The organism is Glaciihabitans tibetensis, assembly GCF_003003265.1.
GTDB classification, from domain to species: domain Bacteria; phylum Actinomycetota; class Actinomycetes; order Actinomycetales; family Microbacteriaceae; genus Glaciihabitans; species Glaciihabitans tibetensis.
Genome location: NZ_PVTL01000011.1, coordinates 1 through 90,442 on the forward strand (window position 1 = coordinate 1; position 90,442 = coordinate 90,442).

77 protein-coding genes and 2 tRNA genes are annotated in these 90,442 nt (G+C 65.9%); 21 read left to right on the forward strand and 58 right to left on the reverse strand.

Going from position 1 to position 90,442, the window contains the following annotated elements; genetic code table 11:
* Nucleotides 1-340: 340 nt before the first annotated feature.
* The 3 genes from phoH2 to B0I08_RS16260 all read right to left on the reverse strand — a co-directional run bounded on the left by phoH2 (nt 341) and on the right by B0I08_RS16260 (nt 3,829).
* Nucleotides 341-1,702, reverse strand: a complete 1,362-nt coding sequence (gene phoH2 / locus B0I08_RS16250; protein WP_425433015.1) for an RNA 5'-3' helicase PhoH2 — start codon at nt 1,700-1,702, stop codon at nt 341-343.
* Between the two features lie 190 nt (nt 1,703-1,892).
* Complete coding sequence (locus B0I08_RS16255; RefSeq protein WP_106214774.1) at nt 1,893-3,047, reverse strand: aminotransferase class V-fold PLP-dependent enzyme; 1,155 nt, start codon at nt 3,045-3,047, stop codon at nt 1,893-1,895.
* Nucleotides 3,044-3,829 (reverse strand): isoprenyl transferase, encoded by a 786-nt coding sequence (locus B0I08_RS16260; protein WP_245884860.1) that lies wholly within the window; start codon nt 3,827-3,829, stop codon nt 3,044-3,046. Before B0I08_RS16260 ends, B0I08_RS16255 begins: the two co-directional genes overlap by 4 nt.
* Nucleotides 3,830-3,893: 64 nt before the next feature.
* Here B0I08_RS16260 and trhA point away from each other — a divergent pair, with 64 nt between their 5' ends.
* Nucleotides 3,894-4,643, forward strand: coding sequence for a PAQR family membrane homeostasis protein TrhA (trhA, locus tag B0I08_RS16265; RefSeq protein ID WP_106214779.1), 750 nt, complete (start codon nt 3,894-3,896; stop codon nt 4,641-4,643).
* A gap of 31 nt (nt 4,644-4,674) precedes the next feature.
* Here trhA and B0I08_RS16270 read toward each other — a convergent pair whose 3' ends face one another.
* A complete protein-coding gene (locus tag B0I08_RS16270) occupies nt 4,675-4,938 on the reverse strand; it encodes a hypothetical protein (protein ID WP_245884861.1) in 264 nt (87 codons plus the stop codon).
* Entirely contained in the window at nt 4,935-5,807 is an 873-nt protein-coding gene (gene mca / locus B0I08_RS16275; RefSeq protein WP_245884862.1) for a mycothiol conjugate amidase Mca, read from the reverse strand. Before mca ends, B0I08_RS16270 begins: the two co-directional genes overlap by 4 nt.
* A 62-nt stretch (nt 5,808-5,869) precedes the next feature.
* Between mca and B0I08_RS16280 the strand changes: the two genes are divergently transcribed.
* Entirely contained in the window at nt 5,870-6,388 is a 519-nt protein-coding gene (locus tag B0I08_RS16280; protein ID WP_181243454.1) for a DUF4307 domain-containing protein, read from the forward strand.
* Nucleotides 6,389-6,475: 87 nt separating this feature from the next.
* Nucleotides 6,476-6,961: a transcription elongation factor GreA gene (gene greA / locus B0I08_RS16285; protein WP_106214785.1), complete on the forward strand. Its 486-nt coding sequence runs from the start codon at nt 6,476-6,478 to the stop codon at nt 6,959-6,961.
* 41 nt (nt 6,962-7,002) lie between these two features.
* Here greA and ilvA read toward each other — a convergent pair whose 3' ends face one another.
* From ilvA to B0I08_RS16320, 7 genes are all read right to left on the reverse strand, one after another.
* Nucleotides 7,003-8,271 carry a threonine ammonia-lyase gene (ilvA, locus tag B0I08_RS16290; protein ID WP_106214787.1) on the reverse strand — a complete coding sequence of 423 codons (1,269 nt, stop codon included), beginning with the start codon at nt 8,269-8,271 and terminating at the stop codon, nt 7,003-7,005.
* Nucleotides 8,268-9,425 (reverse strand): AI-2E family transporter, encoded by a 1,158-nt coding sequence (locus B0I08_RS16295; protein WP_106214789.1) that lies wholly within the window; start codon nt 9,423-9,425, stop codon nt 8,268-8,270. Before B0I08_RS16295 ends, ilvA begins: the two co-directional genes overlap by 4 nt.
* A 71-nt stretch (nt 9,426-9,496) precedes the next feature.
* Nucleotides 9,497-10,561: an ABC transporter ATP-binding protein gene (locus B0I08_RS16300; RefSeq protein ID WP_106214791.1), complete on the reverse strand. Its 1,065-nt coding sequence runs from the start codon at nt 10,559-10,561 to the stop codon at nt 9,497-9,499.
* Nucleotides 10,558-11,424 (reverse strand): ABC transporter permease, encoded by an 867-nt coding sequence (locus B0I08_RS16305; protein WP_106214793.1) that lies wholly within the window; start codon nt 11,422-11,424, stop codon nt 10,558-10,560. Before B0I08_RS16305 ends, B0I08_RS16300 begins: the two co-directional genes overlap by 4 nt.
* A complete protein-coding gene (locus tag B0I08_RS16310; protein WP_425433014.1) occupies nt 11,421-12,359 on the reverse strand; it encodes an ABC transporter permease in 939 nt (312 codons plus the stop codon). The genes B0I08_RS16305 and B0I08_RS16310 overlap by 4 nt, the downstream gene beginning before the upstream one ends.
* Before the next feature lie 25 nt (nt 12,360-12,384).
* A complete protein-coding gene (locus B0I08_RS16315) occupies nt 12,385-13,473 on the reverse strand; it encodes an ABC transporter substrate-binding protein (RefSeq protein ID WP_181243455.1) in 1,089 nt (362 codons plus the stop codon).
* Between the two features lie 188 nt (nt 13,474-13,661).
* Complete coding sequence (locus B0I08_RS16320; RefSeq protein WP_106214797.1) at nt 13,662-15,302, reverse strand: sensor histidine kinase; 1,641 nt, start codon at nt 15,300-15,302, stop codon at nt 13,662-13,664.
* A gap of 159 nt (nt 15,303-15,461) precedes the next feature.
* Here B0I08_RS16320 and B0I08_RS16325 point away from each other — a divergent pair, with 159 nt between their 5' ends.
* On the forward strand, nt 15,462-16,721 hold the full coding sequence (locus tag B0I08_RS16325) for a winged helix-turn-helix domain-containing protein (RefSeq protein ID WP_245884863.1): 1,260 nt from the start codon (nt 15,462-15,464) through the stop codon (nt 16,719-16,721).
* Here B0I08_RS16325 and B0I08_RS16330 read toward each other — a convergent pair.
* The 6 genes from B0I08_RS16330 to B0I08_RS16355 all read right to left on the reverse strand — a co-directional run bounded on the left by B0I08_RS16330 (nt 16,718) and on the right by B0I08_RS16355 (nt 21,854).
* Nucleotides 16,718-17,602 (reverse strand): M48 family metallopeptidase, encoded by an 885-nt coding sequence (locus B0I08_RS16330; protein ID WP_106214800.1) that lies wholly within the window; start codon nt 17,600-17,602, stop codon nt 16,718-16,720. The genes B0I08_RS16325 and B0I08_RS16330 overlap by 4 nt on opposite strands.
* 13 nt (nt 17,603-17,615) lie before the next feature.
* Nucleotides 17,616-18,182: a LemA family protein gene (locus B0I08_RS16335; protein ID WP_106214802.1), complete on the reverse strand. Its 567-nt coding sequence runs from the start codon at nt 18,180-18,182 to the stop codon at nt 17,616-17,618.
* A gap of 81 nt (nt 18,183-18,263) precedes the next feature.
* Nucleotides 18,264-19,121 carry an ABC transporter permease gene (locus B0I08_RS16340; RefSeq protein ID WP_106214804.1) on the reverse strand — a complete coding sequence of 286 codons (858 nt, stop codon included), beginning with the start codon at nt 19,119-19,121 and terminating at the stop codon, nt 18,264-18,266.
* On the reverse strand, nt 19,121-19,924 hold the full coding sequence (locus B0I08_RS16345) for an ABC transporter permease (RefSeq protein WP_106214806.1): 804 nt from the start codon (nt 19,922-19,924) through the stop codon (nt 19,121-19,123). Before B0I08_RS16345 ends, B0I08_RS16340 begins: the two co-directional genes overlap by 1 nt.
* The gene (locus B0I08_RS16350; protein ID WP_425433016.1) at nt 19,924-20,721 is read right to left on the reverse strand and encodes an ABC transporter ATP-binding protein; all 798 of its coding nucleotides are present in this window, start codon (nt 20,719-20,721) and stop codon (nt 19,924-19,926) included. The genes B0I08_RS16345 and B0I08_RS16350 overlap by 1 nt, the downstream gene beginning before the upstream one ends.
* A gap of 50 nt (nt 20,722-20,771) precedes the next feature.
* Complete coding sequence (locus tag B0I08_RS16355) at nt 20,772-21,854, reverse strand: ABC transporter substrate-binding protein (RefSeq protein ID WP_106214810.1); 1,083 nt, start codon at nt 21,852-21,854, stop codon at nt 20,772-20,774.
* Nucleotides 21,855-22,048: 194 nt separating this feature from the next.
* Between B0I08_RS16355 and add the strand changes: the two genes are divergently transcribed.
* On the forward strand, nt 22,049-23,071 hold the full coding sequence (gene add / locus B0I08_RS16360; RefSeq protein ID WP_106214811.1) for an adenosine deaminase: 1,023 nt from the start codon (nt 22,049-22,051) through the stop codon (nt 23,069-23,071).
* On the opposite strand, the gene B0I08_RS16365 is transcribed toward add, so the two are convergent.
* Nucleotides 23,068-23,568, reverse strand: a complete 501-nt coding sequence (locus B0I08_RS16365) for a DUF1990 domain-containing protein (RefSeq protein WP_106214813.1) — start codon at nt 23,566-23,568, stop codon at nt 23,068-23,070. The genes add and B0I08_RS16365 overlap by 4 nt on opposite strands.
* Nucleotides 23,569-23,890: 322 nt before the next feature.
* Between B0I08_RS16365 and B0I08_RS16370 the strand changes: the two genes are divergently transcribed.
* On the forward strand, nt 23,891-25,939 hold the full coding sequence (locus B0I08_RS16370; RefSeq protein ID WP_146134457.1) for a hypothetical protein: 2,049 nt from the start codon (nt 23,891-23,893) through the stop codon (nt 25,937-25,939).
* Between the two features lie 10 nt (nt 25,940-25,949).
* Here B0I08_RS16370 and B0I08_RS16375 read toward each other — a convergent pair whose 3' ends face one another.
* The 4 genes from B0I08_RS16375 to nirD are packed head-to-tail and all read right to left on the reverse strand — an operon-like array spanning nt 25,950 to nt 32,332.
* On the reverse strand, nt 25,950-27,536 hold the full coding sequence (locus B0I08_RS16375) for an FAD-dependent oxidoreductase (protein WP_106214817.1): 1,587 nt from the start codon (nt 27,534-27,536) through the stop codon (nt 25,950-25,952).
* Nucleotides 27,529-29,703, reverse strand: coding sequence for a molybdopterin oxidoreductase family protein (locus tag B0I08_RS16380; RefSeq protein WP_106214819.1), 2,175 nt, complete (start codon nt 29,701-29,703; stop codon nt 27,529-27,531). The genes B0I08_RS16375 and B0I08_RS16380 overlap by 8 nt, the downstream gene beginning before the upstream one ends.
* A gap of 29 nt (nt 29,704-29,732) precedes the next feature.
* Nucleotides 29,733-31,178: an MFS transporter gene (locus tag B0I08_RS16385; RefSeq protein WP_106214821.1), complete on the reverse strand. Its 1,446-nt coding sequence runs from the start codon at nt 31,176-31,178 to the stop codon at nt 29,733-29,735.
* Between the two features lie 59 nt (nt 31,179-31,237).
* On the reverse strand, nt 31,238-32,332 hold the full coding sequence (gene nirD / locus B0I08_RS16390; protein ID WP_106214823.1) for a nitrite reductase small subunit NirD: 1,095 nt from the start codon (nt 32,330-32,332) through the stop codon (nt 31,238-31,240).
* Between the two features lie 178 nt (nt 32,333-32,510).
* Here nirD and nirB point away from each other — a divergent pair, with 178 nt between their 5' ends.
* The 4 genes from nirB to B0I08_RS16410 all read left to right on the forward strand — a co-directional run bounded on the left by nirB (nt 32,511) and on the right by B0I08_RS16410 (nt 37,823).
* Nucleotides 32,511-35,108, forward strand: a complete 2,598-nt coding sequence (gene nirB / locus B0I08_RS16395) for a nitrite reductase large subunit NirB (RefSeq protein ID WP_106214825.1) — start codon at nt 32,511-32,513, stop codon at nt 35,106-35,108.
* 3 nt (nt 35,109-35,111) lie between these two features.
* Nucleotides 35,112-36,173 carry a uroporphyrinogen-III C-methyltransferase gene (gene cobA, locus B0I08_RS16400; RefSeq protein WP_106214827.1) on the forward strand — a complete coding sequence of 354 codons (1,062 nt, stop codon included), beginning with the start codon at nt 35,112-35,114 and terminating at the stop codon, nt 36,171-36,173.
* Between the two features lie 20 nt (nt 36,174-36,193).
* Nucleotides 36,194-37,336 carry a uroporphyrinogen-III synthase gene (locus B0I08_RS16405; protein ID WP_106214916.1) on the forward strand — a complete coding sequence of 381 codons (1,143 nt, stop codon included), beginning with the start codon at nt 36,194-36,196 and terminating at the stop codon, nt 37,334-37,336.
* A gap of 217 nt (nt 37,337-37,553) precedes the next feature.
* The gene (locus tag B0I08_RS16410) at nt 37,554-37,823 is read left to right on the forward strand and encodes a hypothetical protein (protein WP_106214829.1); all 270 of its coding nucleotides are present in this window, start codon (nt 37,554-37,556) and stop codon (nt 37,821-37,823) included.
* Nucleotides 37,824-38,154: 331 nt separating this feature from the next.
* Here B0I08_RS16410 and B0I08_RS16415 read toward each other — a convergent pair whose 3' ends face one another.
* From B0I08_RS16415 to B0I08_RS16500, 18 genes are all read right to left on the reverse strand, one after another.
* Nucleotides 38,155-39,750 (reverse strand): ABC-F family ATP-binding cassette domain-containing protein, encoded by a 1,596-nt coding sequence (locus tag B0I08_RS16415; protein ID WP_106214831.1) that lies wholly within the window; start codon nt 39,748-39,750, stop codon nt 38,155-38,157.
* A complete protein-coding gene (locus tag B0I08_RS16420) occupies nt 39,747-40,508 on the reverse strand; it encodes an HAD-IIB family hydrolase (RefSeq protein ID WP_106214833.1) in 762 nt (253 codons plus the stop codon). Before B0I08_RS16420 ends, B0I08_RS16415 begins: the two co-directional genes overlap by 4 nt.
* Before the next feature lie 98 nt (nt 40,509-40,606).
* Entirely contained in the window at nt 40,607-41,185 is a 579-nt protein-coding gene (locus tag B0I08_RS16425; protein ID WP_245884864.1) for a DUF2231 domain-containing protein, read from the reverse strand.
* 121 nt (nt 41,186-41,306) lie between these two features.
* The gene (locus tag B0I08_RS16430; RefSeq protein ID WP_106214835.1) at nt 41,307-43,436 is read right to left on the reverse strand and encodes a glucose PTS transporter subunit IIA; all 2,130 of its coding nucleotides are present in this window, start codon (nt 43,434-43,436) and stop codon (nt 41,307-41,309) included.
* A 267-nt stretch (nt 43,437-43,703) separates the two neighbouring features.
* A complete protein-coding gene (locus B0I08_RS16435) occupies nt 43,704-43,892 on the reverse strand; it encodes a hypothetical protein (RefSeq protein WP_106214837.1) in 189 nt (62 codons plus the stop codon).
* A gap of 139 nt (nt 43,893-44,031) precedes the next feature.
* Complete coding sequence (locus B0I08_RS16440; protein WP_106214839.1) at nt 44,032-44,592, reverse strand: hypothetical protein; 561 nt, start codon at nt 44,590-44,592, stop codon at nt 44,032-44,034.
* A complete protein-coding gene (locus B0I08_RS16445) occupies nt 44,592-45,332 on the reverse strand; it encodes a hypothetical protein (RefSeq protein ID WP_146134458.1) in 741 nt (246 codons plus the stop codon). The genes B0I08_RS16440 and B0I08_RS16445 overlap by 1 nt, the downstream gene beginning before the upstream one ends.
* Entirely contained in the window at nt 45,329-45,682 is a 354-nt protein-coding gene (locus B0I08_RS16450; RefSeq protein WP_106214842.1) for a PadR family transcriptional regulator, read from the reverse strand. The genes B0I08_RS16445 and B0I08_RS16450 overlap by 4 nt, the downstream gene beginning before the upstream one ends.
* A gap of 44 nt (nt 45,683-45,726) precedes the next feature.
* Nucleotides 45,727-48,267: a transglycosylase domain-containing protein gene (locus B0I08_RS16455; RefSeq protein WP_106214844.1), complete on the reverse strand. Its 2,541-nt coding sequence runs from the start codon at nt 48,265-48,267 to the stop codon at nt 45,727-45,729.
* 205 nt (nt 48,268-48,472) lie between these two features.
* Nucleotides 48,473-48,546: transfer RNA gene (locus tag B0I08_RS16460), tRNA-Leu, on the reverse strand.
* Nucleotides 48,547-48,637: 91 nt separating this feature from the next.
* On the reverse strand, nt 48,638-50,044 hold the full coding sequence (locus tag B0I08_RS16465) for an NAD(P)/FAD-dependent oxidoreductase (protein WP_106214846.1): 1,407 nt from the start codon (nt 50,042-50,044) through the stop codon (nt 48,638-48,640).
* 37 nt (nt 50,045-50,081) lie between these two features.
* Nucleotides 50,082-51,335 (reverse strand): S8 family peptidase, encoded by a 1,254-nt coding sequence (locus tag B0I08_RS16470; RefSeq protein WP_181243462.1) that lies wholly within the window; start codon nt 51,333-51,335, stop codon nt 50,082-50,084.
* Nucleotides 51,332-51,937, reverse strand: coding sequence for a DUF501 domain-containing protein (locus B0I08_RS16475; RefSeq protein WP_106214850.1), 606 nt, complete (start codon nt 51,935-51,937; stop codon nt 51,332-51,334). Before B0I08_RS16475 ends, B0I08_RS16470 begins: the two co-directional genes overlap by 4 nt.
* On the reverse strand, nt 51,934-52,440 hold the full coding sequence (locus B0I08_RS16480) for an FtsB family cell division protein (protein ID WP_106214852.1): 507 nt from the start codon (nt 52,438-52,440) through the stop codon (nt 51,934-51,936). Before B0I08_RS16480 ends, B0I08_RS16475 begins: the two co-directional genes overlap by 4 nt.
* 35 nt (nt 52,441-52,475) lie before the next feature.
* Nucleotides 52,476-53,756, reverse strand: a complete 1,281-nt coding sequence (gene eno, locus B0I08_RS16485) for a phosphopyruvate hydratase (protein WP_106214854.1) — start codon at nt 53,754-53,756, stop codon at nt 52,476-52,478.
* A 189-nt stretch (nt 53,757-53,945) separates the two neighbouring features.
* Nucleotides 53,946-54,413, reverse strand: a complete 468-nt coding sequence (locus tag B0I08_RS16490; RefSeq protein ID WP_181243456.1) for a MarR family winged helix-turn-helix transcriptional regulator — start codon at nt 54,411-54,413, stop codon at nt 53,946-53,948.
* 10 nt (nt 54,414-54,423) lie between these two features.
* A complete protein-coding gene (locus B0I08_RS16495; protein WP_106214859.1) occupies nt 54,424-56,082 on the reverse strand; it encodes an MDR family MFS transporter in 1,659 nt (552 codons plus the stop codon).
* Nucleotides 56,083-56,296: 214 nt separating this feature from the next.
* Entirely contained in the window at nt 56,297-57,628 is a 1,332-nt protein-coding gene (locus B0I08_RS16500; protein ID WP_106214860.1) for a histidine--tRNA ligase, read from the reverse strand.
* A gap of 82 nt (nt 57,629-57,710) precedes the next feature.
* On the opposite strand from B0I08_RS16500, the gene B0I08_RS16505 reads away from it, so the two are divergent.
* Together B0I08_RS16505 and B0I08_RS16510 are read left to right on the forward strand one after the other, a co-directional pair.
* The gene (locus tag B0I08_RS16505) at nt 57,711-58,649 is read left to right on the forward strand and encodes an ABC transporter ATP-binding protein (RefSeq protein WP_106214862.1); all 939 of its coding nucleotides are present in this window, start codon (nt 57,711-57,713) and stop codon (nt 58,647-58,649) included.
* Complete coding sequence (locus B0I08_RS16510) at nt 58,646-59,713, forward strand: ABC transporter permease (RefSeq protein WP_181243457.1); 1,068 nt, start codon at nt 58,646-58,648, stop codon at nt 59,711-59,713. Before B0I08_RS16505 ends, B0I08_RS16510 begins: the two co-directional genes overlap by 4 nt.
* 80 nt (nt 59,714-59,793) lie before the next feature.
* Here B0I08_RS16510 and B0I08_RS16515 read toward each other — a convergent pair whose 3' ends face one another.
* The 6 genes from B0I08_RS16515 to B0I08_RS16540 all read right to left on the reverse strand — a co-directional run bounded on the left by B0I08_RS16515 (nt 59,794) and on the right by B0I08_RS16540 (nt 67,976).
* The gene (locus B0I08_RS16515) at nt 59,794-60,510 is read right to left on the reverse strand and encodes a nucleoside triphosphate pyrophosphohydrolase (protein WP_106214864.1); all 717 of its coding nucleotides are present in this window, start codon (nt 60,508-60,510) and stop codon (nt 59,794-59,796) included.
* A gap of 76 nt (nt 60,511-60,586) precedes the next feature.
* Entirely contained in the window at nt 60,587-62,677 is a 2,091-nt protein-coding gene (locus B0I08_RS16520; RefSeq protein ID WP_106214866.1) for an alpha-galactosidase, read from the reverse strand.
* 9 nt (nt 62,678-62,686) lie between these two features.
* Nucleotides 62,687-64,021: an ABC transporter substrate-binding protein gene (locus B0I08_RS16525; protein ID WP_106214868.1), complete on the reverse strand. Its 1,335-nt coding sequence runs from the start codon at nt 64,019-64,021 to the stop codon at nt 62,687-62,689.
* 69 nt (nt 64,022-64,090) lie between these two features.
* On the reverse strand, nt 64,091-65,014 hold the full coding sequence (locus B0I08_RS16530; protein ID WP_106214870.1) for a carbohydrate ABC transporter permease: 924 nt from the start codon (nt 65,012-65,014) through the stop codon (nt 64,091-64,093).
* Nucleotides 65,011-65,937 (reverse strand): carbohydrate ABC transporter permease, encoded by a 927-nt coding sequence (locus tag B0I08_RS16535; RefSeq protein ID WP_106214872.1) that lies wholly within the window; start codon nt 65,935-65,937, stop codon nt 65,011-65,013. Before B0I08_RS16535 ends, B0I08_RS16530 begins: the two co-directional genes overlap by 4 nt.
* Nucleotides 65,934-67,976 (reverse strand): beta-galactosidase, encoded by a 2,043-nt coding sequence (locus tag B0I08_RS16540; protein ID WP_106214874.1) that lies wholly within the window; start codon nt 67,974-67,976, stop codon nt 65,934-65,936. The genes B0I08_RS16535 and B0I08_RS16540 overlap by 4 nt, the downstream gene beginning before the upstream one ends.
* A 131-nt stretch (nt 67,977-68,107) precedes the next feature.
* Here B0I08_RS16540 and B0I08_RS16545 point away from each other — a divergent pair, with 131 nt between their 5' ends.
* On the forward strand, nt 68,108-69,130 hold the full coding sequence (locus B0I08_RS16545) for a LacI family DNA-binding transcriptional regulator (protein ID WP_106214876.1): 1,023 nt from the start codon (nt 68,108-68,110) through the stop codon (nt 69,128-69,130).
* 19 nt (nt 69,131-69,149) lie between these two features.
* Nucleotides 69,150-69,911: a CPBP family intramembrane glutamic endopeptidase gene (locus B0I08_RS16550; protein WP_106214878.1), complete on the forward strand. Its 762-nt coding sequence runs from the start codon at nt 69,150-69,152 to the stop codon at nt 69,909-69,911.
* Here B0I08_RS16550 and B0I08_RS16555 read toward each other — a convergent pair.
* Nucleotides 69,908-71,179: a DUF4192 family protein gene (locus tag B0I08_RS16555; protein WP_181243459.1), complete on the reverse strand. Its 1,272-nt coding sequence runs from the start codon at nt 71,177-71,179 to the stop codon at nt 69,908-69,910. The two genes, B0I08_RS16550 and B0I08_RS16555, sit on opposite strands and share 4 nt — an antisense overlap.
* A 229-nt stretch (nt 71,180-71,408) precedes the next feature.
* Between B0I08_RS16555 and B0I08_RS16560 the strand changes: the two genes are divergently transcribed.
* Nucleotides 71,409-73,592 carry a RecQ family ATP-dependent DNA helicase gene (locus B0I08_RS16560; protein ID WP_245884865.1) on the forward strand — a complete coding sequence of 728 codons (2,184 nt, stop codon included), beginning with the start codon at nt 71,409-71,411 and terminating at the stop codon, nt 73,590-73,592.
* 61 nt (nt 73,593-73,653) lie between these two features.
* Here B0I08_RS16560 and B0I08_RS16565 read toward each other — a convergent pair whose 3' ends face one another.
* The 7 genes from B0I08_RS16565 to B0I08_RS16600 form a co-directional block, all read right to left on the reverse strand.
* Nucleotides 73,654-73,959 carry a 2TM domain-containing protein gene (locus B0I08_RS16565; RefSeq protein ID WP_146134459.1) on the reverse strand — a complete coding sequence of 102 codons (306 nt, stop codon included), beginning with the start codon at nt 73,957-73,959 and terminating at the stop codon, nt 73,654-73,656.
* A 160-nt stretch (nt 73,960-74,119) separates the two neighbouring features.
* Nucleotides 74,120-75,064, reverse strand: a complete 945-nt coding sequence (locus B0I08_RS16570) for a J domain-containing protein (protein ID WP_106214884.1) — start codon at nt 75,062-75,064, stop codon at nt 74,120-74,122.
* A 24-nt stretch (nt 75,065-75,088) separates the two neighbouring features.
* A complete protein-coding gene (mfd, locus tag B0I08_RS16575; protein WP_106214886.1) occupies nt 75,089-78,703 on the reverse strand; it encodes a transcription-repair coupling factor in 3,615 nt (1,204 codons plus the stop codon).
* 318 nt (nt 78,704-79,021) lie between these two features.
* Entirely contained in the window at nt 79,022-79,825 is an 804-nt protein-coding gene (locus tag B0I08_RS16585; protein WP_106214889.1) for an NAD-dependent epimerase/dehydratase family protein, read from the reverse strand.
* A gap of 27 nt (nt 79,826-79,852) precedes the next feature.
* Nucleotides 79,853-80,443 carry an aminoacyl-tRNA hydrolase gene (gene pth, locus B0I08_RS16590; RefSeq protein WP_106214891.1) on the reverse strand — a complete coding sequence of 197 codons (591 nt, stop codon included), beginning with the start codon at nt 80,441-80,443 and terminating at the stop codon, nt 79,853-79,855.
* A 42-nt stretch (nt 80,444-80,485) separates the two neighbouring features.
* Entirely contained in the window at nt 80,486-81,100 is a 615-nt protein-coding gene (locus B0I08_RS16595; protein ID WP_106214893.1) for a 50S ribosomal protein L25/general stress protein Ctc, read from the reverse strand.
* A gap of 261 nt (nt 81,101-81,361) precedes the next feature.
* A complete protein-coding gene (locus B0I08_RS16600) occupies nt 81,362-82,411 on the reverse strand; it encodes a D-2-hydroxyacid dehydrogenase (protein ID WP_106214895.1) in 1,050 nt (349 codons plus the stop codon).
* Between the two features lie 146 nt (nt 82,412-82,557).
* Here B0I08_RS16600 and gndA point away from each other — a divergent pair, with 146 nt between their 5' ends.
* The 4 genes from gndA to B0I08_RS16620 all read left to right on the forward strand — a co-directional run bounded on the left by gndA (nt 82,558) and on the right by B0I08_RS16620 (nt 86,306).
* Nucleotides 82,558-84,012, forward strand: a complete 1,455-nt coding sequence (gene gndA, locus B0I08_RS16605; RefSeq protein WP_106214897.1) for an NADP-dependent phosphogluconate dehydrogenase — start codon at nt 82,558-82,560, stop codon at nt 84,010-84,012.
* Between the two features lie 182 nt (nt 84,013-84,194).
* On the forward strand, nt 84,195-85,370 hold the full coding sequence (locus B0I08_RS16610) for a zinc-dependent alcohol dehydrogenase (protein WP_106214899.1): 1,176 nt from the start codon (nt 84,195-84,197) through the stop codon (nt 85,368-85,370).
* A 47-nt stretch (nt 85,371-85,417) separates the two neighbouring features.
* A complete protein-coding gene (locus B0I08_RS16615; protein WP_106214900.1) occupies nt 85,418-85,864 on the forward strand; it encodes an SRPBCC family protein in 447 nt (148 codons plus the stop codon).
* A 58-nt stretch (nt 85,865-85,922) separates the two neighbouring features.
* Entirely contained in the window at nt 85,923-86,306 is a 384-nt protein-coding gene (locus B0I08_RS16620) for a hypothetical protein (protein WP_106214902.1), read from the forward strand.
* A 64-nt stretch (nt 86,307-86,370) separates the two neighbouring features.
* Here B0I08_RS16620 and B0I08_RS16625 read toward each other — a convergent pair whose 3' ends face one another.
* From B0I08_RS16625 to B0I08_RS16635, 3 genes are all read right to left on the reverse strand, one after another.
* Nucleotides 86,371-87,345 carry a ribose-phosphate diphosphokinase gene (locus B0I08_RS16625; RefSeq protein WP_106214904.1) on the reverse strand — a complete coding sequence of 325 codons (975 nt, stop codon included), beginning with the start codon at nt 87,343-87,345 and terminating at the stop codon, nt 86,371-86,373.
* A 71-nt stretch (nt 87,346-87,416) separates the two neighbouring features.
* Complete coding sequence (glmU, locus tag B0I08_RS16630) at nt 87,417-88,850, reverse strand: bifunctional UDP-N-acetylglucosamine diphosphorylase/glucosamine-1-phosphate N-acetyltransferase GlmU (protein WP_106214906.1); 1,434 nt, start codon at nt 88,848-88,850, stop codon at nt 87,417-87,419.
* A 66-nt stretch (nt 88,851-88,916) separates the two neighbouring features.
* Nucleotides 88,917-88,988, reverse strand: a tRNA-Gln gene (locus tag B0I08_RS16635).
* A gap of 83 nt (nt 88,989-89,071) precedes the next feature.
* On the opposite strand from B0I08_RS16635, the gene B0I08_RS16640 reads away from it, so the two are divergent.
* Both B0I08_RS16640 and B0I08_RS16645 read left to right on the forward strand, forming a co-directional pair.
* Nucleotides 89,072-89,662 carry an RBBP9/YdeN family alpha/beta hydrolase gene (locus tag B0I08_RS16640; protein WP_106214908.1) on the forward strand — a complete coding sequence of 197 codons (591 nt, stop codon included), beginning with the start codon at nt 89,072-89,074 and terminating at the stop codon, nt 89,660-89,662.
* A 45-nt stretch (nt 89,663-89,707) separates the two neighbouring features.
* Nucleotides 89,708-90,199 carry a MarR family winged helix-turn-helix transcriptional regulator gene (locus B0I08_RS16645; protein WP_106214910.1) on the forward strand — a complete coding sequence of 164 codons (492 nt, stop codon included), beginning with the start codon at nt 89,708-89,710 and terminating at the stop codon, nt 90,197-90,199.
* Nucleotides 90,200-90,442 lie beyond the last annotated feature (243 nt).

The window sequence follows — 90,442 nt, forward strand, 5'->3', positions numbered from 1 at the left end:
CCGGGGATTGCACTGCGCGCCCGACCGGTGCTGGTTGCTGAACTGACGCCCGCGGCATCCCACCATCGGCGAAATCGTTGCACAACTTATGTCGCTTCGCCTCGAGTGCCGGCGACAAATCTCGGACAATGAGCGCGGGCGAAGCTGCCCACAGCTCACGGTCTCGAATCGGACGGTGCTTGGTCAGACATCGTGCGCCGCTTTCATGTGAAAAAGCGGGCCACCCCAGGCGACAGCCCCGGATGGCCCGCTCAGAACGGGTCGAGTTGGCAAACCGACTCAGCGAACCCGGGTCGGCGTCCCTAAATCAGCGAAACCTGACTCAGTGACCCGGTGTCCGCTACGCGAGTTCGTTCGACTCCAGCATCTCCGTTACGAGTGCCGCGATCGCGCTGCGCTCGGAGCGGGTGAGCGTGATGTGGCCGAACAGCGGGTGGCCCTTCAGCGTCTCGATGACCGAGGCGACCCCGTCGTGGCGGCCGACGCGGAGGTTGTCGCGCTGCGCCACGTCGTGGGTCAGCACGACCCGCGAATTCTGGCCGATGCGGCTCAGCACGGTGAGGAGCACGTTGCGCTCGAGGGACTGCGCTTCGTCCACGATCACAAACGCGTCGTGCAGCGAGCGTCCGCGGATGTGCGTGAGGGGTAGTACCTCCAGCAATCCGCGGTCGAGCACCTCGTCGAGCACGTTCTGCGACACGACCGATCCCAGTGTGTCGAACACGGCCTGCGCCCAGGGGTTCATTTTCTCCGAGGCATCCCCCGGCAAAAATCCGAGTTCCTGGCCGCCCACCGCGTACAGCGGTCGGAACACCATGATCTTGCGGTGCTGCTGCTTCTCGAGCACGGCTTCAAGCCCCGCGCACAGCGCGAGAGCGGACTTACCGGTTCCGGCGCGCCCACCGAGCGACACGATGCCGATTTCGGGGTCGAGCAGCATGTCGATCGCGAGGCGTTGTTCGGCGCTGCGACCGTGCAGGCCGAAGATGTCGCGGTCACCCCGCACGAGGCGCATCTGGCCGCGGGCGGTGACCCGGCCGAGCGCCGAGCCGCGATCCGAATGCAGCACGAGACCGGTGTTGACCGGGATGTCCTCAACCAGGCGCGACGACAGCTTCTCCCGGTCGTAGAGCGAGTTCATCTGTTCGGAACTCAGGTCGATATCGACCTGACCGGTGTACCCGGAGTCCACCGCGAGTTCCGCCCGGTACTCCTCGGCGGCCAGCCCGATGGAGGCCGCCTTGACGCGCAGCGGGAGATCCTTGGAGACCACCGTGACCGCGAGACCGTCATTGGCGAGGTTCAGCGCCACCGCCAGGATGCGGGAGTCGTTGTCGCCCAGTTGCAGGCCCGACGGCAGCACCGACATGTTGGAGTGGTTGAGTTCGACCCGCAGGGAGCCGCCGTCGTCACCGACGGCGATGGGGAAGTCCAGCCGTTCGTGCAGGATGCGTAACTCATCAAGATTGCGGAGCGCTTGACGCGCAAAATATCCGATCTCGGGGTCGTGCCGCTTGGCCTCCAGTTCGGCGACGACGATGACGGGTAGGACGACTGCGTGCTCAGCGAAGCGGAAGATCGCCTTCGGGTCGGAGAGAAGGACCGAGGTGTCGAGCACGTATGTGCGTTCCGCCTGCCTCCCCTTCGCATCCGCCGACGTTTCCTGGCTGTACTGCTGCTGAGGGGTAGCGAGTTCGGGCACGTGCACTCCATCCCCGGGTGTGAATTCCACCCGGATCCAGTCTGCTAGACGGCCGCGAAACATTCGGGAACGAACTTACGTGGCCGTCCCGATCAGGTGCCTTACCTGATACCTCGACGATAGGCCTTCCGAGGACGACCCGGGCACCCGCAACACCCCGTTAAACGTTACGAGCAGGTAAACGATTGGATCAGATCTGGATCGCGGTGGCGAAGCTCACGAAGCTGCCGCGCAGCATGTCGAGACTGTCCTCGCTGGTCGATACGTGCGGGCTCAGGCGAACCTGCCCGTCGCGCGAGGTTGCACTGACCCCGTGGTTGAACAGGGACGCGGTGAGTACGGTCAGCTGGTCAGGGTCAGGCTCAAGCACCACGATGCCCGCCCGCTCGCTTTCGTCGCGGGGTGAGACGACCGGTATCGCGTATTCGTCGGCGAGGTCGATCACCCTGCTGACCTTCTCCGCGACGAGAGCATTGATCTGCGGCACACCGACCGCGGCGATCTCCTCGAGTGCTGCGGCGAACCGTGCCTGGGCAATTGGGTCGGGGTTGCTGACCTGGAACGCGGCGGCACCGGCCGCGGGTGCCCGAACCTCGTCGACCGGCATTGTCCAGGACTGCTCCCCCTCGGCGTTTGCGGCGCCGGAGAAGCCAGAGAACACCGGGGTGAGCCGTTCGGCGGCGCGGTCGCTCAGCCCTAGGAATCCGGTGCCCCAGCCGGCGCGGACCCACTTTTGCCCGCCGGCGACAACCACATCCGCTAGTTCGAACGGAGCATCCACCACACCGAAGCCCTGGATTGCATCGACAATGAGCAAGCGGTCCCCGATGACCTGCCGGATGCCCTCGAGGTCGGCGACGTACCCCGTGCGGAAATCGACGAGGCTCACTGCGACGGCCTCGACCGAGGAGGTGAGCTGGTCGCGTAAGTTGCCGGGGGTGAGCCTGCCGTGGTCGGTCTCGAGCCACAACGGCTCCACCACCCCGAGGGCCTCCGCCGAGCGCGCGGCGGCGAAGGTCAGGCTGGGAAACTCGGCAAGCGACATCGCGACGCCGCCGGTAACACCGAAGAGCGCGTGCATCAAACCCTGGGACGTGTTTGGCTGGAAGGCGACCTGGTCGGCGCGCAGGCCCACCACCAACGCCACCGCCTCGCGCACCCGGGCATCCTGCTCCCAAAGGCTGTCGAGAGTGCCGAATCGAGCGGTCGCCTGCAGCCGGGTCTGGGCGTGCTGCTCGGCTTCCACGGTGCGGCCGATCGGGCCCACGCGGGCGAAATCGAAGTAGCCGGGTTCTTCAGAGAATGTGGCGACGTACGCGTCGATCGTTCCAAAGCCTGCGGTCATGATCCAAACCTTCTGTGACGGCGGGCGTAGTCGCGGATCGCGCGGAGGAAGTCGACCTCGCGCAGGTCGGGGTAGAGGGCCTCCACGAAGTAGAACTCGCTGTGGGCGCTCTGCCACAGCATGAAGTCGCTGATTCGCTGCTCGCCGGAGGTGCGGATGATGAGATCCGGGTCGGGCTGTCCGCCCGTGTACAGGTGGTCGGCGATCATCTCGGGGGTAAGCAATTCGGCCAGCTCCTCGAGGGTGCCACCTTCCTTGCCGTGGCTGCGGAGGATGCTGCGCATGGCGTCCGCAATCTCCCGTCGACCGCCGTAGCCCACCGCGAGGTTGATGTGCAGGCCCTTGTTGGTCAGGGTGCGCGCCTCGGCGGCAACCAGCGCCTGCGTCAGCGGGTCGGGAAGGCAATCGGTGCGGCCGACGTGCTGCACACGCCATCGTCCCTCGTGCGACAGACCCTCCGTCAGGTTCGCGAGGATCTCGTACAGCTCCGACAGTTCCTCGCTGGGTCGACCAGTGATGTTGTCGGCAGAAAGCACGTACAGGGTGACAACCTTGATATCCAGCTCGTCGCACCAGGTGACAAACTCGCGGATTTTTGCTGCGCCGGCGCGATGACCGAACGCCGCCGACTCCTGCGAGTGCTGCTTGGCCCATCGCCGGTTGCCATCGACGATCATTCCGACGTGGCGCGGCAAATCCTTGCCCACCAACCAACGCTTCAGGCGCCGCTGGTAAACCCGGTACAGAAGGCCTCGACCTAGCGGTACTTCACTCTGTCTCACACAGCTACGGTAGTCCACACTCGGCCGCGTCCACGCTGAATGGCCGCTGTCGTAAGCTTCTGTCATGACCGATGGCGGGGCGAAGCAGCAGTTTCCAGAGGACTCACTCGAGGGGCCGGGACCGGATCTCCCCAATGTTCCCCTGCTCGATGAGTCGATCGACTACGCCGTGCTCGACGCGAAGCCCACCTGGCGCGGCTGGATTCACGCCGCGACCTTCCCGCTGGCCATCGTGCTCGGAATCATCCTCCTCCTGGCCGCCGACGGAACAGCCGCGACAGTCAGCTGCGCGGTCTTCGTGGCATCGTCACTGCTGCTGTTCGGCATCTCCGCGCTCTACCACCGCTTCACCTGGAGCGAGCGGGCGCGCCTGACTCTGAAACGCCTCGACCACGCGAATATCTTCCTGCTGATCGCCGGCTCGTACACCCCCATCACCGTGCTTGCGCTTCCGCCGGAGAAGTCCACCCTGCTTCTGTGGCTCGTCTGGACGGGCGCCGCGCTCGGCATCGGCTTCCGGGTCTTCTGGATCCACGCACCCCGCTGGCTCTACGTGCCGCTCTACCTGCTACTCAGCTACGCGTCGCTGGTCTTCATCGCGGACTTTTTCGCGGCCAACGCCACCATGATGACGCTGATTCTCGTGGGCGGGCTGTTCTACACGGTCGGCGCCGTCATCTACGCGTTGAAGAAGCCGAACCCGTTCCCCGGCAAGTTCGGGTTCCACGAGATCTTCCACACGCTGACGCTGTTCGCGTTTCTCTGCCACTGGGCAGGCATTTTCCTGGTCGCGACGAACCCTCCGACCTTCTAAATATCAGGCGAGCGGATGCCCCGGGGCCGCGTTACCCGGGCGTCGAGTTCTGCGCGTCGCGCTCTTCTTCGAGCCGCTCCCGTACCTCGACCCGGTACTTGGTGCGCCGAATCCGTCGGTTCATGTCGACGATGAGCAGCACGGTCACTGCCGCGACCAGGAACATCGCGATGAACCCGATCACGCCGGGGGTGATGAGGTTCGGGTCCCCCGTGTACGCCGGCATCGGTGTCGGGGTTGGTGCGTTCTCCATGGCTATGGAGGCGCGCAGGACAAAGTCGTTCAGGGCGCTCACGCGGCCCCCTCCTCGGGAATTCCCGCAAACAGGTCGGATTCGGGAAGCTCGGTCGGCACGGTCGCCTCGATCAGCTGGAAGTCTTCGGTCGGCCATGCCTCACGCTGGAGGTCGTTCGGCCAGAAGAAGAACGGGCTGTCGGGCGCTACCTGACTGGCGTGGGACCGCAGGGCGTCGTTACCCACCTCGAAGAAGTCCCCGCAGGGGATCCGCGTGGTGGCGAGGCTGGGCGAGTCATCCATCCAGCTCCGCATGCCCGCCATTGCCTCGATGAGCGGGCTTTCCGGCATGCGCTCCTGCAGCAGGGTGTAGACGCTCCTCAGCCGGTCCCCGCTGAAAATGCGGTCGTAGTACAGCTTGCTGACCTGCCAGGCGTCACCGGCATCGGGGTACTGCGCCGGGTCCGCCGCCGCGCGCATCGCAAACAGCGACACCTCGTGGGTGCGGATGTGGTCGGGGTGCGGGTATCCCCCGTTCTCGTCGTACGTGACCAGAACCTGAGGCTTATACCGGCGGATGATGCGGACGAGAGGTTCCGCGGAGATCTCGAGCGCGATCGCGGCGAAAGAACCGACCGGAAGTGGCTCGCCCTCGTCGGGCATGCCCGAGTCCTGGTAGCCAAGCCAGCGGTGCTCGACACCCATCACGGCCTGGGCGCGCTGCATCTCCCGACGCCGCACACCGGCCAGATCGCGTTCGGCTGCGGGTCGCCCGGCGAGGCCCTCGTTGAGGATGCTGCCCCTCTCGCCACCGGTGCAACTGACCACCATGACCTCGGTACCGATGCTCCTGTAATACGCATAGGTCGCTGCGCCCTTACTCGACTCGTCGTCGGGATGGGCGTGGACCGCAAGCAGACGCTGTGTCACCAAACTCCTAGGGATAGCCAATAGCCTGTACATAGACTATCCGCAGCAACTTGGAGTTCGACGTGCGCACCACCACCGATGAAGCATCTGAAACCTGGGATGCCCCGCACGACGCGGCTGCGGTGGGTGGCGCCTCGAGAGCATTGGCCGACACCGTGTCCGGCTCAGGCCCCGGCTCCGGACCCGACTCCAGCGAGATCAACGCACGTTATGGGCGCACCCCGGCGAATCGCCGCCGCGTTCGTCTCTGGGCCTGGCTCACCGCAGCCATCTTTGTGGTGGTGCTCGGAGCCTGGCTCCTCTGGGCGGGGCTGCTCGAGAACACCGACGCTCTCGAGGCGCAGAATGTCGCCCACACGGTGGTCGACGACCGGGAGGTGGAAGTGACGTGGCAGCTCAACGCCGAGCCCGGGACATCCACCAGCTGCGCGCTTCAGGCTCTTAATGAGAGCTTCTCCATCGTGGGGTGGAAGATCGTTGAAATACCCCCGTCTGAACTGCGGACGCGGAGCCTAACCGAGTCGGTGCTCACTTCGGAGCAGAGCGTCACTGGCTTGATCTACCGCTGCTGGCTGTCTTAAGCTGGGTCATTCGCCAACGGGACCGGTCACATCTGGCCGGTCTCCTTCTATGAACATTTCTAAGAACCTACGGCGCTGAGGAGAACTATGACTGACACCAGCGTTACCTGGTTGACCCAGGACGCGTTCGACCGTCTCACCGGCGAACTCGAGTACTTGAGCGTGGCTGGCCGCACGGACATCGCGAAGAAAATTGAAATCGCCCGTGAAGAAGGCGACCTGAAGGAGAACGGCGGCTACCACGCCGCGAAAGAGGAGCAGGGCAAGATCGAGGCCCGCATTCGCGTCCTCACCCAGCTGCTGCGCCACGCAACCGTGGGTGACGCGCCCGAGAGCCACGGCGTCGTCGAGCCGGGCACCGTCGTTACGGCCAACATCCAGGGCGACCGCTCGGTGTTCCTGATCGGCAACCGCGAGATGGCCGACGGCACCGACATCGACGTCTACAGCGAGGGCAGCCCCCTCGGTACCGCGATCATCGGCCTCAAGGTCGGCGAGTCAAAGAGCTACGTCGCCCCGAACGGCAAGACCATCGAGGTTGAGATCGTCGACGTCGAGACCTACCACCAGTAGTCAGCTGCTGGCGAAGTCGAACAGCTGAGAAGTCGAACCGCTTAGAAGTCGACGCGGGGCGCGAAGCCTGCCTCTCGCAGGTTGTGTAGCACGAGGTCCGCGTGCTCCGGGCCCCGCGTTTCGATGTGGAGTTCGAGTTCGACCATGCTGATCTGCATGCCTGAACCGTGGCGCGAGTGCAGCACCTCCACGACGTTCGCATTGGACTCCGCGACGACCTCTGCGGTGCGCGCCAGCTGCCCGGGACGGTCGGGAAGCGGAATGCGCAGCTTGAGGTAGCGCTCCGATGCCGCGAGGCCGTGGCTGATGATGCGTTCCATCACCAACGGGTCGATGTTGCCGCCGCTGAGGATGGCCACGGTGTTGCCCGTAGGGGTGATCTTCCCGGCGAGGATAGCCGCAACGGCCACCGCTCCGGCGGGCTCGACGACCAGCTTGGCCCGTTCCAGCAGCACCAGCAGAGCGCGGGCGATGTCGTCCTCCTCGACCGTGACGATCTCGTCGACGGTGTCGCGCACGATTTCGAAGTTCAGCACCCCGGGCCTGGCCACCGCGATGCCGTCGGCGATCGTGGGGATGATGGTGATGGTCGTCGGCTCGCCCATGGTGAGCGACAACGGGTAGGGCGCCGCGTTGGCTGCCTGCACCCCGATCACCCGGATGGTGCGCCCGAGGAGCGCCGCCTTCTGCTTTGCCGCGCTCGCGACCCCGGAGATGAGCCCGCCGCCGCCGATCGGGACGATGATGGTGTCGGTCTCGGGCAGCTGGTCGAGTATCTCCAGACCGAGCGTGCCCTGGCCCGCGACGACATCTGCGTGATCAAACGGAGGGATGAAGATCGCGCCCGTCTCCGTCGCAAACTCCGCGGCGGCCAGGAGCGGCTCCGCCACCGTGTGCCCACGCAGCACCACATCGGCGCCATAGCCGCGGGTGGCCTGGAGCTTCGGCAGCGCAACACCGATCGGCATGAAGATGGTGGATTTGATGCCCAGTTCGCGTGCGGCGAAGGCGACACCCTGCGCGTGGTTTCCCGCGGAAGCGGCCACCACGCCGCGCGCACGATCCTCCTCGGAGAGACCCGCGAGCCGGTTGTAGGCACCGCGGATCTTGTAGGAGCCCGTGCGCTGCAGGTTCTCGCACTTCAGGTAAACGGGCGACCCGAGCACCTCCGCGAGGAAGCGCGAACTCTCGAGGGGCGTGATGTCGGCAACGGCGCCGACCGTCGCACGGGCGGCTTCGAAATCTTCCAACGTCGGTCCGGCCACGGCGGGCGCTGGCGCGGCACTGCTGGCTGTGATTGTGTCATTCATGCGCGAGTAGCTACATCCTCTATCTGCGGGCGCACAGTACCGCGCCACCTACCACTGGCCACGTATGTGACCATCACGTTCAGCACCGCTACAACCGGGACGGCAAACAGCGCCCCGGGAATACCGGCGATAAATGATCCCGCGGCCACGGCAAACACCACCGCGAGCGGGTGAATCTTCACTGCGGATCCCATGACCAGCGGCTGGAGCACGTGACCTTCCAGCTGCTGCACCGCCAAGACGATCGCGAGCATGATCAGCGCGGGAACGGGGCCGAGGTAGATCAGCGCCACAAAGATGGCGATCGCTCCCGTCACCACCGCGCCCACCACGGGGATAAACGATCCGAGGAACACGGCGACAGCGATCGGAATGATCAGGGGGAAGCCGCCGAAGAACAATCCGAGGATCCACGCTCCGAGGCCGATGCCGGTCGCGTCGATCGCGGCGACGAAAATCTGCACCTTCACGAAGGTCGTCAGGGTCAGCCAGCCGGCTCGGCCCGACCCATCGACGGCGGCCCGAGCCTTGCGCGGGAAGATGCGAACGATCCAGTTCCAGATGCCCGCACCATCGATCAGGATGAAGAGCGTCGCGAAGAGCGTCAGCAACGAACCCGTGAGCACGTGGCCGGCGGTGGAACCGAGCGACACGGCCCCGGACACCAGCGCCTGGCTGTCGGTTTGCACCGCGGCAACGGCCTGCTCAAGGTAGTCATTGAACTCGCTGTTGTCGATGTTCCAGGTGTCACTGAGGAACGTTTTGAAGTCCTGGTAGGCGGTCACCGACCGGTCCTGCAGGTCGGGGTACCCGCTGCGGATCTGGGTGACGATCAGCACGATGAGTCCGCTCAACACCCCGAGCGTGACGATCATCGTGACCGCCACGGCGAGCCCCTTCGGCCAGCGGTGCCGCACGAGCAACTGCACGATCGGAACGAGCAGCGCGGCGACGAGCACGGCGATCATAAACGGGACCACGATGAGCTGCAGCTGGATGATGAGGAGGCCAAAAACGACCGCTACGCCCGCCACCGCAAGGATTCGCCACGACCAGGCGCCGGCGATTTCGATGCCCAGAGGGATGGATGACTCCACCTCGCGTTTACGCACGTCGCGCACGGCTGGGGGATCAAGCTTCTTACCGAACATCATCGCATCAGTCTAGAACTGTCCCCGCGGCTGATCCCGCAGACTGGCGCACTTCTGTGCCCCACGACCCACCATCAGGCGCGCGGGCCCACCGCAACCGGCCGGGCGGCAAACGAGACCGCCACCCTCTCCCCCGGCGCGGGATGCACACCGACCTCGTGCTGCACCATCAGTAGAGAATTGTCGGCCAAACGGACCTGGGTGCGGCGGAGACTCCCGAGGAAGGTGCTGCCCACCACCACGGCGGCGATGCCGGTTGGCGCGAACGCGACATCCTCCGGACGAATAAATGCGACGACCGGCCCGTCCGCGCGACGCTCCCCCAGGCTCTCGATGCGTTGCCCGTGGATGACGACCGCGCCCCCTACCAGTTCGGCTTCGATGCGGTTGCTCAGCCCGACAAAGTTCGCGACGAACGGTGTCAGCGGCGCCGTATACAGTTCCTCAGGAGATCCGATCTGTTCGATCCGCCCCTCCCGCATCACCGCTACCCGGTCGGCGACGGCAAGGGCCTCCTCCTGGTCGTGTGTCACAAAGAGCGTGGTAATCCCGAGATCCGTCTGGATGCGACGAATCTCGTCGCGCAGTTGCACCCGCACCTTCGCGTCGAGCGCGCTCAGGGGTTCATCGAGCAGGAGCACGCGCGGGCGCGTCACCAGGGCACGTGCCAGAGCGACCCGCTGCTGCTGCCCGCCCGAGAGCTGGTGTGCGTACTGGGCGCTCTTCTCGCTCAACCCCACCATCTCCAGCGCCTCACGCGCGCGTCGCTTGCGGTCGGCCGCGCCAACCTTGCGCATTCGAAGGCCGAACTCGACATTCTCCAGCGACGTCATGTGCGGAAAAAGAGAGTACGACTGAAACACCATGCCGATGTCACGGCGATTCACCGGGACATCCGCCACATTTTCTCCGTCGATGAGGATCCGCCCTTGATCGACCTGTTCGAGTCCGGACAGAGCACGCAAGGCGGTCGTTTTACCGCAGCCCGATGGGCCGAGCAGTGCAATGAACTCGCCGGGAGCGATAGTCAGGTCAATTCCGCTGAGCGCGCGATGTCCGGCATAGTCCTTGACGACTCCAACGAGTTCGACGGTGGCGCCGGTCGGGGGCGCGATGGTGGGGGTGGAGAGGAGGGTCATGCGGATGGGCTCCGATCGCGGCCAGTCGAACCGAAACGGCCGATGAGGAGGAGAAGAACGAAAGCAAACGCCAACGCCAGGAGGGAAAAGATGACGGCAACATACGGGTCACTCTGCGATACCTGAAGGAGGGCAGTCTGCAGGTTGACCCGATTCAGCAGCGACGCGATCGTAAACTCGCCGAGGACCACGGCCACCGAGATAAACGACGCCGCGAGCACACCCCGGCGGAGGTTGGGCAGCAGGACCCGCCAGGTGACGCTAAACCAGTTCGCGCCAAGAGAGCGGGCTGCTTCGCTCAGAGTGATCACGTCCACCGACTCAAGGTTCGACTGGATCGCGCGGTAGGCGAAAGGCAGCACCGTGATTCCGTAGGCAAACGCCAGGGTCCAAATGGAACCACCGAACGTGCGCACCACAATTGAGTAGACCGGCGCGAGCCCGACGACCAGCACAACCGCCGGGACGGTAATCGGGATGATGCAGATAAATTCGAGGACGCGTCTCAGTCGCGGAAACTGCAAATGCACCAGCAGCATGGTTGGCAGGAGCAACACCAGCACAATCGCTACGGTCACCGCCGCGAGAGTCAGCGAGTTCCCGATCGCGGTGAAGAGATTGCGGTAGGTACGGGCGGCGTCCGGGGCGAACAGCCCAGTCCAATGATCGAGCGTATAGGTGCCGGTCAGACCGTCCCGGAAAGTGAAGATGATCATCCCGACGATGGGAATAGCGAAGACGACGCCGACCACTCCCAGGATCACTGCACGGGCGGTTCTGCTGGGCTCCGCCCCGACTCGGGTCGCGTTGCTCACCCTGCTCGTCTTATCCCGGCCAGGGAGGGTGCCGGCACTGACCATCATCGTTGCCACCTCGCCGTGCGCGACTGCAGTACCGAATAGCCCCACATAACCACAACCATCACGACGATCATGCCGAGCGCGAGTGAACCCGCCATATTCTCACGTCCGAGAACGGTTTCACTGACGAGCGCCGCGCGAATCTGCAGCGGCACAATCTGCGACCCTTGGCTGATCAGCGCGGCTGCGGTGGCGTAGGAAGAGAAGGCGTTCGCAAAGAGCAACAGGAGACTGCCGAAAAACGATGGGGCGAGGACGGGCGCGGCAATACGGGTCCAGTAGGTCACCCGCGACCCTCCAAGAGTGGCGTTAGCCTCCGCCCACTGGATCTTGAGCCCCTCCAGCGCCGGCATAAACGTGATGATCATCAGTGGCACCTGAAAGTAGATATACGGCAGGAGCAGCCCGGGAACCTGGTAGATCCACACCCCGTTCGCGAAGATATCGATGCCAAATACGTCCGCGAGAACAGCGGTGACGAAGCCCTGCGTGCCGATCGTCGCAATGAATGCGAATGCGAGCATCACGCCGCCGAACTGCGCGAGGACACTGCTGGCAGAGTCAACGACCGTGCGCAGCGCGCCTTCTGCTCTCGTGCCAAGAAGGGCGAAGCAGACCAGGGCTCCGACAACCGCGCCAATTACAGCTGACACCGCCGAGAGCCAGAACGAGCTAAAGAAGGTACCGAGAATGAGCGGGTCGAAGATACCAAGAACATTCGCGAACGTGAATTCGCCCGTGTCCGTGAAGAACCCGGTCACCACGGCCAGAGTGGTCGGCACAGCGAGGAATAACAGCACATAGATCGCGAAGGGGGTGAGCCCGATGTACTTGGCAAACCCGCGACGGGCGCGATTGTGTGATGGAGACACGGGTTGGTGTCGAGGGTTTTCCTCGACACCAACCGCCGTCAGCTCTGGTGCGTTTGCGACAGTCACGTGGATGAGGGTGTGAGAAGCGCTGCTAGCCGATGGCAGCAGCCCACTTTTCGGCGAGAAGGGCGGCGGCGGCTTCGGACTGCTCGGTAGTTGGGGTGACGAGTTCGCCATCCAACGCACCGATGGTCTCAAGCGCCTCTTCGTCCACTGTTCCCGCCTCCGTCATCGCATCAATCGTGACGGGGTAGGCGCCACCGGTGATGAAGAGGTTTTGCGCCTCGGGGCTGTAGAGAAACTCCTGCCACAGGCGGGCGGCCGCGGGGTGCGGTGCATCCGCGCTGATGGCCTGGTTGTAGAAGCTGGTGTACACCGCTCCCGGCAGTGTGGTCACTTCCCAGCCGTCAACAACCGAAACCTGCGCCAGGTTGTTGTAGCTCCAGTCGAACACGACCTTCGTCTCGCCCGACGCGATGGTGCCCGCCGTGACGTTGACTGGGATGAAGTTGCCTGCCGCGTTCAACTCGCTGAAGAACTCAATGCCCGGGGTGAAGTCATCGAGGGTGCCGCCGTTCTGCACGGAGGCAAGGCCTACCGCCGCGAATGCCGCACCGGCCTGCGTCGGGTCGCCGTTGAGAGCGACCGCGCCCTTGTACTCACTGCCCAGGAGGTCATCAAGACTGGTGGGCTCTGGAACCGAGTTGGAGTCGTATCCGATCGACATACTGCCGGTGTAGTCGTTCGCCCAAAGACCGGTGGGTTCCTTATTTTCGTCGGGGATGTCCGCCCAATTCTCGACCTGGTACGGGGCGAAGTAGTCGGTGCTCGCGAGCGCTACGGCGGTTCCGAGGTCGAAGACGTCCGGTGCGGTGTCCTGTCCCTTGAGGTTGTCTGCCGCGGCGATCTCCTCGGCGCTGGAGATGTCAGGATCGGCGGAGTTGACGACAATGTCGTACTTTTCCTCAAACAACGCCTTGATCTCACCGTAGTTTGCCCAGTTGTCCGGAAGAGCGATGACGTTGAGCTCTCCCTCCGCCTGTGCTGCTTCAATCAGCGCGTCGAGCCCACCGAAGTCTTCTGCGCTGGTCGCAGCAGCGGCGTCCACGTCGGACGCCGGAGCGTCGGTCGCGCTGGCGCATGAGCTGAGGGTGATGGCTGCGGCGGCGAATAGGGCCATACCAGCAACGTTGCGCTTACGGAACAATGGAACCTCCAGTGGGCAGAACCGGCCGTCCGTGCTGTGAACGGACGTGGGGTAACCGGTCGCTCCAGGACTGAACTTACGGGTGACGCGTAACGCGCCAGCAACTTTCCGGTAAACGGCGAACAAACGCCAGCCGCGCTCGGGAGCGACGCCTGGTCTGGTCACACCGCGACAGCGAGCGTTCGCAGCGGGAGGAGAACGGTGAAAACCGAACCAGTGCCAAGTTGACTCTCGACCGAAACGGTACCGCCGTGCGCCTCCACCAACGCCTGAACGATCGCCAAACCGAGCCCCGTGCCAGGGATGGCCTGCGAACGGGCCAACGGTGCACGAAAGAATCGGTCGAACACCCGACCCTGGTGCTCGGGGCTGATGCCAACGCCAGAGTCTTCGACGGTGATTACGGCCGAGCGCCCGTTTTCGCCTACCGCGACCACAACATGGGTTCCCGCGGCGGAGTATTTCACCGCATTGGACAGCAGGTTGTCGAGCACCCTGCGGATGGCGTCCCGGTCGACCTCTGCGACAACCTTGGCGCCGGGGCTGAGCCGGATGCCCACGCCCGAACTCTGCGCACCCAGAAGAACGGCGGCAATCGCGGCCTCCGTGATCGCGGTGAGGTCCTCGGGAACACGGTGCACGTCTTGGGTCGTACCCGCGCCCGTGAGAAGGTCGGAGATCAGCCCCATCAGACGTGCTGCGTTGTTTCTGACAACAGCGATTTCCGCAGCCGCGGGACCTTCTTCCATCAGGTCGAGGTAGCCGATGATGTTGGTCAGGGGTGTCTTCAGTTCGTGCGACACCGACGCGAGGAATACGTCCCTGATCTCGATCGACTCGACGAGCGGGGTGACGTCGTATCCGACCACGACGGTGCCGAGACTGCCCCCGTCTGGGCGGGTGACGCGGCGGGAAGTGACCGTCACTGCGCGTTGTGCGCCTGTGGCACCGATCCAATAGGTCCGCCCGGCCATCGGGTCGTCCCGGAGCGCGCTCGCGGCGAGGCTACCGTCCAGCGGGATCCGCGTGACGCGATCCTCCCCGAAGATAAGCGGCGGGTCTGAAAAGTGACCCTTCTCATCCGCTCCGGCTCTGCCGTAGAGAAGACGCGCGGTGCTGTTGCACAAAACGATGTCGCCGGCGGGACCGAACAGCACGATCGCTGCCTCGACCGTTTCGGTGACTGATCGGAGGGTCAGCTCGCGATCCGACGCCTCGGCGAGCGAATCACCTAGGCGCACTGCGAGATCGTCGGCCCGGCTTCGATCTTCACGCATACGACGCATGACCGAACCCGCCGCCAGGGCGACCGAGCCGAGCGCAGTCGGCACGAGGACGACGTTCAGCCACTCGATCGGGTCCTGTGGGGGCGTGCCCCGCAATACATAGGGAAGCCCCGTCAGAAGACCGGAAGCCACGAGCACGGCAGGAAGCGACCACACGCGCAGTTCGGTGGCCAGCCAGAGAACGGGAAAAATCACCAGAGCCCCCAGCGCGGGAATTGTGCCGTGCGTGAGGTGCAACCCCTCTCGCGCGAGGGCGATGACCAGGATGTCCGAGAAGGGCACCAGAGCGATCCAGGAAAACCGAGGGCGTCTTTCGCCAGTGAAGAGGGCGGCCGCACTGGTGAGCACAGCAAGAACCACGCTGGCGATGAAGGCGGGTTCCGCCAGCACCGCGGGTTCAAACAAGCGGAGGATGGCGATGAGCGCGCCCAGGACCACGAGCAGGGGAACCTGAGCCAGAAGCACGAACAGACGTCGATCGCGACCGTCGGCGCGCACGCGTGCGATTGATCCCACCGGACTCCCCAAGTACGTCGGGTTGCCCCCGATATGGGGGCGCCTAAAACGCAGCTTATCGTGAAGCCCACTCACCTATCAGTCCGAAAGCCTCGTGGCCACTACCCCCTTTCGGGCACGCCGCGGAGCATGTCGGTCGGTCTGGGTAGAGTCGTGCCCGTGGCAGTCAAAGGTTCACCAGTGCGGGTTCCGAGCGCGCAGATATCCCCGGCTCAGGCTCGCCGGATCGCGTTGGCCGCCCAGGGTTTTGGCCGTGCTCGGCCGACAGCCGTCGGCGTGCGGCAACTGGGTGCAACGGTTGCCCGCCTCGGCCTGCTTCAACTCGACTCGGTCAACGTGTTCGAGCGCAGCCACTACATGCCCGCGTTTTCCCGGCTGGGCCCCTATAACAAGGCCGATCTCGACCGTCTCACTCTGGACCGGTCTGCTCGCTACACGGAGTACTGGGCCCACGAGGCATCCCTCATTCCCCGGCACACCTGGCCGCTGTGGCGGTGGAAGATGGATGACCGTCGTCGCAAGCAGGAGGACGATCCACAGTCGTGGATCCACGCCAACCACGACATGCTGCAGTGGCTCCGTGACGAACTCGCAGACAAGGGGCCGCTGCCGGCGGGCAAGATCGAAAGCGACGCCGGACGACGCCGAGGCGGCTGGTGGGAATGGTCCGACGTGAAGCGCGGACTCGAGATGCTCTTTAGCTGGGGCGAGGTCGTCTCGGCGGGGCGCACCTCCTTTCAGAGGGTGTACGGGCTCGCCGCGCAGGTGCTGACCCCCGAATTACTCAATGCCGAGGTCAGCAGGCGAGACGCGCAGCGCCAGTTGTTGCTGTGGTCAGCGAAAGCGCATGGCATTGGCACCGTGGGCGACCTCGCTGACTACTACCGTCTGAAGAGCCAGCAGGCGAAACCGCTGCTGGAGGAGCTCGCCGATGCGGGCGAAATTTTGCCTCTGCTGGTGCCGGGGTGGGAGGTCAACGGGCGACCGCGGCTCGCCTACCTTCACAGCGAAGCGAAAGTGCCCAGGCGGATAAACACCGGCGCGCTGCTGTCGCCGTTCGACCCGGTTGTGTGGGAGCGAAACCGTGCGCTCCGGCTGTTCGATTTCCACTACCGCATCGAGATCTACACGCCCGAGCCGCAGCGCGTCTACGGGTACTACACGCTTCCGGTTCTGATCAACGACCGGATCGTGGCCCGGATTGACCTCAAGAGTGACCGGCAGAACCGCGTGCTGCGGGTGCAGTCCGCGTGGAATGAAGCGGCGCTGGCGCTCGGCGTGGTCGACCGCATCGCCATCCTTCTCCGGGAAGCGGCCGCCTGGCAGCAGCTCGACGACATCGTGGTCGTGGACCGGGGTGACCTCGCGGCCGCCCTGGCAGCGGAGCTGCGAACGCCCCTGCTGCCGCGCCCGTACTAGAAGGTGCGACCGATCTCGCTGAGACGCCTGACCCGCTCGGCGATGGGCGGGTGGGTACTGAACAGACGGTCGATCATGCCGGGCTTGGTGGGGTCGGAGATCCACATGTGAGCCATGCTGGTGTTTTGTCTGCGGACCGGCCGGCCATAGGCGCCCAGTTTCTCAAGCGCCCGGGCCAGCGCGTCGGGGTGCCGGGTGGTCATCGCCCCGGTCGCGTCGGCAAGGTATTCCCGCTGGCGCGACACCGCAGCCTGCACGACGCCGGCAACCAGCGGCGCGAGAATCAGCGAGACCAAACCGAGCGCGAGCACGATCGGATTCGTACCGTTGCTATTGCGGTTGCCACCGCCGAAAAATGACAGGCGAAGCAGGATGTCGGCAAGGAATCCAACCGCGACCACGAGACCAAAGACCATAGTCGTCACCCGAATGTCGTAATTCTGCACGTGACCGATCTCGTGCGCCATCACCCCTTCGAGCTCGGCGTCATCCATCAGATCCAGGAGGCCTGTCGTCGCCGCGACCACCGCGTGCTGGGGGTCGCGCCCGGTCGCGAACGCGTTGGGAGCGGGGTCGACGATGATGTAGACCTTCGGCATCGGGAGGCCGTTAGTGATAGCCAGGTTTTCGACGATGCGGTAAAGGCGAGGATTGTCGGCCTTTTGGATCTGGCGGGCGCCGCTGATGGCGAGTGCCTGCCCGCTCGCGGCGAAGTACTGGATGAGGGTGTAGACGCCCGCTCCGAGAATGGTGCCGATCGTGATGCCCCAGCCACCGCCGGTGAACAGCTGTGCGACGTACCCGAGCGCGGCGATGATAATGAGGAAGATACCGATTATAAGAACGGTGTTCCGTTTGTTTGCCGCTATGGCTCTGTACATGGAACTGTCGTGATCAGAACTGCACGCGCGGCGGCTCCGAGATCGCCGCGGCGTCGGCCACCTCGAAGAACTCGCGCTCGGTGAAGCCGAGGTTACGCACGAACAACGTGTTGGGGAAGGTTTGAACCTTGGTGTTGAGCTCGCGCACACCACCGTTGAAGAACCGGCGCGATGCCTGGATCTTGTCTTCGGTGTCGACGAGCTCACCCTGGAGTTGCAGGAAGTTCTGGCTGGCCTGCAGCTGGGGGTAAGCCTCGGCGACGGCGAAGACGCTCTTCAGCGCCTGCTGCATGTGGTTTTCAGCGACGGACGCGTCGGCGGGACCCTGCGCGGACAGTGTCTCGGCACGGGCTTTTGTTACCGCTTCGAAAACGCCTTTTTCGTGGACCGCGTATCCCTTTACGGCCTCAATGATGTTCGGGATCAAATCCGCCCGGCGCTTGAGTTGCACGGTGATGTCGCTCCACGCCTCGTCGACGCGCACCTTGAGGGTAACGAGAGAGTTGTACGTCGCCCACAGGTAGATCCCCGCAATCACAACAAGCAGGAGGATGACGCCGGCGATGATTAGCAGTTCCATACCGGAATTATAAACGAGACCCGCTCGCCTCCCACTCCCCTGCAAGGCAGCTCTCGGTGAATTCGCGGGCTGCTCACGGGTTCATTCGCCTGCGCTGGCGGCCATGCCCATCCTGCGCAGCACGAGACTTTCCACGAGCTGTGCGAGGCCGTACAACAGCAGTGTCACCGCAGTGATCACCACCACCGACGCCCAGACTTCGAAGTTTTTGGACTGCGCGACGGCCGCCACGATGGCGCCACCGATTCCTTTGCCCGTTGCAAGCCACTCGGCCAGAAGGGCTCCCGTGATGGCGCCGGGAACCGAGATCTTCACGGCCGCGAAGAGGGCGCCGAGCGAGCTCGGCATCGCAACCTTCCGCAAGGCCGTGAACGGCGTTCCGCCGTACACAGAGATGACGTCGGTGATAATGGGCGACGCCGACCGCAGGCCAAAGACAATGTTGACCAGCGCCGGGAACAACACAACGATGCCCCCCATGACGGCAGCGACGGCGGCCCCCCGGCCGACGATCAGGATGATGATCGGAGCAAGGGCCACCAGCGGCACGGAGCGCAACAGCATTGCGATCGGCATCAGGGCGTGCTCGATTCCCCGCGACAGGGTGAACGCGATCGCGAGCAGCAGCGCGACGACGAGCCCCGCGGTGAAGCCGATGAACGAGTCGCCGAGGGTGACCAGCAGGTTGCCCCAGATCAGCTCCCGGTTTTCCGCGGCTGCCGGCACGGTGAACAGCCAGTTGAAGACGTCGAGGGGCCCCTTCGCGATAAAAGTGGACACACCGAGGATGCTGATTATCGCCTGCCAGACCAGCACGACGATCAGGAGCGTGATGAGACCCGTTCGTGCGGCCCGCAACACGGAGCCGGCCGCGCCGTGGCTGGTTCGGCCGCCCGTCACGGTGGGCGACGCGGTCGATGGTGAGGTGGATGTCGCCATCAGGAGTTCCTTCCGCTCGACCAGGGCGTCACAAGCCTCGAGATGAGACCGAACAGCGCGTAGCCAAGTCCGGCGATGACGCCTGCCACGATGGCGAGGCCCCACACCCGTTCGACCTGCGCAGATGAGCCCGCCGTCAGCATCGCGATACCGAGGCCCCGCTCTACCCCTCCGAGGTACTCGGCAATGATGGCGCCAAGGAGCGCGGCCGGCGCCGCGATCTTGAGCGCCGTGAGCACCGCCGGGATGGCCGCGATGATGCGCACCTTGCGCAGCTGCATCAGCTTTCCTCCCCCGTAGACGCTGACCAGGTCGAGGCTGGCCCTATCGGCCGCCTTGAGCCCCAGCAGCGAACCGACCACGGTGGTGAAAAAAACCGCGAGCGCGGCAAGAAAGACCGCCGTTCCCGCGGGTTCGCCGGAGTCGGGATTGCCGATCAGCAGGCGCGCGATGGGACCAATGGCCACGATCGGAAGGCAGTAGGTGATGACGGCAATCTGCAGCGCGACCTTCTCGATACGGGGAAAGACCAGCACGAAGGCAGCGAGGGCCAGGGCGAGGCCATTCCCCCAGAGGAAACCCAGTCCGGCCTCGGTAACGGTCACCTGAATGTGACGGAAGTAGTACGTAGCGCCGTCTTCGCCGAGCTGCTGAAGCACGGCCCACGGGGTGGGAATGGCGCTGACATTTGCCGGGCCAACACCGGCAAAAACGGTGACCGCCAACAGCCACCACAGTGCGATCACCACGGCGACACCAAAAAGACCGGTCGCCCAGCTGGGCAACGCGCGCACGCGGTCCATCAGTCGTGGTCCTCGTTACCGAACAGCAACTCGGACGCGCGGTCGTGCAGCGCGTGGAATTCGGGAGTGCGCATCATCTCGGGAAGGCGCGGACGCGGTAGGTCGACATCGATGACCTCTTTAATCCGGCCCGGGCGCGCGCTCATCACCGCGACCTGGTCCGAGAGGAAAATCGCTTCCGAGATGCCGTGGGTCACCATCAGCGTGGTCGCGGGCTTCTCGGTCCAGATGCGCAGCAGTTCGACGTTCAGACGCTGCCTGGTCATGTCATCGAGGGCGCCGAACGGCTCGTCGAGAAGCAGCACGGACGGCTTGAGTACCAGCGACCGCGCGATGGACACCCGCTGACGCATGCCGCCCGACAGCTGGGCGGGCTTGGCTTTTTCGAACGCCGACAACCCAACCAGCGAGATCAGCTCACTGACGTAGGCGTGATCGACCGGAATGCCCGCCACTTCGAACGGGAGCTGGATGTTGGCGCGCACGCTCCGCCAGGCGAGCAGCGCCGAATCCTGAAAGGCGATGCCCAGCTGGTGGTCCTTCTTCAACTCGGTGGGACTCTTGCCATCCACGCGAGTAGTGCCGGTTGTCGGCTGCTCCAGCCCGGCGAGAATGCGCAGAATGGTCGACTTGCCGCAGCCGGATGGCCCCAGGAGCGACAGGAAGCTTCCCTTGTCGGTGTGCAGGGTCGCGTTGTCGAGAGCAACAACTTCTTTGCGTCCGACCGCGAAGACCTTGCTGAGTTCACTGATGTGGAGGCCGGTGCCCGAGGTGTTCGTTCGGGCACCGGCATCAATTGTTGACAAGAGTCTTCGTGTTCCTCTATCTCGGTGCTGCGTGTAGCTCGTTACTTCGCGTAAGCGATGAGTTCCGGGTTCTCTTCGTAGATCTCCGCAAGCAGCGACATGTCGAAGAGCTGGTCGGCCGTGAGGTCGATTCCGGCGGCGGCGAGCGTCGCAATGCTCTCTTCCTGCATGGATTCCGAGATGGTGAAGAGACCATTCTCCTCTGTTTCGGCGCTGACGACGAGATCGGTCGCCTGGATGGAGGCCTGCAGGTTCTCTTTTTCGATGGTCAGGCTCAGGTCGGCTCCGTAGGTGTCGACCGTGTACGCCGCTGCAGCCTCGGGGTCGTTGATCGCGTCGGTCCACCCTTTGATCTCGGCGATGAGCAGCGCTTTCAACTTCTCGCGGTCTCCCTCGATTGCCTCGTCGCTCGCGGTGAACGTCTCAGCGACGAACGGCAGACCGTTGTCGGCGAGCGGCAGGTTGACCGGCTCGAGTCCGCTCAGCTCGGCGTCGAGGGACTCGTTCGTCAGGTAGGCAAACCAGCCATCGACCTCTCCGTTGAAGAGCGGGGTGGGGTCGTACTCGACGGGGAGCATGGTCACTTCGCTCTCGTCGATATCGTTCACCTTGAGGAATGCCTCCCAAAGGTTCAGGTTGCTCGCCTGCACGCCGATCGTCTTGCCCTTGATGTCATCCACGGTCGCGATGTTGCCGACGCTCTTCAGCGAGAGAATCGTGAACGGGTTCTTCTGGTAGGTCGCGCCAATGATCTTGATCGGCGCGCCCTCGCTGGCGATGACTGTTCCGGTAGAGATCGCGTTGCCGATGCCCAGGTCTGCCTCACCGGAGATCACGACCGGTTCAACCGCCGACGGTCCGGGAACGAGCTCGACGGAGTCGAACCCGGCCTCTTCGAAGTAGCCATTCTTGTCGGCCATGAACTCGCCCATGAACTCGGTGTTCTTGATCCAGGAGAGCTGGATGCTGGCTTCACCGAACGATCCGGAGTCTTCAGAACCGGCGTCGCTGTCTCCGCTGGCGCACGCGGTCATTGCCAATGTGACGATGGTGGCCGCCGCAATGCCCTGGCCCAGACGGGTGATGGATCGGCGGCGGAGTGAAGAACTTCGGGTGGTCGTCATAGAACAAGCCTCTCTGCGGTGCGGGTATGCGGTCACGTGGTGACGGCGGCTGTGTGGTCGCAACTTTATTCCTCAAATGTGACGGCCCGAGTCCCGCGGCATTTCGGACAGGTTACGTCGGCCGCCCGTTGGCCCCGAAACACCACGGAAACCCACAATTGGTACCGTTTTGTGACCGTTTTGAAAGGACCTCCATGTCTGAGCCCACCGTCAGCGCCGAATTTCTTTCCGGCCTCCCGAAATGCGAATTGCACCTCCATCTCGAGGGCACACTGGAGCCCGAGCTGAAGCTCACGCTCGCGATGCGCAACGGCATCGACATCGGGCAGACCACGGTGGAGGACGTGCGCGCGACCTACGTCTTTGATTCCCTCGCCGCCTTCCTCGCCGTGTACTACCCGGCGATGAATGTGCTGGTTACGGAACAGGACTTCTATGACCTGGCACACGAATACTTCACCCGCGCGGCGATCGACGGCGTGCGCCGCGTTGAGGCTTTCTTTGACCCCCAGGCCCACACGTCCCGCGGAATTCCGATCGAGACCGTGATCCAGGGTTACCATCGCGCCGCAGTGGATGCCGCGAATTTCGGAGTCTCGGCGGAGCTTATCCTCTGCTTCCTTCGCGACTTTTCCGCAGAAAGCGCCCTGCAGACTCTCCGCGATGCTCTGCCCTACAAGGACCAATTCATCGGCGTTGGTCTGGACTCCGACGAGCGGGATAATCCGCCGGCAAAGTTCGCAGAGGTGTTCGCTCTCGCTCGCGCAGAGGGACTCAAACTCACAATGCACTGCGATATCGACCAGGTGGGCAGCATCGAAAACATCCGCCAGGTGCTCGACGAGATCAAGGTCGACCGCATCGACCACGGCACCAACGTGGTGGAAAGCCCCGAACTCGTCGAGCTTCTGCGGCTGCGCCAGATCGGACTCACCTGCTGCCCGATCTCGAACAGCTTCGTCACGGCAGATATGAAAGCCACCGAGATCGTCGACCTGCTGCACGCGGGCGTAAAGGTCACGATCAACTCCGACGACCCCGCCTACTTCGGCGCCTACGTCGCCGAAAACTATCGCGCGCTGGCGGACCGGGCGAACCTGAGTCGCGACGACATGATTCTGCTGGCGAAAAACTCGTTCGAGGCTTCATGGTTGTCCGACGACGACAAGCAGATGTACCTCGACGAGGTCGACGCGTACGTGGCCGCGCAGTCCTAGCGCAGGTGCGCGTCCAGACTCCGGAGGTTACGGCGCAGCAGCAGCAGAAGGGCGACGTGTGCCGCCGGGCCAGCCGCGCGCATCCACCACGCGGAGGCACGCGACACGACTCGTACACGGAGCGTAACGTCACCATCCGCCCCCAACTCGACGAGGAAGCTCTCCCACCCGGACTGCGGGTGGCCGCGAATCGCCTCGTGGGCGAACCCGGCGAGGCGAGGTTCATCGACCACGGAGAACACCCGGCAGGTCACCATCGGGCGCAACGGTCCAAAGGGAATTCGGAACTGGGAGACAACCCCGACGATCACGCGCTCCGGCATCTGCACCGGCAGAAACCGGGAGCCGGTCTGTATCCGCCAGAGCCAGATCAAGTCACGCGCGCGCGTGAAATCAGCGTCGCCCGACCCGATTACGCGCGATCGTTCGGTCAACCGGTACCCTGCCGGCGCTTGACCGAAGAGCGTGGGCGACTCGCGCCTGGTGAAACCGGTCATGGGACTCCCTCCAGGCGTCCGGGCTAACTGTTCCAGACCGCCTCCCCCAACACAAGGATTTCTTACTATTTGCAGGCTTCGCGGCGTCGCTAGTTGACAGGGGCGGACAAGCCGTTCTAAATGGATACCGGTGCAGTTACCTTCCCGAATCTCCGCCCGACGATCGTCCCGCCGTGGCGGAGCGACTCATTGGGGTGCCGACTTGGTCGGGCGACGCCGGCTGGGCAGCGCCGAGCTGGTCGGGCGACACCGGCTGGCCTCGGTCCTGGCCGTGCTCGTGGTGAGCGTTTGCGCCCTCACCGGACTCACTGGGGCGCCGGCCATGGCCGAAACCTCTACCCCCAGCCCCACCCCGAGTCGCGAAGCTGAGACGGGGGCGCCCACGATCACCATCACGTCGCCTCAGGAGAACAGTTTCGTTTCCGGGACCCGGGTGAACCTCGCGGGCACAAAAAGCGCCGACAGCTCGGTCAGTGTTCCGTCGCTCACGGGCGGCGAACCGTTATGCGTGGTGAACGCCTCACCCAGCACCTCCTGGCAGTGCACGGGCGTGGTCCTGCCGAGCGGAACCATTGGGCTCGTGGCTCGCGAGTACGCCAACGGGCGCTTCATCAGTGAAACGCCACCGCTGACCTTGCGGGTGCTCGGAGCCCCCGCGTTCACCACCGCGGGGCCTTACGTAAATGCGGGCTCACTCGATGGGGTCGGTTGGGACGGCGCCAGCATCCGCATCCTTTTTTCGTCTCCCGTTTCGGCGGTGCAGAGCTGTGGGCAGACGGTCGGTGACGGGTACTGGTACTGCGGAATCGACCCCGGGCGTTTCCCGTCGGGCACCTACCAGGTGCAGGTGCAGCAGTCGTGGCCCGGGTCGATCACGGAGTGGTCGCCTGCCTCGGCGTCGAGCACCCTCGTGATAGACCGCGACATTCCCTCAGCGCCCGTGGTAACCAGCCCGACCGAGGGCGCGCAGATCACGTCCCAGCCGGTGCAGTTCAGTGGAACCGGCGAGGCCGACGCCTATCTCGACGTATACGTGGACGATGTATCCGTGTGCAACACCCGGGTCTCGGGCACGACCTGGTCGTGCACCGGTCAGGGAATCGGCGCGGGTCCACACGCGGTGCGTGCGGTGCAGCAAGATGCGGCGGGCAACGTCAGCTCCCCCAGCGCATCCGTGGCGATGACCATCGCCTCGGCACCGAGCGCCACGGCAGCGCCTCCGGTTGTCGTCGCCCCGACGCGGCCCCCGGCGGCCCCGGCACCCACCCCGGCACCCACCGCTGTGCCTGCTCCCTCGGTCGCGCCCGTGGTTCCCGCTCCGCAGCCGGAGACCCCCACCCCGTCTCCCACCCCCGTGGTGCCGGACCCACCCGATACCGAGGCCGACGCAACGCCTCCGTCGACCTGGGGCACCCCCACGAAGTACGGGGATGCGATCACCACCCCTGGGCAGACGCTGACGAACAACGTCTGGCCCCTCGCAGCGGTTCTGGCTCTCGGCTGGTTACTGCTGATCGCCGTTCCCCTGCGGATGGTGGCCACCACGCTGCGGGGGCGACTCGCCCTCCACGGTCCGCACCTCACCGGCCGCAACCGGCTGAGCAGCGAACGCCGCCAGGTGGAGGAGGCGCTCCCGACGGTGTCAACGCACCCAGCATTCGTTGCCGGTGGCATGCTGCTGGGTGCTGCCCTGCTCGCGGTGCTCGCCAGCGGCATCCAGGGCGAGGTGCGCTACATTCGCCTAACTGTGGCGGTGGCCGTCGGGCTGGCAGTGCTCAACACGGGTGCGGCTCTCACGGTGCGGTGGGCTGGACGCGGGCGTGGCTTCGGTGGAGACATCCGCCTCGTCCCTCTGTTCCTCGCCGTCGGCGCAGTGACCGCGATCGCGTCGCGCGTCGCTGGGGTGCAGCCGCCGCTGGTGATGGGCATCGTTGTCGGCGCCACCTTCGCGATGGGAATCGCCGCGCGGGAACGCGGAATCGTGCAGCTCGCGCAGGTCGCCGCGATAGCGCTGCTGGCCACGGTCGCCTGGGTGCTGTGGGGCGCCATCGGAGGCGCTACCGGCACCGCGGACGGGTTTTGGACGTCGGGCATCAGCGAAATCCTCGCCGCGACCTGCCTCGCCGGGTTCGGGTCGGCGTTGCTGCTGCTGCTTCCCGTGCTCAGCCTGCCGGGACGTGCCATCTTCGAATGGTCACCGCCGATCTGGGCGGGGGCGACGCTGACAGTGGCGGCTCTCGCGGCAGCGATGTTCATCGGCGAACGGTTCCCGCTCGCGGCCGTGACGGTCGGTGCCGCCGTGGTCGCGGTGCTGTGCGTGTCGATCTGGGCCTGGTCGCGGTACGTGCAGCAGCCGGTGCACGGACGGTAGAAAAGAGCAGCTACCGCGTGGCGACGGGAGCCGCAGACTGCGCGAGCAGTTCGGCGATGCGGCCCTTGCAGCCGCCGCATCCGGTACCCGCCCGCGTGCACGCGCCGACTTCCTCGACGGTGGTCGCGCCCTCCTCGGCGGCGGTGAGGATGTGTTGCACGCTGACGCCGTTGCACCAGCACACCGTCGCGTCCGGGGCGTGGGAATCCGCGGTCGCCGCCGCGCCCGCGTCACTCGCGTCGAGGCGCAGCAGGGTGGAGCGATCCTCGGGCAGCTCGCCGCCGCGTTCGAACAGCAGCGTCAGTTCCGCTCCGGCGCGGGGCAATCCGACGGCGACGAACCCCTCCAGGACGCCGTCCCTGGTCACCATTTTTGCGTAGGTGCCGCGGGCGGGGTCTGCCCACAGCGTTGTCTCGAGAGCGGATGATTCGTCCCAGGGGTCAGCGGAGACATTACCCCCGGCGACCACATCGATACCCTCCGCTTTGAGCATGACCACGAGCGGGCGGTCACCGGGGCTGAGCGTGGCAACCTCGGCGGGACTGACTTCCGCCGCGAGGCGGCTGGCCAGCCAGTCGGCCTGGCGCCACCCCGGACCGATCAGGCCCGCGGGCCCACCCGGCACCCGCCCGTCGGGAAGTGCCGTGGAGCGAGACGCAACGTGGGCGCAGTCGCCGATCGCGAAGATGTCGGGATCGTCCCAGCTGCGTAGCTGCTCGTCCACCAAAATCCCGCTGGTGGCACGCAGGCCCGACTGCTCGGCGAGTTCGGTGCGCGCACCGACGCCACAGGAGAGCAACAGCAGGTCGCCCTCGATGAGTTTGCCATCGGCGCAGACGAGGGCGTCGAAGTGCTCCTCGCCGTCCTCCCGGTGACGAAACTGGAGGCTCTCCGCGCGCGAATGCGGCGCCATGGTCACCCCGGCGTCGTGCGCGGCGCGGCGCAGTGCCCGGCCGCCGCCGGAGTCCAGTTGGCGCCCCATCGGAATGTCCCCGTGGAATACCGCCACCACGCTGGCACCACGTTCGGATGCCGCGAGCGCGATCTCCATGCCGAGCACCCCGGCGCCAAGCACCACGATCCGTCGCCCGGCCGTGACCGCCTCGAGCACCGTGTCGGCGTCGGCGAGATCGCGCAGGGCGACCACACCGTGCGGCAGCGCTTCGGGTCCGCGGTCGAGGGCCGCCGCCGCACCGGGACGGGAGCGGCGATCGCGGCGCGCGGCCTCCAAACCGACGAGCGACGGCAGGTTGGCGCGGGCGCCCGTGGCGAAGACCAACCGGTCGTACGGGAGGGTGTCGCAGGAGTCGAGCCGCACGCTCTGGCGGTCCCGGTCGATGGCGACCGCGGATTCGCCGAGCCGGATGCGCACGCCAGCCTCGACCGCCGCGGCGGTATCGGTCAGGTCGAGTCTCGCCCGGTCGGCTCGCCCCACGGCGTAGTCGGCGAGGAGCACCCGGTTGTAGGCGGTGTGGGTTTCGGCGCCCACCACGGTCAGCTCGATCGAGCCGGCGCGAACCGGTGCGACGAGACCTTCGACAAAACGCGCGCCCACCGGCCCGTAGCCGATGAGCACGATGCGGGTCGGCCTAGACATATTCGCTCTCCTCGATCACAGCGCCAGTCCCGGCTGCAGCAGCGGCAGCACCGGCGACGACCGCGGGCACAGCGCGCAGGGCCGCGACGGTGACGACGGTGCGCTTGAACTCGGGCATGGCCGATACGGGGTCGACCGCGGCCTCGGTCAGCAGGTTCGCGCACTGCGACCCGGCATAGTGGAACGGCAGGAACACGGTGTCGTGTCGGATGTTGATCGTGACCTCGGCCATTGCCTCGACCGTGCCGCGCGCGTTGGAGATCGACGCGATGTCGCCGTCGACGATGCCGAGTCGCGCCGCCGTGGCCGGGTGGATCTGCACGGTGGCCTCGGGGCGCGCGTTTATCAGTTCGGGCACCCGCCGGGTCTGAGCACCGGACTGGTAGTGCTCGAGCAGGCGTCCGGTGATGAGAGTGAGAACGCCACCGACCTGGGCGGGCGCGTCTGCGTTTATGCGGGGGTAGACCGCGATCAGCCGCGCCCGCCGGTCGGGGAAGGCGAACCCGTCGAGGAACAGCCGGGGCGTACCGCGGGTTCCCGCGGCGAAGGGCCAATATGCGGCGGCTCCGGTGTCGAGCAGTGCGTGGCTGAGGCCGGAGTAGTCGGCGATGCCCCCGGCTGAGGCGCGGGCAAGCTCGTCGAAGACCTCGCTCGGGACGGTCGAATAGGTCGAGGGTGCGTCGAGACGACGCGCAAGTTCGGCCATGATCCACAGCTCGCTGCGCACCCCGGCGGGAGCGTCGAGCGCACGCTGGCGGCGCAGCACCCGTCCCTCGAGCGAGGTCATCGTGCCCTCCTCCTCGGCCCACTGGGTCACCGGCAACACCACATCGGCGAGCAGCGCGGTCTCCGAGAGGAAGAAGTCGCAGACGACGAGCAGGTCGAGTGCTTCGAGCCCGGCGCGCACGGCGGAGACATCCGGGGCCGACACCACCACGTTGGAGCCGTGCACGAGCAGGCAGCGCACCCCGCCGGCACGCCCCAGCTCGGCTAGCAGTTCGACCGCGGGCACCCCGGGCCCGGGGATCACGGCGGCATCCACTCCCCAGACTCCGGCGACGTGGGCGCGCGCCGACGGATCGGTGATCTTGCGGTACCCGGGCAGCTGGTCGCATTTCTGGCCGTGCTCGCGACCGCCCTGGCCGTTGCCCTGACCGGTGAGGGTGCCGTACCCGGAGCGTCCGGTGCCCACCAGACCGAGCACGAGCGCCAGGTTGATCGCGGCGGTCGCCGTGTCTGTGCCGTCGACATGTTGCTCCACCCCACGCCCGGTGAGGATGTAGCTGCCGCGACCGTCGGCCAGCCGCCGGGCGACCGCGCGCAGCTGCGCCACCGGAACACCCGTCGCCGCCTGAACCCGCTCGGGCCACCACACGTTGGCGCTGCGGCGAACGGCGTCGAAGCCGGTGGTGCGGCTTTCGAGGTAGCCGATGTCGGCGAGGCCCTCGGTGATGACGATGTGGGTGAGGCCGAGCAGCAGGATCAGGTCGGTTCCCGGGGCGGGTTGAAGGTGGATGCCGGCGCCGTCTTCAGTCAGCCGCGCCGTCGACGAACGGCGCGGGTCACACACGATCAGCCCGCCAGCAGCCCGGGCCCCGGCGAGGTGCGCGATAAACGGCGGCATGGTGGCGGCGACGTTTGATCCGAGTAGCAGGATCGTGGTCGCGGCGTCGAGGTCTTCGACGGGAAACGGCAGGCCGCGGTCGGCACCGAACGCCCGGTTTCCTGCGGCGGCGGCGGACGACATGCAGAAGCGGCCGTTGTAGTCGATGCGGGAGGTCCCGAGCGCCAGGCGGGCGAACTTGCCCAGCTGGTAGGCCTTCTCGTTGGTCAGCCCTCCCCCGCCAAAGACTCCGACCGAGTCCGCTCCGAACCTGGCACGACTGTCACGGAGGCGGTCCGCGATGAGGTCGAGCGCAGCATCCCACGACGCCTCATCAAACCCACCGTCCGGGCGGCGCACCAGCGGCTGCAGCACGCGACCGGCTGAACCGAGCAGCTCGGCACTCGTCCACCCCTTTTTGCACAGCCCGCCCCGGTTCGTCGGGAAGGCGCGACCCGCGACGGTCACCGGGGTGGGGCCGGAGGGGGAAACGGTCAGGCTCATGGCGCACTGCAGAGCGCAGTACGGGCAGTGGGTGTCTGCCGCGGCGGGTGCTGCCGACATGGTGTCTCCTCCTCTCTGGCGCGGTGTGGCTAGATGCGGGTGCCGGCCTTCTTGCCGCCACGCAGGTAGACGACCCCGGTGACGAGAACCATCGCAGCGTACGCGATCACGAACCAGCCGAGCCCGGCGGTGTAGGTGCCGAACGCGGTCTTCGAGTAGCCGAGCACCTGCGGGATGATGAATCCGCCGTACGCCCCGATGGCGGAGATGAGGCCGAGGGCCGCGGCGGTTTTGCGCTGCGTTCCGACATCGCCGGAGTTGTTGTGGGCGTCCTTGGTGCCGGCCCGCATCGAGAAGATCGTCGGGATCATGCGGTAGGTCGACCCGTTGCCCACGCCGCTCGCGGTGAACAGCACGAGGAAGAAGAGCAGGAAGAGCCAGAAGTTGCCGAGCGGCAGGGTCACGATCACGGACAGGGCCCCGAGGCCCATCACCACGAACGCGGCCATGGTGATGATGGCTCCGCCGAAGCGGTCGGCGAGCCGGCCACCGAAGGGGCGGGCAAGCGATCCGACGAGCGATCCGAGGAACGCGAGCGACAGGGTGGCCGAGCCGACCCCGAAGGCGGAGAAGTCCGGAAACTGGTCGGCGATGAGCTTCGGAAACACCCCGGCGAAGCCGATGAACGACCCGAAAGTGCCGATGTAGAGGAACGCCATGATCCACAGGTGCGGCTCTTTGACTGCAGCGATGGACGCCGCGAAGTCGGCCTTGGCGCTCGACAGGTTGTCCATCCGACGTGAGGCCCCGACCGCGGCGACCAGGATCAGCGGCACCCAGATCCAGCCGGCGAGCGGCAGGTTGAGGGTGGCTGCTGCACCGATGGTGATGGCGATCGGCACGATGAGCTGCGCCATCGAGGCGCCGAGGTTTCCGCCGGCGGCATTCAGGCCGAGCGCGTAGCCCTTCTGGCTCTGCGGGTAGAAGAAGGTGATGTTCGCCATCGAGCTCGCGAAGTTGCCGCCACCGAACCCGGCGAGCGCCGCGATGAACAGCATGACGCCGAACGGGGTCTCCGGGTTCGACACGGCGACGGCCAGCGAGATCGCGGGGATCAGCAGCAGCAGCGCCGAAATGATGGTCCAGTTGCGGCCGCCGAACTTCGGCACCATAAAGGTGTACGGAAACCGCAGGGTCGCCCCCACCAGGCTGGGAATCGAGATCAGCCAGAAGATCTGGCCGGTTTCGAAGGTGAACCCGGCCGCCGGGAGCTGCACCACAACGATCGACCACAGCTGCCAGATGACGAACCCGAGGAACTCCGCGAAGATCGACCAGCGCAGGTTGCGGGCGGCGATCTTCGCGCCGCCGTTCTCCCACTGGTTTTTGTCCTCGGGGTTCCAGCCGTCGATCCACTTCCCCGGGCGGAAGGTCAGTCCGGGCGCGCTCACCCCGGTCGGGGAGACGCTTCCCGGGGCCGGGGGCGGGGTGCTGCGGGATGTCTCGGGAAGGGTGTGGGGCATGGTCTCAGTCATGGTGTCTCCTGGAATCGGCAGAGCTGTGGCAGAGGTGCGTGCGAGTGGTGCGTGCGCGGCTAGGAAGCCGAGGCGTAGAGCTCGGTGACGATGTCGACGAGTTCGGGCGGAGGAGCTGCGGCGGCGACCAGGAGAGCGTCGCCTGTCAGGGGTTCGGGCAGCTGGGGGTCGACGAGGAGAGGGCGGCTCGTGACATCCGCCCCCGCTTGAGACGCGAGGGTCGCAAAGTATCCCGGCGCCAGGAGGTACGTCGCCACGACCACGCGGGAGGTCGGGTGGGCGAGCCGCTCGTCGGCGACAGCAGTGGCGACCCGCGGCTCGGCAGCGGAGATGAACGACACCGTGACCTCGCGGGCAAGCTGCTCGGCGAGCATCGCGCCCACGGTGTGACAGTCGGCGACCGCGGAGGCGTTGCTGGATCCCGCGGCGGCGAGTACGACCCGGTCATCGTCGCGAAGACCCGCCTCGGCGAGGCGGCGGGCGAGCACCTGAGCCAGGCGGATGTCGGGTCCGAGCGCGCCGGTGACGTGAACCTCGCGCGGGGCGGCGTCGCGGGCGGCATCGGCGAGGTCGACGTGCACGTGGTACCCGGCGGAGAGCAGCAGGGGCACGATCGTGGCCGGGGTCCGCTCGTCGAGCGTCGCCATGGTGCCCGGAACGTCGGGCTCCTGCACATCCACAAAAGAGTCGAGCACGGTGAGGTCGGGGTGGGCCTGGCGCACGGCTTCAACGAGAGCCGCCACGGCGCGACGGCCCGCGGGATCGCTCGTTCCGTGGGACGCGGCGACCAGTGCCGCCCGATGGGAGACCTGCACCTCGCCATTGTGCTCGCGCACCCGCCAGGTCGGCAGGCGCAGCGCGGGCTTGGTGTAGCAGGTGCCGGTGGCGAGGTCGAAGACATCCTTGTGCAGCGGAGAGGCGATAGTCGGGCGGTCCCCCTTGGAACCGACGATGCCGCGCGACATAACGAACGCGCCGGTGGCGGGATCCGCGTTGGCCACCGCAAACAGGCGGCCATCGGGCATCAGGAACAGGGCGACCTGCTCGGTGCCGATCAGCGCGGCTTCTCCCCACAGCGGTTCGAGCTGCTCGCGGCGGCAGACGGTCGTCCAGCTGGCGGATGCCACGTGGAGGCCGTGATCGGTAAGGGTCATGCCGACACTGTAGGAAACGCATGTTTCCTGCGGCGACGCCCACCGCGTCGCTCGCGTAACGAAGTCCTCACGGCCGCGGATTCGCACCGTGAGGCGCCGGTCACACGCCGTTACACGGGCGCAATGGGGCCGTCACGACACGCCCGTAGGGTCGATTCAACTCACCAGGAGGCCTGCCATGACACCACCATCACCGACCGCCCGGCGCCGCGTAGTGGTCATCGGTGGCGGTCCTGCCGCACACCGGGTCACCGAGTCCCTCGTCTCACGCCTGACCGCGGGCGAACCCGAGCTGGAGATCGTCGTTGTTGGGGACGAGCCCCACCTCCCCTATGACCGGGTGTCACTGTCGAAGCGCCTGGAGAGCGACCTTGACCTCACCCTCGGAGCGAACGCGTTCTGGGAGCACCCGTCACTCAGCTACCGCTCCGGTGAGCTGGCCACCGCGATCGACCGCGACGCGCGCACGGTTCAGCTCGCCGGGGGCGACGCGCTCCCCTACGACGAACTGGTGCTCGCCACCGGTTCCTCCGCGACGGTTCCCCCGATCGAGAATGCTTCCGCCGGTCACGTGTACCGCACCCTCGCCGACGTTGCCGCGCTCGTCGCGGAGGTCGAGGAGATCGGCGCACGGCGTCGTCGCCCCGCCAACGTCGTGGTGGTCGGCGGCGGGCTGCTGGGACTCGAGGCGGCCGGCGGACTGCACAAACTCGGGGCGCGCGCCGCGGTGGTGCACTCCGGAGGCTGGCTGATGTCGTCCCAGCTCGATCAGGGCGCGGGACAAGCGCTCGGGCGCATCATCCACGGCCAGGGAATCACCCTCCACCTTGGAGTGCGGCCCACCGGCATCCTCCTCGCCCCCAGCGGCGCCGTGACCGGTGTCAGCCTGACCGACGACACCCAGATCCACGCGGACCTCGTCGTATTCTCCATCGGAATCACCGCACGGGATGAACTCGCCCGTGACGCCGGGCTCGACCTCGCCCCCCGCGGCGGCATCGTCATCAACGACATCTGCGCCACCTCAGACCCGCGCGTCTGGGCCATCGGCGAGGTCGCCTCCGTCAACGGGTCGTGTGTGGGGCTCGTCGCCCCCGCGAACGCCATGGCCGAGGTGGTGGCCGATCGCATCTGGGGTGGAACGGCGGTGTTCCCCGGGGTGGACGATGCCACCAAGCTGAAACTCTCCGGCGTCGAGGTCGCGTCCTTCGGCGATGCGATGGCGCGAACCGAACACTCGCTCGAGGTGGTGTACGCCGACCCCGCGCGTGGCCTCTACCAAAAACTGGTCGTCAGCGACGACGCGAAGACCCTCCTCGGCGGCATGTTCGTCGGCGACGCGAGCCCCTACAGCTCGCTGCGACCACTCCTCGGCCGCGAGCTGCCCGCGGAGCCCGGCGCCTACCTGGCTGCCGCGGGTGCGGAGCCCCCGGTCGGCGGCGACCTGCCCGATGACGTGCAGCTCTGCTCGTGCAACAACGTGTCCGTCGGCGACGTGCGCGCAGCCATCCACGGCAGCGACGGGGTGGCCGGCTGCACCGACCTCGGCGAGCTCAAGGCCTGCTCCCGCGCCGGAACCCAGTGCGGTTCCTGCGTGCCCCTGGTCAAGAAGATCCTCGACACGGAGCTCGCCAAGTCGGGCATCGAGGTGTCGAAGGCCCTCTGCGAGCACGTGTCCCTCAGCCGCAGCGAGCTGTTCGAATCGGTGCGCATCCTCGGCCTCACCTCCGCGGGCGAGGTGATGGAACGCTTCGGGCACGGCCTCGGCTGTGACGTCTGCAAGCCCGTCATCGCGAACGTGATCGCCACCCAGACCACCAAGTACATCCTGGACGACGGCACCGGCCCGATGCAGGACACCAACGACCGAGCGCTCGCCAATATGCAGAAGGATGGCACCTACTCGGTCGTGCCACGCATCCCCGGCGGTGAGATCACCCCGGCGAAGCTGAAGGTCATCGCCGAGGTTGCCGAGCAGTTCGACCTCTATACGAAGATCACCGGCGGCCAGCGCATCGACCTGTTCGGTGCCCGACTGGAACAGCTGCCCGAGATCTGGGAGATCCTCGTCGCCGCCGGCTTCGAGTCCGGCCAGGCCTACGGCAAGGGCCTGCGCACGGTGAAGTCGTGCGTCGGGTCGACCTGGTGCCGCTACGGCGTTCAGGACGCGGTCTCCATGGCCGTGGGCCTGGAGCTGCGCTACCGCGGACTGCGGTCACCGCACAAGTTCAAACTCGGTGTGTCCGGCTGCGCCCGCGAGTGTGCGGAGGCCCGCGGCAAGGACGTCGGAGTCGTCGCCACCGAGACGGGCTGGAACCTCTACGTCGGGGGCAACGGTGGTTTCCAGCCGGTGCACGCGCAACTGCTCGCGGGAGACCTCGATGACGCCACCCTCATCAGCTACATCGACCGCTACCTGATGTACTACGTGCGCACCGCCGAGCGGCTGCAGCGCACCGCCCGGTGGCAGGAGGAGCTGCCCGGCGGGCTCGAGCACGTGCGCGAAGTCGTCTGCGAGGATTCGCTCGGAATCGCGGCAGACCTTGAGGCCGCCATGGCCCTGCACGTCGGAAACTACGAGGACGAATGGGCCGCCACCCTGGCCGACCCCGAGCGGCTTCGCCGGTTCCGTTCCTTTGTGAACGCGCCGACCACCCCTGACCCCGGCATCGCCAAAGTCAGCGAGCGCGGCCAGATGCGTCCGGCCTTTCCCGCGGAACGCACCGACGGCACCGTACTCTTGTCAGGACCTTCCATTCCCGTCAGGGGGCGTTGACCCATGGACGTTTCACTCGACCTCTCCGGCCGACACGCGCTCGTGGTGGGCACAGCGCGCGCGGCCAGGCGCATCGTCGCGCGCTATCGTGCCGGCGGCGCGGTGGTCGTCCTCGTCTCCGCCGGGGACGCGTGCGCGCGTCTCGGTCGGGTCGCGGCGGGAACGGATGCCACGCCTCCCGCCCTGGTCGTTTGGGTCGACGGTCGCCAGGCACTGCGCGAGGTTCTCGCCGAGCACGCCTCTCGCCTCCGGATCTGGTTCGTCACCGAACAGGGTGCGCCGGAGCTCCCCCGGGGTCAGGTCACGCTCGTCGGAGGAGGACCGGGCGACACCGACCTGATGACGGTCGCCGGCCGCCGCGCCCTGGCCGAGGCGGATGTGGTGCTGTTCGACCGTCTCGCTCCCCAGGAACTGATGGCCCAGTGGGCGCCGGGCGCCGAGTTCATTGACGTGGGAAAGACCCCCGGCCATCACGCCGTACCCCAGGGCGAAATCGAGTCCCTTATGGTTGACCACGCGCTCCGCGGCAACCGGGTCGTGCGTCTCAAAGGCGGCGACCCGTTCGTCTTCGGGCGCGGCGGCGAAGAGGTGCTCGCCTGCCGCCGCGCGGGCGTGCCCGTGACCGTTGTCCCCGGAGTGACCAGCGCCATCTCCGTGCCCGCCGCCGCCGGGATTCCGGTGACTCACCGCGACGTCAGCCGCGCCTTCACCGTAATCTCCGGACACACACCCTTCACCGAGGAGGAGCTCGCCCACCTCGTGGGCCTCGGCGGCACGATTGTGGTGTTGATGGGCGTGAACACGCTGCCCCACCTCGCCGCGGGCCTGCAACGCCACGGGATGGCAACGGACATGCCGCTCGCAATCATCGAGCGGGGGTACAGCATCGCGCAGCGCACCACGGTCACCTCTGTCGGCGGAGTCACTCCCCTGCTCGCGACGGTGGCCCCGCGTTCTCCCGCGGTAATCGTCATCGGTGAAGTGGTGCGGGTCGCAGCGTGGGATGATGGCCGCAACGCCGAATCACACGACCTTGTAAGGACGATCGCCGACCTCGCCCCGTGACCGCAACCGGAGAACCGCTGATGACAGAAACCCCGCCTGACGGTGCCGCACCCGGGTTCCGGGTCGACCAGCTCGACGGATTTCGTATTGGCGTGACATCCGACCGTCGTTCAGAAGACCTGATCGCCGCATTCGAGCGGCGCGGCGCTGACGTCGTGCACGCGCCCACGATTCGCATGACCGCTGTCAGCGACGACAGCATTCTCGAAGCCGAGACGCGAGCCGTCATCGCAGGCAATCCCGACGTGCTGCTGGCCACCACGTCGTACGGCATCCGTCGGTGGTTCGAGGCGGCCGACGCTGCCGGAATCGGCGACGAACTGACCGAAACCCTCGCCAACGCCCGAATCCTGGTGCGCGGCCCCAAGGCGCGCGGGGCCATCCGGGCGGCCACACTCGACGACCAGGGCATGAGCGAGCGCGAAACCACCACCTCGCTGGTCGACCTGGTGCTGCGCGGAGATGTCGCCGGGCTGACCGTCGCGGTGCAGCTGCACGGGTTCACCGACCCCGACCAGCTCCACCGGCTGGAGGCGGCGGGCGCGACCGTGCTCAGCGTTGCCCCCTACCGGTGGACGGCCCACGAGGACTCGGCGCGCGTACTTCGCCTGGTCGAGGCCATCTGTTCCGGCATGATCGACGCCGTCACCTTCACGAGTGCCCCGGCGGTCGAGGCCCTTTTTAACACTGCGGATGCCGCGGGCCGACTCGATGAGCTACAGGAAGCCCTGCGTGAATCAGTGGTGGCTGCCGCCGTCGGCCCCGTCACCGCCGCCCCCCTCGTCGCTGCGGGCATCCTGCCGATCGTGCCCGACCGGTTTCGGATGGGGGCGCTTATCCGCCTGCTCTGCGAACACCTCGAGGACAGCTGCATCGCGCGGCTGACGACCGAGTTCGGCGAGGTCGAACTCCGTGGCAGGGTGGTCGTGGTGAACGGCGTGCGGGCCACTCTCAGCCCGGTCTCACTCGCGCTGTTCCGCGCTCTCGTCGCCGCGGAGGGCGCGACCGTGAACCGCGGCGCACTGTCCGCTGCGGCTCCCGAGGTGCTCGACGACCACGCCGTCGATGTCGCGATGAGCCGGCTGCGCCAGGCACTGCCCGACGGACGCATCGTGGCGACCGTGATCAAGCGCGGCTACCGGATCGCCGCCACCAGCGACTGAGCCGCCACGACATCCGCCCCGCCTCGACATCCGCCTCATGATGCTCCCCGCACCAATCTCCTACGACGTTCGCGGTCAAATCTGGTGCGATGTATTTACGTCGTCGGGGGCTGCTCCTAGGATGACTTTCAGATCCGATCCACGGCGAATCTGATCTGCAGGGCCGGCTGCTTCGACGGGTACTTCGACGAGAGCAAGCAGGGGTGGCTGAGCAGCAGTGACAGCGGACTGGCACCCCATCATGACGGCCCGCGAGGTCGAGCCCGGGCACTGGTACCTCATCGACACGCTCGGCGATCCATACGGCGAGATCCGCTTCGTGCGGCGCGGGGGCGAGGTCGGTTACCGCGCGGACCGCTGCGACGGCACCGGGGTGGCGGAGCGACAGGTGGGATATTTCCGATCGCTCCGCGCAGCGGCCTGGAACATCCACGTCGACTTCATCCGCTCCCACGGCGCGCCCACGCGCAAGAGCTACTCGAGCTGAGGCCGCGCCTCGGCCTGTTCAGACCGGTTGCAGCCAGTTCGGTTCATGTCGTCCTCCTCCGACGCTCTGACGCGCTGCCGACCGGCCAGTTGGCGACGCCACCGCCCATCCAGAGGCCAGTCCCGTAGCGTTTTCATGCCGGAAACGGTCGATTGCTGTCCTCTGGGTGCGCCAGACGGACGCGACGGATCGACTACTGTCCTCTCGGCGCGCTGACACTGAGGCAGATCGACGCGACGGATAGACAACTGCCCGCTCTGTTCGCCAGATCGACGCGATGAGCCGACCCGACCCGACCCGACCGTCGCCTGAATCCCCCCGCGACGTACCCCTACGCCGCGCGCATCTCGATCTCGCCGGGCTCCGCACCTTCGCTGCCGAACACCAGACGGCGGTTGGCGATCTTGTCGCTGAAGAAACGATCGTGGCTGACCACAACGACGGCGCCGGGAAAGTGCACGAGCGCACGTTCCATCACCTGGGTGCTGGACATGTCGAGGTGGTTGGTGGGCTCGTCGAGCAGCAGCACCGAAGCGCCAGAAAGCAGGCACTGCGCCATGGCCACCCGCGCCCGCTGCCCGCCGGACAGGTTGCCGATCTTCTGCTTGAGGTCGGCCTCGGAGAACTGGAACATCGCAAGAAAACGGTTCACGGATTTGCGCGTGGCAGTCAACGCGAGGCTGTCGGGCATCGCGTTGACGGCGTGGCTGACGGTGTCGGTGGGGTCGAGCTGCTCGAGAACGTCGTTGTACGACACGATCTGCGCGCCGTGCGCCCAGGCAACCTCACCGAAATCGGCCCTTTCTTCGCCGGTGAGCACCTTGAGCAGCGTCGTTTTCCCACTTCCGTTTGAGCCCTGCACCACGATCCGGTTGCCGCGGCGAATCTCAAAGCTGAGGTCCGTGAACAGAGCCTTGTCGCCGTAGGCCTTAGTGAGGGACTCCACCCGGCAGAGCACATCCTTGACGTGTAGGCCGCGGTAGATCTCGGTGATGATCTCGTCGACCGGGCGCGGTGCGCGGTTCTTTTTGATCTTCGCCAGCTGGTTGCCCAGGTCGCGACTGGATGCCTTCGCGGCTTCGCGGCGGTCGGCGATGCCCTCGGCCTCGAATGCGAGCAACTCCGACTCGTGCACAAACTGGGCCTCGAGCGTTTTCAGCCGAAACTGTTTCTGCACCACGTACTCACCGAAGTTGCCGGGGTACTCGTGCAGGTGAAAGTTCTCCACCTCGATGATGCGAGTGACCACGGAATCGAGGAACTTGCGATCGTGCGAGACGATCATGGCGGCGCCCTGGAACGACCGGAACCACGCCTCAAGCCACTCCACACCGGCCACGTCGAGAAAGTTGGTGGGCTCGTCGAGCAGCAGCACGTCGGGGCTTTCGAGCACGATCTTCGCGAGCGCTGCGCGGTTGCGCCACCCACCAGACAGCTCGTCGATGGCGCAGACCCGGTGAGCTTCGTTGAAGCCGAGGGTGCTGAGCGCGGTGTCGATCCGGCGGCCGTAGTCCCAGCCATCGAGGCGGTCCATGTCTTCGAACAACTCGGCCTGGCGGGAGATCAGGGTGTCAAGCGCGCCGCTCGCCGACGAATCCGCCGCGATCGCTGCGTCGATCGAGGCGAGCTCGGCCTCGACAGCTTTGATCTCGACGAAGAGACCGTCGAGCACCTCCAGGATCGTCTGGGACCCGTTCAGCTCGGAGAACTGCGAAAAGTATCCGATCTTGAGTCCCGGCTCGACCGTGACCGTGCCGCTGTCGGCCGATACCTGGTCGAGAACCAGTTTGAGGATCGTCGTTTTACCCGACCCGTTTTTGCCGATCAGTCCAACCCGGTCTTTCGCCTCGAGGCGAAAGAATGCTTCGCGCAGGATCTGCGCGTTCTCGAACCGAACTTCTACGTCGTGCAACCTGATGAGGCTCATGCCTGCTGCTTGAGCCAGTTCTCGAGGTACTCCGCGGTGTCTTCCCAGCCCTCGACCGCGTACGTGGGTACACCGAGCGCCTTGACCGGGTAGTCGTTACCCTCGGGGTCGAGCCGGTCACCGATGAAGAGCGTCTCCTCGAACGACACCCCGGTGAGCTCGGCGAGCTTGGTCATCCCGTAGGCCTTGTCGATGCCCTGGCGGGTGATGTCGACCGAGGTGGAGCCGCCGGAGCGCACCTCGAGGTCGGGCAGCAGCGCCTGCACGGCGGTGCGCAGCGCGTTTTTCTTCGCGCCGGTCGGGTCCCACTGGGTCTTCGACGCCACCGGAGCGGCCTGGCCGAGCGCGGAGAAGGTGATCTGCGAGCCGCGATCTTCGAGGATCGGGCCCCAGGTCTCGCTCTCCCAGTAGCCGAGTTCCCTGGCCGTGGTCTCGACGGCCGACAGCGCCCGTGCCTTCTCGTCGTCGGTCAGGTTCTGTGCGTAGACCTGGTTCCACTCGTCGCTCTCGAAGCGGTAGTACTGGGTGCCGCAGGTGGGCATGAGGTGCAGGCGTGCGAGGGTGTCGGCGGACAGCTCGGGGAGCATGTCGATGACCTGCATCTTGAACTGGCCAAACTGGCCACCGGAGATGACACAGACCTGCACACGCTCGAGAAGCTCGGCGATCAGCTTCGCCATCCGCGGGTCCAGGGGCGACTTGGATGGGGCCAGGGTGTCGTCGAGGTCGAACGCAATCAAGCGCGGGAGTGCGGGCACAGGCGTAGTCCTTAGTTCGGAGGGAAGTCGACGACTCTCGTCGATCAGGATACCGGTCGCAGTACCCACCCTTGGCCTGTTGCCGGATGCTGCGGTGCCTAGTGAGCGGAAGTGCGCGTGCCCCCGACCGCAGCAGGCGCCTCGCCCGATGTCACGTTCGCGGCCTGGCGGTACGCAAGGTGACCGCCGAGGTAGCCACTCACCGACACCACAGAAAGTCCGACCATGCCGAGAACCTTGCCGCTGAGCTGCTTTCCGCGGCGGCGCTGCACCAACGACGCGGTGTAGAGAGCGACCGAAGCGAGGTTCGCAGCCCAGTGCACGATTCCGACGCGCTGCTGCTTCTGGCTCAGAAGCGACCAATCGGCGATGCCGGCGAATGCGGCCGGCGCCACCGCGAGCAGCCCCACACCCACCAGAGTGCGCGACGCTTTCTCCTGACCCGGCACAAAATCAAGCACGGCGGAGGAAATCCACGCGCCGGTGGGAACCAGGATGGCGATGGGGTGCGCCGGGTGTCCGAGCGGACGCCCGTTCAAGACATCGCGGAGCAGTCCGGGGTGGAGCACCCGCCCGACGGCGGCGCGAGTGCTCGCAATTGTGGAGTCGAACGCCTCGGTGTCCTCGAGGGTCTCGACCGCCTTCACCAGAACGTTTCGATCGTGGGACTGCATCATCGGGTCGCCGCCTTGTCTGATTAGGAAGGAGCAGCGGGTACGGCTTCTCCGCGATGGAGAATACGCAGCGCTACTGTGCGCACGGTGGGAAGTTGCCCACCGTGCGCACGGCGGAACTGCCCTACTTGGCGGTGAGCGTAATCAGCGGCTCCCCGACACCGACGGCACCGAATGCGGCCTGGTCGACGGAGCCGTACTGGGCCGGGTTCGTCACAAGCACCGGGGTCACCAGCGAGTAGCCGGCAGCTTCGATAATCGCGCGGTCGAAGACCACCAGGGGGGTGCCGGCCTCAACCCGGTCGCCCACGGATGCCTTCACGTCGAAGCCCGTGCCGCCGAGGTTCACCGTGTCGATACCGACGTGTATGAGCAGTTCGATTCCGTTGTCGAGCATCAGGCCGAACGCGTGGCCGGTTGACTGGGCGACAACGACGGTGCCCGCTGCGGGCGCGTAAACGGTGTCTCCGGTGGGGTCCACTCCGACGCCGAGGCCAACGATGCCCTGGCTGAACACCGGGTCGGGCACGTCGACCAGCGGGATCACGATGCCGGCGAGCGGCGAGCTGAGCGTCTCCACCACGGTGGCCGCGCTGGGCGCCGCCAGGGTGGCGGTGCTTGCCGTCCGGGTGGCCGTCGCGGTGGCTGTCGCGGTCGCGGTGGGCGCCGCGCTGGCGGGTGTCGTCTCCGGTGAGGTTGCGCTTGCCGGCGCTGCGGGCGCAGCATCCACCGCACCCTCATTCGACAGGGCGTCGGCCGTTGCGGCCTGCGCAGCATCGTGCGTGGCAACCTCGGCGGCAACCGCAGCCTTTTGTTCGGGCGTCTGGTAGCCGCGGAGGACAACAAGAACCATGGCGGTGGCGAACGACGCGGCGATCGCGATCGCATACAGCGGGATGTTGTCGAACGCCGGGATGGTCAGCAGCGAGGAGAACACAAATGCGCTGGTGGTGACGCCGCCGCCGATTCCGATGATGAGACCGCCGACGAGGCAACCCACGAGCATGGGCGGGTAAATGCGCTTGAAGCGCAGGTGGATGCCGTAGAGCGAGGGCTCCGAGATGCCGCCGAGGAGTCCCGCGGCGAGCGCACCGGTCGCGGTCTGCTTCATCTGCAGGTCACGCTGGCGGATGGAGAGGAACAGCACACCCGCGGTTGCGCCGAAGCAGGCGAAGTTCCAGGCGCCCATGGGGCCCTGGATGAAGTCGTATCCGAGGGAGTTGATGTTGAGCAGCATGACCGCGTTCAACGGCCAGTGCAGACCGAGCGGAACCATAAAGGGGTACGCCAGCGGGATAACGACCGCGAAGATGAACGGTGAGAAGTCGTTGATCGACTTGAGGAAGTCACCGAGTCCGGCACCGGCGTAGACACCGATGGGTCCGATCAGGAATGCGGTCAGCGGGATCATCACGAGCATCAGGAAGAACGGCACGAAGATCAGCTGCAGGCTCGAGGGGATGATTTTCTTGAGGCCTTTATTCAGCGCTCCGAGCACCCCGGCCATCAGCAGCGGCGGGAAGACCTGCGAGCTGTAGTCGGTGACGGTGAGGGGCAGCCCGAAGACCTGCACGATGGTGGCGTGGCCGTCGAAGACAGACTCGGCGCCCGCGGTGAGTCCGAGCGAGGTGAATGCGGGCAGCATAACGACAGCCATGACGGCGAACCCGACCCACGGGTCGGCGCCGAGCTTCTTGGTGGCGTTGTAGGCGACCATCAGGGGCAGGAAGACGAACACGCCTTTCCACATGAGGTTGACGAACTGCCAGGTCGGCGACAGCTCGACGCCCGGGGCATTCCAGGCGGGAATGACGCCCAGCGTGGCCATCAGGGCCATGAAGGTGATGAAGAGGGACGCTCCGAGGAGCGCACCGAGAATCGGGCGGAAGGAGTCGGACAGCACCTCGAAGAACGTGTCGAGCCAGGCGAACTTGCCGCGCGGACCCTTTGCCATACCTGCGGCCTTCATGTCGGCGACGGAGTCTCCCGTGCCGGTGCCGAGATTCTGCATCGACGGCAGCGCCATGATGTCGTTGTAGACGGTCTCAACCGCGCCGCCGATGACGACCTGGAAGCGGTCTCCGGTCTGCGGAACGGCGCCCATGACTGCGGGGATCGCCTCTACCGCGGCTTGGTCGACGCCGGCGGCGTCCTTGAGCTGGAATCTCAGGCGGGTGGCGCAGTGGGTGAGGGCCACAACGTTCTTGGCCCCTCCGATACTGTGAACGATGTCTTCAGCGGGCGTGGACGCCACCTGGTTCTCCTTAGTGTTGATGCAGTGTTGGTGCAGTGTTGACGCGACAGTTCGTGATTCGCGGGGCACGGCGCAATGGCTGCTGGCTGTGCCAGCTGAGAAGGTTGCGGCGCTTCTCACGTACCAGTCGAAAATTACGCTCTTGGGGTGACCTGGATCAGAGGCTTAAGACAGGGAAGCCGAAGACAGCGAAGCCGAAAACGAAGACCCCCCGCACCAAGAGGTGCGAGGGGTCTGCGGAGGAGAAGTGTGGCTGTGCCTCGAAGCTCAGCCCTTGTAGGTGCCGTCCGCGATCGCGGCGCCGATGCGGGTGTACTCGTCTTCTTCGAGGTGGCCACCCACGGCCTTGACCGCCTCGTGCAGCACGGAGATCACCTGGTCTGTCGCGAGTCCCTGGTGGCTGTTCCATACGCCGTCAATGGCCTGGTTCACTGTCGGGTCTGTTTCGTTCGTCATGTAGTTCCTCCTGCTGTCTAGGTGTGGGCAAGTGCAGCGAGCGGCGGCGCCCGGCCACCGGAGTCGACTCTAGTCTGGCCAGCTACTGCCGCCACGATCCTGTGCGCCCTCTGACCGTCGGAGCAGTCAGGAGGGCCGATCAATTCGCGTTGTCCATCCCGGTGACATGAACCGCGTAGCCGTGGCAGCCGGCGTCTTCCCAGCGGTAGCTCGCACCACCACCGGTGTTGCCCCACAGAGCAAGGCTCGCGGCTGCGCGCTCGGCTTCCGGAAGCGTTGACTCCCAGCTTGTGGGTCGCGTCCCCGGCTGAATAAGCCAGAAGGGTGTGAACGTGTAGGTGTACCCGACCTCCGCCAAGCATTCGCTGATGATGGATGCCTGTTCGAGCCACACTGTCGCATTCGCAACCTCATCCGCAGACCAGTGCGCCGGAATCGATGCTTTCAGGCCCTCGAACGAAAGCGCTTCCGGCGCTGTGTCGACTATCTGGTCATCGGTAGCTGCGGCATCACGGGGCAGGACTTCCACCTGCGGCGCGGCGGGCGCCGGGGTGGGCAGAACGATGGAAGTGGAATCGACGAGGTTGGCGTCGTCGAGGGCGGCGAACACGGGGGCTGCACCGGTGCCGTAGAGGACGGCAGAGGACGCGACAAAGATGACGCCGAGGGAGGCGACGCCGACAGCAATCTTCTTCTTCATCACAGAGAATCCATTTTCGTAATGCCCGGAGCTGACTCCGAGGTGGGCCGGGAGGGCCAGTTCCAGATGGAAGCAGCAACAAGAAACAGGGAAAGACCGCCGGTGAGAAGGTGTGTCGCCGGCGCCCATTCGGGCTGGTTGAACAACACTCCGACGGTCGCGCTGATCGGATACAGCAGGGATAGCCCGGTGGGGATCAGAATCGCGGTGGGCACGATGAGCCACAATGTGCCCAGAGCGCGCGTCTTCTTCCGCGCCATCAACACCAGCCCGAGGGCTGCCAGGGCCGTCGCGACGCCCAGAGTCACGGTGGTGTTCGACCACGGGCTGAACCCGCCTCGGGCGGCGGTGGTCATCACCCGCGTCAACACATAAAGGCCCCACAACACGATGAGTGACGCGGCGGAAACCGACGCAACCACCACCGCCGAATTCGCTTGGCGTGCGCGGATCGCCGTCCGGCTGGCGAGCGAAATATTGCGGCGTTGCGCGTGGCGCCAGCTCAAATCCGCCGGGACCCCGCGGACTGCGCGGGCGAGGATTGATCGGCGCACCTGCTGCGTGGCGACCCCCGCGTCCTGCGCCCAAACCGTCTGCTCGTACAGGTCAGAGGCCAGCTCGTCTTGGCGCTCCGTCGCGACGTTGGACGGAAGCTCACGCGTATAGAACTCACACCACCGCATGACTGCGGCTGAGATGTCGAGCGTTGGGGAAGAAGTTGGGGAAGTAGGGGTGCTCATGCGAGCGAAACCCCTTTAGTTGCTTCTGGTGCGGCAATCAGTGCTCGTGCTCGATCCAATGCGCGAACTCCTTCCCCTGTCACCTGGTACAGACGACGACGGGGACGGCTTTCGGCCTCGGCAATGTCAGAGTCTTCCCACGACGACGCGAGCAAGCCCGCCTCCGCCATCCGAGTCAGCGCCTTGTACAGCGTGCCGTGTCCGGCCATAAGCGCCTTGTCGTTGTCCGAGGAGATCCGTTTAGCGAGGGCAAACCCGTAGAAGTCACCGTTCTCGCGCTGAAGGGCGATCCCGCTTTCCAGGATTTGCACCTCGAGGGGGAACAGGGTTCCCGGTTTTCTTCGCACCATCCGACCATTCTAGGCACCTAGGTTCCCGTTGGCTACTCGCCCGTTCAGCACGCCGTATTCCCGATTGTCAGCACGATCGGGTCAACGAGTTTGGCCGGCGAACCTGCAGCGGGAGATTGATCGACGACATTTCCGGCGCTGCTCGCTCTTTCAGCGGGAAGCACCGCACAGGCGTCGGCGTTCAGATTCGTGAAGCCGCGTGACTTCAAGTCCGCCAGCGCAGCGCCTGCTGCGACGTCGCCGCTCCCGATCACATCTGGCATCACGCCCAGCGAGCCGTCCGAGGGGAGCAGGGTGACAGCGGTGCCGCGGGACGCGATCGCTCCTGTCGCGGGTCGGGTACTCACGACGGATCCGACCGCGTTTGTGGATGCGATGGCACTGCCGACGGTGACCGTGAAACCATTCGCTTCCAGAACGGCGGTCGCTGCCTCGATGGTCTGGCCGGAGACGTTCGGCACCGCAACGCCGGATCCGACCAGCAGATCGTCCGACGGGTCAGGGAAACCTGATCCTCGCAGCGCGGGGTGATTGTCGACGGCGATCGCGATCGTTCGGAAGATGTCGTGGCGGATGAGTCCGCCTTTGATGCGTTTCGGTGAGGTGTACGACCGCATTGGGTAATGGCCGGAAATGTTCCCCACCCACACAGCCGTAGCCACCTTTGTGCTGGCGCCGACTACCCAGGTCTGGTTAGAACTGTCCGTTGTTCCGGTCTTGCCGATGTACTCAACGCCGTCGTCCGGGTTGGCGCGATCGGCGGTGCCGTCGCCGAGCATCACCTTCGACATGGCGAATGCTGCGGTGTTTGCGACGTCGGATTCCAGCGCTTTGGCGCAGTCAGCCGATTGGCCGCCGAGTTCAGCGCCATCGGGTCCGACCACGCGGTCGATCGCGATCGACTTGCAATAGGTTCCACCGGAGGCGATTGCGGCATACGCGGTCGCCATCGTGAGCGGCGCGATCGTGTTGGTGCCGAGCACCGATGACGGGTTCGTCTCCAACTCAGCACCATCGGCACGATGCACGCCGATCGATGCGGCGGTGTCCCGGATCTGGCAGAGGTCGAGCTTCATCGCCATCGAGATGAACGCGCCGTTGACGGATTTTTGTGTCGCTTTCGCGACGGTCATTTGCCCACTGGTGCCTTCGTCGTTTCTAAACGGATAAGGCCCCACCCATGGGCCCCCACATGTGTCCACGAATGAGCGCTGGGGCACGGTGCGGGATGAACCGTCCACAACCTCGTTGATCCCGTGATCGTTCTGCAGCCAGTTCAGCAGAGTGAAGACCTTGTAGGTTGAGCCGGGTTGGAATCCGCTAGATCCGCCGTACGCGCGGTCGGTGCTGAAGTTCACAGCAGTTCTGGTGATGTCGCCGTCGGCGGTGCCGTACTTCTTGTTTTGCGACATAGTGAGGATCCGCCCGGTCCCCACTTCGACGGATACCGCTGCGGAGCCGAGGTTCAGTGTTGTGGCGTTGTCGGGGGCATTCGCCCAGACAGCGTCCTGCGCGGCGGTCTGCAGTCCCAGGTCCAGCGTGGTGTGAATGTCGTATCCACCGTGTCTCCAGTTGGCTTCGCGCTCAGCAGCGTCGGCCCCCAGGGCTGGCAAATCCTTGATGAGTTGGGTGATGTAGTCACAGAAGTAGCGGGCGTGATCGTGCGCCACTTCGCAGCCATTGGACGGTTCGGTGAGAGTTATGGTCGTCGCGTCTTCGACCGTGGCGATGGCTTCGGCGTGTTGCGCGGCGGTAAGTTTGCCGTCGCTCAGCATCCAGTCGAGGATCACGTCGCGACGAATCGTGTTCGCGGGATAGTTCGACGGGTTGTCGAGCGCGAGTGCGGAGGGTGACTGCACGATGGCGATCAAGCTTGCCGCTTGCGCGGCAGTGAGGTTTAGCGCCGACGTGTTGTAGTACCGGGAGGCGGCAGCTTGGATGCCGTAGGTGTTGCCGCCGAAGTTAGCGATGTTCAGGTAGGCCAGCAGGATTTCCTGTTTGGTGTACTGCTTCTCCAGCGAGAGAGCGAGCTTGATCTCCTTGAGCTTGCGATCGAAGGAAGGCTCGATCGCCGCTTCGTAGGCAGCGTCCTGTTCAGCTTCGGTGGGCAGGTCGAGGGCCGACTGAACGAATGTGTTCTTGACATACTGCTGCGTGATCGTGGATGCACCTTCACCGACGTCACCGCTCGCGAGATTCTTCACGGCTGCGCGAGCGATTCCGGTCAGGTCGATCCCGCCGTGCTCGTAGAAGCGTCGATCTTCGCCGCTCACCGCCGCGTCTTTCGCGAAATCAGATACTTGTTCCCAGGAGACTTCTTCGCGGTTCTGCGAAAAGACTGTCGCGATCTGAACAGGCTGACCGTCCCCAACGGCAAAGATCCGATTCCGTTGCGCTTGCCTGTCTATTGCAAGGTCATCCGGCAGCGAATCGAAAACACTGACTGTCCCGCTCACTGCAGCTCCAGCGACCGCGATCGATGGCGTGATCATGGCGGCTACCAATGCACCGGCAAGGACGCTGGCTCCGATAGCGCCCAGAACGGCACCCAGCGCCTGAGCCAAACTTGTTTTATGGGAACTCATGTTCCCAAGATATACGGATTCGAAGTTTGGCGAGGATTGCGCACCTTCTTACTCGCACTCATGGAGCCCATCGCACACGGAGCGCACGCATCTCGAACCCGCGATGCGGTCGCGTGAACACCATCGCCTTCGGGTATCGCCCAGCGGACCACGCCTGCGCTGGCTGTGCGTCTGTGCAATCCGGTTTGTTCGGAGTGAAACGAGGTGCCCCGGCAGGGACTCGAACCCTGACTCGGACGATTTTAAGTCGTCTGCCTCTACCGATTGGGCTACCGGGGCGAGCGGTGTTCGGTGCGACGCCGGGGCGCCGCACCGAATCCGCCGGTGGGTGGTGCGATGGAGCAGGTGGTGCTGTCGTACTGGAGCGAGCCTACTGGGCCGGGTTGGCGTACACCGGGGCGTCGGGCGCCTTGTCCGGTGTAGGCAGGGTGGACGACGCCTCGGGCGCGGGAGCCGCGGCCGCACGCGGACGCGACGCGAACGCCTCGAAGTATGCGCGGGGGGTCTCGCGGGCGGAGATGCCCACGTTGTCGCGACCGAGCACCAGGTTGAATGCCCAGTTGCCGAAGACGCGGATCTTGCGCTCCCACATCGGGATGGCGAGACCGTGGTAACCGCGGTGCATAGCCCAGGCCGGCAGACCAGTGATTGCGATCTTGCCGGACTGGAACGCGCCGTAGCCGAGCCCGAGGCCTGCAACGGCGCCGAGGTTGTCGTGGCGGTATTCCGCGGGCGATTCGCCGCGCATGACCGCGACGATGTTCTTCGCCATGACCTTGCCCTGGCGGACGGCGTGCTGGGCGTTCGGCACGCAGAAGCCGCCGACACCCTTTCCGGTGAGGTCGGGCACGGCGCTGACGTCGCCGGCACCCCAGGCGTCCGCGACGATTCCGTCATCGTTGATGACACGCAAGTCGGGCTGCACGCGCAGACGGCCGCGCTCCTCCGTGGGGAGGTCGGTGTCGCGCAGCACGGGGTTGGCCATAACGCCCGCGGTCCAGATGATGAGGTCGCTCTCGAAGCTCTCACCGGTGGACAGCTCGATGACTCCGCCGACGGCAGACTTGAGCTGCGTGTCGAGGTGGACCTCGGCGCCCCGCTGGGCGAGGTTCTTGAGAACCCAGTGGCTGGTGGGCAACGAGACCTCGGGCATGATGCGGCCCATTGCCTCGATGAGGTGGAAGTGGGTGTCGTCCATCGAGATCGACGGGTACGACTTCAGCAGCGAGCTGGCGAGGCTGCGAAGTTCACCGAACGTCTCGATACCGGCGAATCCACCGCCGACCACAACAACGGTCAGCAGACGGTCGCGCTCGGGACCGGCCGGGAGGTTGGACGCCTTCTCGAAGTTGGCGAGAACGCGGTCGCGGATGTCGATGGCCTCTTCGATGCTCTTGAGACCAATCGCCTCATCGGCAACTCCCGGGATCGGGAACGTGCGCGAGACGGAGCCCGCGGTGACGACGATCTGGTCGTAGGTCTCCTCCCACGGCTCACCAACGGCGGGCGTGATGGTCGCTGTCTTCGTCGCGTGGGAGATGTTGGTGACCTTGGCGGTCACGACGCGAGTCTTCTTCAGGTGCTTGCGGAGGGCGACTACCGCGTGGCGCGGCTCGATCGATCCGGCGGCCACCTCGGGAAGGAAGGGCTGGTAGGTCATGTACGGCAGCGGGTCGACTACGGTAACCTCAGCCTCGCCGTGGCGGAGCCACTTCTCCAGCTTGAGTGCTGTGTAGAAACCGGCATAGCCGCCGCCGACGATAAGAATTTTGGGCACGTTTGACGTCTCCTAGTGGTGGTTTGCAGTGACCAACTTACTCTCTTCTTCGAACGGCCCTGAACTGCCGCGATGCCAAGAGCACAAAGACACCAAAAAGGGTGCCAAAAATACCGACTATTGCCAGCGGGAGACCCACCATGCGCAGTTCAGTGACCGTGGGATACAGCGTTCCCAGCGGATTCTGCGGTCCGGCGAGCTCGAGGGAGGGAGCCTCGGGCGAGGTGGTTTCCACCGGCGGAACGGTCGGTTCTGCTGTCGCGACGGCTCGACGGTTCAACCGAATCCACTCCGCGAGGTCCCCCATGGGGTTTGCGGTGACTCCGGCAACGTCCGCGGTGACGGCGGCGGCGGCATCCACCAATCCAAATCCGTAAATCGGGTCAGAGCCCTGCGCACCCGCGGGTCTCGCCGTCGAGACCACCCGATTGATCACGTTCGAGGCATCGAGCTCGGGGTGCGCCGCCATAACCAGTGCGACGATGCCCGCGACGATCGGGGTGGCGCCGCTCGTGCCACTCCAGCGCATCACCGAGCCGCCCGGGATCGCCCCGAGTAGCTGCTCGCTCGGCGCGGATACTCCGATGGTGATTCCCTGCGCGGACGCATCGAGGCTCGCCTCGCCGTCCTGGTCGACGCCGGCGACGGTCAGAACGCCCGGCATGGTCGCCGGGGCGCCCACCGACGTGGTGCCGCTCCCCCGGTTTCCCGCGGCGGCAACGACGACCACGTCGTGCTCCGACGCGTAGAGGAACGCGGCATCCCAACTGGCAGGCCAACTCAGCGTGTTTCTGGTCAGCGACATATTGATGATGTCTGCGCCGTTGTCGACGGCCCAGGTGACGGCCTCGGCGACCTGGTCGTCGGAATCGGTCGCGTTCTCCCCGAACCCGATCGAGATGGAGAGCAGGTTTGCTTCCGGTGCGACACCGATCACGCCGGCGCCGGGAGCGTTGCCGCGCCCTGCCGCCAGGGAGGCAACCATGGTGCCGTGGTTGCTTTCGCTGCTACTGCCCACCGGCGACTGGCCGTCGCTCGCGCCGAGACCGGAGAAGTCGGCTCCGCCCGTCACGGCGCCCGCGAGGTCGGGGTGGCTGCTGTCAATACCCGTGTCGATGACCGCGATCGTGACGCCGGCACCGCGGGTGGTGTTCCACGCCTCGGTGATGCCGTAGTCGTTCAGCCAGTACTCGCCGTCGCGAATGTAGTCCGCACTGGCGGGCGCGGCCGATGTGAAAACGGATGCCACGACCGCAAGCACGGCGATCGCCGCACCAGCGCGTCGCTTCACTTCGCTGCTCCGCCGACCGGAGAGTCGAGGGCCGCGGTGTCGTTCGAGGTGCGGGTGTCGTTCGCGGGGCGGGTGTCGTTCGCGGCGCGGGTGTCGTTCGCGGTGTAGTCGAGGCACTGGCATACGGCGGGGCTCCACGCGGCGAGCTCGAGCGCGCGGTCCCCGATGGGGTTCACGCCGGGGCCTGCGGCGAGGGCGTGGCCAACGAGGGCGTGCAGGCACTTGACGCGAGTGGGCATCCCCCCGGCGGAGATGCCGTCGATCTCGGGAACTTCGGCGATGCTGGTGCGGTCGGCGAGGTAGGCCTGGTGCGCGGAGAGGTAGTCGTTTGCGACATCCCCCTCGAGAAGCGCAGCAAGTTCCGTCATCACACCGTTGGCTTCGAGGGTCGAAACCGCGGCGGTGGCCGCGGGGTGGCACAGGTAGTACAGCGTGGGGAACGGTGTGCCGTCGGCCAGGCGGGGGCTGGTGGAGACCACGGTGGGGGCGCCGCAGGCGCAGCGGGCCGCGATGCCGATCACGTTGCGGGCGGGGCGGCCGAGCTGGGCGGACACCGTCGCGATGTCAAGCGCGCTCGGGGCGTCAAAGGGTGGGGTGGTCATTGGGGATCCTCGATAACGGGCGGAACGATATCGTCGGCGACATCTGTGGACAGACCCGCCGTGAGAACCGAACCCATTATTGAGTTGATCCAGTCGACCTGGGTGGTCTGGATGCTGTCGCTGATGGGGGCACCGTCGGCTGTCGTCGCCGTCGTCGCGCCATCGATCACGAGGTAGCTGTATTCGCCCGGGTAGACGTAGAGCAGGCGGTCGCGCGCTTCCGCCTCGATGTAGGCCGGGTCGCTCCAGCGAGCGACCTCGTCCTCCAGGTTGTCGACGGAGTCGCGCTGCTCCCCCACTTCCACTTCGAGAGCGGCCATCTCCTGTTGTTGTTCGACCAGGAGCTTCAGTGAGGGAGCGAGCACAACTACCGCGAGGATTACCAAGCCCAGCATGGTGAGGGTGAACCCGGAAAGCCGGATGTTGCGCAGCCAGCGTTCCGGGGCACTCTCCATTTCGGGCAGAGAAACCGGTACTCGAGTGGTCTTCTGCCGTGGTGCCATGCGTTTATAGTAAGCCAGTCTTGCTGGGGTGCTGATTAGCCCTTGAAGCGCGGGAAGGCGCTGCGGCCGGCGTAAACGGCTGCTTCGGCCAGTTCTTCCTCGATACGAAGGAGCTGGTTGTACTTCGCGACACGCTCGCTGCGGGCGGGCGCTCCGGTCTTGATCTGGCCGGTGTTCAGCGCGACAGCGAGGTCGGCGATGGTGGTGTCTTCGGTCTCACCCGAGCGGTGCGACATCACAGCGGTGTAGCCGGCACGCTGCGCGAGCGACACGGCGTCGAGCGTCTCGGTCAGGGTACCGATCTGGTTGACCTTGACGAGGATCGAGTTGGCGGTGCCGAGCTCGAGGCCCTTGGCCAGACGCTTCGGGTTGGTGACGAACAGGTCGTCTCCGACGAGCTGAACCTTGTCGCCGATGGCCTCGGTCAGGGTGGCCCATCCCTCCCAGTCGTCCTCGTCCAGCGGGTCCTCGATCGTGACGAGGGGGTAGGAGGCGACGAGGTCGACGTAGTAGGCGCTCATCTCGGCAGCGGTGATCTGCTTACCTTCGAAGGTGTACAGGCCGTTCTCGAAGAACTCGGAGGATGCGACGTCGAGGCCGAGCGCGATGTCGGTTCCCGGGGTGTAGCCGGCCTTGGTGATGGCCTCCATAAGCAGGTCAAGCGCGGCGCGGTTGCTGTCAAGGTTCGGAGCGAATCCACCCTCGTCGCCGAGGCCGGTGCTCAGTCCCTTGTCGTGCAGCAGGCCCTTGAGGGCGTGGTAGGTCTCGACGCCCCAGCGCAGGCCCTCACTGAAGGACTCGGCACCGATCGGGAGGATCATGAATTCCTGGATGTCGACGTTGCTGTCGGCGTGCGATCCACCGTTGATGACGTTGAGCATCGGTACGGGCAGAACGTGAGCGTTCGGGCCGCCAAGGTAGCGGAACAGCGGCAGGCCAGCGGAGTCGGCGGCGGCCTTGGCGACGGCGAGCGAGACGCCGAGGATGGCGTTGGCGCCGAGGTTCTTCTTGTTCTCGGTGCCGTCTGCGGCGATCAGGGCAGCGTCGATGAGGCGCTGGTCGGTGGCTTCCATGCCTTCGATGGCGGGGCCGAGGTCGTCGATGACTGCGTCAACGGCCTTGAGGACACCCTTGCCGAGGTAGCGCGACTTGTCTCCATCGCGCAGCTCGTATGCCTCGAAGGCGCCGGTAGATGCGCCGGAGGGAACATCGGCGCGGGAGACGGTGCCGTCGTCGAGCAACACCTCGACCTCGACCGTGGGGTTGCCCCGGGAGTCCAGGATTTCGCGAGCGATTACTGTCTCAATCAAAGCCACGGTGAGTCTCCTTAGTAGTACTTACGTAAATGGGAACATCCTCGCGTGGATGTGGGGATGTTCGACTTGAATCTTACTCGCCGCGGGTGAACACTTCCCCGTGGCGAGGCGTCCGGGCGGTGCCGCTTTGCTCCCGCGACCGTTCCGCCCGAGGACATTGCGGCTCACTAGAGGCGCAAGACCCGGCGGTCAGGACAACGAGGTGTTGAACTTCTGCAGCAGGGCGCCGAAGGCGACGATCTCCTCGGTTTCCCAGCTGTCCAGGATGCGCTCATACTCCGCCCGTACGTCTTCGCGGAAGAGCTTGAGCGCGACCAGGGCAGCGTCCGTGGCCACCACCAGCGTGGCCCGGCCGTCGGCGGGGTCGGGGGTCGCGTCGATCAGGCCGGCGTCTCGCAGGATGGTGAGCTGCCGGCTCACCGCACTCTTGTCGATGCCGAGGGCGCTGGCGATATCGCCGGAGCGGATCGGGCTGTTCGCCACCACACAGCGCAGCACCGCGAATCCCGCGGGCTGCAGGTCGGCGTCGAAGCGCTCCACGAGCACCCGAAGTTTGGCCCGCGAGAGCTGGTGCAGCAGGCTCACCGCCTGCTCAACCTCGACGAGGTGGCTGTAGCGGGCATCGGAGTGGCTGCGTGGGGGGAGGCTGTCGGACACGACATCCACCCTAGCTCCGGGTATGACCGGCTGCAGAGCGCTCCGCCTCGGACACAGTGGAGCGGGAATCGTCGCCGGGAAGGGTGATCGCGCCGGTCTGGGGAAGGGAGTTCATGTCTCCCCCGGTCACGTCCACCAGGTCGTTGCTCTCCTGCGTTTCTGCGAGCTGCTCGATTCCGGTCTTGGTTCCGAGCTCCGCCTTGGGCAGGAAGATGATGCACAGCAGGCTGATGAAGGCGAGCGGGGTGGCAATCAGGAATATCTCCCCGATGCCCTGCCCATACGCCGACTCGACGAGGATCCGCACCGGGGTAGACAGCGACTCGACGTTCGGGATGGTGCCGCTGGCGAGGGTGGCCAGCTCGTCGGCGGGAGCGGAAACGCTGGAGATGCCGTCGCCGACGATCGTGGAGACCCGCGACGCGAGCACGGCACCGAGCACGGACACGCCGAGCGTTCCGCCGAGGCTGCGGAAGAACGCGACGGCCGAGCTGGCCGCGCCAATCTGCCGCACATCCACCGAGTTCTGCACCACGAGCACAAGGTTCTGCATCACCATGCCGAGGCCGAGACCCATGAGGCCGATGTAAATCGAGACGAGCACGATGTCCGTGTCGAACCGCAGGGTCGACATGAGTGCCAGCGCCACCGTCAGGATGCTGGCGCCCAGCACCATCCAGCGCTTCCACTTTCCGGTGCGGCTGATGAGGACGCCGATGGTGGTGGATGCCACGAGCGAACCGACAACCTGGGGAAGGCTGAGCAGTCCCGACTGGGTCGGGGTCGCACCACGGCTGAGCTGCCAGTACTGGCTGAGGAAGACGGATGCCGCGAAGAGTGCCACACCCACGGTGAGGCTCGCAAAGACGACGAGCGAGAAGCTGCGGTTACGGAAGAGCTCCATCGGGAGGATGGGCTCCTTCACCCGCAGCTCGACGATGACGGCCGCGATGAGCAGCACACCGGAGCCGACGGCCATCACCCAGGAGGTGGCGGATCCCCACTCGAACTGGTTGCCCGCGAGCGAGACCCAGATGAGGAGGAGCGAGACTCCCGCGGTGATGAGAATGGCGCCGAAGTAGTCGATGGAGACGGCGCGGCGCGGCCGCGGCGGGAGCTTGAGGGTGCGCTGGATCAGAATGAGCGCGACGATGGCGAACGGAACGGAGACGTAGAAGTTCCAGCGCCAGCCGATCGAGTCGGTGAGCACTCCCCCGAGGAGCGGTCCTCCCGCAGTGCCCACCGCGATGACGGCGCCGAGCAGTCCGACGTAGCGACCACGCTCGCGCGGGGAGATGATGTCGGAGATCAGCACCTGCACGAGTGAGATGAGCCCGCCCGCGCCGAGTCCCTGCAGCACGCGGAAGACGATGAGCGTGCCGGTGTCCTGGGACAGGCCGGCCAGTGCGGAGCCGAGCACAAAAACGACCAGCGAGATCTGCACCAGCATCTTGCGGTTGAACAGGTCAGCGAGCTTGCCCCAGATCGGTGTGGACACGGTGGTGGCGAGCAGGGTGGAGGTGACGACCCAGGTGTAGGCGGTCTGGTCACCCTTCAGGTCGGAGATGATGCGTGGCAGCGACGTCGACACAACGGTCGACGCAAGCACTGCGACAAACAATCCCATGAGGAGGCCGGACAAGGCCTCGAGCACCTGGCGGTGCGTCATAGGCGCCGCGGACGGCGCGGTGTCAATGGAAGACACGGTGTGCCTGGAAGACAATGTAGTTACCCCTTAAATGCCGAAACCCCCACGCTCAGCGGTGAGGGTCTCGATCGGTTGATCTATGTCAACTATAAGCCTTAGTTGTCAGGTGTCAACCAAAATTTTGCAGAAAGTGCACATTACGCTCCCAGCGGACGCGGACGCTCCCAGCGGACGCCTACGCTCCCAGCGGACGCCGCTCCAGGCTGGCAGCGTCGACCGTGCTCGCCGACACAAACGCGAAGTGCGTGAAACCTTCCGCGGCGAGCGCATCGAACAGCAGCTTGACGTTCTTGACCCGGCGCACCAACCGCACCCGCGTGCCCTCGTTGATCAGCTGGCTCTTCAGCACGGCGAGCGTGGCGGGCGAGACATCCGCGTCGTGCACAAGAGCGATGGAGGCGGTGCTCGCGTCTTCTGGCAACTCGACGAGGTCGACCAGGCGTTCGAAGCCGAGGGAGAATCCGGTCGCCGGCACGTCGGTACCGAGGAATCGCCCGATCATGCCGTCATACCGACCGCCTCCCCCGAGCGAGTAGCCAAGCGAGGGGTGGGCGACTTCGAAGATGGGGCCGGTGTAGTACCCCATTCCGCGCACGAGGAACGGGTCGAACTCGATCAGCGGCGCCGGCGACGAGGCGCCATCTCCCGAGGCGCCAGCTCCCAAGGAGCCACCCGCCCGGGCTGCGTCGACGGCGGCACCGAGACCGGCGAGTTCGGCGATGACCGAGGCGTCGACTCCGTCGGGCAGGGCCCTGCTGATCGCTTCGATTCCGAACGGAAGGTCATTGCCGAGGCTCGGACGAGCGAAGTACCCCTCGAGCGCATCGACCGCCGAGGAACTCGCGCCGCGCTCGCGCAGCTCGCTCACCACCCCCGACTCCCCCACCTTGTCGAGCTTGTCGATCGTGATGAGCACCTGGTCGTGTTCCTCGGCCGGGAAGCCGAAGGCGTTCAGCATTCCGATCAGTAGCCGGCGGTCGTTGATGCGGATGGTGCATCCCCCGAGTCCGAGGGCGTCCAGGGCAGCGGACGTCGCGATGAGCAGCTCAACCTCGGCCAGCACACCGGCCTCGCCAATAATGTCGATGTCGCACTGCACAAACTGGCGATAGCGACCCTTCTGGGGCCGTTCGGCGCGCCACACGGGCGCGATCTGGATCGACCGGAACACCGCGGGGAGCTCGGAACGGTGGCTGGCGTAGAACCGCGCGAGGGGAACCGTGAGGTCGAAGCGCAGCCCGAGGTCGGCCAGGTCGAGGGCATCCCGGGCGGCCGCAAAGTTCTCGGCGGTGAGTCCGCGCTTGAGCACACCGAAGGCGAGCTTCTCGTTGTCGCCACCGAGGCCGGCGTGCAGGCGGGCGCTGTCCTCCATGACCGGCGTTTCGATCTCGTCGAAGCCGTGGGCACGGTAGGTCGAGCGGATGACGCCGAGCACACGTTCGCGTCGTGCTTTGTCAGCGGGGAGGAAGTCGCGCATGCCGCGCGGAGGGTTGACGGGAGAAGCCATGTGTCGATTCTCTCGCACCCGGCCAGTCGAATCATCCTCGGGATTGACGCGCGTGGGAGCCCCGTGTCGGTAGGTTGGCCCCATGAACAGTTCGCAGAGCCTCGCCGACGGAATCGTGGTGGAGCACGTTTCCCGGTCATTCGGGCAGGTACATGCCGTCCGGGATGCCTCCCTCGTCGCAGTTCCCGGAAAGGTGACCGCGCTCATCGGCCCCAACGGCTCCGGCAAAACCACGCTCATGCTGATGCTGGCGTCGCTGCTGCGGCCGGACGGCGGCACGATCCGCATCGGCGGGCACGACCCGTTGGCCGATCCCGCCGCCGTGCGGGCGGCGCTCGGCTGGATGCCCGACGTGCTCGGCTCCTGGAACGCTCTCACCGTGCGGGCGACCCTCGAGATGACCGGCCGGCTATACCGGATGGACCGGGCCGCCGCCGCGGCCCGCGCGGCCGACCTGCTCAGCACCGTCGGACTGGCGGAGCTGGCCGACCAGCCCACCCGCGTTCTCTCCCGCGGGCAAAAACAGCGACTGAGTCTCGGCCGGGCTCTCGTGCACAACCCGGCCGTGCTTCTGCTCGACGAGCCGGCATCCGGGCTCGACCCGGTCGCGAGGGTGGAACTGCGCCAGCTCGTCCGGCGGGTCGCGGCGGAGGGAAAAACGGTGCTGGTCTCCAGCCACGTGCTGGCGGAGCTCGACGAGATGGCCGACACCGCGGTGTATCTCGACCGCGGCGTGAGCGCCTCGGCGGAGAGCATCGCCCAGACCAAGACGACCCTGCGCACGTGGCGGATCCGGTCCTCCGCACCGGCCGCGCTCCTCGCCGCTCTCGGCGCCGCCAGAATCGGCCCCGAGACGATCGTGGCCGACCGCGGTGAGCTGCTCGTGCCGCTCACCGGCGAAGGCGCCGCAGCAGCCCTGCTGGCCGAGCTCGTGACAGCGGGCGTTCCCATCAGCACCTTTGCTCCCGCCGTCGGCGACCTCGAACACACCTTCCTCGACCTCAGCAAGGGAAACTCGTGAACGCCTTCCTCTCGGGAACCCAAGTCATCCTGTCCCTGGAGCTGCGCCAGCGGGTGCGCGGCACTGCCTGGTACGTGCTGCTCGGCATTTTCGTTGTCCTCGTCGCCATTGTCACGATCCTGCTCAGTATCGCGCTGACCGGGTTCGGCGTCATGGGTTCCGGTGACGCCGGCGGCAACATCTACTCCGCCATCATCTACTTCGTGCTGCTGCTCGGCACGCTGGTGGCTCCGGCGTTGAGCGGCAATGCCATCAACGGTGACCGGGACGCGGGCACCCTCGCCACGACGCAGGTCACCCTTGTGACCACGGGCCAGATCGTGGTGGGCAAGTTTTTGGCCGCCTGGATCACCGCCCTCGCCTTTCTCGCAGCGTCGGTGCCGTTTCTGATCTACGCGTGGCTGGTCGGGGGCCTGAGCGTCACCTCGATCGTCGTGTCTATCGTTGTGCTCGCGATCGAGCTCGGCATCGTCGCGGCCATCGGGGTCGGGCTCTCGGGAATCATCACGCGCCCGCTGATTTCCATCGTGGCGACCTATCTCGCCGTCGCGACCCTGAGCGTCGGCACGCTGATCGCGTTCAGTCTGGGAGGGTTCGCCGTCCAGAGCACCGTTGTCTCCACGAGCTCCTATGGCATGACCTACTCAGATTCGGGCGAGCCGCTCGGCTGCTCTCCGGCAACAACCTCCACCTACGAAACCCCGCGCTTCGACTACCTCTGGGGCATCCTCGTCGCAAACCCCTACGTCGTGCTCGCGGACGCCGTACCGACCAGCTATGACCAAGCCGGCAACCCGCAGGATCTCTTCGGATACATAAAGTACGGGGTGCGCACGGCACAGGTGACGCCGGACCTGACGGTCGAATACGACGAGTGCACGGAGGGCGTTGGCGGCTACATGGATCAGGGGCCCACCGCGCAGGAGACCATCGACTCCACGGTTCCCGGCTGGTTTGTGGGTCTCGCGATCCAGACGCTGCTCGGGGCTGGCGCCCTGGTCGGTGCCTGGGCGCGCACGCGCACCCCGGCGGGCAAGCTCCCCACGGGCAGCAGAATCGCCTAGCGCGCGTCGGTCCGCGACGGGTCAGTCGATGGCAGGTCAGTCCGTGGCGGGTCAGTCCGTCGCGGATCAGTCCGGGCGGATCAGTCGGCGGCGGGCAGCCCGATGATGCCGGCATCGGCGGAATCGCCCACGGTGGCGGCGCGGAGCTCGTGCTCCATCTCGCGCATCTCCTCCTGCAGGTCCCGCAGGGTCGAGCGCAGCGCGCGTTCGGCGTCGAGGCCTCCCGCGCGAGCGGAGGAAACGATCGCCAGCAGCAGCGAGCCGAGCTCCTCCTCGTCCTCGACGGCGATGGCCGGGGGCGCGTCGGTCTCGATCAGCCCGAGCTTTTCGGCGCGGCCGAGCACCTTCGAGGCGAGGGCCAGGGACGGCATCCCCTGCGGGATCCCGTCCAGCACGCTCGTGCGCCCCGGCTTCTCGACCTTCTTCAGGTCGTCCCAGACCGCGATGACGTCCTCAGCGGTTTCCGCGGTGGCGTCCCCAAAGACGTGCGGATGCCGCCCCACCATCTTGGCCGTCATGGCCGCGGCCACATCCTCGATAGTGAATTCCTCGCCCGGGGTGTGTTCGGCCAGGTCGGAGTGAAATAACACCTGGTAGAGCACGTCACCGAGCTCTTCGATGAGATCCTCACGGCTGCCCGATTCGATCGCCTCGACCAGCTCGTGGCTCTCTTCGATCAGGTACTGCACGAGCGATTCGTGGGTCTGCTCCCGATCCCAGGCGCAGCCGCCCGGGGCGCGCAGCCGTGCGAGTACCGCGATCAACTCGTCGAGTTTGGGGTGGGGCGTGTGCGTCATACGGCCAGCCTACGGCCGCGCAGCGAGCCCTCGGCCGGACCCGGCGCGCGGCCAGACCGCCGGCGCGCGGCTGCGACTATTCGGCGATGACGGAGTACAGCGCGGCCTGCTCCGGGGCGAGCATCGGCCGAGCCAACCCCACCGTCTCCAGCACCCTTCCCGGCAGGCTCACTCCGCCTGACTCCAGCCAGGCGGGGGGCCGGGTCTGGATGAGCTGCGCGTTGGCACCGGCGGTCACCGCGGTAACCCGGTAAACGGTGTCGGGGGCGAGTCCGACAAAGCGCAGGGCGGGCGGGATCGCGGAGCCCGGTGCCGCCATCGACACCTGCGCGAACACGGCGCGCTGCTGGTCGGCAGACACCACCCCGTGCAGCTGCACGGCCGGGTCGGAGCTGTCGGCACGCACCACGGTGCCGCCGTGCAGAAGCTCGCGCAGCTGCTTGTACAGCCCGATCCACTCCGCGATCTGCGCATGTTCCGCGCCGCTCGCGACGGTCAGGTCCCACTCGATCCCAGCGTTGCCGAACAGCGCCGTCGCGAAACGGAAGGCGAGGTCCGAGCTGCGCATCGTCGTGTGCGAACGGGCGGCGCCGAGATGGCTGCCGAGGTACTCCGGTGGGATAAGAAGTCCGGTGTAGCGCTGGATTTCCTGGCGTTCGAGGGGGTCGTTGGTGTCGCTCGTCCAGACACGGTCGACCCGCTCCAGAATTCCCAGGTCGATGCGCGCTCCACCGGAGGCGCACGACTCGATTTCCAGTGTCGGATGCGCCGTCCGCACCGCGTCGATCAGGCGGTAGAGCGCGGTGGTCTGCCGGTGCGCCGAACCGGAGAGGAGATCGCGGTTGTGATCCCACTTGAGGTAGGCCACCGGGTACTCCTCCAACAGCGCGTTCAGGCGGCCGAGGAGGTAGTCGAACACCTCCGGGTTGCCGAGGTCGAGCGCCTGCTGGTTGCGCCAGGTGTGTGCGGACGGGCCGCCGAGGATCCATTCGGGATGCCGCCGGGCGAGGTCAGAGTCGGGGTTCACCATCTCCGGCTCAACCCACAACCCGAAGTCCATCCCGGCTGCGTGCACGCGGTCGATGAGCGGATGCAGCCCTTCCGGCCAGGTCACCGCATCGACGAACCAGTCGCCGAGCGCGCGGCGGTCATCGCTGCGGCCGGTGAACCAGCCGTCGTCGAGGACGAACCGTTCCACACCCACGTGCGCCGCGGCATCCACCAAGGGCGCGATCTGCTCCATACCCTGGTCGAAGTAGACCGCCTCCCAGGAGTTGAGCACGACGGGTCGCGGCGAGGTGATGGTCGACCAGGACCGAATCCACGGGTGCAGTCGCGCGGAAAGGCCGTCAAGACCGTCGACGGAGTGGACGGCAATGCTCCAGGGCGTCGAATAGCTGCCACCCGGAACGACGCTGACCTCGCCGGGCGCGAGCAGTTCGCCGAGGCCGAGCACAACCCGGCCGAGCGGGCTGCTTTCCGCCCAGGTGCGTTTGTCGCCGCTCCAGGCCAGGTGCGTCGCCCACACCTCGCCCGCGCGGAATCCGTATCCCGCGGCGCCAATGACCGTGAGGAACGCATCGTCGTGGCCGGGGCGGCCGTGCCGGGACTCGCGGCTCCAGGTGCCGTGGGCGAGGGCGGTGCGCTGCGGACGCCTCTCGTGAGTCCACAGCCCGGTGAAGTCGAGAATTTCGCGCGCGCGATCGGGCACCGGCAGTACGACGTCGAGCGAACCAAGTTCGAACGCGGTGGCGCCCCGGTTGGTGAGGGTATGCCTCAGCCGCAGCACCCCGTGGGGTGTCAGCTCAAGCTCGACGGTGACGGTGACCGCGGCCGCGGCATCCACCAGCACAAATTCGCGGCAGAGGCCGCTGCCGGTCACCCGATCGAGGCTGAGATCAAACTCTATGGTGGGCGACCCCGCGCGGTGGCCGCTGATGGCTGGTCGACCGCTCCAGCCCTCGCGGAGGGTCGGGAGCAGGCTGAGGCGCAGCGGCACATCGAGCGAGCTGGGGCCGATCGCGGGCACGGTGGCGTCGGCGACCGATGCGAGGCTGATCTCTGACAATTCGCCGAGATCTGCGCCCCAGTGAACAAGGACGGGCACCCGCGTGCCGCGGGCATCAATTACGAGGCTGACGCCCGCGGCACGAAGGTGAATGATCATCGTGAAACGTTACTCCGCGACGGGAATCGACTGTGCCTTCAGCGCATCGATGGTCGAGGTCTGTGCCGACTCCAGCGCTTCGGAGAGCGTTCCGGTGCCGCTGACGGCGGCCTTGAACCCATCCGAAACGTCGTTGTACGTCTGGGTCATTGTCGGACCCCAGACAAAGTCGCTGGAGACCTGGCCGGACGCCTCCGAGAAGACGTCATAGATGGCCTGGCCGCCGTAGAAGTCGACACCCGCGGCGAGCGAGGGCAGTTCGAGACCTGCCACGGCCGCCGGGTAGATCTGGGCGGACTCGTTGAGCATCGTCAGGGACTCGTCGGAGGTGTTCAGCCACATTGCGAACTGTGCGGCCTCGTACGGGTGCTCCGAACCGGTGAAGACTGCGGTGGAGGAGCCTCCCCAGTTTCCGCTCGACTCGCCGCCGGCTTCCCACTGCGGGGATGCCGCGACGGACCAGTTACCTGCAGTGCTGGGCGCACCGCTGATGATTGAGTTGGCGCCCCACGCTGCGGAGTTCCAGCTCCAGACCTCGCCGGTGTTGTAGGCGTTGTCCCACTCGGTGGTCCAACCCGGGTAGGTCGAGACGAGGTCGCGGTCGATCAGGTCCTGCCAGTAGTCGGCGACCGTCGTCGACTCATCGCCGGTCAGGTCGACGGTCCAGTTGGTTCCGTCGTTCTCGAACCAGCTGCCCTCGGCCTGCCAGACGAGACCGGCGAACTGGTTCACGTCGTTCTGCGAGAAGTTGGTGATGTAGCCACCGGCCGCGCGCACCTGCTCGGCCGCCGTGGCGAACTCTTCCCAGGTGGTGGGCACGGCAATGTTGTTCGCTTCGAACAGGTCGGAGCGGTAGAACAGCGCCATCGGGCCGGAGTCCTGCGGGATCGCGTAGACCGAATCCTCTTCGCCGAAGGAGACCTGGCTCCAGGTCCAGTCGACGAAGTCTTCCTGAGCGTCCGCCACACCGGCACAGTCGGCGATGTTGACAAGGCCGTCCTGCACGCGGAAGTTAGGCAGCGCGTCGTACTCGATCTGGCCGAGGTCGGGAGCGTTACCCGCCTCGAGCTGGGTGAAGAAGTTCTGGTAGGTGCCGCTGTTGCCGTTCGGGCCGGTCTGAACCGTGACCTGAATGTCGGGGTTTTCCGCGTTCCAGACGTCGACAACTTCTTCGATGCCCGGGATCCAGGACGTGAACGTCAGCTCGACGGCTTCGGTGGCGGGCTCACAACTCGCGGCCGCGGAGCCGGAGTCTTCGGAATCACCGGCGGACGAGCATCCGCTGAGAACAATTGCTGTGGTTGCGAGCAGAGCGATGGCGCCCAGCCGTTTGGGTGTGTGCATGAGATTCCTTTGCTTCATTGGGAGGAACTGCTTGGTGGGGTGGTGGGTTTAGGGGGGGGGACAGCCGGTCTACTTCACAGACCCGGCTCCGAGGCCGTTGCGCCAGAAGCGCTGCAGCAGCAGGAAGATGATGATGAGGGGGATGATGGACAGCAGAGCACCGATCAGCACATAGCCGCGCAGCTCGGGAATCTGGTTCACCTGGGAGTTCCAGCCGTACAGGCCGAGGGTGACCGGAAACAGCACCTCGTCGCGCAGCATCACCAGCGGCAGGAAGAAGTTGTTCCAGATGGCGACGAACTGGAACAGGAAGACCGTGACCAGGGACGGGAACATCAGCTTCACCGCGACGGTGAAGAAGCTGCGGATCTCGCCTGCGCCATCCAGCCGCGCCGCTTCGATGAGCTCGTCTGGCACGCTCGCCGCGGCGAAGATGCGGGTGAGGTAGACCCCGAATGGGCTGACCAGGCTCGGCAGGAAAACCGCCCAGAACGTGTTGGTCAGGCTGACCTGGCTGAAAATCAGGAACAGAGGCAGAGCGAGCGCGGTGGCGGGAACGAGTACGCCGCCGAGCACAACGTTGAAGATCACTTCGCGTCCGGGGAACCGGTACTTGGCGAGCGCGTACCCGCACATTGCGGCGATCAGGGTCGCGAGCAGCGCTCCCCCGCCGGCGTAGGCGAGGCTGTTGAGCATCCAGCGCAGGAAAACGCCGTCGCGGTAGGCGACAAGTGCCCCGATGTTCTCGAAGAGGTTGAAGTCGGCGAACCAGAGGGGGTTGGTGCTCGTGAACTGGTCACTGCTCTTGGTGCCGGCGATGAACAGCCACCAGATCGGAATCAGGAAGTAAAGCGTGAAGATCAGCATCACGATCATCGCACCGGCTTTGGAGAGGGGGCTCTCCTTGGGCGCGAAGTCGCCCTTCGGCGCGGAGGAACGCAGCGCAGACCGGCGCGTCGCGACCGGGGTGGGGGCTGGGGTTGGGGCGCTCATTTTGCGTCCTTCCGCTGGGTGAATTTCAGGAATGTGAAGGACAGCACAAATGTGGCCAGCGCGAGCACCACGGAGAATGCCGCCGCGAGGTTGATGTTGGGGATGGCCGAGGTCGAGTAGACCATCAGGTTGGGCGTGAAGGTGCTGGTCACTGCGGAGCTGAAGCTGCGGAACACCTGCGGCTCGGCCAGCAACTGCAGGGTGCCGATGATCGAGAAGATGCCGGTCAGCACAATCGCCGGGATGATCAACGGGATCTTCACCGACCAGGCGATGCGCAGCTGCCCCGCGCCGTCGAGCCGTGCCGCCTCGTAGATCTCGGTCGGGATTGCCAGCAGCGCCGAGTAGATGATGAGCATGTTGTAGCCGACGTAGACCCAGGTCACCACGTTCGCGATGGCCCAGAGCACGAGCTCGGCCGACAGGAAGTCGATGTTCTCCGTCACCAGGCTGAACGGCGACAGGTTCGGCGAGTACAGGAATCCCCACATAATCGCCGCGATGACCCCGGGTACCGCGTACGGCACAAAGAAGGCGAGGCGGAAGAACCGCTTCCCCTTCAGCAGGGGCGAGTCGAGAAGCAGCGCGAAGAGGAGCGCGAGCCCCAACATCACCGGAACCTGCACGACGCCGAACATCAGCACGCGGCCCACGGACTGCCAGAACGGGCCGTTCTGGAAGACCAGGATGTATTGGGTGAGTCCACCAAACACCTCGGTGGCCTGCCCGAACGTGCCTTCGCGTTCGACGACCAGCAGGGACTGGTACACCGCGTAGCCGATGGGGATCAGGTAGAAGAGGGCGAAGAGCACGCCAAACGGCAACACGAAGATGGCGATGGCCTTCTTGTGCGCGATCGGGCGCCGTGTGCGTCGGGGCACCGGGGATGTCTCGGTGGGGCCCGAGACGGCAGTTGTCGTCACTGGTCGGTATCCTCTCGAAGAACGCGCACGGCTCCCGCCGGTACACGGATGATCTGGTCGACGCGGGTGTCCGTCACCAGCTCGTGCCCACGGGCGGCGAGCTCGACGTCGACCGCTCCGTGGTTGATGACAAACAGGTAGCTCCGGTCCGGCGCGGCGCGACGAATGACTTCAACGCTGCCATCGCTTTCCGGACCGAGTGCAGTGACGCCGCTATCACCGCTGACGTCGCGCAGCAGGTTACGCAGGGAGTCCGGAGCAAGCGCGGTCGCGGCATACCACGCGGTGCCTGCGCCGTGCCGGTTCTTGGTCAGCGCGGGAACCCCTGGCAGCGGTCCGTCGAGGTAACTGGCCAGAGTTTCCGCACCGGTGGTCCGCAGGCGCTCGCTCCACAGCGTGCCGGACGCTCCGTTGTCGAGACGCACGATCTGACCGTCGCGGAGCGGTGCGAACTCCTCGACGACGATTCCCAGCGCCTCGCGGAAGGCACCCGGGTAGCCGCCGAGGCGGACCCGGTCGTCTTCGTCGACGATGCCGCTGAAGAAGGTGACCAGCAGGTTTCCACCATGCTCGACGTAATCGGTGATGTTGCGGGCGTCGGCGTCCGTGACCAAGTACAGGGCGGGCACAACAACCAGCTGATATCCGGTGAGGTCGGCGTCGGGCGCCACGATGTCGACCGTCACCCCCAACTCGTGCAGGGCGGCATACAGCGCGTGAACCTGCTCCAAGTAGGTCACCGAGTGGGACGGGCGCGATTCGCCGTCGCCAGCCCACCACGCCTCCCAGCTGAACACGATTGCCGTGTCTGCCACGACGGTGGTGCCGACAATCTCGTCGAGCCGGTCGAGCGTTCGTCCGAGCTCCACCACTTCGCGCCACAGCACGGTGTCGGTGCCCGCGTGGGGAAGGAGCGCGGAATGGAACTTCTCCGACCCCTGCGGGGAGGCGCGCCACTGGAAGAAGCAGATCGCCTCGGCTCCCCTGGCCACGTGGGTCAACGAATTGCGTGTCATCTGGCCCGGCGCTTTCGCGAGGTTCAGTGGCTGCCAGTTCACCGCGCTGGTCGACTGCTCCATAAGCAGCCAGCGCCCTCCGCCCGCGAGCCCGCGGGTGAGGTCTGCGGCAAAGGCCAGCTCGGTGGTGGGGTCGCCCAGGCGGTGATCGAGGTAGTGATCGTTCGCGACGATGTCGACCTCCGGTGCCCAGCTCCAGTAGTCCAGGTTGCGGATGTGAGCGGTCACCATGAAGTTGGTCGTGACGGGCGCGGTGCTATGACGCCGAAGCACCGCAACCTCTGCCCGGTAGTAGTCGAGCAGTTCGTCGGAACTGAAGCGATGAAAGTCGAGCATCTGGCCGGGGTTGCGGCTCGAGAGCGTCAACTTGGGCGTGCTGATCTCGTTCCAGGCGCTGTACCGCTGGCTCCAGAACGAGGTGCCCCATGCGGCGTTCAGTGCTGCGATGGTGGCGTACTTGTTCTCCAGCCAGCGCCGGAAAGCGGCGTCCGTGTCGGCGTCGTAGCAGAGCGCGTTGTGACAGCCGAGCTCATTGGAGACGTGCCAGAGGGCGACGGCGGGGTGGCGGCCGTATCGCTCTGCGACCGCCTCGACCAGGGCGAGGGCCGCTGCGCGAAACACCGGAGAACTGGGGCACCACGCTTGACGACCTCCCGGAAACCTTGTGGTTCCGTCCTCGGCCTCCGGCAGGATTTCAGGGTGCAGGGTGGTCAGCCACGGAGGCGGCGAAGAAGTACCGGTGCCGAGATTGATTCGAATGCCGGCGGCGTGCAGCATCTCGATAATGGTGTCGAGGTCACTGAATTCGTAGTGTCCGGCGGAGGGTTCCAGCTGCGACCAGCCGAAGATGTTGATCGCGACAAGGTCGACCCCTGCCTCGCGCATGAGCTCGACGTCCTGCTCCCAGACAACCTTGTCCCACTGCTCGGGGTTGTAGTCACACCCGTAGGCGAGGCCGGGATGTGCGAACGGGGTGGTCTCCTCCGCCGCGGTGACACCCGCCGTCAATGTCTGCGTTGACATACATTCTCCCGAAGCTCTGTGAACGTGCACAGATTCGGGAGTACGTTCTCACCGTCGAGTCTCTGTGAACGTACACAGACTAGGTCGGCCATCTTCGTCTTGTCAACTCGCTGCGACGATACAGTGGTGCCATGCCCACCGACCTGCCCCGGCGCAAGCGCGCCACCATTCACGACGTGGCTGTGGAATCGGGGGTGTCCCGGGGCACGGTCAGCCGGGTGGTGAACGGCGAGAAATACGTGTCCGCGGAGGCGCGCATCGCCATCGAAGCGGCGATCATCAAGGTCGGCTACGTGCCGAACAGCGCGGCGCGAAGCCTGGTCCTGCAACGGTCGCTCGCGATCGGATTCCTGGTGCACGAGCCCCACTCGTTGTTCGTGGAGGATCCGAACATTGGGAACATTCTCCTGGGAGCCAACCAGACGCTGTCGCTGGCCGACTACCAGATGGTGTCGTTGATCATCGATACCGAGCGGGACACCGAGCGGGTAGCGCGGTACCTCAGCGGAGGCTTTGTGGACGGCGTCATCGTGGTGTCCGCACGCGAGAACGACCCGCTTACGCGACTCATCGAACGACTGGGACTCCCCGCAACCTTTGTCGGCCACCCCCCTGATCTTCGCCAGTTGCCGTTCGTGGGCATCAACAACCGCGGCTCAGCCCGAGCCATTACGAACCAGCTCGTAGCCACCGGGCGCAAGCGCATTGGGATGGTCGCGCCCGCGATGGACCGCGACTCCGGTTCTGATCGTATGGCCGGATTCCGCGACGCTCTGGGCGATCGGTTCGACCCGGCACTGGTCGCGTCAGTGCCGTTTTACTCCTTTTCCTCGGGGCTGGCAGGTATGCGCGAGCTTCTGCAGCGCGATCCACTGATCGATGGTGTGTTCGCCGCAGCGGATTCCGTGGCCGCAGGCGCGGTGGAGGCGCTGAGGGAGGCCGGGCGGCGAATTCCGGAAGACGTCGGGATCGTCGGCTTCGACGACAGCTCCTGGGCGCTCCGAACCCAGCCGCCGCTGTCGACAGTGCACCAGCCCGCCACAGAACTCGGTGAGGCGGCGGCCCGGTCGGTGCTGAGCCAATTGCGCGGCGAAGAACCCAATCTCGCCGGCATCATCCTCGACTCCCCTGTCGTCTGGCGTGCCTCCGCCTGAACACCGGCACAATGGCTACGTGCTCCTTGCGCTGCTCTCCCTCCTGATCCTCGTCGTCGCCGTGCTCGTTGCGCGCGCGATCTCACGTGAACGCCGCGAATATGGTCGTTTCAAACGGCTGCGTTCCTCTAAGGCCCGCAACCGGGTGTACGCGCGCTGGCTGCGGGAGTCCTTCTTTGTTTTCGGTGGCCTGTCGGCGGTGATCCTCCTCGCCTCCAGCCAGTACGTCTCCCCCGCCCTGCAGGACGCCCGCGCCTGGGCGCCGATGGCCTGGGCGCTGGAGGTTGTCACCAACCCGGTGGGCACCGCGATCACAACCGCCGTTGCGGTCGTTGTCGTGCTCGCGCTGGTAGCGCCGATTCTTCTGCTGCGCAATCACCAGGATGCAATTCCCACCGTGGGTGATGTCGCGGCACTCATCCCCCGAACCCGCAGCGAATTGCCGTATGGGGCGGCCTTGGCCATCAACGCGGGCTTGGTGGAAGAACTACTGTTTCGATTCTCGATTCCGGCTCTCATCTTCGCGCTCGTGGGCAACGGTGCTGTCGCCTTTTTCGCCTCCGCGTTGCTGTTCGGCATGCTTCACCTCTATCAGGGGCCTGCTGGCGTCATTTCCTCGACCATCCTCGGACTCGTCTTCACCGTTATCTACATCCTCAGCGGCTCCATCCTGTTGGTGATTGTCATCCACGCGCTCTTCGACCTGCGCTCTCTAGTTCTCATCCCCGTGGTCATCACGAAGGTATGGCGGAAGACCGTAGAGAAGAAGCAGACGCACTAGTACTGCCCGGAGCGCGAGTCCTGGTAACCCTGGTCATCGTCGCCGTAGTCGTCGTCGTCGCCGTAGTCGTCGTCATCGCCATCGTCGTCGCAGTGGTAGCTGTCGTCGTAATAGTGGTCGTCGTCGTTATCATCGTCATCGTCGCCGTCGTCGTCGTGCCCGTCGAAAAACGCCCACTCGGGCAACAGACCGTGGTTGAGCGTCGCCTTAAGGTTCTTCACCCACGGGTGGTCAGGGGCTATGCTCGCTGCCTCGTCAACGTAAACTCCGGCGAGCGACCCGGCTCCCAACGCCCAGTGCAGCCAGCCCAGCATGCACAACGGTGTGGGCCGCACCGCGTCGTCTGCGCATGCCACGACGTTCAACATCAACTGGATGGCACGGTCGACCCGCGCGGGGTCCGGGCGACGGCTTCGACCCAGCAGTATGTCCACAAACTCTATTTCGGCAGAAGTCCGGCCCGCGACGGGGTGGAGCGATTGCCGCGCGAGACGATACCCAGTCACCTCGTCACTTGCCCACTGCGCCACCATCCACTCGGCGACACGGGGCAGTTGTGCCAGAGCCAGCACCAGCCCAGCGGCCTCCGGAAACTCGTCCTCGGACAGGTGGAGCGCGCTTTCGGTAAGGCTGACGAGATCCTCGTCGAGGGCGCCAGGCGCGGTCGCGGCTCCGCCATCGGATACTTCGTCCGCCAGTTTTCGGATCCGGTGAAAATGAGACATCACCCGGAGCTTCACGTTGTCGCACGCGTCGGGGACCCTCTCGGGCACCGCGCTGACGTCAAGGACGGGAGGCAGATTACCGGGCAACTGAGCAGCAATACCGGGATCAACGAGATCGGCGAGCGAGTAGCCTCCGGTCGGAACATCCAGGTCAAAGTACGGCGCCCAGCCGTCGCTCGCGCGACACAGCACCGCCTTCAGCGCAAATCGGGAGTGTTCGACGGTTCGAGTGAGCTCACCGACGAATTCTGCATGGGGCGGAATGGGCGATTGCCCGAAGGCCTCATCGGTCACGACTGCCACAACAACCCCGTCGGCCCCGGGTAACTTGCCCAGGAAGCCCACGAGCGCCCGCGACACCCGCTTGTACACGAGCCCGGGCCGAGCGCCCGTCGGTTTCGGCAAATCAAAGCGCAGCGCGCCGTGCGTTCGGTTGCCGCGGAATGCCAACAGCACAACACTGTTGTGCGGATGCATGCCGAGGAGGTGGGGCATCAGTGCGAGTAGACCTGCGTCGTTCGCCGCTTTCACTATGGTTTGCATGCTGCTGACTCTGAACGAAGGGACCGGTGAGGCGGCGGTCATGCCGGATTCTGTGAGCAACTCGCGTGGCGTTCTCGCTGTGGACGACACTCGGTACACCCGCGTCCGCGACCCAACCGCGACCGTGACCCACTCCGACCCACTCCTGCACAGGCGCCGCACGCGCAAATGGTGCGCACAAGTAGCCGTCGTCCAGTGTGTCGTCGGGGGCACCTGACAAGCTTGTCTCGTGTTCAACCCTCCCCTGACAGAAACCCGCATCGCCGCCCTCGAGATCCTGCGAACCCTTGTGGGTCGCGATGACGCTGACTTCCACGAGGGTCAGTTCGAGGCAATCGAAACCCTCGTCGACCTGCGCCGAAGGGCACTGGTCGTTCAGCGCACGGGATGGGGCAAATCGGCGGTGTACTTTGTGTCGACCCTGCTCCTTCGTCGGCAGGGTGCCGGCCCCACGATTCTCGTATCGCCGCTTCTTGCTCTCATGCGCGACCAGATTGCCGCGGCAGCCCGTGCCGGGGTGCGGGCCGTCGCGATCAACTCGACCAATGCGCACGAGTGGAGCGATGTGCAGCGCCAGCTGGCGAACGACGAGGTTGACGTGTTGCTCGTCTCTCCCGAGCGGTTGAATAATCCGGCGTTCCGCGAGAACCAGCTGCCGGATCTCATCAGACGAGTGGGCATGCTGGTCGTCGATGAGGCGCACTGCATCTCCGACTGGGGTCACGACTTCCGTCCGGACTACCGGAGACTGCGCGACCTGATCGCGCAGATGCCGCTGGGCGTGCCGGTTCTGGCAACAACAGCGACGGCGAACAGCCGTGTGGTGAACGACGTCGCGGAGCAACTCGACACCGCGCATTTTGCTAGTAACGACGCTCCCGCGACGACCGCAGGCTCCGGCGGCACCGGCGGCACCGACATTGGGGTCGTCACCATTCGCGGCCCCCTCGCCCGCGCCTCCCTGCGACTCGGAGTCTTGCGGTTGCCCGATGCCCGCAGCCGCCTCGGCTGGTTGCTGAGCCACATAGATGAACTCCCGGGCAGCGGCATCATCTACGCGCTCACGGTGTCCGCCGCGGAGGACACGGCTCGGTTGTTGCGCGACGCGGGCCACAACGTGCGCGCATACACCGGGCAGACCGACACGGGTGAACGCGAAAAGTCGGAAGAAATGCTGAAAAACAACGAAGTCAAAGCGCTGGTCGCTACCAGCGCGCTTGGCATGGGGTTCGACAAACCCGACCTCGGCTTTGTGCTGCACCTCGGAGCTCCGTCCTCGCCCGTTGCCTACTATCAGCAGGTGGGCCGCGCGGGCCGCGCCACCGAGAACGCAGACGTGCTGCTCCTCCCCGGCAGCGAAGACGAAGCAATCTGGCAGTACTTTGCTACCGCGTCGATGCCCAGTGAGCTGCGCGCCACTGCGGTGCTCGACGCGCTCTCCGCGAACGACGGCCCGTTGTCGACGCCCGCGTTGGAAGCCCGGGTCGACATCCGGCGCACCCCTCTCGAGTTGCTGCTCAAGGTCCTCGACGTCGATGGTGTTGTGCGCCGGGTCACCGGCGGATGGGTTGCGACGGGAGCCGCGTGGTCGTACGACCGGCAGCGGTACGAGCGCATCGCCGCCGAGCGGGTGGCCGAGCAACAACACATGCTCGAGTACGAGCGCACCACCGAATGTCGGATGGAATACTTGCAACGCTCGCTCGACGATGACACCGCCTCCCCCTGCGGCCGCTGCGACAATTGTGCCGGAATCTGGTACCCCGACGAAGTGCGTGACGACGCCACGGCGACGGCAACGGCGTCGCTAGACCGAGTGGGCGTCGCGCTCGATCCGCGGGCCCAGTGGCCGACCGGCGCAGACCGCTTGGGCGTTCCCGCGAAGGGCAAGATCGCGCCGTCCGAGCGCGTGCTCGAAGGTCGGGCTCTCGCGAGACTGACCGACCTGGGCTGGGGCAATACTTTGCGCGGCATCTTCGCTCCGTCCGCAATGGACGCTCCCGTCACGCCAGCGATGCTCGCCGCGTGTGTGCGGGTGCTCGCCGAGTGGGGATGGCAGCAGCGCCCCGCGGGAGTGGTCGCCATGCCTTCGCGCCACCATCCCGAACTGGTGAACTCCGTTGCGGCCGGTCTTGCCCAGATTGGCAGGCTTCCCTACCTCGGTGCACTCGACCTTGCGGGAGCCGGTCCGACGGGCGAGCCCGGTGGCAACAGTGCGTATCGCTTGGCCAACGTGTGGAACGGCTTTTCCGTGGGCGTAGAGCTTGCCGAAGCGCTCGCCTCGGCGAGCGGACCCGTATTGCTGGTCGACGATTTGGCTGACAGCCGGTGGACACTCACCGTCGCAGGCCGACAGCTCCTGCAGGCCGGAGCACCCGCGGTGCTGCCCTTCACCCTCGCATTGCGGTCGTAGCCGAGGGCCAGCCGGAATGCACCCAATAGGCTCTGGGTCAGCTGACTCAGGGCCAGCTGACTCAGCGCTTCCTGTTCTTCAGCTCGCGATCGATCTGGTCCTCGGTGATCTCTTTGGGGATTAGCACGGACGCCGCATCAAGAACCAGACCGACTCCCCACCCGGCGATCACCCAGCCCGGCCAGAAGTAGCCACCCCCGGAAAACCACCACGTCAGCACCAGAAACAGGTTCACAACAACGTAGGCCGTCGCGTGGGTGGCTAACTCGCGTCGGCGCTGGATCTTTTTGCGCGCCCAGTCGCGCTCGTCGGTGGTTCCTGCTGACGTGGGGCCTGCCTTGGCCTGCCCCGCAATGTCGTCCCCCATTGCGTTCTCCTCTGATGCGTGCAGCGCCGCCTGAGCAGTCTCAGACTGGCGATTGAGATCAGAGTACTCCTCATGATCGTTCACTTCTCATGATCATTCACTTCTCATGATCGTTCACAGAGGGCTCACGCAGTAGGCCGGGCGCCGATCAGATCCGCCGCTAGAGAAAGCGCACCCCGGCCATGATCCTGGTGCGCAGCTCGAAGACCTCCGCGCCACCGCGGAAGGGTGGGGCGCCGAACCCGACGCGCAGCACATCGGGCAGCCTGGACAGCTGCACCAGCAGAACCGGCATGCCGCGGCTGACGCCCAACGTCATGACCGAGTCGTCACTCGAACCATCGGGCACAACAATCAGCGCTGCGGTGACCGGAACCCGGCACCGACGGCCAAACCAGCGCGCGCGAATGGTCAGCGCGTTCACCGGAAACTCGTCTGCCGCCAGTCCCGCTCCGATGAGCTCGCCCTTGCGGGTGCGCACCGGGGCTCCCCAGTCGCACGATGACATCGCAAAAAGCCCGCTCGCGCCCAACACGACATGATCGAGCTGTTCGTCAGGCTCACCGGGCGCGCCGGTACCGGTGGCGACGCCATGCCAGATCGTGTACCCGATGCCAAGGCTGGAGAGAGCGGCACCGCTGGTCTCCTCAGCCATCGCTTTCGCCAGCACCCGGCGAAGTGGCGCGGGCGCGGACCTCACTACAGCCGCGCTGTACGGGTCTGCAGCCGCCGCCGGCGCCCACTCAGCGAACATCTCGAGGTAGCGCTCGCGCTGCCACAGCCCGGCCAGTCCGAACTCCCGCGGAGCCGGCCGTGTGCCGCGGCGGTTCTCGGCGGCGGACGGGGCGAACGTCGGGGCAGCGGCACCCGGACGTGCCGAACGCTGCGGCGCCGACATCCCCCGGTCATAAGCGGCACGCCCCTCGACGGTTCCGATCACGTCCCAGGCGGCCTGCACCGCGTGAAAATGCACTGCGACGCCACCGGTGTCCGGATGCGTCTCGCGCAGCATCCGCCGGTAGGAACGGCGCAGCTCGGTGATATCTGCGGTCGGCGGAACCCCGAGCACTTCGTACGGCGTCGCAGCGATCGGGCTGTCGGTCATCGGCTGTCGGTCATCGGATCGCGATCATGCGACCGGCACAACCACCGGCTCGGGGAAGATCTGCGTCATCAGCTTGTTGGTCCATTCGATCAGCGCGCGGTCACCGAGGCCTTCCGGCATCGGCACACTGATGGTGCGGGGAGCCGCGAAGTAGCGCGCCCCCGGATACATCCGCTGCAGCCGGATCTGAATCGAATCGGGCAGGTCCGCCGGAGCGATGCGCAGCTTGCCGCCCATCGCGACAACCTCGCTGAGCCCGGCCTTCTGAGCGGCGCGGCGGAGGCGGGACACCGCAATCAGTGCCGTCACCTGCTCGGGCGGCTCGCCGTAGCGGTCGGTCAGTTCCTCCAGAACAGAATCAAGCTGGTCGGGGGATGCCGCGGGCGAAGACGCCGTCGACAGCTTTTGATACGCCTCCAAACGCAGGCGCTCGCTCTCGACGTACTCCTCGGGGATGTGCGCGTCGACCGGAAGCTCCAACCGCAGCTCGGTTTGCCCCTCGGCGACATCGCCGCGGAAGGTACTCACCGCTTCGCCGATCATCCTCAGGTACAGGTCGAATCCGACGCCGGCGATGTGCCCGGACTGCTCGCCGCCGAGCAGGTTTCCCGCTCCACGGATCTCGAGGTCCTTCAGGGCGATCTGCATGCCCGCTCCGAGGTCGTTGTTCGCGGCGATGGTGGCGAGGCGGTCGTTGGCGGTCTCGCTCAGCGGCTTCATCTCGTCGTAGAGGAAGTAGGCGTAGGCCCGTTCCCGTCCACGTCCGACGCGGCCACGAAGTTGGTGCAGCTGGGACAGCCCGTACTTGTCCGCGCGGTCGATGATTAGGGTGTTGGCGTTGGCGATGTCGAGGCCAGTTTCGATGATGGTCGTCGACACCAGCACGTCGAATTTGCGTTCCCAGAAATCGACCATGACCTGCTCGAGCACATGCTCGGGCAGCTGGCCGTGGGCGACGGCGACGCGCGCCTCCGGCACGATTTCGGCGATCTGCGCGGCGATCCGGTTGATCGACGACACCCGGTTGTGTACGTAAAACACCTGGCCCTCGCGCAGCAGCTCGCGCCGGATGGCGGCACCGATCTGGCGGTCCGAGTACGGGCCAACAAAGGTGAGGATCGGGTGCCTGTCCTCGGGCGGCGTCGCCAGCGTCGACATCTCGCGGATGCCGGTCACCGCCATTTCGAGGGTCCGGGGAATCGGGGTGGCGCTCATCGCCAGGATGTCGACGTTCGTCTTGAGCTTCTTCAAGGCGTCCTTGTGCTCGACGCCGAACCGCTGCTCCTCGTCGATGATGACCAGGCCGAGGTCCTTGAACTCCATGCCCTTCGACAGCAGTCGGTGGGTTCCGATCACGACGTCGACGGTGCCCTGCTTCAGGCCCTCCATCGTCTCCTTCGATTCCTTCTCGGTCTGGAACCGGCTGAGCGGCCGCAGGTGGATGGGGAACCCGGAGAATCGCTCGGCGAACGTCTCCATGTGCTGGCGCACGAGGAGGGTGGTGGGCACGATCATCGCGACCTGTTTGCCGTCTTGCACCGCCTTGAACGCGGCACGCACGGCAACCTCGGTCTTGCCGTAACCGACGTCGCCGCTGATGAGGCGATCCATCGGGATCGGGCGTTCCATATCTGCCTTCACCTCGTCGATGGTGGTGAGCTGGTCGGCCGTTTCCGCGAACGGGAACGACTCCTCCAGCTCACGCTGCCACGGGGTGTCCGGCCCGAAGGCGTAGCCCTTCGATGCCATCCGGGCGGAGTAGAGCTTGACCAGTTCGACGGCGATGTCGCGCACTGCCTTGCGGGCCTTGTTTTTGGCCGCGGACCACTCGGTGCCGCCCATCTTGCTGAGCGACGGGGCCTCTCCCCCGACGTAGCGGGAGAGCAGGTCGAGCTGGTCGGTGGGCACAAACAGCTTGTCCCCCGGGTAGCCGCGCTTGTTGGGCGCGTACTCGATCACCAAGAACTCGCGCATCGACTTGACGGCGTTGCGGCCACCACTGGAGATCTCGCGCTGGGTGAGTTCGACGAACTTGCCGATTCCGTGGGTCTGGTGCACCACGAAGTCGCCGGTCTTCAGCTGCAGCGGGTCGACCACGTTTTTGCGGCGCCCGGCGAGCTTCTTTACCTGGCGGGTGTCGTACCCGGTGGACCGGCCGTAGAACTCGCCCTCGCTGAGCACTGCGAGTTTGATCCCGGGGATCTCGAACCCCGCCTCGACCGTGGCCTTCAGCAGGTAGACGATCCCGGGCTCCGCGTCCGCCGGGTACTCGTCGACCACCCGGGCGGCGATCTCGTGTTCGGCGAGCACGTCGGCGGTGCGTTCGACCAGGCCGGTGCCCTGCGCCAGAACCGCGACCGACCACCCCTGCTGCACGCGCTGGCGCACGTGGTCGAGAGCCCCATCTGCCTGGCCGGCGAAGCTCGGCACTCCGACGGCGTCGATTCGCACGTAGTTGTCATCACTGACGATGCTTTCGACCAGTTCGCTGAGCGAGATGGTCCCGGCGGGCTCGCGCGATGATGATGATGGGTCGGATGCCACGGCGCCCGCATTGAACTGGCTCAGAGTCCACCAGGCTCTTCTGCCCGCACTCTCGCGCAGTTTCGGCAGGCTGAGGAAGTCGCCGGCGTTGAGGTCGATGGGAGCCTCGGCTCCGGCGGTGGCGGCATTCCACGCGGCGCTGAGGAACTCCCGGTTGGTCTCCACGAGGCTGACCGCACGGGTGGCGACCTTCTCCGGCGAGAGTACGGCGATGGCGGCGCCCTCCGGGAGGTACGCGGTGAGCGGGACGAGTTTGTCGACCAGGGCGGGGGCGAGCGACTCCATGCCGTCGACGGGGATGCCTTCGGCGATCTTCGCGAGCATCTGGGCGAGGCTCGGAAACTCGTGCTGCATCTCGCGGGCGCGCTGGCGTACCTCGGGACTGAGGAGCATCTCGCGGCTCGCGGGCAACTCCGCTTCGAGCACCTCTTCGGGGAGGCTGCGCTGGTCAGCGACGGAGAAGTAGCGCAGCTGCTCGAGCTCGTCCCCAAAGAACTCGGCGCGGACCGGATGCTCATCGATGGGCGAGAAGACGTCGAGGATGCCGCCGCGCACGGCGAACTCGCCGCGTCGCGTGACCATGTCGACTCGCGTGTACGCAAGATCGACGAGCTGTCGCCCGAGCCCGGCGAGGTCGTATCCCCGCGCCGAAGCGAGCAGCTGGATCGGCTCGAGATCGGTGAGGTTGTCGGCCAGCGGCTGGAGCGCAGCGCGCACGGAGGCGACCAGGATGATGTCCCCAGACGGTTCCGCCGACCAGGCCTTCAGGCGGCGGAGTGCATCGATGCGCTTTCCCACGGTTTCGGCGCTGGGACTGAGCCGCTCGTGCGGCAGCGTCTCCCAGGCCGGGAATTCGATGATGGTGGCGTTTGGCATCACGCAGCGCAGGGCGGTGCGTAAGTATTCGGATTCGCGACCGGTTGCCGTAATCGCCAACAACGCCTGGGGTCCGCTCCGGCGCTCAAGCAGAGCGGCCAGAAGGGGGGCGCGGAGGCCGTCGACGAGCGAGAAGTCTGCGCTACGTGCGGCGTGATCGACAGCGGTCTCGAAGCTTTGGGCGCGCGAGAGCCCCCGGATTAATCCCTCGAGTATCACCGGACAAGTCTAGGTGGGGATTGTCGTGCCCGCGGGCCATGTTCGCTGCGAGCGGCGAACCAACAAGCACCGCCGCTGCGAGCGGCGAACCAACAAGCACCGCCGCTGCGAGCGGCGAACCAACAAGCACCGCCGCTGCGAGCGGCGAACCAACAAGCACCGCCGCTGCGAGCGGCGAACCAACAAGCACCGCCGCTGCGAGCGGCGAACCAACAAGCACCGCCGCTGCGAGCGGCGAACCAACAAGCACCGCCGCTGCGAGCGGCGAACCAACAAGCACAGCCGCTGCGAGCGGCGAACCAACAAGCACCGCCGCTGCTAGCGGCGAACGGCCGTGAAATCGAGGTCGCGAAGCGCCGCGTCCGTGGACAACCGCAGTGACGTGGCGCAGATGATCTGCGAGGCGAACGGCGCGATGGCACGCATGACCGAATCGGCCAGCGCGACGGGCGCGGCGAAACCATCCGAGCGTGCCTGCTCTTCCTGGAGCGCACGCCAGGTGACTGGCTCGTCTGCGGCGATGTTGTACACCGCGCCCGGGGTGCCGTGGTCGAGCGCTCGGATGACCGCCCGCGCGGCATCCTCCACATGGATCACCGGAAGGCTCCCCGACGCACGCCGGGAGATCGGCGGAACCACCCGCGCGTTCGGCCCGTACAGGTGCCCCAGGCGCAACACGATGGCCCCGAACGCGCGGGCCTGCTGCTCGCTGGAGCGGATCGCCCGGAACGCGGGGTCGTTGCGCGTGTCATTCGCCTCGCCGAAGGGGGCGGTTTCCGTGACCGGTCGGTCGCCGTGGTCGCCGAACCCGTACCCGTAGAAAGGACTGGCCGCGACGTAGCGGGACGCGCCGAGCAGCCGGGCGGCGGCGATAAGAGTGCTGGAACCCTCGATCCGCAGGCGACTCACCGGGGCGAGTTCGCGGAATCCGGCGGGCAACTCGGTGCTGGTGCCGAGCAGGTTGACGACGGCGTCGGCCTGGAGCTCGGCGACCGAGCTCAGAAAGCTGGAGCGGTGGGCGGGGTCTGCGTCGGACGTGACCGAGGTGTGTCCGGCATTGCTGAGCGCGGTCAGGAGGCTGGAGCCGAATGCGCCTGAGGCACCGGCGATGAATACGCGCATCCCTCTACGTTAGGTGACGACGTCGGGTCAGGTGACCGCGGTGGTGTGGAAGCGCAGCTGGGCGGCGCTGAGGCCCTCACGGGCGATCTGCTCGACGGCGTCAGCAGCGTCGGCCAGAAGAGAAGGCAGGACCTTGCGTTCTTCGCCAGAGAAATCGCGTAATACGTAGTCGGCGGCGTTCTGACGCCCGGGAGGACGTCCGACCCCGATGCGCACGCGGGTGAAATCCCCGGTGCCGAGGGCCGCGATGATGTCGCGGGTGCCGTTGTGCCCGCCGTGGCCACCGCCGAACTTGATGCGAAGGCTGTCGAACGGGATGTCCAGCTCATCGTGCAACACGATGAGGCGCTCGGGCTCGATCTTGTAGAAGCGCATGAGCGCCGCGACGGGCCCGCCGGAGAGGTTCATAAAACTCGCGGGCTTCGCCAGAACCAGGCGCGGGCCCTCGGTGCCGGTGCGCCCTTCGGCGACCAGCGAGTTGGTGCGGTGGCTGCGGAACGGCGCCGACGCGCGGTCGGCGAGTTCTGCGAGGGCCATTTGGCCCACATTGTGGCGGTTTCCGGCGTAGCCGGGCCCGGGGTTACCGAGCCCGACTACGAGCCACTGATTGTCATCCATTAGAGGATTTCATCACCTGACTGGAGAAAGCGAAATAGCTAATTACTCGGCAGGCGCTGCGGGAGCTTCTTCTGCGGTCTCGGTGGTCTCTTCGGACTCGCCGAGGTCGACTTCGCCCGGGATGACAACGTTGACGATGAGGGTGTCGGGCTCGCTGATCAGTGTCGAACCGGACGGCAGCTCGAGGTCCTTGGCGAAGACCTGGGTGCCCTCCTCGGCGCCCTCGATGTTGAGCACGAGGAACTCGGGGATGTGGGTCGCCTCGGCCTCGATCGAGACCGTGTTCGACTCCTGGTTGGCGACGGTACCGACAGCCGGCTCACCCTCGACGCGCACGGAGATGTCAACGGTGACCTTCTCGCCCTTGCGGACGACGATGAGGTCAAGGTGCTCGATGATCTGGCGTACCGGGTCCTTCTGGACATCCTTGACGAGCGCCAGCTGGCTCTTGCCCTCGATGTCGAGCTCCAGAACCTGGTTCGACTTACGGATGATCAGCGCGACCTCGTGGCCCGGAAGGGTCACGTGCTGCGGCACGGTGCCGTGTCCGTAGATGACGGCGGGGATCTTGTTCAGGGCGCGGATCTTGCGAGCGGCTCCCTTACCAAAAGAGGTACGCAGCTCGGCCGCGAGGTGGTTGTTGCTGTTGTCAGCCATAATTTTCTCCATTGTCGGACCGGCAGGCCCGTTTCATTGGGTTCTCGATGGAACCCTGTTCTGTACTAGAACGTCTGAAATAGAACGTCTCAACTCGAACGCATGTCAGCGTGAGGAAGACCGAAGCCCGCACCACCGCGTCGATAACGGAACCGCCCGTTCGGATGAACGGGGATAATTCCCTCGCCGAAGTTCTGGCCAGAAACAACACGGGAAATGCTGTTTCAAAACCAGTCGCCTAGTCTAGCGCAGAAGGCCCACTCAGTAGAACTCGACCGTGTCGATGCGGTTGATCAACGGTTTACCGTCGAGCAGGCGACCCGCGTTCGTCGCGAACAGTTCGGCGATCAGGCGATCCTCGTTGGGGTGCAGGGCGCTGGTATGCGGGCTGACCAGCACGTTGGGCATCAACCAGAGCGGGCTGTCCGGTGCCAGAGGCTCCTTCGCGAAGACGTCGAGGGCGGCATAACCCACCCGGCCATCCTGAAGCGCCGCGATGAGAGCGACCTCGTCGATGGTGCTCCCCCGCCCGACGTTCACCACCGTGGCCCCCGGCTTGACCCGCGCGAGTACCCCGGCGCTGAGCATCTTCTCCGTCGCTTCTGTTCCGGGCAGTGTCATGATGATCGCGTCTGCGGCGGACGCGACATCCGCCAGCTGCGAAACCGGCACGATTTTCTCGACTCCGGCGGCCTCGACCTCGCGACGGTGAACGCCGATAACCCGAGCGCCGAGGAGTGCCAGTTTTGCGGCAACGGCGCGCCCGATCGAGCCGAGACCAACCACAACGATGGTCTGGTCGGAGATGAGCTCCATGGTCCATCGCGGCTGCCACTCCGAGCGTGCCTGGGCCGCTTGCAGCCGCGGCAGGCTCTTGAGGCCCGCGAGCACGCCGAGCAGCGCGAATTCCGCCAGCGGCTCGGCGTGCACTCCCGCGGACTGCGTGAACGCAATGCGCTGGAGTGCGTCGTCGCTCAGCTTTGCCGCGCGTACCTGCGCGCCGCCCCCGGCCGCGGTGGTGTGCACCCAACGCAGGGTCTGGTTCGCCGCGACGGTGCGCCGCAGTGCTGTCGCCGATTCGTCGGGCAACCCGTAGAGAACGTCGGCACTGTCGACAAGCGCGTCGAACGTTCGCTGCTGCTCCGGAGTGCGCTCGAAAGCGGAATCGCCCTGATGGTCTCCCGGATGGCGCTGCACGGGAAGCAGGTCGTGGTCACGGATCACCTCAACGCGGCTGTCTCGCTCCTCGATGAGAAGGCACAGGTCCTCGTCCAACGGGCTGGCGACGACAACACGCAGTTTTTGACTCATTCCGGCGTACCCCTTCCGTGAAGCACAACCGTACCCGTCGGCGCACCTGTCTGTTTGAGCGGTATCCGGCCGACGCTGGGGCGCACGCCCTAGGCTGTAATTCAGGTCGCGGGTACGCCGCGAGAAACGCAAGGAGAACTTGTTCCATGGCAGAAATCACTCAGCCGTCCGCGAATATTGGCGTCGTCGGCTTGGCCGTAATGGGATCTAACCTCGCTCGCAACCTGGCGAGCCGCGAGGGAAACACCGTCGCGATCTTCAACCGCTCCTACGAAAAAACCGAGACTCTGCTCACCGAGCACCCCGAGGCGGAGTTTGTCCCCGCCAAGACCTACGAGGAATTTGCTGCCTCGCTCCAGAAGCCGCGCACCGCAATCATCATGGTGCAGGCCGGCCGCGGCACCGACGCGGTCATCGACGCACTGACCGAGGTGTTTGAGCCGGGCGACATCATCGTCGACGGCGGCAACGCGCTGTTCACGGACACGATCCGCCGCGAGAAGGCCGTGCGCGAGACCGGCATCAACTTCGTGGGCGCCGGAATTTCCGGCGGCGAGGAAGGCGCCCTGCTCGGCCCGTCGATCATGCCCGGCGGCTCCGCCGAAGCCTGGGAGACCCTCGGACCGATCCTGAAGTCCATCGCCGCGGTCGTCGACGGCGAGCCCTGCGTCACCCACGTCGGCACCGACGGCGCCGGCCACTTCGTCAAGATGATCCACAACGGCATCGAGTACGCCGACATGCAGCTCATCGGCGAGGCCTACGACCTCATCCGCCGCGGCACCGGCAAGTCTCCCGCCGAGATTGCGGACATTTTCACCGAGTGGAACAAGGGCGAACTCGAGAGCTACCTCATCGAGATCACCGCCGAGGTGCTCCGCCAGGTCGACGAAAAAACGGGCAAGCCGCTGGTCGACGTCATACTCGACCAGGCCGGCTCGAAGGGCACCGGAGTCTGGACGGTACAGACCGCACTCGATCTCGGCATCCCGGTCTCCGGTATTGCCGAGGCCGTCTTCGCCCGGTCCGTCTCGTCGAAGCCTGCGCAGCGCGCCGCCGCATCCGCCCTGCCCGGCCCGACGGCATCTCCGGTCGAGAACGTCGACGCCTTCATCGAGGGAGTGCGCCAGGCCCTGTACGCGTCCAAGGTCATCGCCTACTCGCAGGGCTTCGACGCGATTGTCGCGGGAGCCGAGCAGTACAACTGGGACATCAAGAAGGGTGACATCGCGAAGATCTGGCGGGGCGGCTGCATCATCCGCGCCCGGTTCCTCAATCGGATCACCGATGCGTACGCCGAAAACCCCGGACTCGTCTCGCTCGTGACGGCACCGTTCTTCACCGACGTGGTTACCCAGGCGCAGGACTCGTGGCGCAACGTCGTCGCCGACGCCGCGCACGCGGGAATCCCGGCCCCGGTGTTCGCGTCGTCCCTGTCGTACTACGACAGCCTGCGCGCCGACCGTCTGCCCGCGGCTCTCACCCAGGGACAGCGCGACTTCTTTGGAGCGCACACCTACAAGCGTGTCGACATGGAGGGCACCTTCCACACCCTGTGGAGCGGCGACCGCACCGAGATCGAATCGGTCGACAGCCACTAGTCACCTGCCACATGGCGTCGCACAACACGCAACGCCTGGCAACCCCCCAGCACGGTCGGCAAAGTCGACCGGACGCAAAAAAGGCCGCCGTTACCGAGCATCGCGCTCGTAACGGCGGCCTTTTTCGGCTGAAGGGAAAAAACACCCAGCCCACTCCCACGTTGTGCCGGTGAACTTAATTCATGAAAGCACTCACCTGGCAAGGAAAACGTTCCGTTTCAGTCGAGGAAGTTCCGGATCCGGTCATCCAGGAACCAACTGACGTCATCATCCGCATTACCTCGACCGCAATCTGCGGTTCAGACCTGCACCTGTACGAGGTATTCGGCCCGTACCTGAGCGCGGGCGACGTGCTCGGTCACGAGAACATGGGCATCGTCGAAGAGGTCGGCTCGGCCATCACCAAGCTGAGCGTCGGGGACCGCGTGGTCATCCCATTCGTTATTGCCTGTGGCGAGTGCTTCATGTGCACGCGCGGGCTCACCTCGCAGTGCGAGACCACCCAGAACCGTGACCAGGAGTCCGGCGCCTCGCTCTTCGGCTTCTCCGAGCTGTACGGTTCGGTTCCCGGCGGACAGGCAGAACGCCTGCGTGTTCCCCTCGCCGACTTCAACGCGACCAAGGTCGGCCACGAGCTGCCCGACGACCGCTACCTGTTCCTCAGCGACATCCTCCCGACCGCCTGGCAGGGCGTGCAGTACGCCAACCTGCCAGAAGACGGCGTACTCGGCGTGCTGGGCCTCGGGCCCGTCGGCCAGTTCGCTGCCCGCATCGGCAAGTACCTCGGCCACCGCGTCATCGCGGTCGACCCGGTTCCCGAGCGCCGCGCCATGGCCGAGCGCCACGGTATCGAAACGCTCGATCTCACCGACGACGTGCTGCAGAAGCTGCGCGATCTCACGGACGGCCGCGGCCCGGCATCCATCGTCGACGCGGTCGGCATGGAAGCCCACGGAAGCGGAGGTGCGGCATTCGCCCAGGCCGCGGTGGGACTGCTCCCGGACGGCATCGCCAAAAAGCTCCAGAACACCGCAGGGATCGACCGCCTGGCTGCCATGCATCTCGCCTTCGACGCGGTGCAGCGCGGCGGTACCGTCTCGCTCAGCGGCGTCTACGGCGGCGAAGCCGACCCGATGCCGATGAAGTCCCTATTCGACAAGCAGATCACCATCAAGATGGGCCAGTGCAACGTGCAGTCGTGGCGCGACGAGCTGCTGCCCATCGTTGAAGACCCGGCAGACCCGCTGGGCACCATGGACCTCGTCACGCACCGGGTTCCGCTGGACCGTGCTCCCGAGATGTACGAAATCTTCCAGAAGAAGGAAGACGGCTGCATCAAGGTCGTGCTCACGCCGTAGCACTCGCGCCGTAGGCATGCGCGGCGCCGGTAACGCAGAATGGTTTTATGTCGACCAATTACCGGCGCCTGCGCTGCTCGCCCCAGGATGTATTCGATGTTCTCGCGGACGCCTGGCTCTTCCCGTCGTGGGTCGTGGGTGCGTCGCGGATGAGGTCGGTGGATGCCGCGTGGCCAACTCCCGGTTCGAAGCTGCACCACTCGTTCGGAGTGTGGCCCGCGCTGCTCGACGACGAGACCACCATGCTCGAGTGGGACCCGCCGCGACACGCGGTGATGCAGCCCAAGGGGTGGCCGATCGGCGAGGCCCTGGTCACGATCGATGTGAAGCCCCGGGCCGATGGCTGCCTCGTGCGCATCAAGGAGAAAGCGGTGAAGGGTCCGGGCGCGCTGCTCCCCGCCTCGCTGCTGGACCCCCCGCTTTACGCCCGTAACGTCGAAACCCTCAAGCGCCTTGGCTTTCTGGCCGAGGGCCGCGCCGGCAATCACGACTGACGTGCACCACCGACTCGGCTAGAAGTCCCAGGGGGCGGGCCGTGAAAGACTGGGAGCGATGACATTCCAGGACGACGAGCCCGAACTTGCCGGGTACGAACCGACGGACGGGCGCACGCGTCGCGGGCACCGCAATCCGTGGCTCCTGCGTGTTGTCGTGCTGCTCGGGCTCGTGGGACTCGTGCTCCCCGGCATCCTCACCACCATGGCCGTCGGCAATACCACCGCACAGCGGGCCTGCGAGATCTGGGTCGCGTACATGGCCCCCGACTCGCCGTCGTCACAGGCTCGCTTCGAGGTCTTCGGCCCGGGGACGATCGGCTGGGAGTGCTACACGGAGGGCACGTTCGGCGGTGACGCCCACGTGGCATCTCTCGGGCTCATTCCGGGCACGCCGAACATCCCCCGCGTCGGCATCGACGACGGAGTGTCCGAGTCCTGACCGACCCCTACGACAATCGCCGCCGCCCAACGTATCGGGCAGCGGCGAGAACCGAGGCTTCTGGCTACGCCGCGCCGTCGAACATCGAGGTGACGGATCCGTCGTCGAAGACCTCGTAAATCGCGCGGGCGATGAGCGGTGCGATGGGCAGCACCGTCAGGCTCGGGAAGCGCTTCTCCTCGGGCAACGGCAGCGTGTCGGTGACCACAACAGAGTCGATGAAGTCGCCCTGCAGCAGTTCGGTTGCCGGGTCGGAGAAAACCGCGTGGGTGGCCGCAACGATGACCTTGATTGCGCCGGCTGCCTTGAGTGCTTCGGCTGCTTTGGCGATGGTGCGGCCGGTGTCGATGAGGTCATCGACGATGAGGCAGACCCGTCCCTCGACCTGTCCGACGATCTCGTGCACCGAAACCTGGTTGGGCACCAGCGGGTCGCGGCGCTTGTGAATGATGGCCAGGGGCGCCCCGAGCTTGTCACTCCAGATGTCGGCGACGCGCACGCGGCCCATGTCCGGGGAGACCACGGTCAGGGTGCTCGCGTCGAGCTTCTTGAAGTGCTCCAACAGCACCGGCATGGCAAACAGGTGGTCGACGGGGCCGTCGAAGAAGCCCTGGATCTGCGCGGCGTGGAGATCAACGCTCATGATGCGGTCGGCACCGGCGGCCTTGTAGAGGTCAGCGACCAGACGGGCGCTGATCGGCTCGCGCCCGCGGCCCTTTTTATCCTGGCGGGCGTAGGGATAGAACGGGGCGACCACGGTGATGCGCTTGACCGAGGCGCGCTTCAGCGCGTCCACCATGATCAGCTGCTCCATGAACCACTCGTTGATGGGAAAGGTGAGCGACTGGATCACGAAAATGTCGGCGCCGCGCACACTCTCGTCGTACCGGGCGTAGATCTCTCCGTTGGCAAAGGTGCGGGCATCCGTGTGCACCACATCGGTGTCGAGCGCCTCAGCGATGTCCACGGCGAGCTTGGGATATGCCCGACCGGAGACGATGACGAGTCTCTTTTCTCCGGCAACTTTGATCTCGGACACGTATCCCGCTCTCTGCCGGTAGACCGACAATCACTTCTAGAAAGGCCGCCTGCTGGAGCCTCAGTGGGCTGTTACGAGGCCTCTGCCTGGGTGGCCGCGGCAGCTTTCGCCGCGGCAGTTCCCGCACGGTTGGTCTCGACCCAGTCCGTCATATTGCGCTGCGGAGCGACACTGATGGCCAACGCCCCCGCCGGTACGTCCTTGCGGACGACCGTGCCGGCACCGGTATACGCTCCGTCGCCAATTCTAACCGGCGCAACGAAGACGTTGTGCGACCCGGTCCTGACGTGGGAGCCGACGACGGTCCTGGTCTTGTTGACACCGTCGTAGTTCGCCGTGATGGTGCCGGCCCCGACGTTGGACTCCACACCCACCTCGGTGTCTCCGATGTAGCTGAGATGCGGCACCTTGCTTCCGGCGCCGATGTGGGAGTTTTTCGTCTCCACGAAGGTTCCGATTTTGCCGCGCTCGTCGAGGTAGGTGCCCGGGCGAAGATACGCGAACGGCCCGACGCTGGCGTGCGCACCAATGACGGAAAGCGTGGCGTCGGTGCGGCGAACGGTCGCGCCCTCCCCCACCTCGCAGGCGTTAAGGCTGGTGTCCGGCCCGATGATCGCGCCGCGCTCGATGACGGTGGGCCCGATCAGGTGGGTTCCCGGCAGCAGCTCCACGTCTTCACCGACGGTCGCCTGGAGGTCGATCCAGGTGGATGCCGGGTCCACCACGGTCACGCCGGCAAGCTGCCACCCGCGAACGATCCGCCGGTTGAGCTCCACGGCCGCGGCACCCAGTTGCACCCGGTCGTTGATGCCCGCGACGAGCCACGGGTCGCTCACCGGCACCGCCTCGATGCGGCCGCCGCTGGCGCGGATGCCCGCTGCCGCATCGGTGAGGTACATCTCCTTCTGGGCGTTGTCGGTTCCGATGCCCGCGAGTGCGGTGCGCAGGGCGTCTGCCGCAAACACGTAGACGCCGGCGTTGACCTCGGTGACCAGCTTCTGCTCCTCGGTCGCGTCTTTCTGCTCCACGATCGATTCGAAGGCGCCGTCGGCACCGCGCAATACCCGTCCAGCACCCGTCGGGTCGTCGAAAAACGCGCTGAGCATCGTCAGGGCGTTACCGGCGAGGGCATGGCTGCGGAGCAGGCCGCTGAGCGTTGCCGCATCGAGCAACGGGACATCCGCACTGAGAACAACGACGTGCCCGCTGAAGTCGGTCGGGATGCCGCCCAGCCCGGCCTCGACAGCGCGCCCGGTGCCCGGGATCTCATCCTGGTCGACGATGATCGCCTCGGGCAGGATCTCGAGGATCTCGGCGGACACTGTGTCGCGGTCGTGGCGAACCACCGCGACGATGTGTGCCGGGTCCAGCTCGCGTGCGGTGGCCAGAACGTGGCCGACCAGCGGGACCCCGGCGATGCGATGCAGCACCTTAGGCTTGGCCGACTTCATGCGCGTTCCCTGGCCTGCGGCGAGGATTACAACGGCGAGATCGTGATCGGTCATGGAAACTCCTCGGGTAGCGATGCCGCACAAACCGGGCCAACGGCCGACTCTGGGAGTCGGCCATTGCTCCGCCTCCAGGATTCGAACCTAGACCGAACAGCTCCAAAGGCTGACGTGCTGCCATTACACCAAGGCGGATCACACAGTTTCGTGCGGCCTAAGTCTGCCAGATCCCGGCGCCTCCAACCTGCGCCCCGGCTCGGATGCGAAATAATCGTCGGATGATCCATGACACCGCCCCCGCGTTCCTGTTCCTCCACGGCTGGCAGAACCGGCGCGAACCGGGCCAGTGGCACAGCGAGGCCGTTGCCGAGCTCAGATCCCGGGGGTACCGGGTCGAATACCCGCAGCTTCCACAGCCGGACGCGCCCGTTGTCGAGGCGTGGCGGGCAACTGTCGAGGCGAGCCTCGCCGCACTCGCGGCGGGGGAAAGGCCCATCGTTGTGGTGTGCCACAGCCTGGCCTGCCTGTTGTGGCTCGGCGCTCGGCCGGTGGGCGGCGGCGTGGAGCGGGTGCTGCTGGTGGCGCCGCCCGCTCCTCGCGTTCTGCAGGACTCGGTGGTCGCCGCTTTTGGTGCCCTCCCGCTGGCCGTCGCCGCCTCAGACGAAGGCCGCGTGACGATCGTCGCCAGCGACAACGACGAGTACTGCCCGGAGGGTGTCGAGTCCGCGTTCGGGTCACTGGGAGTGCCGCTGGTTGTTCTGCCCGGCCAGGGGCATCTCAACACCGAGGCCGGGTACGGAACCTGGCCATCCGTCGTCGACTGGTGCGAGCGTCCGGAGACGCAGCTGGTCGCACGCACCGCGAGCTAGTAGCCGGTAGCCGCGGCCGATCGGCTCCGGCACCATAATGGGGTCATGCCTGGACACGACGAAGTAGATCGCATCGTCGACGCCTGGGAGCGGGAACGCCCCGATCTCGACTTCACTCCGCTGCAGGTCCTCAGCCGGGTTGCCCGGTTGTCGCGGCACCTCGAGCGCGAGCGACGCCTGGCATTCGCGGCCTCCGACCTGGAGCCGTGGGAGTTCGACGTGCTCGCCGCGCTCCGCCGCGCCGGATCCCCCTACCGGCTCACCCCGAAGGCGCTCTTGCAGCAGACCCTCGTCTCCAGCGGCACCATGACCAATCGCATCGACCGGCTGGTTGAACGCACGCTCGTGGACCGTAGCACCGACCCGAACGACGGCCGCGGCATCCTGGTCAGAATGACAGAACGCGGACGGGAACGGGTGGATGCGGCGATCAGCACGCTGCTGCGGGCCGAGAGCGACCTGCTCGAAGGGCTGAGCGCCGCCGACCAGGATCGCCTCGCCGGCCTGCTGCGCAAGCTGAGCCTCGACTTCGACTGAGCGACCACTCCGGCTCGTCCCGCCCGGCGCCATCCCGTCCGGCGGACAGCTGAAGATCCAGCGCCGCTACCGAACGGCCACGTGTCGACCCACCACCGCCGCCGAACGGCCACTTGTCGACCCGGTTCTCTGATTCAGCTCACCCAGGCGGGCGTTGTCAAGCTGTGTGGAGTCAGTGGGGTTAGTTGGTGCCGGTTTTTTCGGGGAGATGGTTGATTCCGACGATGCCGGCGGGTGCGGGTG

Bases quoted from the DNA above. Each gene is read 5' to 3' on its own strand.
- B0I08_RS16255 (WP_106214774.1), bottom strand. From the start codon at position 3,047: ATGACCGCAGGCTTTGGAACGATCGACGCGTACGTCGCCACATTCTCT.
- trhA (WP_106214779.1), top strand. From the start codon at position 3,894: ATGACCGATGGCGGGGCGAAGCAGCAGTTTCCAGAGGACTCACTCGAG.
- greA (WP_106214785.1), top strand. From the start codon at position 6,476: ATGACTGACACCAGCGTTACCTGGTTGACCCAGGACGCGTTCGACCGT.
- ilvA (WP_106214787.1), bottom strand. From the start codon at position 8,271: ATGAATGACACAATCACAGCCAGCAGTGCCGCGCCAGCGCCCGCCGTG.
- B0I08_RS16295 (WP_106214789.1), bottom strand. From the start codon at position 9,425: ATGATGTTCGGTAAGAAGCTTGATCCCCCAGCCGTGCGCGACGTGCGT.
- B0I08_RS16300 (WP_106214791.1), bottom strand. From the start codon at position 10,561: ATGACCCTCCTCTCCACCCCCACCATCGCGCCCCCGACCGGCGCCACC.
- B0I08_RS16305 (WP_106214793.1), bottom strand. From the start codon at position 11,424: ATGATGGTCAGTGCCGGCACCCTCCCTGGCCGGGATAAGACGAGCAGG.
- B0I08_RS16315 (WP_181243455.1), bottom strand. From the start codon at position 13,473: ATGGCCCTATTCGCCGCCGCAGCCATCACCCTCAGCTCATGCGCCAGC.
- B0I08_RS16330 (WP_106214800.1), bottom strand. From the start codon at position 17,602: ATGTACAGAGCCATAGCGGCAAACAAACGGAACACCGTTCTTATAATC.
- B0I08_RS16335 (WP_106214802.1), bottom strand. From the start codon at position 18,182: ATGGAACTGCTAATCATCGCCGGCGTCATCCTCCTGCTTGTTGTGATT.
- B0I08_RS16340 (WP_106214804.1), bottom strand. From the start codon at position 19,121: ATGGCGACATCCACCTCACCATCGACCGCGTCGCCCACCGTGACGGGC.
- B0I08_RS16345 (WP_106214806.1), bottom strand. From the start codon at position 19,924: ATGGACCGCGTGCGCGCGTTGCCCAGCTGGGCGACCGGTCTTTTTGGT.
- B0I08_RS16355 (WP_106214810.1), bottom strand. From the start codon at position 21,854: ATGACGACCACCCGAAGTTCTTCACTCCGCCGCCGATCCATCACCCGT.
- add (WP_106214811.1), top strand. From the start codon at position 22,049: ATGTCTGAGCCCACCGTCAGCGCCGAATTTCTTTCCGGCCTCCCGAAA.
- B0I08_RS16365 (WP_106214813.1), bottom strand. From the start codon at position 23,568: ATGACCGGTTTCACCAGGCGCGAGTCGCCCACGCTCTTCGGTCAAGCG.
- B0I08_RS16370 (WP_146134457.1), top strand. From the start codon at position 23,891: ATGGCCGAAACCTCTACCCCCAGCCCCACCCCGAGTCGCGAAGCTGAG.
- B0I08_RS16375 (WP_106214817.1), bottom strand. From the start codon at position 27,536: ATGTCTAGGCCGACCCGCATCGTGCTCATCGGCTACGGGCCGGTGGGC.
- B0I08_RS16380 (WP_106214819.1), bottom strand. From the start codon at position 29,703: ATGTCGGCAGCACCCGCCGCGGCAGACACCCACTGCCCGTACTGCGCT.
- B0I08_RS16385 (WP_106214821.1), bottom strand. From the start codon at position 31,178: ATGACTGAGACCATGCCCCACACCCTTCCCGAGACATCCCGCAGCACC.
- nirD (WP_106214823.1), bottom strand. From the start codon at position 32,332: ATGACCCTTACCGATCACGGCCTCCACGTGGCATCCGCCAGCTGGACG.
- nirB (WP_106214825.1), top strand. From the start codon at position 32,511: ATGACACCACCATCACCGACCGCCCGGCGCCGCGTAGTGGTCATCGGT.
- cobA (WP_106214827.1), top strand. From the start codon at position 35,112: ATGGACGTTTCACTCGACCTCTCCGGCCGACACGCGCTCGTGGTGGGC.
- B0I08_RS16405 (WP_106214916.1), top strand. From the start codon at position 36,194: ATGACAGAAACCCCGCCTGACGGTGCCGCACCCGGGTTCCGGGTCGAC.
- B0I08_RS16415 (WP_106214831.1), bottom strand. From the start codon at position 39,750: ATGAGCCTCATCAGGTTGCACGACGTAGAAGTTCGGTTCGAGAACGCG.
- B0I08_RS16425 (WP_245884864.1), bottom strand. From the start codon at position 41,185: ATGATGCAGTCCCACGATCGAAACGTTCTGGTGAAGGCGGTCGAGACC.
- B0I08_RS16435 (WP_106214837.1), bottom strand. From the start codon at position 43,892: ATGACGAACGAAACAGACCCGACAGTGAACCAGGCCATTGACGGCGTA.
- B0I08_RS16440 (WP_106214839.1), bottom strand. From the start codon at position 44,592: ATGAAGAAGAAGATTGCTGTCGGCGTCGCCTCCCTCGGCGTCATCTTT.
- B0I08_RS16445 (WP_146134458.1), bottom strand. From the start codon at position 45,332: ATGAGCACCCCTACTTCCCCAACTTCTTCCCCAACGCTCGACATCTCA.
- B0I08_RS16450 (WP_106214842.1), bottom strand. From the start codon at position 45,682: ATGGTGCGAAGAAAACCGGGAACCCTGTTCCCCCTCGAGGTGCAAATC.
- B0I08_RS16455 (WP_106214844.1), bottom strand. From the start codon at position 48,267: ATGAGTTCCCATAAAACAAGTTTGGCTCAGGCGCTGGGTGCCGTTCTG.
- B0I08_RS16475 (WP_106214850.1), bottom strand. From the start codon at position 51,937: ATGACCACCCCACCCTTTGACGCCCCGAGCGCGCTTGACATCGCGACG.
- B0I08_RS16480 (WP_106214852.1), bottom strand. From the start codon at position 52,440: ATGGCACCACGGCAGAAGACCACTCGAGTACCGGTTTCTCTGCCCGAA.
- B0I08_RS16495 (WP_106214859.1), bottom strand. From the start codon at position 56,082: ATGACGCACCGCCAGGTGCTCGAGGCCTTGTCCGGCCTCCTCATGGGA.
- B0I08_RS16500 (WP_106214860.1), bottom strand. From the start codon at position 57,628: ATGGCTTCTCCCGTCAACCCTCCGCGCGGCATGCGCGACTTCCTCCCC.
- B0I08_RS16505 (WP_106214862.1), top strand. From the start codon at position 57,711: ATGAACAGTTCGCAGAGCCTCGCCGACGGAATCGTGGTGGAGCACGTT.
- B0I08_RS16515 (WP_106214864.1), bottom strand. From the start codon at position 60,510: ATGACGCACACGCCCCACCCCAAACTCGACGAGTTGATCGCGGTACTC.
- B0I08_RS16520 (WP_106214866.1), bottom strand. From the start codon at position 62,677: ATGATCATTCACCTTCGTGCCGCGGGCGTCAGCCTCGTAATTGATGCC.
- B0I08_RS16525 (WP_106214868.1), bottom strand. From the start codon at position 64,021: ATGCACACACCCAAACGGCTGGGCGCCATCGCTCTGCTCGCAACCACA.
- B0I08_RS16530 (WP_106214870.1), bottom strand. From the start codon at position 65,014: ATGAGCGCCCCAACCCCAGCCCCCACCCCGGTCGCGACGCGCCGGTCT.
- B0I08_RS16540 (WP_106214874.1), bottom strand. From the start codon at position 67,976: ATGTCAACGCAGACATTGACGGCGGGTGTCACCGCGGCGGAGGAGACC.
- B0I08_RS16545 (WP_106214876.1), top strand. From the start codon at position 68,108: ATGCCCACCGACCTGCCCCGGCGCAAGCGCGCCACCATTCACGACGTG.
- B0I08_RS16555 (WP_181243459.1), bottom strand. From the start codon at position 71,179: ATGCAAACCATAGTGAAAGCGGCGAACGACGCAGGTCTACTCGCACTG.
- B0I08_RS16565 (WP_146134459.1), bottom strand. From the start codon at position 73,959: ATGGGGGACGACATTGCGGGGCAGGCCAAGGCAGGCCCCACGTCAGCA.
- B0I08_RS16570 (WP_106214884.1), bottom strand. From the start codon at position 75,064: ATGACCGACAGCCCGATCGCTGCGACGCCGTACGAAGTGCTCGGGGTT.
- B0I08_RS16585 (WP_106214889.1), bottom strand. From the start codon at position 79,825: ATGCGCGTATTCATCGCCGGTGCCTCAGGCGCATTCGGCTCCAGCCTC.
- pth (WP_106214891.1), bottom strand. From the start codon at position 80,443: ATGGATGACAATCAGTGGCTCGTAGTCGGGCTCGGTAACCCCGGGCCC.
- B0I08_RS16595 (WP_106214893.1), bottom strand. From the start codon at position 81,100: ATGGCTGACAACAGCAACAACCACCTCGCGGCCGAGCTGCGTACCTCT.
- B0I08_RS16600 (WP_106214895.1), bottom strand. From the start codon at position 82,411: ATGAGTCAAAAACTGCGTGTTGTCGTCGCCAGCCCGTTGGACGAGGAC.
- gndA (WP_106214897.1), top strand. From the start codon at position 82,558: ATGGCAGAAATCACTCAGCCGTCCGCGAATATTGGCGTCGTCGGCTTG.
- B0I08_RS16610 (WP_106214899.1), top strand. From the start codon at position 84,195: ATGAAAGCACTCACCTGGCAAGGAAAACGTTCCGTTTCAGTCGAGGAA.
- B0I08_RS16615 (WP_106214900.1), top strand. From the start codon at position 85,418: ATGTCGACCAATTACCGGCGCCTGCGCTGCTCGCCCCAGGATGTATTC.
- B0I08_RS16620 (WP_106214902.1), top strand. From the start codon at position 85,923: ATGACATTCCAGGACGACGAGCCCGAACTTGCCGGGTACGAACCGACG.
- glmU (WP_106214906.1), bottom strand. From the start codon at position 88,850: ATGACCGATCACGATCTCGCCGTTGTAATCCTCGCCGCAGGCCAGGGA.
- B0I08_RS16640 (WP_106214908.1), top strand. From the start codon at position 89,072: ATGATCCATGACACCGCCCCCGCGTTCCTGTTCCTCCACGGCTGGCAG.
- B0I08_RS16645 (WP_106214910.1), top strand. From the start codon at position 89,708: ATGCCTGGACACGACGAAGTAGATCGCATCGTCGACGCCTGGGAGCGG.